The following is a 115,343-nucleotide window of genomic DNA, read 5'->3' as shown; positions in this document are numbered from 1 at the left end:
TCGGCCGATAACGACCATCATCAATTAATCCGGATGTATATTGGTTTGGAAGATCCACATTATTTGATGGCGGATATTAAACAGGCTTTAGAAAAGTAAATAGTCCCGGCTCCGCGCCGGGATTACTGTTTGGTTTTTGAAATCAATTTTAATTATTTTATAGGGATGCATGCTGAATACCTTTTGCATGCTGATGTTCAAAATACAGGCACTTGATCTGGTACTCCCGGTTAACACTGTCATAAGCCATCAGATCAGCATCGCCGTGAAAGTAATTGCGGATGCTATACCTGAAATCATTTTGGTCAGGGAAACTCTTGTACACATTTGCTACAGTTAAGTTTAAAACAGGCGTTGCTATAGCGGCACTGAAGAAATACTTTTCGTAGCGGGCATAGCCTTTTCCTTGCGGTATTATTTGTGCATGTGTATAAAGCGGAAAACCGGCTGTATCAAGTATCTCATATGCTTCATTTTGATAAAACCTGTAATTTTTACCTCCGTCGCGGTAGCCAAAAACATTGCCCTTTAACAGACTGATCTTTTTACTTCCGGCTTTAACGCTGATGTGCTTTCCTCCAAAAAAATCATTGATTTTTAGTTTTTCACCAGCTTCGGGCACATAGCTTAGCCTGCCGGCTTTGTAATCCTGTACAGTTAAATAAATACCTGCGTTTGCATTTGTGTTTTGTGCCACAAGTCGGTTCGCCTGTATACTTATCATCATTGTGATGATGATCATTTTAATTGAATTTTTCATTTTGTTTACTATTTAATCTTAAAATTAAGGGCATAAAAAAGCCGGGCGGCAAAACCCGGCCTCCAACCTTTACTAAACCTAGCCCTGCAATCCAAACGGGATAAGTTATCGCGGTTTTAAAGTACGTTTATGTTACACGCCTCTTTGCGCTTAAAAACGCACCAATAAGGCAGCTATAAATCTTGTTTCAGAATTCACCAAATCGGGGACAAAATTAGTACCGCCAAGTGGTGTAGTATTATAACCATCAGGAGATGTAACGCCACCATGACCGGCAAAGTAAGGAACATCGGCATGGCGGTGTACCACTTCCATCCTGAAAGTCAGGTAATCGTTAGGCATCAGATCCACGGTAGTTGAATAGTCATAAGCATGGAACTTATCGCCGGGATTAGCCGAGAACGGATGTGTACCAACTGCACCTGTGCCCACTGCCGGGATGGGGTTGGCATCGCCCGTTGGGTAAAGCACCAGGTAACGGCCGGGGTTGTTCATCACACCACCACCTACTGTCCAGCCTAAATGGCCGTTAGCCATTACCATACGGTGATAAAACATGGCGCTGGCAAAGTATTGGGCCGGCCCTTTAACAGGATCGGATTTGAAACCGTTAACGCCATCGCCTTTTTCATCGCCAAGGTCGCCTGTTATAGAGAAGGCCGCACTGTTTACGAAAGTGTTTTTATTTTTGTAATAACGTACCTCCACGCTGTTATCAGTATGGAAGCGCTTACGACCCGGTTTATCCTGGGTATCGGCACCATAATAGTTATTACTTAGCACCTGAAGCCATTCTTTAGGGCGCCAAAGAACCTGACCACCAATGCCTGGCCTACTATTAAACATACCGTATGATTGCCAGCCGTTAATTAGCCAAGGCTCAATTTTCAGTTTGTCCGATACAAAGATCTGCACACGCACACCGTTAAAAAACCATGGCGTATTATCACTGGTGAAGGATGGCTGGTAAGCCCAGTTTTCGGCATTATAGTACGAGAACAAACCTACGTACGACATGAACAAACCTGCATCAACGTTGATACCGTTCAACACATTAAAATGGTAACCGGCGTTGGCTTCGCTCAGGTAGCGGTAAGCTGTTGAAAGATCAAACTGTCCGCGGGTAACACTGAAGTCGTTACGGGGCACTACAGTTGATCGCGTACCAAATTGGGTAAGTACGCTGGCACGCACATTATCATAATGAAAATCGCCACCGAAAGCTACAGTCGAAATTTCAAACTCATGGTCGCGCGCCAGTGCAGTTGAACCAACCACGGTATGGTCTATAGGGTTATTGTTTGAAGCGGTATAATTAAAATCAAGCAGGAAACGACCGGTAAAATATTTAGTATCGAGCAGGGCTTTGTGACGGCGATCGTTGCCGTTAAGCCAGGTAAAATCGCCAAAGGCAAATGGTTCGGGTTTAGTTTTTACGGTGTCTTTAACTGTGGTGCTATCTGGTAATGATGCAGCGTTTGCCTGGGCATAGGCTAAAAGTAAAGTAAGGCCTAAAGCAATAAATAAGAGAAGTTTTTTCATTTTTTGTATGAGATTATTTGTTCGCGGCCGGAGCGGGTTGCAGTGTTTAGTTTTTATTGCTCCTGCCTGCGTTAATTATGGCACGCCTGCCAATTGCTATACCAAAGTGGCTGCAATATTTTTCGCCGATTTGATTATCAGCTCTTTATTAGTTTTTGTTTTATATTTTGGTTGGGGATAGTTGAATGTTCTGTTTCATTTTGAGAAGGCGGTTTTCTCATGGTGATTAGATAAGAGTTCGTAGTCTCTGAAGTGTAATATCAAACTAGTGGGTCCTGTCACCCTGAGCTTGTCGAAGGGTCGTGGGCAGAGGCCTGCCCGCTATGCTTCGATAAACTCAGCATGACATCCTCTCTTTGTTAATCAATTCATAATAATATGATACTCTTCAATTTTACGGTACAGGGTGGCTAAACCAATTCCAAGCACCCTTGCAGCTTCTGATTTATTGCCTTTCACATATTTCAGGACCCTGCGGATGTGGTGGCGTTCTACGCTATCCAAATCAAGTGCTACAAGGTCATAATAACCACCGTTATGAAATTCGTTGGGGAGTAGCTTAGGAGTGAGTATAGGTTCGTCCATCAGGATGATAACCCGCTCAATTACATTTTTAAGTTCGCGGATATTGCCGTTCCACTTATGCTGGTTGAGCAGTTTAAAAAAGTTCTCGTCCACATCAGGCTGCTTTTTCTTCACTTTGGCCGAATACAGTTTGATAAAGTGCCGTGCCAGCACCTCAATATCACCTATCCTATCCCGCAGGGGCGGCAGTACTATAGAAAAGCCGGAAAGGCGATAAAACAGATCGAGTCTGAAGTGCCCGTCTTCCGATTCCTTTTGCAAATCGCGATTGGTGGCTGCAATGAGGCGTACGTTCACTTTAATGGTTCGGGTTTCGCCTATTTTAATGAAAGTACCGTTTTCTAATACCCGCAACAGTTTGGCCTGTAGGTCATGGCTCATTTCGCCAAGTTCATCCAGGAAAATAGTACCACCATTGGCTTCTTCAAACAAGCCTTTCTTGTCTTTGAGCGCACCGGTAAATGCCCCGGCCTTGTAACCAAACAATTCACTTTCCAATAACTCTTTGCTAAAAGCACTGCAGTTAACGGCAACAAAAGGCTTGTCTTTACGCAGGCTTTCATAATGGATGGCTTCGGCAAATACTTCCTTGCCTGTGCCGGTTTCGCCTAAAAGCAAAACGGTGGCATCAGTGCAGGCTACTTTTTTTGCCAGTTCAACCGCCTCCAGTATCGCCGGCGATTGCCCTAACACTATAGGGAAACCATGTTGGGCTTCAACCTCATTTTGCAGCTCGTTAATGTGATATTGCAGGTTGGCTTTATCAAGCGCTTTACTTACCAGCGGAATGATCCTATCGTTATCATCGCCTTTGGTTATATAATCAAAGGCTCCGTTTTTAATAGCCAGCACCCCGTCGCTGATGGTACCAAAGGCCGTTAGGTTGATGATTTCGATGTAGGGCTTTATTTGTTTGATGCGCTGCACCAGTTCAACGCCATTGGCATCGGGCAGTTTCACATCGCTCAGCACCACCCTCACATCCTCGCGCTCAATGATCCGCAGACCAGCTTTGGCATTTGGTGCCTGAATTACGTGATAACCTTCCAGCACCAGGATCCGGGCCATCAGTTCGCTCAGCTTAACTTCGTCATCAATTATTAATATGCCTGATTTCATTTTTGTATTTGTTTGGATTATTGATGAGCATCAGCGGTAGTGTTTCCAGCAACCTCACATATAAGCTGATCCCCTTCTTGATCTCTTCGAGGTAAATAAATTCATCGGCCGAATGTGAGCGGGCCGAATCACCGGGACCAATCTTTACCGAAGGGATGGATAACCAGGCCTGATCAGATGTGGTAGGCGAGATATAAGTTTTGCAGCCAACAGCTATTCCCGTTTTAACTATAGGATGCTCAGGAGATACCGATGACGCGGCTAATGAACCGGCGCGTGGACTTACCTGGCAGGATACATTACGTTTGATGATATCAACAATTTCATGCTGTGAAAATGTATCGTCATGCCTGATATCAACAGTGAACTCGCAGCGGCCGGGCACAATGTTATGTTGCGAACCCGCCTTAATCGTGGTTACCGTCATTTTTACGGGTGCAATACCTTTTAATTGTTGCGGAAACTGGTAAAGGCTAAACCATTCCAGATCACGCAGGCATTTGTGAATGGCATTATCGCCCTCTTCGCGCGCGGCGTGACCGGGGCGGCCATTGCTTACGCAATCAATAACCAAATTGCCTTTTTCGGCAATGGCCATCTGCAATAAAGTAGGCTCACCAACTATAGCCAGCTCGCAATTGCCCAGCAGGGGCAGGATTGATTTAATGCCATTTTCGCCGGAGTTCTCCTCTTCAGCAGTAATGGCGAGGCATAAATTAAAACCCAGGCCCTGATAGCAATAAAAATGCAGGAAAGCAGCAATTAACGATACCACACAACCACCCGCATCATTACTCCCCAGGCCATAAAGTTTCCCTTCGCTTATTTCCGGACAAAACGGGTCTTTTGTGTAAGCTTCGTTTGGCACAACCGTATCCATATGAGAGTTAAGCAATATTGTCGCTTTAGTTTCATCGTAGTATTTATTAAAGCACCAGATATTGTTTCCCTGCCGTTTCACCTTTACCGAATACCCAAGCAAATGCTGTTGTATAGTATCGGCAACCGCACATTCATCGCCGCTGAACGACGATATTTTGATCATGTGCTGCAGCAGCACAACTGATTCGCTAAAAAAATGCGGGTTTAAAGGCATGGTATGCCCCACCAGGGAGGTGACGGGCTGCTCATTCAATGTTTTTATCATAACTGATTAGTTTAGTTGGGGGTCGAATAACATGGCCGTACACAGGCAATTGCAGCGATTTTTACTTTGCAGCACATCGTAGTTTACACAGCTTTTGCAGGCATCCCAAAAACGAGGTTCACCTGCTACTTCGGCATAGGTTACGGGCTCAAAGCCAAGACGGGTATTCATTTTCATGATGGCCAAACCAGATGTGATACTGAATATTTTGGCGGTTGGGTATTTACTGCGCGAAAGGTTAAAAATACGGTTCTTAATTTCGGAGGCTACACCCTGGTTACGGCGTTGCGGTGATACGATGAGCCCGCTGTTGGATACAAATTTCCCATCGTCCCAGGTTTCGATGTAGGAGAAACCTACCCATTCGCCATTTTCAGTTACGGCCATTATAGCTTTGCCAGTATCGATTTTTTCTATTACTGAGGCGGCCGATCTTTTGGAAATACCCGAGCCTCTTGCTATGGCCGAACTTTCCATTTCCCTGATAATTTCGTCGGCGAACACTACATCGGCCGGAATAGCCGGCCTTACAATAATTCGTTCATCTTCCATTTTATATGTTTATTTCAGCTATCAGCACGGATTTGTTGAATAACTGTACATATCCCAATGCTAAAAGAATGCCCGTTGTGGTACGCTTGTACCATTTATAGGTTTAGGCCATGTAAATGAAGATTTTAGTTTTTAGCGCAGGTCCGGAGCATAAAAAAAGCCTATCAAAATGAAAGGCTTCTATTTTCAAAACAAGATATTTTGATAATTATTCAACCGGCTGATGGTATTCAGGGCTGTTTTTGAAATGCTCAAGGCAGCCATCGGCATTTACAGCCAATCCGCTTATCTCAGTTTTAGGGGATGCTTTTTTCTTTTTAGGGCCGGTAATTGAAACAATAATAACTGCTATTAAAGCGGTAACTTTAAGTATAATATAAAATGCTGCCATGGCTTTTTAACTTAATCATAAAAACCGGCAATAAACTAAACCTATGCCAAAAGCTAATAAAGCCGTCAAAATACGCACACTGCACCAAAGCGGCCACAAGCAGCCATCGCCCTCCTATCATTTTGGGATATATAAATTATCAAAATGATAAAGTATTGAAAGCAGGCCGATGTTATTAAAGAGTTGTGTAAATTAAATGACTGATCGATCAAAAACTTTACAATCCTCACTCAAGAGCGCGCCCCGGGGCATGAGCGGTAGCAGGGGTGTGTTTCTGCTGTAGATTTATCAAAGCAGAAACACACCTCTCTCCCCTCTCAGGCGGGGAATCTCCCATTTCCTCACACTTTAATCCTTTAAGTTAACGGCCAGCGGGGGGGTTAACAGGGTTAACAGAAATCGTAAAAACCTAACACATATAATTGATAATCAATAAATTAAACAACAGGCAGGGTTACCTCCCACAGCAGTCTCCCGGCGAGAACGTTTACTTTAAGTTCGCCCCAATCAAAACCAACTTAAAATCAATAAGTTACTATAAAATATAGCAGCCCTACTCCCACTTTTTGATCCCCAGCTTTTGCATTTTTGAATGCAGGGTTGATGGCGGCAAACCTAATTTAGATGCGGCCCCGTCCTTGCCGCTTATTTTACCATTGCACCGTTTCAAAACCTCCAAAATATGGTCGCGGGCGTGTTCATCAATGGTTTTCAATCTGTCGGTTGCTATATCGGCAAAGGCAGGGCTTTCCTTTTTTCCCTGCAGCTTGGGCAGGTAAGCATCTTTTATTACCGGGCCATCCGTTAACAGGATACTGCGTTCAATAAAATGTTCCAGCTCGCGCACGTTGCCCGGCCAGTGGTATTCAAGCAGTTGGGCCATTACGTTTGCTGAGATCCCCGTTACCGCTTTACCGATCTTTTGCGCGTATCGTGCCAGGAAATGATTAGCCAATACCGGAATATCATCTTTACGTTCCCTTAAAGGTGGAATGATGATTGGGAACACAAACAGCCTGTAATATAAGTCGAGCCTGAAGCGGCCTTCTTCAACTTCTTTTTCAAGGTTGCGGTTAGTAGCCGCAACTATGCGTACGTTGATCTTCACCGGGCCCCTGCCGCCAATGCGTTCAATTTCCTGCTCCTGTAATACGCGTAACAGCTTCACCTGTAGCTCGGCCGGCATTTCGCCTATCTCATCCAGGAAAATAGTACCGCCATCGGCCAGTTCAAATTTGCCCGTACGTTTTTCCACAGCCCCGGTGAAAGCACCTTTTTCGTGCCCGAACAATTCGGACTCAATCAGGGTAGCCGGCATGGAGGCACAGTTTACCACTACCAAAGGCTTGTTTTTACGGGGCGACAGATAGTGGATACTCTTGGCTATCTGCTCCTTACCGGTACCGCTTTCGCCTAAAACCAATACCGATGTATCAAGCGGAGCCACTATACCAATGTGATCAAGTACGGTGAGCATCTGATGGCTTTTACCGATAATATCTTTAAAGCCTGCTGCTTTGTTTTTCTCACTCAATTGATTTTGGCCTGATTTATCAATTCTGGGTGGTGACGGCTCAGGCGCATCAAATGGGATGATCGCCTCCACCGTGGTCAGTAATAATCTGTGCAGCCGATCTAACAAGATCAAATGATCATTGGTATAACAATCGGTTTTGCGGCTGTAAAACGAAAAATGAATAACATCCCCACCAGACGAAAGCAAAGGCAATCCTAAAAACGATTGCATATTAAAAACCTGGGCTATAAGCTTTTTAACGGGAAACTGCGGCCAAATCTTAACAAAATTGCCGGCATTATAAAAATCAGCCTTGGTTATCCGCGGACTGTCATCCTGCATCCGGTTAAGCTGTTTTTTATTTGTTTTTGTGATGTTTACCAATTCATCCGGGCCTATTACCTGGTATTCATCAAATCCGGTACGCAAAAATGAAATGGCGTTGTCAGGAAAACCCGCACCATTTTTCATGGTAACAGTTAAATAATCAAACGGTACATGCGGCTGGATACTCATTGCTATTTTCAACAACTTTTGTTTCCAGTTTATCGGTTCGGCAACAATATTTTTAAATACTTGTTCCAGGGCCTGCTCCTGGCGCAATTTGGATTCAATACTGTTTTGATGGCGATAAAATGCCACGTCAAGGGTTATCAGTAGTTCTTTTTCGCGGAATGGCTTTACCAAAAAACCATAGGGTTGCGTAGCCTTTGCCCGTTCCAGGATACTTTCCTGAAAATTAGCCGACAGGTATACAAATGCTATATTTTTTGAAGTGAGCACTTTGGCAAGGTCAATACCATTCAGGCTGCCCTTTAAAAATATATCAAGCAATACCATTTCCGGTTTTTGCTCGCCAATGATCTCCAACGCTTCGGGTACAGAATCGGCAATGCCGCAAACTTTATAACCGGCACGGGTTAATATTAATTTCAGATCATACGCCACCAGCGACTCATCCTCAACTATTAATATCTTTTTGTTCATATTTTAATTAGCTGCAAAAGTTTTTCGTTCAATATTATTTAACATCTTCTCGGCCCTGAATTCCACGGTGATTATAGCGCCGCCGTAATTTTCTATTTTAAAATAACCACCCAGTTGTTTACTTAATGCTTTCATCATTTCCATCCCTAATGAGCTTGCTTTTTGGATGTCAAAATTAACAGGCAAGCCTATTCCATTATCGGCTATGGTGAGTATAATAGTCTCCTCGGCCAGTTGTAAGGCTACTTTAATTTCGCCCCGCTGCGCAGGAAAGGCATATTTTATGGCGTTTGTAATGGCCTCGTTTAGTATAAGCCCTACGGGTACGGCCTGGGCAACATCAAGCTTAACGGGCTTTATCATTTGCTCAAAACGAATTCCCCTATCGCCGGGATCATAACAATCGGCCAGATAATTGATCAGCTCATTAATATAAACCGACATATCGATATAAGCCACATCCGAATTACTGTACAGCTTTTGATGAATAAGCGCTATGGCCTGTACCCGGTTTTGACTTTCCCGGATTGCGGCAAGTGCCGCGTTGTTCTTCAAAAATGCCGATTGCGTATTAAGCAGGCTCATTACAATTTGCAGGTTGTTTTTTACCCGGTGATGCACTTCCTTTAACAGCCAGTCCTTTTCATCTAACAGACCATCCTTTTCGTTAAGCAGGATTTGTAACGATAGGTTCTGATTGTTAATTTCCGTTTGTTTTAACTGTAATTGCTGGTTGCTCCTTTGCTTGTGCCGGTAGCCATTAAATGCCAAACCTGCTATAATGATGAGCATGGCCACACCGCCAAAAGTAATGTTACGCTGCATGTTTACCTTTTGCAGTTCGGCTTTTTGATTCTTGCTCTGTTCCTGTAAAAACCTTATCGACTGCTTGTTTTCATTAGTCTTATATCTGATATCAAGCTCCTCTATCTGCTTATTTTTAATGGCATTAAACAACGAGTCATCAAGGCGTTTATGGATCTCGAAATGTTTTATAGCAGCTACATAGTTGCCGGATGCCGAATCAATCCGGAACTGCATGCCATGTATCTTGGTGAGTGTGATAGGCCTTATGGTATTTGATGGCAGCGATAAGATCTGTTTTGTATAAATGCCCGCCTTTTTATATTGTTGAATAAGCAGGTAAAAGCCGGCCATGGTTTCGTTGTAATGCACAAAATCTGTAACCATTTGCTCGTTGGTGGTATAAAAGTCTTTACTAAAGTTAGTAACCTTATAAACATCCATCATTTTCAGATAGTATCGCTCAGCTTCCGGGTAATCTTTCAGTGCAACGTAGATATTGCCAAATGCCTCATACATATCAACCTTTTGCGCCAGGATCTTTGGTGGTACATCTTTTACCGCCTGTTTCAAGTATGCCAGTGCTTCTTTAGGCCTTTTAGCTGTTATGAAATCATAAATAATGAGGCTCAGGTACCCATAAAAATCTTCGTATTGTTTTCTATGCTTTAGTATCTCTGCCGATTTAAGAATATAGATGAGGCTTTGGTCATATTTATTCAGATCGGCGTATACCAATGCAAGTTTGGCGTAATAAAAATCGGCCAAAGCCGTATCAGCCGTGGCGTTCATGCTTTTTATTACCTCATGGCGATATAAAAGCTCGTTATGCAGATCAACCTTTTGTTTGCTTATCTCGGCAAGGGAATGATAGGTATAATGAAGTTGTTTATAACCTATTGCTTTGTATTGGGCCAGCACCTGGCGCAGTTCGGTTTCGGCCAGATCAAGTTTCTTTTGGCTAAGATGGATGTCGGCTATGTTCTTGTTCATATCAGCCTCATCCAGTTTATGGCCCGTTTGCTGAAATAAGGCCCGGGCCTGCTCATAACTATTTATTTTATCAGGAATGGCAACTGTATTGTCTATAGATATATTATCGCCTAAGCGGGCCAGGGTTTTACCTTCCTGGTACTGATCACCTGTTTTATGGTAATAACCAACCACTTCCATAAAAACAGCTTTACCCTGCTTCAGGTTGTCCTGCTTTAGATACGCCGTCCCTTTAAGCATCATAGCTTCGTTAAGCCACTTTGCCGAATGGATGGCAACACTCATTTGTATGGCTTTATTGAAAGCGGTGATGCCGCTATCCAGCACCTCTTTGTGGTCGCCTTGCTTGTTGAGATAATAGCTGCCTAATTGTATTTGCAGCTTAATAGTATTGGTGTCGACTTTGTTTTTTTGGTTATCGAGGTTGAGTTTGATGGTAGCAATGTCCATCTTTTTTTGCCCGGAAACGCTTGGGGCAAAAATTAAAGCAATAAAACATGTCGCTATATATTTAAACATACACTTAGTATTTTATTGCCCCAGAGATAATTACCGACAAAACCATAACGAAATCATCTCCTGTGAAAGTCACGGAATAGTGATAGGCGATGATTTGCTAAATTTATTCAATTTTATGCAAACGGCATCAATAAGCAGAAAGCTAAATTTTCTTTATTGCTGAGATAATCAGGATCCGGACCGGCATAAAAATCCCGAAGCCTGCTCAACCAGCCAATGTACAGATCATGGATTCGATTGTACAGATTATAGATAGCAGAGAAATTTCGGATTTATATCCCGGAAGTTCCTACCAAACCCGGTTCTCTTTAGTATACTCTCTTTCAATACCTTCCAATATTAGTTCAGAGGTTATGCGGTTTTCCTTGCGGGCCAGCATTTGCAGGCAGGCAAATTGTACTACATTCAAGATCCCGGAACCACTGAGCTCATATTTACGCGAGATCTGCTCAAGGTTAATGTGCCCGTTGAGGTTGGCTTTAGGCGGAAATGATTTTTGCCAGATAGTATAGCGTTCATCGGCATTGGGCAGCGGGAAGTTTATAACCGACTGAAACCGGCGCATAAAGGCCTCATCAATGTTATTTTTAAAATTAGTTGCCAGTATTACCAGGCCATTATGCTGCTCCACACGCTGCAGCAGGTACGATGCTTCCTGGTTGGCATATTTATCGTGTGCATCTTTAACGTTAGTCCGTTTGCCAAAAAGCGCATCGGCTTCGTCAAAAAACAGGATCCAGTTTTTATTATCGGCCTTTTCAAATAGCTTGGAGAGATTCTTTTCTGTTTCGCCTATAAACTTGGATACGATCATTGACAGATCGATCCTGAAAACCGGCTTACCCGTGTACTTACCAAGCAGAGATGCGGTAAGTGTTTTTCCCGTTCCCGGCGGGCCGTGAAATAATGCCCGATAGCCTGGTTTCAGTTTCCGTTCCATGCCCCAGTCGGTCATTAATACCTGCTGGTAGTTCACCCAGTTTTCCAGCTCCGCAATTTGCCTGCGGGTGGTATCATTGAGTACAAGGTCATCCCAGTTATAGGTAGTTTCCAGGTATTGTGCCGGAAAGTTCATACTTAGTTTGGGAATAGATTCGGTGCCGCTGATCAAAAGTTCAACATATTCGGGCTGTAACAATAATCTGCCGGATAAAGCAGGCTCACCTTCGGGCACATCCTCCAGGTATAAAATGTGCTGCTTCGCCAAATTACTATGATGATGAAAAAGATCAGCTATCTCCAGCCGCTTTTCCAGGTCATCGCCTGCCAAAACAAAAACCGCTGTTTGACCGGTTGGCAAAAAGCTGCGTCCGTTACGGCTCCTAACTCCACCAATCTGCTGAAAATCACCCGATTCACGCATGTAAGGCTGAATAATTTCATCAAAAAACTCAACCTGTAAATGAGGTACCAGGGCCATCATTAGTATAATAACCTCATTGCTGTTCAAGCCATGATCATCAATTAATTTTTCGAGCACACTACCATTTCGCTCTAACTGGGGCAGCAGCGGAGGCAAATAAGTTGCGTCGTTACCAAATACAGTTTGCAACCTGGCTTCAACACAACCGGCTGTATACTGCATCAGCGCTTTTAATTGCTTAATATTAGTATCCATTTTATTTACGCGGACCGTTTTGCTGTACAACATGGGTTAACTCGTGCGCCAGCAGGTTCATACCTGCCGTGCTTTCGGGGTCAAACTTGGCTGCGTTAAAATAAATATCGTTACCATGCGTAAACGCCTGCGCTTTTGAAAGGTTGCAAAGCTCAACAGCCTGCTGCCCGGTGTGGATTTTCACCTGTTCAAAATTGGCGTTCATCTGATGCTCCAATTGCGTACGTACTTTGGCAGGTAAGGGACTGCCTCCACCTTTACTTTCGTTCAGCAACCTGTCGAACTTTGCTTCCGGGGGTTCGGGCCTGCCTTCGGTTTTTTCTACACCGCCGCCTTTTTCTTCCTTTTTTTGTGCAGCAGCCTTATCGTCTTTTTCTTCGCCTTTTTCTTTTTTCTGAGGCTTGCCTTCGTCCTTTTTATCTTCTTCGCCTTTTTTTTGCGGCTCCTTGTCTTTTTTGTCTTCTTCCTTCTTTTGCGGTTCTTTGTCCTTTTTCTCTTCCTCTTTTTTCTGAACCCCTTCTTTATCCTTTTTATCTTCTTCTTTCTTTTGGGGCTCTTTATCTTTTTTATCCTCCTCTTTCTTCTGAGTTGGTTTCTCTTCTTCTTTCTTTTCGTCTTTTTTCTGCGGCTTGCCTTCCTCCTTCTCGTCCTTTTGTTCTTTTTTCTGAGTCGATTTCGCATCCTTTTCCTCATCCGCCCCCTTTTTTTGAACGCTCATTTGCCCCATTCGCTGCGATGAATTAGCAGTTGCCTGCTGTGCCATAGTCACCTTATGTGCTACCGCATCGGCCTCCTGTTCAAGGGCACTGTCCTGGTTGCCGTCAATCTTCCTCGCCTGGAAAAAGGCATCACTATCCTGCTTGCTTTTTTCGCGGCTGCCATTAAAAAACGGTTTCTCGGCTTTATCCGCCTGTTTCTGACTAAGCGGCTGGCGTGTATTTTGGATGTATTTCATAGGAGGTTTAGTTTAAATTGTTTAACAGATCCAATTGCTTTTTGGCATGAGCGCCCCATTCGCCGGGTTCATGCAGCAGGTCTTCAAAAATCATCTTTGCCTTATCTCTCTGATTTAAATTAGCTAACGCTATGCCCAGGTATAGTTTTCCTTTTTTGTTTTCGGGATGTTGTTCAAGCAATAGTTCCAGGTGTGCAAACGCGGCGTCAAAACGGTTAAGCCCAAGGCAAAGCACTCCTGTATTTAGCCTTATCTCCTCGTTTTCAGGGTCATATTCCAGGATCCGCTCGTATTCTGCCGCCCCTTCATTTAACTGACCGCTTTGCAAATAAGCAACGGCCAGGTGGTTACGTACCGCAATATCGCCAGGAAACAGCATCAAATACCTGATCAGGTACCCTGTAGCCGACGCATAGTTTTTTATCATTAATTGGGACAGACCCGCAGTTTGCAATGCCCTGCTGTTTTGCGGGTTCTCTGATAAAACATAGTCGGCCATTTCAAAAGCTTCATCATACCTGCCGGTTGAAAGATAGACCTGCGCCAGTCCCATCAATAAATTTAAACTTGTGGGGTTAAGTTCCACCGCTTTAAGCCAGCATGTTTCAGCGCTTTCCATATCTGCCGATAACATATACAGTTTTGCCAAGCCTTCCCAGGCTTCAAACTGATCGGCCTTAAGCGTAATGGTTTGCCTGAAAGCGTTTAGAGCCTTATCATACTGACCCAGCAAAACTTCGGTATTAGCCAAATTAAGCCATGCCGAAGCATTTTGGCTGTCAATTTCTAAAGCACGTTCAAACAGCAGCTTCGCTTCGGCAAATTTATTTTGCTGGTAAAACAACATTCCCCGGTTATTGAGCAGGGTAACATTGGGCTCATTTAAATCGGCAGCTTTGGCATAATACGCCTCGGCAGCTTCAAAATTGCCGTTAAGCTGCTGTATAGCACCAAGGTTTATCAGTTCGGTTAGTTGGCTTCGGTTGCTCATAACATTTCTTCTTTTACTTTATCTGCTATACCACCTGCTATATCAGAAATGCTGATTTCAGGATAGGTAACTTTAATATCATCGGTTTTCACATCAAACGGTTCGCCATCCTTATAATGGATTGGCAGCGAAACTTTAACCTGCAGATCAGGGCCATAACTAAATGACGCCAGGTTTTTAGTCCACTCTTTTGAAATATCTGTAACCAAAAGATCAAGTTCGGCTTTAATGAATGCATTTACATCAAATGTAAACTTAGGGTGTACCTCTATCTCGCCTAAAGCGTTAAACTCAAACCCGGTTGTGGGCGACCAGGCCAGGTCGGCAGCCGCGCTCGCCTCACCCTCCAACCCTAATCCGCCAACTATTTGGATGCCGCCGGTAACGCTGGCAGGCCCGATACTCAGACCAATACCTAATGCGGCTTTTAATTTTAAACCGGCATGCGCCGGGATCACAAATTTTGCCCCGCCGCTAATGCGTGTATTTTCCGGGTGTGAGGGGTTAAATTCTATCTGTCCAAAAACGTCTTTGAGTTGGCCGGGGCCTACAGCTGCATCAAAATCAAGGCCGCCATCAATAGTGGCCACAATACCGATACTCTTAGGCCCAAGCGGGATGGCGAATATGGGAATCTGGATGGTTGGTACTTTGAACAGCTCTTTATTGATGCTCTTTTTAGGGAACACATCAACAGCCGAAGGAAGATCCAAACGGCCAACAACTTCAATTTCGCCGGCTGGGGTTACCCTCACACTTGCTGATGCCTGCAGCCAATCGGTAACTTTAAGCGTTAACTTACCCGATCCATAGGCGGTAAACTTATCTCCTGCCGGGCCCGATGGTGTACCATCAGCGGCAATAGCTCGATTGGTTGCGCCAACAGTGACTTCGCCTGATACCCGGTCAGCAACGTAAGATGCCTTGCCTTCAATGGTCAGCGCGCCATCGTCATAAGAGATTGACAGCTCGGTATTGATCTTCGGTATTTTAGGTATCGCCTTACCATTGGCTTTTACATGGTAAATTTCATCCGGCCCCCGGGTAACTTCAACATTCCCGCTGCCGCTTTGGATGCCCGGCATATTTTCGTCAAGAACGAAGCTGCCGCCGATAATCAATGTTTCGTTTCCATAAGTAACGTGGATCTCGGCGCTTTTTACGCCTTTGATATCAGGCTCGACTGTTCCGGAAGCATTAAATATGTTGTTGGCATAATTTATATTGATATGCGCCGATTTAAGACCTTTTATTTTACCGGCAGGAATGCCAATATCTCCCGAAGCGCTAAATTCTCCATTACGATAGGAGGCTTTTATTTGTGCCGGATTAAAGGTTTTTGAATCAAAATCAAAAGCCCCCTCAAGCGCAAACTCTCCCGACGTGTTGGCCATAGCGCCAACTTTACCTTTACCCAGTTTCTTTATTTCAAAATTAGCTTCTCCCTTTATGCCGATTCCTGAGGTAGCTGCGTATACTTCAAGCGAAGTATTGGTGATTTTAAAAGGCGGTGGTACCTTGATCTCTCCCGAATTAAATACCTTACTTATTTTGATACCATCTTCATTAAAAATAATGTCGATAGCGGAACCTCCGATAATCGGAACATCGGTATTGATCTTGCCGAATCCTATCAAACCAGACTCACCGATATCTAACTCCGTTATTGTTATGGGGCTTAATCCCTTTGCCTTTAGCCCTGCACTTAAAGCCTGTTTTACAGCTACACCACTTAACCTACCGCCGTATATACCGGGCACCGGTTCAATTGGTTGTGTTGTGGATATCCCCGCCACAAACGCGTTATCCATGAATACTTCAATAGTAGCAGATCCTTTTGAACCCGCACTGAGTATCGTGGTGTTGTCTTTATCTTCATAAGAAATCTTTCTTATTTTCAGATTAGCACCGTTTCGCTTTATATGCCCTACCTGAACATTAACATCTTTCTCGGTTGTTTTACCCGCTTCCGGGGCCCATTTAATATTTTGTGTTGCTCCATATCTTTCGCTCGTGATCAGGGAAAGATTAGTGCTATCTATAAGTTTTGCTCTCGCTTTATCTGTATCTGAGAGAAATACCAATTTTTTAAGATGGTCGCCAGCCTCAATTTCACTTAACTCCCAGGCCTCTTTACCGCCGCTAATAGGCAAGCTCCCGTCAAGCGTTCCGGCAGTAATGGTATATTTACTCATTACCTCGGCTGCACCCGGCTTGGTTTGTCCGTTGGGCATGGTGGTAATGGCATTCAATGCTGCTTCAACTTTTGAGGTGATCTCTGTATTGATATTTGAACCAGACGACCTGTTTGCTGCGGCCTCAAGCATCCAAAGATTGGAGATGCCATCTTTTCCACCTAATTGTAACTCAACTTTGTGATCAACATCATAGCCATTATTTATTTCATGACCTTTATCGTTCCAAAACGGGCGTGCAAAAGTAGTCTTGAGCTGGGTAATGGAGCCGGTAAAAAGGTGCTTCAGGTTAGTAAGTTTTTTTTCCGACTCAAGCGTCATGAAAAAATTGGAGGCGTTAGCCTCTTTGGGGATCTCGGCCGTTTTTTTATTATTGAAAACGGTATCAAAACCAGCTCCTTTGGTTGCAGCGTCGTTCCAATCGGCAAGGTGTTTGCCCGACCTCTCAGTTTTTTTGAAAGAATAATTAGTTGTTGAGCCAGGCATAAGGCCAAGTTTTAAGCCTGGTATGTTTATTTTAGGTATAAAAAGCGATTCCTTTGATGCTGTTGTATCAATCGGATTTTCGGCGGTAGCAACCTGACCTGCATTACCCGATACATCGCCCTTAGTTGGTTTACGTTGTATTTTCTTTTTTAATCCACTCCCCTGTTGTACCGTATGCGTCACCTCATGCGCTAACAAGTGCTGCCCCGATTTACTTTGCGGGTCATATTTACCCGCCCCGAAATAAATATCATTGCCGTGGGTAAACGCCTGCGCCTGTAAATCGTTACTTAATCCGGCGGCTTCACTGTTGTTATGGATGCGTACCCCACTCAAATCCCTGCCCATTGCTCCTTCCATTTCCTCGCGGGTATTGGCAGGCAATGGTTCGCCGCCGCCTTTGCTGCCTTCGATCTTTTGTTGCGTTTGTGGAGATACATCCGGAGCGGCCGACTGGCTGCTGCGTTTTAATGTATTCCCCTCGTTGGGATCGCCATCACTTTCAAAAATGGGGCGGCGCTGTAATTCTTTATCGGCTCCGTTCTGCTCTTTTTCCTGTTTATCTTCCTTCTTATCTTCTTTCTTTTGCACAGCGGGGGTAGCTGCATTAGCAGGACCCGTGGTAGTAGTAGAACCAGTTGCAGCGTTGGCTACGGTTTTAGGCTGATTAATATGCTGAACAACTTTATCAGCCACCTGGTCGGCCTGCCGTTCAAAATGATCGCCAGGTTCATTCACCGTCATTTTACGCTGAACCTTATTCCCTTCAAAAAAGGGCGCTTCCTGCGCCTGTTCAACATCATGAGCGGCAGAGAAAAAAGGATCTTTCCCTGCCCCCTGCTTGTTTGCGGGCTGGTTTTGTTTGGTGTTTGCAGGTGCTGCCTTTTGCGGTGTCTTCATTGCCATTCCACGTAAAAAGGTTCATTCATCCAGGGCAGTTTAACTACGCCAATGCCCCATGGCAGTGATGAAAGCAGGATATCCAGGTCCATCCGCTCTACAATAAGGCGGGCAGGCTGTTCTGCTTCAATTAGTTTCCCGTTGCGAATTAAGAATGCTTCGCGCAAGCCGCCGGGCGATGTATTTTTTAATGCTTTCCAGTATTTTATCACGGTTCGGAGCATATTGTCGCCTTCATCAAGCATACGCTGTGGTATTTCAACTTCACGTTCTAAGGGCTCGTCAAGTGGCCACCGGCATAAAAACTTTTCAAAATAAAGGTCATATTCAAAGGCATTCACATTACCGGTACCTAAATAGTGCAGCAGGTGAACGGCCAGTTGCCTTGCGGGCAGATCAACAAAATCGTTATCCTGCAGCAAACCAAAATCTTTAAAGAAATACTCCAAAAACGGGTGCAGGATCACCAAACCGGCCTGGGCTACATAAGTTCCGGCAATTTCTTCTTCTTTTTTCAAGCTTGTTTCCGGAGTGTTATCGGGTGTGATTATGGGCTTATTACTTTGCAGCAGCGATTTATTTTCTGTTGATTGGATAACTGTTTCGGCTATTTGAATGAGGCTCATCGCAGAAATTGAAACAGAAGCTTTTAACTCTCCGGTTATTAAAGCGGTTAGCTTTTTCAGGATTGCACTATCACCAGCAAATTCACTATGGCCTGTCCGCAGGCAAATCATCAGCAAGAGCTTTTCAATGATCTGCTGCCCGGAGTCGCTATTAAATTCCGCTGGTAAAACCTCTATAATGTTAGCGTGTATGTTTGTTGCTGATTCACCAGTTATCAAACGCCTGATTTCTTCAACAACAGCGTCGACCTTTTTTTGAAATCCATAAGTCTCGGCCTGAAGTAAAACCATTGCCAGCTTTTTAATAAAAGCCATACCAAACTGGCTGAATAACCTGGCTGCCGCAAGAGGTGAGCTCTTAAAAAGATTGATAAGTTTTGATTGATAAACGTTATCATTGATCAACTGCCCCGATAATTTATTTAACCAAACATCTTCCTGCTGTAGCCACTCTGTTGCAGCAACAGCATACCATGGAAGCTTGCCCGTGTTAAGGAAATAAACAAATACATTAAAAGCCTGCTGTTCATCGGTAAGTAGTGAATAATCAATGACATTATCCGGCTCATCTCCGTCGGGCAGCAAACCGGAGTTTAAAGCTGGCTCAAGCGCCTTCGATAACCTAAATTGCAGTTGCTCAAAAACATCTTCCATTTTACCCGAACCCAGATCAATATCAATCTTATCTATCAAAACATGACCAGGCAGATCCATATCATCCAGCAATTGCTCCAGTTTTTTGAGCAGCACCTGTTCAAAGTACCGCACGGCCTCGTCCTGCACCTTTTGGGCAGTGCTTCGGTGTGATACTTCAATATCAAGTATCAGCTTATGGATGATATGTGTGCTACCTGCCATAGCTCAACATTATTTAACAGTGCCCGGATCTGTAGTACCCGGATCTTTTTTGATAATCTTCGGAGCTATTTTTGGTGTCACAGGAGTTACAGCCGGATCTGCCGGCGGTGTAGCCGCCGGTGTTACAGTTGTACTCGTTTTAATCACAGATGGTTCTGCTTTTGGTGTTACAGTTGGTGTTGGCGTTACCGATGGTGTTACCGCAGGTGTATCCTTAACTGTAATCACCGGCGGTACAGTAGTACCCGTTGGCGGTGTAGTAATCACAGGCGGAACCTTAGTAACTACCGGTGTAGTGGTTTCCGGCGGCAAGTGGGTAAGTACCGGAGTGGTGGTTATAGGAGGCAAAGCAACAGGCGGCGTAGGCGTAAACACGGCACGACACTTCTCAAACTTACCATTCACTGCTGTAAGTGTAATAACTGTATTACGGCCACGCGGAAACTGGCGCATATCAAACACTTTTACTGTGTTTACCTCATTACTGGTAGTTCCATCGTCAAATGTCCATGTAAACTTAAAGCTGCCCGGATTAGGTGTTTTATTTGTTAAAGTAACAGTGGCAGCACCTTTTTCATTATCCATAGTTACCTTATAGTCAAACGAGGCCTGCGGATGCTCATGGATCATGAGCGTACAAGCAGGAACCGGCTTGCCGTTCACCATAAAGTCGTTGATGCTGACATCATAAGGACCTTTCGATGGATCAACAACCCACTGGCTCCCCAATAATTTAACTGCATCTCCCGCTATTTTTGAGGTGATAATCCCTGTTGCGGGTTGTACGGCAGTGAAGTTTATATTACCCTCATCCGAACAAACTTCGCTGGCAGCTAACTGCAGGTCTACAGGTTCCTCAGGAATCTCTACTGTAATAGTAACCTGCTCAGAATCGGTACAATCATGGTTATTGGCAGATAAGATGAAGGTTAGTTTACCATCAGGGAATTTGGCACGAAGATCAGCATATTGGAAGGTAATGTTATCATCCGGTGTGGTAAGGTTAGCATGTACCTGTCCGTCGGGCATAGTCCAGGTGTAAGCAAATGTATCGCCCGTTGCCTGATTGGTTGTAGCCGTTAGCTGAATAAATACGGCAAACTGGGTTGTATCACTTATGCTGGCTGCAGGTTTAACAGACGGATGTTTGAATACGGTAATGGTGCAATCGGTTGGCTGATCATTTACCGTAAATTTAATCTGCTGGCCAAATGTACCGTCTTTAACTTTAGTAGTATCAAAATAGGTTATTGCGTCTTTAGTTACAACTGTAGTTTCAAAACCAGCCGAGGCTTTGATAACCCCATCAGCCGGGCTAACTTTAAACTGCAGCAACCCTTCGTCAGAACATGCTACGGCTTTAGGTAAACTAAGCCCTACCTGTGGCTTAGGCATGATAAATGCTACCGGCGGACAATCAGAATAGCACATATACGGCAGGCAGAAATCGGCAAATACTATATCGGCAGGCACATCGGGGTTTGCAGCTACAGCTCTTGATTTTCCCAGTTCGAGCGCTAAGGCCTGAGTTTTCTTGATGATCTCGGCCTCATTTGTCGGGGTATACTTACGTTTCGACCGGCTTTCATAATATTTTACAGCATCGGCAATGTCATCATACTTGGTGTTTTTGGCAATATAAGCCATCGCGTCGCTATCACTTGCAAAACCTTTTACAAACTGCTGTTCGCTTTCAAGCGCCTTTAACCTGTCTTCGAGCGGAGATTTGCCTGAAGCGCTGGTTGGACTGGGTGCAGCTACCGCAGTAGCATAAACCATTACAAAAGTACCACCGGCCGGCACACCTGCCAGGTGTTCTAACCCGGTATGATTGGCGGCATAGGCCGAAAAGGTAAGCTGTTGCAGCAGCTTGGTTTTGCGGTCCTGTATTTCCTTTAATATTACGGCAAGCGCCTGGCCCGCACAGCAATTTTCAGATAAGCGCCATAATTGTAATTCATAGTCATCTTCGTACCCTTTGCGTACATAGTCGCTTTTAGCAAAAATCTGGCGGCTTTTTTGAGCAGCCAACTTTACTTCGTTGCAAAGTTCATCCAGGCGGGCTGTAAAATTATCAATGGTGTCTTCGTCAATATCAACCAGCCTGTCGGGCAGCCACTGGCTTATGTTACGGGTGCCGGCTATCATGCGCACAGGGATATCAACTGCAATGGCTTGCTCATATGAGCCTGTTGCCGAGGTATCCACAGTTTTGCCTGCGGCATCTGCATAGTCAGAAATACTGATGGCCCCGCCCTGCCTGCGGATCTGATCTACATAATAACCTATACTGCCTTGTGCTATATTGATATTATTGTCAACCGCGTCGATACCGCCATCCATCACATATCTATCGGTGCTTTTATTGATCGCAAATCCGCTGCTTATTTGTTCGCGGGCAGTTGCCTGCACCTCGCCGGTATCCGCTGTTTTGGCAGCAGCCATTCGCATTTTAGGTGTGGCTGCTTCTTCCTCATTGGCCAATTCCAGTTTCTGCTGGGCCGCCTGATACCGGATCTCATTCGCCACCGAATAACCTGTTTTGGTATTAAAGCTTGAAAAAAACTTGCTTACATCACCATAAAGGCAATTCTGCTCTGCCTGGAAAGCTTTTAATGTAGCCTCCAGATCATTAAACTGGCAGGCATAATCATCGATATCAATATCACTAAGGCTTACATCCCCCAAACGGATGGCAACCACATCAAATGGCAGGTTACTGTCTTGCCTGATCTTATCAACCGCCGCAATAGCCTCGGTATATTTCTTGCCGATATGCCCTTCAATCCTGAAAAAATTATTGGAGTCGATTGAATAGGCGAGCGGATTTACCACCATATCATTTGCGGGCGAATAAGCTCCGGCATTATAACCAAGGATCAATTTATCTGTGCCCTGCAGCCACCGGTTATAACTCCACTTTTGAGCCAGGTCGACCGGTTTGCCGTAATAAAAAGGGATAGCCCTTGCCTCTAAAGGTTTACTGTTATCTGTAGATGGTGTTATTTTCACCACCGGGCTCGGAGGCAGCGTAAACCCGCTGCTCATAACGTTCAGCCTGTCGAGCAGGTTAATGGCAATGTTCAGCTTATCTTTATTGGCGCTGATAGCCGGCGAGGCATAAAATTTATGGCGATATGGCGTTGGCTTGGCCGTAGGCGTAACATTTAAAGCACCCAGCATAATATGTTTGGGGAAAGCATAAATATTGGGGCAACACTGGTAAATGATATCCGAAAGTATAGCCCTCAATTCATTATACCCGGTTAACAGATCTTTGTAAAAATCATACAGATATTGCGCCTGCATTGGGGCTGTAGCTTTACTCAGCGTTGTATTGATATTGGCAACGATACTGGTAATAGGATAAACAGATTGCGGATCGAGCGCAAATTTGAATGTATTGTAGAGCGTTTGAACAGCACTTGATAAACCACCGGCGCCATCATTTGCAATTTTTGAAAAGGCAGCGGTAAGCGCTGATGATGAAGCGGTTGTTTGCGTGTTAAAAAACACGCGTTTTGCAGCTAATACAGGAGCATCAAAATAGGCATTATAAGCGTTGAAATACTTTTTGTAAATATCATCATAAATAACCTCCGAACCGGTTTGCTCAATTATCTGGTTCATATCAGCCTGGGCAATAAGCAACACTTTGGGTTTGGCTACCTGCTTACGACCCTGGTTATCACAATCAATAGCGGTACAGGCATCGGGATCCTTAGAGTAATATTCCAGGTAAAGCAGGCCGTACATTTCGGTAAGTTCCTTACCGGCCTTTGATTTAAAATTGGTGAGGGCAAAACTATCAACCGGGAAAGCGCCCTTATCATCGGGTGTTACCAGCTCCCATAAAGCCATTTGCGCGGCATCGGTGCCCATGGGATAAAACGGCGGATATTTAATCAGCGAATTATCATAGGCCCTGAAGTTTTTATAGGTTGTTTCGGGCATGTAAAGCAAATCGCCATCGGTAGTTACGCCGCAGCCCTTGCCTATGGTTATGCCGTTGGCATCGCCTTTGAAACTTAAGCCGCATACCAGGCCAACACCAATTAAACAGGTACGGGTAAGGCGCTGCTGATCTTCAAAAAACTCTACAATATCATTCAGCTGTTTGGCTGTCAGCACCTGGCTGTCAACAAAGGAGTTATACTCTAAAGTTATATCGGTGAGCTTTATGTTGGTTACTGGTGGCATGGCTTTTTCATTTAGGTTTTAACTGTTATTATTTGTGCCGCCTTGCAAGGTGCCAAGGCTGGTTTTGTTCAATATTATCGGGTTGGTTTCCTGGGTATCATCGTCGCAATCGCTTAGCTGGCCCTGCTGATAAACAGTGTATAGTTTTTCAAGTACATCAATAAATTTGCTGTTCAATACAGGGTCTATAGGCGTATCGGTACTTACCGCTATGTGTTTGGCAGCAAGCCAATCTTTATAAATCGCTTCAAAACCAACCATCTGATCATGCCCGATGAAACAGATGCGCGGCAATACATGGGCTGGTGTTTCGGTGCGGATGAGCCGCTCGGCATAGGTTCGGAAGGCTGTGTTACGCAACCTTACGCTGTACCCCGGCAGTATCACACAAACCCGGAACGAGTATGGATCAAGCGGCTCGCAGTACACACCGTTAGGATCAAGGCAAACCGGCATAAACTGGTGGTGGGTACTATCATCGCCGGTATAATCAAATGGCGGGCGCAGCAAGATGTTCTCAATCACGTACATGCCCTCCATCTTGAAATCGTTCTGCATAAATTTGATGATAAATGCTATCTCGGTTTCGATGGCGGCAGCGCTGAACTCCATATCATTATGGGTAAGCAAAGTACCCGCGGAGTTGGCTATGTTATATACATATTTACCCGCGGTAGCTCCAGGACTTAAGCGGTAATTTTCCCTGTCGCAGGCCAGTACGGATACCAGGCCCAGGTCTTCATAAGCATCAATCTCCTTCAGGAAGTTGGCATTACCCTTAAATTTCACCACGCCAAGCTGCGATATCGTCCAGTTGTAATGCAGGGCATCGGCCTTAAACAAAAGGTAATCCTCAACGCTTAGCTGCTGCATTTTATAGTTGGAGAAACCCAGGAGCATGGAGATCCGTTTTTCCATGCCCGATACGTTCACCAGTTGCTGATCCGGTGTTTTGACATTGTACAAATCCATCCCGCTGCCGCGGCAAATGCTCATCTGGTCATAGTCTTTCAAAAACTTAACCTTATGCCTGATGATGTTGCGCTGGTAATCTTCACCGTAAATGCGGTACATCAAAAAAACATATTCGTTAAACTGTTCGGCAAAACGGGCCAGCAAATGGTCGAGGAATTTATTTTTCCGTTCGGGATAGTTATCCTGCCCGGTTTCTTTAATTACATCATCAACCGTTTTCTCCCATTGGGCATAACCATCCAACAGCTTTTCCGCATCGCGGATGCCATTTACCGTATTGCTGAAATAGGTTTTGCGGATACTATCGTCGGCAGTAAGCAAAATCCTGGCATTTGAAAGCTGGGCGAAGTAATTGGCCAGCACCTGGTCATAAAACAGCAGGTAGCCTTTAAGCTGTAAGGCCAGCGAACGTTGCTCCGTTGTAGCAGTATCTGGCAGGCCCAGCGGCGAGATACCGTAATTTTCAGGAAACTGATTTTGCAGCGTTTCATAATGGCCTATATCCCTGTAATCGCCTTCAGGTATTGGCAGGTCGACTATCTTTTTAGCCTCTACATTGTCCTGCCAGTCTTTCCGAAGCTGGTTAAGATCGGCCTGGGCTTCGGACTGTTTCAGTTCGATAGGCACCACATCCTTATAAAATGTGAATGATGAATTGGTTTCGCACAAAACAGGCTTGTGGCCATCCTGTACACAAAGCAGCCATTCGTTTGATTTATAGATCTTATCGGCAACCTCGCTCTGCGGCGCGGTACAGCCGCAAAAACCAAAGGAAATTCTTTTCACCAATCGTACACCGTCAATTTCCATGATAATGCGGTACAGATCAGACAGGCGCACCTCTGTACGCAACTGCGAGGCCGCAAGTTCGGCCGGGATGATAAACCCTTGTTTAGCAAATTTAGCATCAATACCCTGCAGGTTTTCAAAATCAAGTACCGGGCCCTCAAAGATCTCGTCGGTCTGCATGCCTTTATCCAGCAATTCTTTAAGCAGGTAAAATTTAATATCGGGTGTAAGGTATTGCTCAATATTAAACATGATCTGCGCCCAGATCATTTCAGGATCGGCCTGGGGCTGCAATTCAATTTCCGCGCAGATAACTATCTCCTGGTTTTCAACCGCTTTTACCTGGCCAAGGTCTTCACACAACTCACGGAAGTAATGATATACCGATTTTATTTGTTTGATGATGTCATCCTGTTTCGCTTTGATCTTAGCCGCATCACCACCCAATTCAGGAAAATCCTCAAAATCAATCAGGATATCGTTGATACCTTTTAGATCGAATTTTACTTCTTTACCGGTTAGGGCATTTTCGCCGGGTTTGGCATAACGCAGCAACGGTTTACCATCAGGTTGTTTATAGTTGGCTATGATACTATGGGGCGATTTTTTGATCCAGGCATTCCGCACACCATCTATCCGCACAAATAATTGACGGTAGTCGTCGGGGGTAACCGGGTAAGTGGGCAATATTTTTATGGCAGATAAGAACTGCTCATGCATACTGGTGGTATTGTCATGATCAACCGCTAAAATATTTTCAACGGGCAGGGTAATGCGGTAGTTCAAATCAGTGAGTGCATAGCAAAGCATCTCCAGCGTGGTAATACCTGGGTCATGCACGTTATAATCCGACCAAATGGCACTGGCCAGGTCGCGGATATGCTGCATACCTTCGGTGCGCAAAGTATTATACTCGGGCCCAAGGCTGGTATCAATTTGTTTTGGTATGGTTAACTGATCAATCATGGGCATGTAGGTATGGTTTTGGTATCAATTAAATGTTGCTTTGCCGATACAAGGATTGCCTTTGAATTGCCTGCCTCCAAAACATCGGGGTTTGCGGGCCCCGATGCTGTGAAGTACATCTTAAAATCGGCTATATAATCAACATAGGGTAGTTCTTCAATAAAGCGGATCACCACACTTTTGTACAGGATGCCGCCAAAATCAATATCGGCATTACGGTTAAAAGCCCAGGGCGACAGATAGTTGATCACATCGGTGTTCAACTTAGCCGCGTATAGGTTTTCATCCAGTCCGAAGTAAAATTTCACCTTAAAATCAAGGATTACCTCCTCATAATCAGGATTAATAGCCAGCAGGTCAACATGCATAGAGTTTAATCCCGACAGGTATTTGGTGATCTCGCTCAGGGTATTTTTGCTCACGCGGGGCTTAAATGGATCAAAACTGATCTGGTTACGGATATCGGGAATAGCCACAACCCTTACACTGCCGGGGGCTACTTCTATATTGTCGTTGGTATGGTTAAGGCATTTAACCCTGAACACCTGCGGAAACTGCGCCATCACCAGGTGTTCATAATCCCAAATGGTGATAGCCCGGTGTTTATGCCTTAAGCGTTCGCTAACCCTCAGGCGGAAAGCACCATCATCTTCCGGCAGCAAACCGCCAAACGAAGCATATGGCTGAGTAACCGATTTGATTTGCGGCAGCCTGTCGAGCAGTTTGCTGATGGTACCTGCGGGCAACCCGGTTTCCAGGTGCGAAAGTTCATTATCATTATCGGCAAATTCGGCTTCGGCAGCCTGGATATGTACGTTGATGAATTTACAAACCGAATCTATCGTTACTGCAGTTGGCAGTTCAACCCCAAGCCAGGTGAGGCTTTGGTTTAGGAATGTATTGTTGGTTGTAGCGCCTTCTGGGATTAAAAATTTGATGATCCCCGAGCGCAAAAAATCATTGGTATCATCGCTGATGATATTGCTTTTATCCAAAGCAAGCCATTCATTGCCTGATAAATAATACCATTTAGGTTGAATAGTATCCGAGAACGAGGGAGCAAGCGCGTCTTCACTGCCCTCGGCTACCTGGAAAAGAATACTGGCTACAGACCCCGTTTCGATACCCGCAATGCCTATGTAAAAAGCTGCAAGATCAGGAGCTTGCGGTATAGCAGTAATATTCCCGTCGATAAGCCCGTGATATTGTTTTTTGAGGAAAGCATGCTGTTCGGCCTGGCCAAATGGCGTTTCGTGAAAAAATTGAACATTGTGGTTGACGTAATCAGTCAACAGATCGGCATTAATGTTACTGCCAGTAAGCTTATCAATATCATTTGAAGCAAAGGCCTTATAATCAATAGTGATCGACGCTATTTCGGGCGTATAGGGCACTGAGGGTATAATTGCGCCGCCGTCCTTTTTAATCATGGCGGCGGCAAATAGTTTAGGGTACTCACTATGCAAAAAGTCGCGGTCTAAATTGATACGGATATAGTTATCCTTAACCCCGGCCGAAAAATTTTCTGTTTGTGTTTGTACCTGTGTCCCGGTTTCCTGGAAGCCTATAAAACCCAGCGTAGGAAAAAAGAACTGCATGGGCTGTACATATTGCTGTACGAGTGCTTTTTCGGCCTGCGCCCCCCAACCGTAATTAAATGCGCCGGATACGTTAAAATAAAGATATTGGTTAACAAAACTTGGGGCCTGGTTTACCGGCTGGGGTACACCATCCGGTGTTAAGGTAAATGAATCATCCAGCACACTGATTGAACTTCCTCCATCGGGGAACCATTTTCCATCTTTAATGAACGATACCTTTGCCGTAAAGCTATCTTTATTAGCAATAACCCGCCCGCCATAATCAGTAGCGCCCGAAGAAGAAGTGATACCATAATCACCGGGTGCAAAAGTCGGCTTTACAAAATTTACCCGGTAAGCATTATAATAATCTTCCATCGGGCTGGGTACCCCTTTCCAGTTAATTTGAGGTTTGATCTCTGTCCACTGTTTTTGAAAGATTTCGGCATTACCAATGTAAAGGTTTGAATGTATTTTAGGTACAGCCCCAAAAGCAAGGAATGGTTTTGAGGGATCAACTTTGCCATTGTCATTTTCAACAGCCAGATTTTTCATGCCGGTTACAGCAACGTCAATCTGCACGCTATCAAGCCGGGCCTTACTTAAGGCCTGGTAAACAGGATAAGCGTTGTCCTGCACGGTCATCAGCAGGCGAATAACCGGAAAATCGGTTTTGTAATTCTCTTTATGAATAACCTGGTTATAGGGCACTACTGCCTTAGCTTTAGGTGGCACATTTACGGTGATCACCAATTTTTGCTGGTTAAGTGTAGCAGGCGCTGTTGAAGGAAAATCGGCCTGGAGCCAATCTTTTTCAGATGTTAAGAAAACTTTAAAAAGCTGTCCTATTAAGACAGGATCAAACCCCACAAGACCTGTGAAGTTCAGTGTTAAAGTTATAGTACGGTCACCCTCGCTCATGAGCAATACTTTTGATGCAAAAGCAAAGCCCATTGATGCCGTTGGCCAACTTTTACTGCCAAAAGGGTTCCACTTAGGTACATCATCTTTAAAAGGCGTACCCAAACCATCAGCCGAAAAAGTAACATCGGCATAGACTACCTTCTTATCCGCGGGCGATTGGTACCAGCTTTTCATAGCCGCTATAGTGGCGCTGTTTACAGCCAGCTCTGCGTTTGTTTTAAAAACAACCGGTTTGGGTTTGGGGCTTTTATCTTTACCGGCATCAAGTGGTGTACCTTCCGGCAACAGGAAACCGGTGAGGTTACGGGCCAGTTCAAATATAACGTGTACCTTGTCAGGTACTTCGGGGCGGTTACGCAGCTGCAACACCTGCTTAAAATAAAAATCAAGGTGCCGGCCGGTAAACTGGTTCAATGCATCTTCTGAGTGTTGCAGCAGCATAATAAAACACATGAACAGCGCCAGGTGTGGCTCTACATCGCTTTTAATGCTTGGGTCGGGAAAACCTAGGCCGGCATTCTGCATTTTAACCTCAACCTGCTTCAAAAAATCCTGCAGCGCTTTTTTATCCTGGATGAAAAACGGCTTCCAATCGCCCTGGGGGTAATTGCTGTCTTTCAAGGTATAATAGTTTATTTTATCGGCATAAGCAGCAGCGAACGTCAGCCAGTCTTCCATGCCCAATTCCTCAATTGGGGCGTAGGCTGGGTCAAGCGCTTTCAGGAAGCGCTGTGACTGGCTTGAGCCATCACGTTGAAGCGGATTTTTATCGTTACAGGCCATGGTTAGTTCTTATTGGTTGGTAGTTATGCTGGTAATGTCATTTTTATAATAAGGGAACACGTAGTTGTACCTTGAATTGGTGGTACGTACCGTGTAATTGAGCTTAATAAGCAAAATCCCTTCGTTATCCATACTGGTGTCAACCTCGGTGCTATTTAGCGTTATCCTGGGTTCAAAATACAGTATGGCGGTTTCAATCAAATCCTTGATATAGGTTTTGAGGGTAAGGTTCACAGCCTCAAAAACTATCTTTTGTAAATCGCACCCGAAAGTTGGCTGCATAATGCGCTCGCCCAGCCGGGTGCTGAACAGTATGCCCAAACTGCTTTCAATATCGGCCTCGTCGGTAAGCATTTCAACTTTACCGGCAGCCTTGTCAAAGCTTGGCGGGAAGCTCCATCCCCTGCCTATAAAAGGTATTTTTGGTTCCATTGATCAGCCTCCGATTATTACTGTTGGGCAGCCTAACACTATTGATCCGCCATGGGCTGTGCTATCGCCCATACGGGCGGCGGGTTTCCCTCCTATCAGCACCGTTGCCGAACCCATGATTATCGAGTCGGGCGGACCGGCGCAGGTACACATATCGCCCACGCATACCGCCGGCATACCACCAATGAACACCGTTGGTACCCCCGGTCCTATTACCGGGCCGCCTACGTGAGGCGAAGGCCCGTTGAACATAGGGCATACGTGCATATCGCCTATCCTTGCTGCTGCTGCCATTTTTTGTTATTAGTTTATTTGTACAATTGAGCCTTTCAGTGCCGCCGTACCGCTTGATTTTACTTCCACACTGGCCGATCCTTCGGCCGAAAGGGCGGTATTGGCTTTCAGGCCCAGGTTCATTCCTTCGGCGTTAAAATCCTGCTGGGCTTTAAGCACCAGTTTACCCTGGGTTTCGATGGTGATGCCATCGCTGTTCATTTTTATCGAGTTATTGTTCTCATCCTTTAACTCAATCGCCCCGGCATCCTCGTCCATGATGATCTTTTTCCCGGCCGGTGTTTCGATGGTTACTGATTTTTTATCGTCATCAAAAATTAGCTTCATTTTGCTGCGGGTTACAAAACCCTTTTGGTTGTTGGCGTCGGCCGCGGTTAAAGGGGCGGTTTTGTTGCTGCTGTTAAGCATACCCAGTACCACCGGTTTACGAGGATCGCTGTTTAAAAAACCAACAATTACCTCATCCCCAACTTCGGGCAAAAAGAAACTTCCGCGTTCCTTTCCGGCATCCAGAGTTGCTACACGCGCCCAAATCCCCTGATCATCAGCGCTGATCACCGGCATACGTATCAGTATGCGGCATTCACCATCAGGATCACTTTCCAATTGGGTTACAACGCCAATCTGCAAACCGGGCACTGCCTGGATCAAAGCCGAAGCGGGCTTTATACTGGTTTCAAACTTTTCGGTAAACCACTGCGGATCCAAACCAAACTGTACTTCCAGTTGCCAGTCACCGGCTGAGATATGATGCTGAATGTGGCTTACAAAGGTGTTGCCGTTAAACCTATCGCTCAGATTACTGAGTTTGATGATCATCCCCGGTTTCACTGTATGGATGCCTTTAAATTTCACCCTGCCCCTCACTTTTGAAAGCACCTGTTTTTGCTTGAGCGATGTTGCCCAGGCCTGCAATTCGGGCTGCGAAAGCTTACCGCCATGATTGAGGTGGTAGTTGCTTTCGTTAAACACCCCTGCCAGGTCATCGGCTGTCAGGTTGCCGTTCAGCTCGCCCGATGGCGGGTTGGCATCAACCTTTTCAATTTCCTGTGACGCCGGGTTCCAGGTGCGGCCTGTTATGGAGGGGAACTGGATCCTTGAATCAATCTCGGCATCCAACTCTAGCATGGTAGCGCCAAATGATAATTCCACAACCGCGGTGCCACTTATTTCCGGCTTTTTGATGGAGAGGGTATTATCATCGGTATAAACCAGCATCCCGTTCAGTTCGGCGCGCCCGGTTATAAAGTCCCAGTCGGTGGCTTCGTATTGCACCAGGTCGCTGGTGGTGATGTTCATATCGGCAACATCGGTACTTAAACCGCTGTAAGTGCCTGCTATAGTAGTTATTGCATCGCTGTCCTTCACGTTTTCGCCAAAGTACTTGCTGTGGCGGGCAAGGGTCATGGCAATGGCCTTATCGCGGCATTCAATAACCAGTTGCGAGCCGCTGTTACGCAGCTTGATACTGTGTTTAATAACCACACCTTTAAACAGTGTATAATTATCCGATTCGTAACCACACAAAATCTCGATGTTTTTACCCGGCACAAACAAGTCACCGTTGCTGGCATCAAACTTTTGGGCCGAGGTATCACCATCAATAATCACCAGTTTGGCGGCTGCAATCCGGTTTACGCCTTTATCAATCACCATAGCCTCCACCTGCATGGTGCGGGGTATCTCGGTGCCCTCAATTTTTACAATCGGGGTAACAACGGTACTTGGCCGGGTGGTTTCTATGGTGCGGCTATCTGCCATGATTTGTTATTGATTTAATGGTGGAAATTTGAGCTTTGTGCCTGTTTTAAGGTACCTGAAATCGTTAAGACTGTTTGCCCGGGCTACTTCTATGTAATACTTTGAATCGCCGTAGATCTGGTAGCAGAGCAGCGGCAATGTGTCCCCTTCGTTAATCACCCTCACTTTTGTTAAATCGGGCGACTGGGCATTTTCTTTAGCTACCCTCTTTTTATCCTCAACCGAACCAATGAACGAAGCTTTTACAATTGCCCTGAGCGGGCGGCCCTGGCTATCAAACAGTTTATAGCTGATATCCATTGTTTCCAGGGCACCGTCAAACTGAAGCGTTCCCCAATAGATACTTACAAACCTTGGCCGGTGCTTATCGCCCTGGTATTCGATGATGAGCTTTTGCAGGTTATCGATATCCTCGTCAACCCCTAACTCACCGGCGGTAGCACCATTGATTACCCCGGTACGATCAAACATCAGCTCGAAATCCATTTTCTGGGGCTCAATTTTGGAAAACTTGGGCAACTTGCCCGAGGTTCCCTGCGCCTGCTTATCAGAATACTTGATCTCGATCTTCTGGCTGTAGCTTTCGGGGTTAACCTGTACCGTCATAGAGCCTTCTTCATTTTTGCTCTTCGGATCGGACCAGGCCACGATCTTCATTTTGGTTACGTTATCGGCCATCAGCGTTCGTTTTTATTTTTCAAAATCTCCAGTATCTGCTCCACGCATTCGGCAATGATCTCATCTTTATCACCGCCACCGCCACTACCGCCACCGACACCCGAGGGCTTTGAATCCTGTTCGGCAGGGCTTTGATTTACGCTCACGCGGATGTTCAGTTCTCTGATCTCAATTGGCATAACATCAGGTTTGAAGGGTGTAATACTGGTATTGCAGCTCAAAGCTTTCAATTGCGATGCTGTTTTGCTCGGCATTCAAATCGCTCAGGCTCCATTTTTTTGGCCAGGCCTGCACTACATTCCAGGTTAAAAGCGGGTCATGTTCTTCATTAAGCAGGCTTACGGTCAGGTCTTTGGGTTCGATAATAAAATTATTGAACACGTTATTGCACCAGTCCATCAGCAGTTTTGATTCGGTAATGAGCCCTCGCTTCAGCACCAGTGCCGGAAACTTGGCCCTTACCGGCAGCGCGTGTTCAAAACGGTTTTCGCCGCCCTCCTTTTTGGATTCTGTTTCCATCTCCATGGAAAGGCCCGATACGTTCTGGAACCGGCTGTCGATTTCTTCATCGCCAATGCCTGTAAAAACCACCTTAAAGTGAAAACCTAAAGGCGGATAACCCGATTTAGCGTCGAAGGCCATGATTAGCCGTTTTTGATGGTTAAACCTTCGTGTGCAACCTCAAGCGTTTCAATTGCGGCCTCGTTGGCATCAGCCTTCAAATCGGCCGACTGGATCTTAACCGGGAATGCATTTTTTACCGACCAGGTAACTACCGGCTGATGCTCTTCGTTAAGCAGGTTAATAGTAAGGTCGCGCCGATCTATCTGGTTTAGTTTTACGGTGTTCATCCAATCATAAAACTCGTTATCATTAGCAAATGTGCCGCGTTTTAGGGTGATGTTACCGTATTTGCGCATGCCGGGCATTTTTACCTTATTGTATTCCTTGCTGCTGCCTTCGCGGTATTCAACCACTTCGGTTTCAATTTGTAAGCCAGTTACTTCGGTAAAACCGATGCGTGTGCCACCCCAGTCAACCTGGAAATGGAATTTGGGTAGAGGATAATTTGCCATTTTATTTGTTTTAAATGAAATTCATTGATTTATATAGAACCTATTAATTAGCTTCAAATCAAGTAATTAATAGCTTTATGCACTCCGCTTTAAGCTTTTATATAATTAACTCTCCTGCATTTTGTGTGAGAAGCGGAGGATGATGAACTCGGCAGGCCTTACTACAGCCATACCAATTTCAACTATCATACGGCCCTCCAAAATGTCGAGCGCGGTCATGGTTTCGTTAAGGCCAACGTGTACAAAAAATGCGTCTTCGGGTTTAGCGCCCTGTAAGGCCCCGGCACGCCATTGCAGCGTTAAAAAGTTCTGGATCATTACCCGCACCTTTGTCCAGGTGTTGGCATCATTGTTCTCGAATACAAAAGGATAAGTAGCCTTTTTAACCGATTCTTCAACCATGATAAAGAAACGCCTGACAGGGATATAGCGCCATTCATTATCATTACCTGCTAAGGTACGCGCGCCCCAAACCAAAGTGCCCCGGCCCGCAAAAGCCCTGATAGCATTGATTGATTTACCGGTGGCAGTAACATTCATATCGTCCTGGTCGCTGTTGTCAATTTTCACAGCGGGGCCAATCACATTGTTAAGGCTTACGTTGGCAGGTGCTTTCCAAACTCCCCGGGTACCGTCAACATTGGCATACACCCCTGCTATTGCCCCAGACGGCGGTATAGTGCTCATTTTAAGCGTTATTGCCGAGTTGGCGGCACTGAAAAATACATTACCCGAGAATAAAGCCTGTTCGGCAAGGTTTTCATAAAACAGGGCACCATTTATTAATGCGCCAAAACCAGTTAAAATGGTGGCAACGGTATCCTGCAGCGCCTGTACGATGGAAAGCGCACCGGCTGCATCCTTGGTAAAGTTGTCTGCATTGGCAGCTACAGCCGCATAGTTTGAGTTAGCTAACCAGGGTGTATTATCCAATACCGAATAAACAGGCGCTGGATTGCGGCCGGCGGTCGCATTAGCAGCAACCTTGGCATTTTTTTCGTAAGCAATGAGGCTGGTGACGGCAGCGGCAAGCTTTGCATCTTTACTCAATGCATCAATGTCTTTGCCATACAACGCACCAACAGCGGGTGCATCTTTAGCCTTTTTACCCGCGGTAACAATGGCGGCCAACAAATCGAGGTAACTGGTTAGCTGTACATCGGGAGTTATGTTTTTGGCAATATTATTTGCCAGTGCGGTTAACTTTGCTTTAACGGCATCAATGCCACCAACCCTCAACGCAGTTGCGTCAGCGGCGTTACTAAATACAGATCCGATTACTTTATCAGTGTCCTTGATAGCATTTTGCAGATTGGTTACCAGTGCCTTTTCATCAGTGCTTTTTGAAAAGCCATCATAATTGGTGATCTTGGCCGGTACCCCTGCATTGTTCCAAAATTCCATCTGCCTGAAATCAACATTGACATCATAAGTGGTTATAATCCAGGGATAATAAGCCGCGCCATAATTGAGATTGTTGATCCCTATCGAACTCCGGAAGTCATCAATAGGCTTATTGCTAACATCCTGGCGTTTATCGCCCTGCAGCACATCAAGTATCGAAAACCTATCCTGCATAGAAGCGCACAGGCCCAACGCTTTGGTTTGCAAACCGCTAAAAGCAACAAGGTCGGGGTTACCACCGCTTACCAGCTCAACCGCATCGGGAAACAAGATCAGTGTAGGCTCATCCTCGGCCGATAGGGTATCGATACCTCCCGATATAGGCGGCGCCGTTACTGCAGATGAGAAATCTCCCACCGAAACGATATAGCATGGCCCGCCGCCATTATCAAAATATTGCCTGAGTGATACATACAGATGAAACCGTTTATCGGGTGCTACGTTCAGGATCTGGTTTGTAGCCGGGTTAACAGTAACCTTAATGGTTGCCGGTACATAGCCGCCCCCAAATAAGCTTTCAAACTCCAGCAACGATTTTATACGGGTTGGTACATTTACCAGCGATTTGCCTTCAGGAGTTAATGCAAAAGCTGTAAAACCAATAAAGGCGGGTATAGCAGTTTCAACCTGGGCAACTGATGGCGGAAACAGTGCAATCTCCTGCACGTAAACTCCGGGTGTTTTATAAGCCATGACTAATTGATTTAAGATTGAACCATTTTATGACTGAAACGAAGAATGATAAACTCGGCCGGACGGACCACAGCCATGCCTACTTCAACAATGAGCCTGCCTTCCAGGATATCCAACGAGGTCATGGTTTCGCCAAGGCCAACGTGTACAAAGAAGGCATCCTCAGGCTTGGCGCCCTGTAAAGCACCTGCACGCCATTGCAGTATTAAAAAGTTGGCTATCATGCCGCGTACCTTTGCCCAGGTATTACCATCGTTAGGCTCAAATACAAAGGGTTGGGTTGAGTTTTTAACCGATTCTTCGACCATGTTAAAGAAACGCCTTACCGATATGTAACGCCATTCGTTGTCATTACCTGCCAGCGTACGTGCTCCCCAAACCAATACACCCTTGCCCGAAAATGCCCTGATAGCATTTACTGATTTACCGGTACTGGTAACATTCATATCTTCCTGATCGGCATCATCAATTTTTACCATTGGGGCTGCTACCATGTTAAGGCTCACATTTGCCGGCGCTTTCCAAACACCCCGCGTATTATCAACAGAAGCGTATACACCTGCTATTGCCGCTGCGGGAGGTAAAATAACCGAGAACAGGCTGGTTTGCTGTTTGATATAGTTATACAGGTCACTGTTTAAGTGATAGATAGAATTGGCTGTATTGGCATCGTCGCGCAGAACGGCAGTGGCCGGAAAATCAGTTGGTGTAACGCCTGTTCCGGAAACAATCAGCTGTTTGCTTTCATTGCTGAAATAGTTGATGCTGGTTTGCAGCCATGGATAATAGGCAGCACCATAACTAAGGTTATTAACCCCAATAGCTGTGCGGAAAGCAGTTGCGATATCACCAAACGCTTTCTTCCCTTTATCGGCTACTGCCACATAGGGGTCAATAAGTACTACCCTATCCTGCAGAAATGCAGCCTGGGCCAATGCCGCGGTAAATAAGCCATAATAATCTGCAGGTGCGGTAAGGGTTACCGCATCGGTAAACAGCAAGATTGTGGGCTCGTCTTCCTTTTGAACCGCGGCAAGCGCGTTTCCAAGCAAAGCTTTGTCAACATTAACAGCCGCACCAGTTTGGCCTGCCGAAACAATGTAACAAGGGCCACCGCCATTGGCAAAGTAAAGCTGCAGGCAATAGTACATCCTGAATTTCAGGGCTGCGTAAGGATCGTCAACCGCGGCATCAAATGAAAATACACCGGCCGCCTTTTTGATCTTGATACCGGTTGCTGTTCCGGTTGTGGTGAACAGGGTATTCTCGGCAAAACCAAAGATCTGCTCATACTCTTTAAGCGATTTGATCCTGACGGGGTTATACTGCAGCGATGCCCCGTTATAGCTAATATTTTGTGTATAGCCTATAAAGGCCGGGATAGCCGTTTCAACCTCGGCTACCGATGGAGGTAGGAGTGGAATTTCTTCCACGTAAACACCCGGAGTTTTGTATGTTGTTGCCATATTACTGTTTTTTACTTCCTAAAAAAATATATCTGAAAAAATCTGATTGGTTTCTGGTTTAATAAGGGATGCCGTTGCATTGGGCAGGTCGATAGTGGTTGGATGATTATTTTTATCCTTCACTTTCACAGCTATGAAACCCTGCCGGGTAAGGGGCAGCGCGTTATCAGTTACTGATGCCGCGCCAAAAGTTTTACCTATATAGCGCCAGTAGGTTGCCCGGTTTTTAAACCGTAAGCTAAACACCGGCGATTTAAGCGTGGTATCCGCCTGTAACAGGTTATAAGTTGCACCGCTTGTTTTAACACAGATATCAATAAAAGCCCAGGCCGATGAGTCCATGCTGTAATAAAACGGAAAGTCGTCAGTATAACCTGCGGTTGCCAGGTGGGCAGTATATAAACCTTCCGGTAAATTGCCCATATCAGCTTTGATGATGTTCAAAGGCCCGGTTTCCACACTGCCGGGCACGTTTACAACATTGCCAAAGCGATCTTTTATAGTGAGTACCGGGGTTTTATTAGCCACCGTAACCTGGTAAGTAAATATGCGTCCAAATTGGCGGATCAAATCATTATTACTTGCGTAGGCCAGCGGTTTTCCGCCTACCAGCGGATCAGCTACCCAGTTGCCCGCCGGGGTAGCGCCCGCTGCCGGATCAAGGTTATTCTTTTTCTGGGCGATAAATAATTTAGTTGGCGCAGCCTGGTTATCTACCAGCATATCGCCGGGGTAATAGTCGGTAGCAGCCTTGTACACATTCGGTGTCGCTGTTAAAAACGGCGCCACACGCGGCGAATACGAAGGATCGTTGGTAAAAAAGTATACCATACCATCCGGCGCCTTTAAAGGCAGTGAGCTATAGTTCGCAAAAAGCCCGTCGTTAATAGCCATACTAAAGCTAAATACGGTGTTATCCGGCGGTACTATCTGCGGCTGTTCCTTCGTGCCGTTTAAAGTATACGGAATGCCGGTAATAATGCCGGTTTCGGTTTGCTTATAAACCATGTGCAAGCCTGCAAACTTTGCCCTTGTAGCTTTAGTAGGCGTTACACTCATAAAGCTGCCGATATCGTAACGTTCCAGCATGGCCAGACGCGCGTCGGCACTCAGCGTGTCAAAGAGTGTGATACCGTCATCCAGGTGATAATGATGACGGATGTCAACCTCAAAAAGCGTTTCGTAGTTCAGGTCCAGTACCATCGGGTTATAATTTACAGGTTAATCGCCGGCACTAATCGTTAGCTCAGTTTATCGCTCAGTTCTATCTTTTTAATGATGCCACGTGTTTCGGTCACATTATCGCGCAGTATTTCAATCAGCCTGACGCGGTACAATACATATGGAAATTGTTTACCACCCAACGTGCTCCACAGGTAATTGGCCTGCTCAAATGTGGGCGAGTAGATATCAAGTATAAGGCGAAAATCGCCGAGGCCTACTTTCGTGGTCGGGCTGTTTTGTTTGGTAAAAGTGCTCTTCCCCTGAAAAAATTCGACGATATGAGACAGGAAGATCAGTGATTTTTCATAAGAAGAATGCAAACAAGCCGAAAACAAAACATACAGGTTAAGGTACATTGGCGCGTTGCGATAGTTAATATCATCGCCGTTGCGTACATAATTGGGTATGTTTTTCATGGTAAACTCTTCGGATATATTTACCAGCGTTACCAGGATATTTTCAAGTCCTTTGATCTCATCATCGCTCAGGTGGGCCACGTTTTTAAGCTGGGTGAAGCTTGAGCTGAGTCCGCTGTTCCCGTCGGTTGTTTTGAGATAGTTATTTAACTGCTCGGCTAAAAAACTTACGGTTTGGTAAATCATGATAATTAGATGTTTATAGGTGGTTGCAGTCCCGCTGCTGATGTTAATCCAAAGTTGGGCATCAGGCTTTAGTAACATGCAAGTGTATGCACGTTAATTACCACGTATTTATACGCAATTAAAACACGTATAAATACGTGGTAATGAATAGGTTAAAACAACACAAAACCTTTAATCTATAGTTAAAACGGGCTTTTTCTGTTTACGCATTTTTCCGCCAAACAGCCCTAAGTTTAAAAACAAGGAATTTTGGCGATGCGCGGATCTGCACATTTCCGGTATCCTGAACTTCAGATAATTCTCCGAAAGGCAAGTACTACTATCCTGAAGGATACCAGTATCCTTTAGGATAGTAGTATCTTTTTGATAGTTATTCAAGGTAATTTTGCTTCCAAAATAAAGAGCAATGAAAATATTACATCTCATCAGCAGCCCGAGGGGCGAAGCATCATTCAGCGTAAAATTAGGCAAGGCCATCGTAAGTGAATTACAATCGGCCCACCCGGATCATACTTTAATCACACATGATTTAACAGCTACCCCCTTCCCACACCTGGAAGAAGCACACATAACATCTTTTTTCACTCCTGAAGAAAAAAGGACACCCGAGCTTGTTGAAGCCGTTAAACATTCGGACGAGGCAGTTGCCGAACTAATGAATGCCGATACCATAGTTATTGATGCACCGATGTACAACTTCGGCATTCCATCAACCTTAAAAACATGGATAGATCATGTTGCACGTGCAGGCAAAACTTTCAAATACGATGGAAAAACACCTGAGGGATTAGTTAAAAATAAAAAAGTATACCTTGCCATTTCATCGGGCGGAGTATATTCTGAAGGATTCATGAAAGCTTATGATTTCACTGAGTCCTATTTAAGGGCAGTACTGGGCTTTATGGGGATGACGGATATTAAAGCATTTAGAGTTGAGGGCGTAAAGGTACCGGGCATGCAGGAAATTGCTTTAGATAAAGCGATACAGGCAATTGAGCTTTAATATTAAAACATCCGGAGGAAGTAGTTGCTTTCTTCGGGTGTTCTTGTTTTAAATTTTAATAACAAAGCTATCCGTTAAAACAGCTGTATTTTCGTCCTCATCGGCTAAAGTGTAATATTCACCGGTTAAGGTGAGCCCATTGTTAATCTTTTCAACAGCGATCTTTAAAAAACCATGACGGGTATCGCAACTGTATTCAAGGCTAACCCCATCAAACCTGGAATCTTCGGCAGTAAAACCCGTATTGTCGGTCAAAGCAATTGGATGCAATTCATCAAAGCCTCCGGTGCCGGCAACAATAAAAGGCATCATGGTTAAGTCATTATATTCCTTACTGAAACGCTGATAATTGTGTACGTGCCCGCTAAAAACTATATCAGGCCTGATGCCGGTTTCTTCAAAAACACCTTCTAAAAAATCAATCATCGGCAAACTGGCTCCATGATTAATATCTGCCGAATAAGGGGCATGGTGCATACAAAGGATAATTGCCTTATCTGGCCGCTGCATATCGGCAGATCGCAGTTCCTCCATAAACCATTCACGCTGCTCGCGGGTAACAACGCCATACTTAGGTACATTGGTATGTAAACCGATGATGGTTGCCAGCGGGGTGTCCATTGTCCAGTAAATATTGGGCTGCGGCATGCTTTTGCGGTCTATCCTTCGGCTCAGCATTACCGGGCGCGAAACAGTATCACAAAACACAGTTGTAAAAGCATCAAGGCTTTGATACGGCATTGCAGCAGCAGGATTTACATCACTATCATGGTTACCGGCTATCGCGAATATCGGCCCCGGATAAAGGCTATAGGGTTCAAAAAACTGCTCATAATAGTTTTGAGCCTCTCCGTAGTTGTAAACAACATCACCTAAATGGTACAAAAACTTTGGTTTACCGGCGCCGGAAAGCACTTTATACTGTGCGGCCATTAAAGCTGCTATGCGCCTTTGCGAACCCGGATTACGGATGCTGCCGGTATCCCCTACCATATGAAAAACCATTTTGTCATCAGCAATGCCGTGCACTACATCATGTATGGATAGATGATAGGGATAATTGCCGGAGGGCTCGGGCAGGGGCTGAAATTTATAGCTGTCATCCGGCTGATCTTTTTTGATGACCGGGCCTGTGTGTTTTAACGAGGAAATTAAAGCCATCTGCTCCATGATGTCAACAAAATTACGCAACCTAATATTAAGGCAGGGTTAAATTGGGGTTTAGGGTTTAACAGGGCCAGCCTGAAATCACGGGTTCAAAATTCTATCAGGCCAATGGTAATTGAAGTGCTTACCTTTGCGGCATGAAAAACTACAAAATAATCTTATCTGCAACCCTGCTTACTTTATCGGCATGTACTGTTAATCATGTTAAAAACACATCTGCCGGTTCTGATTCTGCTAAAAATCAAAGTTCTGCCCCTGCTATAAGCGCCAGCCTGTTTGCCAAAATGCAAATAAAGCCCACAATTAAAATTGGAGACGCCGTTGAGCTAAAATTCACCGTTTACAACGATGCCGACACAGCCCGTCAATTCTGCAAATGGCATACCCCGTTTGAGCCGCTTATGAGCAAATATCTTGATGTTAAAGATGCAAGCGGTCAGGAAATGCTGTACAAAGGAGCTATGGCCAAAAGAATTATGCCTCCGCCGCCCAGCAGCTATATGAAAGTTAATCCAAAGGATAGCTTAACGGCTACTATTGACCTGCTAAAGGCTTATGATATCAGTAAACCATCAAAATATACTGTTATTTACGTAGGGCAAAATATGAGCGGGCTTACCGTGAAAGACAGTGTAGCGTTTGTTTATGAAGGGAAGTAAAAAAGGAAAGATTTAATATTTGGTGCTTATTTATGCTCATCGATGGTGAGCTTTTAAAAGCCGCTCTTGAGAGGGGCGCGGGTAAATGAGCGGTAGCAGGGGTGTATTTCTGCGGTAGACTTATCAAAGCAGAAACACACCCCTCCGCCCCTCTCAAGAGGGGAATCACACAATCCCACCTCTTTTATATGTTCTTCAAGAGGCTACCTCCTTCATTTTCTTCAACGCGGTTTTGGCCACCGTTAAAGCATCCTGTGCATAATAACTTTTATTAAAAACCTCAAACGAGATCACCAGCGGCCGTTCGGGGTTTTTAACTATTTGCAGGATCTCTTTAAGCGGGGCGATACCATCTCCGCAATAGATCCTGTCGGGTTCGGAGATCAGCTCAGGACTGATACCTGCCGGATAGTCATTTACATGAAAAATATCCAGTGCGTGATGACCAACATAATTTAGGCTCTCTACTGCTGATTGCCCCTTAAAAATATGGAACACATCGAGTAAAATGCGGGCATTCGCGTTACCACACTGTGTAGCTACATAAAGTACCTGGCTTATATGTTTCAGATTTTGCGATCCGCCCCACATTTCCAGTTGGGGTAAAACGCCTGTTTGCTCGCCCATTTTCAGGATGGCGAGGTATCGTTCAGTAACCACATCCAGATCAAGCACCGGGCCTTTGGTCACGCCCGCCGGAGGGGCTGCAATGCGATGACAGCCTATCTGTGCCAGCATGTCCATTTCCCGTTGAAGCTGCTCCAGCGCTTTTTTACGGGTAGGTTCATCATTGGCCAGCCATGGGGCAAAACCTATGGCATCTTCAATTTTCAGACCTAAGCCCGCGATGATCTTTTTGGCTTCGGTTAATGACCCGCCGCTTTGCAGATAAGTTTGCAGGGTATCTATCCAGATCTCTACTGAGGTAAAACCGGCTTTGGCAGCTACTTCAAGCTCTTTAACAAAACCAAGATTATGCCCGCGGATGGTGCTCATATTTAATGAGTAAACAAAGCCATTGCCTGTTTTTGGAGCTATGGGCGCTGCTACCGCTGCGGTTTCGCTCAATACGGCAGCCCCCGCCGTTAAACCTATCGCTTTTAACACTTGCCTACGGTTTAAATTACTCATATACTAATCCTTTAAACCTTTCAGATAGGCAATGGTAACAGGCAATTGCTGGCTGTACGACGGACTTTCATCCTCAATAAAGTAGTGTTTAATACCCGCCTTTTTTGCAGCTTTCAGCACTCCGGGGATATCAATTTGCCCGGTACCTAAGGCAACATCATTTTTGGTATCGGTACCGCCGGTAAGGTCGTTAGCTACGCCTTTGCGGATATCTTTCAGGTGCATCAGTTTCATCCTCGAAGGATACTTATTGATCAATGCAGCCGGATCCTGCCCGCCATGGAACGACCACAGGATATCTATCTCGAACGAGACATATTTCGGATCGGTATTTTGGGCGATATAATCAAACAGTGTACCATCGTTATAAGTTCCAAACTCGTAACCGTGATTATGGTAACAGAAGCTTAAACCCGCTTCACTCAATATCTTACCCACCCGATTAAAATCGGCAGCGGCTTTCTTGGCATCATCCAAAGTAAACTCTTTACCATGCGGGATCCAGGCAACCATCACATATTTGGCGCCCAGTATTTTAGCCAGCTTGATCACGCTACCCGGATCATTAACAATTGCGTCATACCCCGCCCCGGTTGATGGGATGCTGATACCGCGGTCATCGCACATTTTCCTGAACTCTTCGGGTGGCATCCCTTTCGGCCCTTCACCTTCAATTTCAGTGATGCCCAATGATTTTATAGTATCCAGCACGGCAGCTGCAGCTTTTGGCATACTACTGCGAAATGTGTAAGCCTGCACCCCTATCGGGCCGGTAAATAATGGTTTGCTTTGTGCTGAAGCTTTGTTTTGTCCCAAAGCCATGACGGCTACGAGGGCTATAAAAATGGTTGATTTTTTCATGGTTAAAATTGGTTAACGATTAATAATTGCAGAATCCAGACTCACGAAGTTTTTAAAACTTCGTAAGTCTTTAGCTGCTTTGTCATTTCACTTTCAGAGGTTGCATATTTTTGCGCTTCGAAATCGTTACTCAACAAACTGAATATCCTTCAAATTTAAAATACCGTCACTCGGCTTAGAATGTTTTATGGCGAAGAAATATACATCATGCTTTCCTCTTACAGGTTTACTCAACACACCGGTTACTTCACCGGTTTTATCCCAGGAACCGGTGGTTGAATAAGCCACCGAACTGATCACCGGCCCGGCCTGCGAATCGAGCCTGACCTCTATCTCCCCGTCGTAATCTTTCGAGGTGTATTTATAAGTAAACTTGCTGATGTTGGTCAGGTCAATATTCCTGAACAGTACATATGATTTATGGCTCCCTGCCGACAGGTCATCTTTAAATCTATTAAAGCCTTTCAACTCATCGGCATAAACAGCCTTCTCTGCAGCATTCCGCAACACCACCATATCCGTAGCTTTCAGCGGACCAACAACTTTACCGCCCTTATCGGTATAAGATGCCAGCAGTGTGTATTCTCCGCGCGGTTCGGCATCATTAAATTTCAGATTGAGTGTTCCGGTTAAGGGCAAAGGCAATACCGGGCTCTTTTTATCCGTAAGCGAAAAAATGTATTTCACTATTTCCCGCGTATCGGCATTTGATAGTTGCGGATGCGCACTCATTACATGCTCGGTACCCCAGCTACCCGCGCCGCCCGCAATTATCTTTTTAGAGAGCTGATCAATAGCTCCCTTTTGTGTTTTGTACCGTTTTGCAATAGCTAAAAAGCTTGGCCCAACGGCTGTTTTACTAATAGTATGGCACGATTTGCAATCACTATTAGCCATCAGCCCCTTACCCGGATAGCTTACCTCGGTAGTTGACAAAGCCGTTAAGTTTTGTGTGGTGCTATTGGCCGAGGGCTGCGGGTTATAGATATAAAATAATTTTACCCTTTTTGGATCTATTTTACCGTCCTCCTTATCACTAACCACTACATGGTAGCGGAAAGGCTTGCCTTTCCAGATGAATGATTTATTATCAGCACTGGCTATGGTAACTTCGGGTTTGGTATTGCCAACTCTTACAATTACCGTATCCCTACCAGTTAAGCCCCCCTTATCCGTTACTTTTAAAATGGTTTTATAAACGCCCGGTTTAGTAAAAGTATAACTTGCCGATGGTGTAGCGGCACCGACAGTTTTGCCGTCAAAAAGCCACTGGTAAGTGATCCTATCATCGTCATCTAAATCTTTACTGTTCTGGCTGCTAAAGCTTACCTTAAGCGGGGCCTGGCCGGCTATTTCCTTTTTAGCAGGAAACTCTTTTAACTCCGCGGTTAAAAACCTGGTTTTGGCGAATTTATTAAATGCCGCTGTATCCGAAATACTGGCTTTGGCAATCGGCGCACGGTTGCCGGTATTGTACTCAATCTTAACCAACCGGGCATCTTCATTTTGAGCACCGTAAACCGAGCCATACTCCAGCATATACAAGGCACCATCCGGGCCAAACTCCATATCAATCGGTCGGCGAAAATCGCCGTTTGCAGGCATAAAAGCTTCATTGCGTAAATAGTTTTCATTTTCATCAAAACGAAGATTGATCACCCAGTTACGCATCCAATCTGCTACAAACAAACTACCGTCATAATATTCAGGGAACTTGTTTGGATTTTTAACGCTTTTATCAAACTCGTAAAAATCGCCTCCGATAGCGCAACGACCACCCATCCCCAGTTCAGGAAATTCATCCGAAGCTGCATAAGGATACCAGATCATGGCAGGCATAGCCGGTGGCAACACATTTAAACCGGTATTATTGGGAGAATTATTCACCGGCGCTTTAGGATCAAAATTTGGTCCGGGTTTAGCGTTTACAAAATCCCAATGCGAGTAAGCAAAGTTGTTACCCACAAAATATGGCCAGCCAAAGTTTCCTGCTTTGCGCGCCTGATTAAACTCATCATACCCGCGCGGCCCCCGCGGTGAATCTTTACCTGCATCAGGCCCGATCTCGCCCCAGTATAAAACCGATGTTTTAGGATTTACCGCAATCCGGTATGGATTACGGCAGCCCATAACATAAATTTCGGGCTTGGTTTTAGCCGTACCTTTCGGGAAAAGATTTCCTTCGGGGATGGTGTACGTGCCGTCAGCCTCGGGGTGGATCCGCAGGATCTTGCCTTTAAAATCATTAGTATTGCCGGCGCTCCGCTGCGCGTCAAGACTGTAATGCTCTGTTCCGGGGCGCTCATCCAGCGGTGCATAACCATCAGAAGGAAAAGGGCTTGAGCTATCACCTGTTGACAAGTACAGGTTTTTATCCTTATCCCAGGCCAGTGAGCCACCGTGGTGAGCACCGCTCACCTTTTGTACAGGCACTTTAAGCAGTACTTTTTCCGATTTAAGGTCGAGTACATCCGCCGGACTTAACTTGAAGCGTGAAAGCTGGAAATTAAGCGGTTCAATGGTTTGTCCGGCGGGCATGTAGTAAATGTAAACAAACTGGTTCCTGTCAAAATCAGGGTCGAGCGTGAGGCCGATAACACCCGTACCACCTTCATAGGTGATCGGGAATTTATGGATTAATTTAAACTTATTGGTTTTGGTATTATAAACCGAAAAATTGCCCAATAACTGGGTAAAAAACACACGGCCATCCTTTGCCGCCGCCAGTTCCATAGGCGAGGCAATGTTACTCACCAGCACAGTTTTGATAAAACGACTTTGATCGGGCGCTACTTTAGAATATGATTTACTGTAGTCTAACGGTTTGCCGTTACCCATGGCATATTTGATACCACCGAGCAATTGCCCCAAAAACAGGGGATCACTGTAGCTTTCGTCGGTATGGCCGCAGCCTGTATAAAATGCCCGGCCGCCGTCAAATTCATGATACCAGGTTATGGGATGATTGGCGCCGTTGGTACCCCCATCGTAAGTATTTTCATCGAGGCTTGCCAGCACATGGATACCGCTGTAAATAGATTTGTAATTGTACCATTCGTCGGTACGCTCCCACCTTGCGGGCAGGTTGGCAGTGGCCGGCTGGCTTTTATCCGTTACATCTATTGTTGCCTTGCGAATGTTGGAATTATTGGGATGGCTTGAAAAATAAGCCCCAACCAGTTTGCCGTACCACGGCCAGTCGTACTCGGTATCAGCCGCAGAGTGTACCCCCATAAAACCACCGCCTGCCTGGATATAACGTTCAAAAGCTGCCTGCTCAACCGCATTAAGCACATTGCCGGTGGTACAGTTAAATACTACCGCCTGGTATTTCTTAAGATTGTCATCATTAAAATTAGCAGAATTGGTGGTGGTATCCACATCAAAGCCATTCTCGTTACCTAATTTTTGAATGGCCGCTATCCCAAACGGGATGCATGAGTGGTGCCAGCCTAAAGTTTTTGAAAACACCAGCACACGCGGTTTATCAGATGGTTTTTTAAAGGAATACAGCAGGAAAGTTAATCCTGTCAAAAAAACGAAGGTGAGTTTTGTTTTTAATGACATGTTTGAGGTTATTATTGGTTTACATTTAATGAACAGCCATAAAAACAGCATTATCCATCACCTTGCTAAAATGATTTATAAACGAGGCAAAAAAATATGAAATGCAGTATCGCTAAAAAGGGCTGTTCAACAATTGGCTACACAATATTACTATTTAAAAAACTCACTGTGTATTCATTACACTTTTATTTTGGGCAGGAATGGGTTTGTAATTGAATTGTTACTACTATCAATACCAGATGAGATCCGCCGGGTGCGGAGGCGCATAGTTGAGTCTCCACCGGCTCCGTTCTGAAGATAAGGTAAGGGATATTTTTAGGGAAATAAATTACCTTACAGCGAAAGCTCACTTCGCGGCAGGCAGTAACCAGGTACTAAGACAAAATCTGGTTCCGGTACTGGCGCGGACTCACCTTTTTAATCACTTTAAAAAAGCGGTTAAAGTTTGATACATTATTAAAACCGCACTCATAGGCTATATCTGTAATACTGTTATCTTTATTACTTAGCAGTTTGCAGGCATAGCCAATTCTTGTTTCATTTACAAACTGGGTAAACGACTTTTGGGTACGCGCCTTAAAAAACCGACAGAAGGCAAATGTGTTCATGTTAGCCACATCGGCAATAGTATTTAGTGAGATATCCTCCCTGAAATTGTCAAAAATATACTTAAACACCTGGTCCATACGCTTACTGTCATGATACTGATAGTAATTGATATAGTTGATACTGGCCAACAGGTTATGCTCCGGGTCTGCACTCATGATATTAAGGATCTCGAGCAGGGTGATGATCCTTTGCAACCCTTCCTGCTGTACTATCTGGTACATCAGTTTTATTACCATATCACGGCTTTTACCCTTTAGCTCCATCCCTCTTTGCGCCTTACTTAAAAACGACTCCACTTTGCGTATGTTACCAAATGCCGAAAGATTCATGAGCAATTTTGACGGATTGAAGTGAATAGATAATGAATGCGCATAATGTTCAGGGTCATCCTCGTTGGGTTGTTCCTGGGTATTATGCCAAACATGCGGAATATTTGAACCAAGAAAAATAAGCTCCCCGCTTTCAAAATAATCAACCAGATCGCCGATGATGCGCTTGCCCGAGCCTTTTACAATGTGTACCAACTGGCATTCTTCATGAAAATGGAACTCACTTGAAAAAAAAGGAAGCTTTACTTCCCTGGCAACAAATAGGTCTTCTGACTGTACCCCGTCAGACAATACGGCTAAAATTGGTTTCATTTTAACAAAACATGAAGAGAAAAGCTAAATATAAGCAAAAATACTATCGAAAGTTGCCAATTAAAGTGAAAGTAAAAAATCAAACCGCGCTAATTTTACAGCATCATACCTTATCCGGAAAGGTATAATAAACCGATTTATAAACACAAGGAACAAGATTTCATTACGGCTTTTCGGCATAGAACGGCCTGAAACTATTTGTAAAATATATTTACCTACATGTACATCAATAAAATTGAAGTTACCGACAAGCGTTTTAATTTAGGCAATGGCGCCGGCTCTGATGCAGTAAACGATTCAACCCAGTATGCTTATGCCGTTTGTGAGCTGCATACTGCCAGCGGTGTAACAGGCGTTGGCCTGGCCTTTACCCTGGGAGCTGGTAACGACCTGGTATGCAAAGCCATACAATATCTTTCCGGAACACTTAAAGGACGTGAGATTGAAGAACTTATGGCCGATTTCGGATCGGTTTACCGTTCGATACTGGATTCGCCTACCTACCGTTGGCTGGGTCCGCACAAAGGTGTTATGCAATTAGCCCTTGCAGCTATAGTGAATGCATGCTTCGATCTTTGGGCCAAGAGTCGCCAGGTACCGCTCTGGAAACTTTTGCTTGATCTGAGCCCGAAAGAACTGGTAGCCACGCTCGACCTGAACTACCTGGAAGATGTATTGACCGTTGATGAAGCTGAAAGCATTTTAAAGGGCAATTTTACAGGCCGCACATTACGCAATGGCGTTTTGCAAACAGGTTATAAGGCTTACGATACATCAGTGGGCTGGTTTAATTATTCTGACGAGAAGATCAAAGAGAATGTAGCCCGCGCCATTGACCGGGGATTTACCGCCATGAAGTTAAAAGTTGGCTCAGATGATCCGCAACGCGATATCCGCAGGGCAAAACTGGTACGTACCCAGGCAGGCGACAAAACAACCATTATGCTTGATGCTAACCAGAAATGGAACCTGCCGCAGGCCATCTCCATATGTAAAGAATTAAGTTCGATCAATCCTTACTGGATAGAGGAGCCCACCCACCCTGATGATGTTTTGGCACATCAAACACTGGCTAAAGAAATCGCACCGCTTAAAATTGCTGCGGGCGAGCATATCCCTAATAAAATCATATTTAAAAACTTTTTGCAGGCCGGCGCCATGGATTTTTGCCAGGTTGATTGCGTGCGGGTTGGCGGTGTATCCGAATTTTTGACGATAAGCCTGCTGGCAAAAAAATTCAATATTCCTGTGGTACCGCACGTGGGCGATATGGGGCAGATCCATCAGCATTTGGTATTGTTTAACCATGTGGCTATTGGACACGAAAACTTATTTTTGGAACATATACCGCATTTGGCCAAATACTTTAAAAATCCGGCCAATATTAGCGGGGGCTATTACGCCGTACCTGCCGAAGCAGGCAACAGCAGCGACCTTGTAACCAGCTAAAAACCAAAAATGAACCAATTATTAAACAAAGTAATATTTATTACCGGAGGCGCATCGGGCATTGGCCTGGCCTGCGCCGAAGCTTATATCCGTGAGGGAGCAACCGTTTTTATAATGGATGTAAATGAGCGCGCCCTGTATAAAACCCTCGACCGTTTTGGAGGTAATCATGAAGGTATTCCTGGCGATGTATCAAAGGCTGCCGACGTAAAAGCAGCTTTCGATGCAATAAAGAACCACTATGGCAGGCTTGATGCTATCCATAACAACGCAGCTATAGCCCATCCCTCAAAACCTGTTGACGAAACCGAAGAGGGTGAGTGGGATGCACTGATGAACATTAATTTGAAGAGCCTGCTCTGGACAACCAAATATGGTATCGACTTACTTAAAGCATCAAAAGGCTGCATTTTAAACACCAGCAGTATGGCCGGAGATATTGGTCAAAGCCTCCATGCTGCTTATACAGCAACCAAAGGCGGCATCAATGCCCTTACCAAATCAATGGCGCTTGATTATGCACAATATGGCATCAGGGTAAATGCTGTTTCGCCTGCCGGCGTATGGACACCATTGCTTAAACAATGGGCAGCCGAACAGCCAGATCCCGGATCGATAGAAAAATACCTGAATGACATTCATGCATTAGGTTACTGCCCAGAGGGCGATGTAGTGGCCGATGCAGCGGTTTTCCTGCTTTCGGACGCGGCACGGTTTGTAACCGGCTGCATTATGCCTGTGAGCGGCGGCGCCGAACTTGGATACAGACGATAAAACAAGATATGAACCATGAACAAAACCAACAGTAACGCATCAAAATACCTGGCTCCGCTGCTGATAGTAATGAGCCTGATGTTTTTCTGGAATTTGAGCCGCAATATTAATGATGTACTCATCCCCCATCTGAAACGGGCATGCCAGCTAACTGATCTGCAATCGTCGCTGATCCAGTCGGCATTTTTTGGCGCTTATTTTTTGATGGCCTTACCTGCGGGGCGCTTCATTGAAAAAAAAGGTTACAGGGCAGGAATGCTTACCGGGCTTATATTAGCTGCTATTGGCGCCGCCATATTTTATCCGGCAGCAACCACCAGATATTACCCTGTGTTCCTGCTGGCATTGTTTACCATGGCATCAGGCTTTGCCATACTTGAGGTTACGGCTACTCCCTATATTTCAAAACTTGGTGATCCCGACCAGGCCTCAAGTAGGTTAAGCCTGGCGGCTGCGGTTGGTTCAATGGGCGCTACCATAGGGCCCTTCATCGGCTCTAAATTTTTATTGCATGAAAAGGATATCCCGGCAAGTCTCATCCAGTCATTTACTTCTGAGCAACTTAAGTCGTTTTTAAACAGCGAGGCGCACCTTGTGATTCCTCCTTACCTAACACTCGCGGGGTTGTTTGTGGCCTTATGTTTAGTACTGTACTTTTTAAAGTTGCCGGTAATTCATGAAGGCAACAGCAGGCAAAAACTCTCCGGAGTATTTAAATTCAGGCATACCATACTGGGCGTATTAGCAGTTTTTGCCTATTTGGGTGCGGAAGTTGGCGTGGTGAGTTTTATCATTCGCTACACAAAGTCATTGAATATTGCTGGTATTACCGAGCAAAAAGCAGCCTTGTTTATCACACTTTACATGGCACTGGTTTTAGCCGGGCGCTTGCTGGGGGCGTTTTTACTTAAGCAGGTTAAACCCAATAAAGTGCTTACCCTATGCAGCATAGGTGCTTTTACGCTGATATTGGTATCCGTACTTACGGATGGTTATGTATCCATAATCTCGCTGTCAATAGTAGGACTGTTTACCTCCGTGATGTATCCTATCATATTTACGCTCAGCATCAAAAATATAGGCGATTATACAAAGGTTGCTTCGTCATTACTTATTATGGGAGTGGTAGGCGGTGCTATTATCCCGCCAATAATGGGCTTGATATCAGACCATTCAGGCATCAGGATGGCATTCATTGCGCCGCTGGTGTGCTATGTATACGTATTATATTACGGACTGAAGGGTTATGTTGTAAAAAACAAGCTTTATTCCGACGAGCCGGAAGAACCTCTGTTGACAGTAATTGGACATTAACTTTACCAAACTTACGAAGTAAAACTTCGTAAGTTTCTGAACCTTCACCCTCGCTGATGCTGCCATGAACCATCATCAATAACCATGAACTAAAAGTAACCAATGCCATATTGCGCAACTTTTTGCATTTCAATATTATTTTGTTGTGAGAACTACACTTAATACAACTAAATTGTTTCAGCAAGTCGCTTTTTGCCCGAAATCAAAAAATCGATGTCAAAATAGTATCGAAACAAATCAATTTTAGTGCAATTTATTGTTAATACCCTCCATATTTTTACCCTGATTATAAACGCCAGCTACTAAAAGTTTACAAAACATTTTTTAATCAGAAACCACAATCCAAAAAAAGGACGAAGTTTTTGAAGTGGAATTTTTATATCCAAAATTGAATGATTAAAACTTTACTAATTACGCTATTATTTGGGTTCACAGCCGGTATTGCCTCAGCACAAAACCATGAAAATGCCAGTGCGGGCAATGCCCCAGCCGTATATACCATTCAAAATACAGCTAATGATAGCTGGAAAGGATTTGAACGTGTTAATATTACCATAGGCCCTCACAAAGCTTATTATGTAAACCCTAAAAAGGCGCTCGAAGGTAATCCATGGGTTTGGCGGGCTTCATTTCCTGATTGGCATACCGATATTGATAGTATTCTGCTAACCAAAGGTTTTCATGTAGCTTTCGTGAATGTTGATGATCAATATGGCAGCCCTTATGCTTTGCAGGTTTGGGATGCTTTTTATCAGTATTTAACAACTAAACAAGCTTTCGCTGCCAAAGTTGCCCTTGAAGGCGTTAGTCGTGGCGGTTTATATGTATATGGCTGGGCCAAACGCAATCCTGATAAAATTAGTTGCATTTATAATGAAGCCCCTGTTTGCAATATTGAAAGCTGGCCGGGAGGTAAACTAAGTGCTCCGGGCGATGCCGCTCTGTGGAAACAGCTGCAACAGGTGTATCACTTTACCGAACAACAAGCGCTTGATTACAAAGACAATCCTATTGATAACCTTGACGGGCTCGCTGCTTTTAAGGTACCGGTTATGCATATCATAGGTATCAATGATAAACTGGTACCCAATGCCGAAAACACCAATATCCTTGCTCAACGTTATACCGCATTAGGCGGGCCGATGATGATATACCCGGTAACCGCCGGACCACAGGAGTTGAACGGGCACCACTTCCCTATCGAAAATCCCGGGCACTGGGCTGATATGATCATAAGCTACTGCTATCCTGTAAAAAAAGTGCTGCCATATACCGATTACTTTATAACCCGTAACGGCTTGGCCAACAGTCTTAGTGTATTCAGTGCGGGCAAGAAAGCTACAGTAGCTTTTTTAGGCGGATCAATTACCTATAACCCCGGTTGGCGCGAAAAGATAAGCCGCTACCTTACCGAGCGTTTTCCTGCAACCAGCTTTCATTTTATACAGGCTGGCATCCCCTCGTTAGGTAGTGTGCCGCATGCTTTCCGATTGCAGCGGGATGTGCTTGATTCGGGCAAAGTTGATTTGATGTTTGTTGAGGCTGCGGTAAATGACAATGTGAACGGGCTGGACAGCCTTACCGAAGTGCGGGCGCTGGAAGGAATTGTAAGGCATGCAAAAAAAGCCAATCCTTCGATAGATATCGTCATGATGTCATTCGTCGATCCGGATAAGATCAGGGATTACAACAACGGCAAAACCCCGCTGCAAATCAAAAATCATGAATTAATTGCAGGACATTACGGCTTGCCGTCCATTAACCTGGCCAAAGAAGTTACTGATAAACTTAATAACCATGAATTTTCATGGCTATATGATTTTAAAGACCTCCACCCGGCTATTTACGGGCAGGAGCTTTACTTCGCCACCATAAAAAGCCTGCTTAATTCATGTTTTGACAAACAGCAGATTGCTGCTATTAAAGCCAATCCATTACCCAAACCGCTTAACGCGCTTAACCTCAACAATGGCCGCTATTACAGCATTCAAAACGCAAAAAATTTGAACGGATGGGCCATTAATCCCGATTGGGCACCCAACAATAACCTGAGCACCCGCCCTGGCTTTGTACATAAACCGATGCTTATTGCTACAAAACCGGGCTCATCATTAACATTTCCATTTACCGGCACCGCTATAGGCATGGCTATTGTATCCGGACCGGATGCCGGCATTATCAGCTACAGCATTGACGGAAGCACTGAGAAAATGATGGACCTGTACACGGAGTTCAGCTCATGGATTTATCTGCCCTGGTATGTAACCTTTAGTACCGACCTCAAAAAAGGCCAGCACACGCTCAGCCTGAAAATTGAAACCGATAACAACAAAAACAGCAGGGGGAACACGTGCCAGGTACTCTATTTTTTAATCAATTGATTTTTTTAAAAAACAGCAATACGCTGTAAACGCAGCTCAAAACTTTTAATTGTCAACTTAACATATCTAAAAAATGATCAAACCTTTTACTAATGGAAAAACCTTTTACCATCTGCGCATTTAAATGGCACTTAAAACAAATAAACCCATCAACCAAATCTCAAAAATAAAGAACCATTATCAAACCACTTTTATGAAAGAATTTTACCAACGGATTAAAACCTGGCGGGCGCTTAGACAGTCTCATAAGTCTGCACCGGGTTTTTATTGCTTTGTATTATTATTGCTGAGCTTTATTTGCTCAGCGCAATTTACACACGCGCAAAGTAAAGTAACCATTACCGGCCTCGTGACCGACACACTGGGCGGTAAAATTGCAGGCGCCAACATTGTGGCTATCAACCGCAAAAACCTGGGCACTACTACCGACATTAACGGCAAGTTTGTGATAGATGCCGAGCCCGGTACTATCCTTAAAGTATCGTACGTAACTTTTATTGATCAAACCTTCACCGTTTCAGCCGGTAAGCTGGTAGTAAATATTGTGCTTAAAGAGTCCAAACGCGGCCTCGAAGAAGTTGTGGTATTGGCCTACGGCAAAAAAGAACGAAAAGAAGCCGTAGTAGGTTCGGTAACAACCGTTAAACCGGCCGATCTGAAAATACCTGCCAGTAACTTAACCAATGCACTTGCCGGACAGGTTGCAGGGATCATCGCCTTTCAGCCAAGCGGCCAGCCAGGGCAGGATAATTCCAGTTTCTTTATCCGCGGTGTAACCACTTTTGGTTACAAAAAAGATCCGCTTATTTTGATAGATAACGTTGAACTTTCCACAACCGACCTTGCCCGCCTGCAGGTTGATGATATCGCCAGCTTTTCGATATTGAAAGATGCAAGTGCTACTGCACTTTATGGTGCCCGCGGTGCAAACGGTGTAATTTTGGTAAGCACCAAAGAAGGTAAGGTTGGTAAGGCCAAGATCAACGCACGTGTGGAAAATTCCATATCACAATCGGCCAAAACACTGCAGCTTGCCGACCCAATCACCTACATGAAGTTGTTTAACGAAGCCACCATCACCCGCGATCCGTTAAGCCCGCTCCCCTTCTCTCAAAATAAAATATTAAATACAGAAGCCACCATACGAGGCGACGCAGGCAGCAACAAGTATGTTTATCCCGCTGTCGATTGGCTGGATATGCTTTTCAAAAAACGCACAGCTACCCAGCGTGCCGATATGAGCGTAAGCGGCGGCGGCGATGTGGCCCGTTACTATGTATCAGGCTCATATAATGTTGACCATGGTATTTTGAGGCAGGATATTGCCAACAATAACAACAACAACGTAAAGTTTGAAAACTACCAGCTGCGCTCAAACGTTAATATCAACTTAAGTAAAAGCACCGAGCTTATTGTAAGGCTTGCCGGTTCATTCAATGAGTATAATGGCCCTCTTACTGCCGATGCTTCATTCTCGACCGACCTTTATAACGTTGCCGTACACACCAGCCCGGTATTGTTCCCGGCATATTTCCCTGCCGATTCGGCCAACCGCAATGTTAAGCACATACTGTTTGGTAACGCAGCACCTGCCAACGCAGGCTCAGCATCAAACGCCATTGCATACAACAACCCATATGCTGCATTGCTACGTGGCCATAAAAATTATTCAGAATCAAGGTTATCTGCCCAGTTGGAGTTAAATCAGAAACTGAATTTCATAACCGACGGGCTTAACTTTCATGGCTTATTTCATACCAACAGGTATTCATACTTTCAGTCGCAAATGGGGTATTCGCCATTTTACTATAATGTGAATACTTATGATAAAGCTACTAACCAGTACACCTTAACGTGGCTTAACCCACAGCCAACCGGCAATAACGTAGCCACCGAATACTTGAATTATGAGCGTGACCCAAAGACCGATAACCTGAATACCTATATCTATTTCCAGGGTGTTTTGGATTATAATCATGCCTTTGGCAGTCATAACCTGAGTGCATCATTGATTGGTACACGTCAGCAAACGGTTTATTCGGCAGCGAAAGATCCTGTACTTGACAGGCCAACACTGCAATACTCACTCCCGTACCGTAACCTCACCCTTGCAGGCCGCGCTACTTATTCATTTAAAAGCCGCTATTTCCTGGAATTTAACTTTGGTTATAACGGTACCGAGCGTTTTTCGGCCACCCACAGGTTTGGTTTTTTCCCTACTATTGGCGGTTCATGGATCGTATCTGACGAAAAATTCTGGGGATCGGGACTTTATGATGTTATTTCCCGCTTGAAGGTAAGGGCCAGCTACGGCTTGGTAGGTAATGATGCCATTGGCTCACAACGTTTCTTCTTCCTGTCGGATGTTGACCTTAATGGTGGCAATCCTGCATCGTTCGGTACTTACAATGGGTACTCACGCAACGGTGTATACATCAGGAATTACGAAAATCCTAACGTAACCTGGGAAACCTCGCGCCAGCTAAACCTTGGCCTGGAGTTCACCATGTTTAAAAACATCAATGTAGTAGCCGAAGTTTATAAATATCACCGTTATAATATTCTTCAAACACGTAGTTCGCTCCCTACTACATTGGGACTTGAAGCACTTAACCAATATGGAACCCCTAATGTTACTGCCAACATTGGCACGGCAGATACTAAAGGTATCGACTTGCAAATGGATTATAAGGCGGCTATTAATAAAGATGTTTGGCTGCAGGGCCGCGGCAACTTTACCCTGGCAAGCAGCAAATATGGTAACTATGAAGAGCCTCAGTATAAAGAAACTTACCGTTACCATAAAGGCCAGGAAATAAACAGGCAATACGGCTACATTGCCGAACGCTTATTCGTAGACGATAACGAAGCCAGGAACTCTCCTTCACAGATTTTTTCGCTCAACGGTGTCTCTCCGGCCGGCGGTGATATCAAATACCGTGACTTAAACGGGGATGGCAAAATTGACGATAAAGACCAAGCCTTTATCGGCTATCCAACAGTGCCCGAAATTGTATATGGCTACGGTTTATCAGCCGGGATCAAAAACTTTGATATCTCCTGCTTTTTCCAGGGCCAGGCTCGTGTGTCGTTCTTTATCGATCCAAGCCGCACCAGTCCGTTCATTCAAAGCCCCGATCCGTACATATATGGCAATACACAGCTGATAAAAGCCTTTGCTGACAGTCACTGGAGCGAGGAAAACCAGGATTTATATGCAACCTATCCAAGGTTAGGTGTAACCGGAAACCAGATCGAAAACAACCGCCAAAACAGTACCTGGTGGATGCGTGATGGTAGTTTCCTGAGACTTAAATCGGTAGAGATAGGTTATTCGTTGCCGCCATCAATTTTAAAGCGCCTAAACGTAACCAAATGCCGCATTTACTTTAACGGCTTAAACCTGTATACCTGGAGCGCCTTTAAACTTTGGGACCCTGAGCTTGGTGGTAATGGTTTTGCCTACCCAATACAAAAGGTGTTCAACTTAGGCATAAACGTTAGCCTATAATTTTTTACAGATCAATACTTAGTATTATGAAACAATATTATAAACTTTTATTACTGGTAGGGCTCCTGGTTTCGGGCGCATCATGTAAAAAATATCTTGATGTAACACCAGATAATACCGGTACCCTCGAGTACGCGTTCAGGAACCGTAACGAGGCCGAAAATTACCTTTTTACCTGCTATGCTACTTTACAGCAATTTTATGATCCTACATCAAACATAGGTTTCACCACATCATCGGAAATCATTTATCCCAACAACCTCACCAATCACCCGCTTAATGAAAATGGCTTTAGCCTTATCCGCGGCACGCAAAACAGCGCAAGCCCCGGTGTAAACTGGTGGGATGGCGAAAATGGCGGGCAGGCATTGTTCCGTTCTATCCGCAGGTGTAACATCATGCTTGAAAACATTGACAAACCTGTTGACCTTTCACCAGCTGAAAAAGCAAGGTGGATAGCCGAGGTAAAGTTCCTTAAAGCATATTACCATTATTACCTGTGCCGCTTGTATGGGCCGGTACCACTGGTAAAAACCAATATCGATATTACGGCCAGCACCGAAGAGGTAAGGGTAAAACGCTCACCGGTTGATTCGGTATTTAATTATTGTGTCCAGTTGCTGGACGAAGCCATTCCTGATCTGCCACCGGTTATCACCAACCAGGCAAAAGAACTTGGCCGCATTACCCAATTAACCGCCTTATCAATTAAAGCCGAAATGTTGGCAACACAGGCCAGCCCGTTATTTAACGGCAACCCTGATTACGCCAGCATGAAAAATAAGGATGGACAGGCACTGTTTTCCAGCACCGTCGATCCGCAGAAATGGAAGCGTGCCGCTGACGCCTGTAAAGCGGCCATTGATGCCTGCGAAGCTAATGGCCTTAAATTATACACATTTGTATCGCCTCCAACGGTAGGTTCCCTGTCAGATCAGTTGCGTAACGAGCTAACCATCCAAAACGCCGTTACCGAAAAATGGGATGTAAACCCCGAACTGATCTGGGCATTAAATCCAACATTTCCCTGTCAGGGATATGCAACACCAAGGTTAACGCCAAAATCAGCTGTTAACATTTTCTCGAACCCCTCAACATTTGCCGTTCCGATTTCAACACAGGAGCTTTTTTACACAGCTAACGGTGTACCCTTAACCGAGGATAAAAATTATGATTATACCAACCGTTTTGCACTGAAAACAGCAGGCGACGCCGATAAATACTACATAGCTCAGGGTTATACAACCATTAATGAGCACTATGGCCGCGAAAGCCGCTTTTATGCCAATATCGCTTTTGATGGCAGTATCTGGTATGGCAACGGCATTTACAACCAGGACCAGGCCTACCATGTTGAAGCGCGCGGTTCAGGTTCATTAGCAGGTCCAAAAGATTTGAACACGCTAAACATCACCGGCTATTGGCCTAAAAAGCTGGCTAATTACCTTTCAGTTTATGATGATGGTTTTCAGCCAATTGAATTTCACCTGCCGCTGATGAGACTTGCCGGTTTATATCTTTTATATGCCGAGACCCTGAATGAGGTAAACGGCCCCACAAGTGATGTATATAACTACATTGACAAAGTAAGGGCAAGAGCAGGTTTAAAAGGTGTGTTGGAATCATGGTCAACCTATTCAAAAACTCCGGGCAAGCCAACAACTAAAGAAGGTTTGCGTGATATCATACACCGTGAACGTCGTATTGAACTATGTTTTGAGGCGCAAAGCGGGTGGGACCTTCGCCGCTGGAAAGAAATCCAAAATGTATTGAGCGTACCACTGCAGGGTTGGAATATCTATGAGTCTGAAGCTGGTAACTACTACAGGCCGCACACCGTGTTAACACCGGTTTTCGGGCTAAAAAACTATTTCTGGCCAATAAAGGACAATGACCTGATCGTTAACAACAACCTGGTACAAACCACCTACTGGTAGGCGTCCCCTCCATTTAAAAATGAATTAATTCAACATAAATAAGAATTATGAAACGCATTAAAAATTATACGATAACAACACTGGTGCTTGCAGCAGCGTTGTTTATGGCGTGCTTAAATTCATGCAAAAAGAACGACGGTTACGTTAAGGAGGTTTCGACCGATATGACCAAGCCTGCGGTGGTTACCAACGTAAAAGTTAAAAACTTTAACGGAGGTGCTTATATCACCTATGATCTGCCAAACTCAGATAACCTGCTATATGTGCAGGCTGAGTACCGCATTAACGATAAAACTACACGCCAAACCAAATCGAGCTATTATTCGGATACGGTTACAGTTGACGGTTTTGCCAAAAGCCAGGAGTACGAGGTAACACTTTACTCGGTAAGCAGGGCTAACGTAAAATCGGATCCGCTGGTGGTTAAAGTACACCCCGATACCCCTTTTTATAAGCTGATAAAACCTACACTAACTATCACGTCTGATTTTGGCGGCGTAAACATCAAGGCGATGAACCCTAATCAAAAAGATATAGGGGTTATTTTATTGGCCTTTGATAAATCAACACAAGCATTGGAGGTTGTAGATCAGCATTATACCAAGGTTGATACCATTAATTACTCTATAAGAGGCTATCCGGCGGTATCACAAAAATTTGGTGTATACGTAACTGATAAATTTGGCAATATATCTGATACTACCATTGTAAACATCACCCCGATATTTGAAACGATACTTGATAAGAGCAAGTTTTCGGTATACAAAACCCCTACTGATAGCCCTACAGCTTATGGTTGGGAAGTGCCTTACCTATGGGATAACAAAGCCGACGGCTACTCAAACGGTTGGCACACTGCTCCGGGAGCGCCCGCTCCAATACAGGTTACCTTTAGCCTGGGTGTATCGGCACAATTAAGCCGCTTTGTATTATGGGAAAGGCCAAATCAGTATGCCTACGCGCATGGTAACCCTAAAGATTTCAGCATTTGGGGATCAAACGTTAATGCACCGCAGGATATAAGGCTCCCTGATTATGCTCCTGTAGGAACTGTAGTTGGCGACTGGGTTAATATCGGTAACTACCATTATCCAAACCCGCCATCGGGCCTTACACCTGGCTTCACCAATGCTGCCGATGCTGACTTTGTCGCGGCCGGGGTTAACTTTAATATCCCTCCGGGTTCAACACCTATTAAGTACTTCCGCTTCATGGTGCATGACACATGGTCAAACGGCGACTTTGCCCACATGATGGAACTTTCAATTTATGGTAACCCACAATAGGCATTAACTCATTTAGATTAAACGAACATGAAAAATATTGTCAGAATAGCTGCTTTCTGTTTGCTTGGATACCTGTTGTATGGTTGCAGCAAGCAAGACACACAGTTTGAATCATACTTAAACGGTCATGAAGTTAAGTATCCGGGCACAGTAACCAATGCCCACTCCCGTCCCGGAAATTTACGTGCCGCCCTTACCTGGAACCCAAGCTCCGATCCCAGCATAACCCGTTACGTGATATACTGGAACAATAAGGCCGATTCAATCATTTACAATTCCACCAACCACAATACGTCGGATAGTTTAACGGTTGTTATACCAAACCTGAACGAATACATTTATTCGTTCACTGTTTTCTCGTACGATGCCAAAGGCAACCGCTCTATTCCGCTTGATATCAACAATGTAAGAGTTTATGGGCCTATTTATCAATCGGGCTTAGCAAACAGGGGGTATAATGTTACCAATCCATATGGAATCAGTGCCGATGGAAAGCTTACCCTTAATTTCCTAAAAGTTGATACCAGTACCCATAATGTGTTCACAAACATAAAATACACCAATAAAGCCGGTAAAGAAAGTTTTGGAAAACTTAGCGCCGATAGCATGTCGGTTACACTCGCAGACTATAAGGCAGATACCAGGATCCAGTTCTTATCAGCCTTTAAACCAACGGTAAATGCGCTGGATACTTTTTATGTGGCTAACTATGAGGATTTCCCAACCATTAATTCTGTCGCTGTTTGCGATAAAAAACTGTTCAAAAAAGTTTATTTAGCCAATGACGCTAAGCCTTACGAGGGAGATACAGACATTGACAGGCTTTGGGACGGCAGTACAGGACCGCAGGGCTTCCCTAACATTTTCCATAGCGATGGCAATGGCCCGTTACCGGTAGTGATCACCTTTGATATGGGAGCTGTTTACAAAGGCCTTGTAGCCATTGAGGAAACAGGCCGAAACTGTTGTCACAACCCCGATGATTTTGAAGTATGGGGCATTGCGGATATTACCAACGCTGCTACTACCCTGAAAGCTAATGATGCCGGCTGGACTGCCGAATCTATTTCCAAAGGCTGGAAACTGCTTAAAGAGATTAAAAGGACCGACGACGGCAGCGCGCCATTAAAGGTAAACTTCGATCCTAATCCTCCGGCGGTACGTTACATCCGCATCAGGATCAAACACAACTCAAACAACGAGGGTAACTACACCAATATGAGCGAGCTTACCTTCTGGAATAACGCACTACTATAATAACACCCCAATGACCGGGCTGACTTGCGGCCTGGTCATATTTTAAAAAGCATAAAGACGAAGACCTCTATAATGTTCACACCAAAAATTCAGCAATGAAAAAACCGGCAATTATTCTCCTGTACCTGTTTTCTATAATCAAACTCAGCTTTGCCCAGCAGGCTGTTACTGTGAAAACACCCAAAGCGGTTTTGGATGATTTTATGACCAAACGCTTCGGCATGTTTGTACACTTCGGCCCGGTAACTTTACGCGGTACCGAAATTGGCTGGAGCCGCAACAAAGAAGTAGCGCAAGATGACTATGATAACCTGTACAAGGAGTTTAACCCGGTTTTATTTAATGCCGATGCCATAGTAAAAGCCGCCAAAGATGCAGGCATGAAATACCTGGTGATTACGGCAAAACACCATGATGGCTTTGCTTTATGGCCATCCGCTTTTACTGACTATAACATCAGCAAAACACCATATAAACGCGATATGGTTGCCGAACTGGCTACGGCCTGCAAAAAACAGGGTATCCTGTTTTGCATCTATCATACCGTGCTCGACTGGCACGACCCTAACTACCCTATCCATAACCCTTACGATTCGACAAAGAATGTTAGGGGTGATATGGCGGCCTTTAAAACGCAAATGAAGAATGAGCTAAAAGAGCTCATCACCAAATATCATCCCCACCTGCTTTGGTTTGATGGCTACTGGGAAAAACCATGGACCAATGCCGACGGGCAGGAGATCTATTCGTACATTAAAAGTATTGATCCAAAGGTGATCGTAAACAACCGCTTAGGCAAAGAAAGCGAAAAGCTGAACGCCCAATCGGTAGGTGATTACCTTACGCCCGAACAGCGCATCGGTCAGCTGAATATGAACGAACCATGGGAAAGCTGCATCACCATCTGCCAGCAATGGGCATGGAAACCTAATGATAAAATGAAAACCGCGCAGGAGTGTATCCAAACACTGGTAAAAACAGCCGCCGGTAATGGCAACCTACTATTAAATGTTGGACCTATGCCTGATGGCCGCATTGAAGTGAGGCAAGTTGAAACATTACGGCAAATGGGTGCCTGGCTAAAAAAGTATGGTGAAAGTATTTATGGCACCAAAGGCGGCCCGATTGCCCCTAATGATAACTATGCTGTTACACGCAAGGGAAACAAGATCTATTTGCACGTATTTCAGAAAAAAGGTGATAAAATTGTGCTGCCTAACATGCCGGGCACTAACATAACCAATGCTTATGTGTTGGGAGGAGCCAAAGTAAATTATAAACCGGATGCCACAGGCTATATCATTGATTTGCCGCAAACCTTACCTGATGCCAACAGTAATGTGATAGTATTGGAACTGAATAAAAACGCCGAAGAGATCCCCGTAATTACCACAGGTAAATAAAATAAAAAAAACAGAAAACCTAATTAACATAAACATGCTAAAAAGAACGCCCCTGCTAATAACTGTAATGATAACAGGTATTACAACGTTTACTCACGCACAAACAAAACAATTAAAACTTTGGTACAAACAACCTGCCCAGCGATGGGAAGAAACCGTTGCACTTGGTAACGGCCGCCTGGGGATGATGCCCGATGGCGGTGTTACTGCCGAAAAAGTAGTATTGAATGATATCACCATGTGGTCGGGCTCATCGCAGGATGCCAACAATTACGAAGCCTATAAAAAACTGCCCGAAATAAGAAGCCTGCTTGCCGCCGGTAAAAATGTGGAAGCGCAAGCCATTATCGATAAATCATTTGTATGCACGGGAAAAGGATCAGGCGGGGTACCTTTCGGTTGCTTCCAGATGCTTGGCGACTTGAACCTGAACTACCAATACAAGGGCATTGACGGCAAAAACATAAAATACGAAAACTATGAACGTGAGCTTTCATTAAACAACGCGCTGGCCAAAACCACTTACCAGGTAAATGGCGTTACTTACAAACGTGAATATTTTACCAGTTTTGGTAATGATGTAGATGTGATTAAACTAAGCGCCGATAAACCGGGAATGCTTAACCTGAGCATCAATATCAGTCGACCGGAGCGCGGGGTTACTTCAGTAGAAGGTAATGAGCTTGATCTTACCGGCCAGTTGGATAATGGTACCGACGGCAAAGGCGTAGCTTACAAAGCAAGGGTAAAGGCGCAACTAACCGGCGGTTCATTAAGCAGCACCCCTACTTCGCTGGTTATTAAAGACGCAACCGAGGTGATCATTTATATATCGGCGGGTACAGATTTTAAGAATCCGCAATATCTCAGCAAAATGGACGGCGCACTGAAGGCCGCTATGAAAAAGCCTTATGCCTTGGAAAAAGAGCAGCATATCGCCAACTTTCAGAAACTCTTTAACCGCGTAAAAGTTGATCTTGGTGCTTCAGAAGCAGATAAACTAACTACCGATCAAAGGCTTATCGCTTTCCATACCAATCCCGATGCAGATAAAGGCCTCCCTGTTTTATTTTACCAATTTGGCCGCTACCTGAGCATTTGCAGCACGCGTGTAGGCCTGTTGCCACCCAACCTGCAAGGTTTATGGGCTAACGAAGTGCACACCCCGTGGAACGGCGATTATCACCTGGATATTAATATTGAGATGAACCAGTGGCCGGTTGAAGTTTCCAACCTGTCAGAACTGAACCTGCCCCTTGCCGATCTGGTTAAAGGCATGGTGCCCCATGGCGAAAAAACAGCCAAAGCTTATTACAATGCCGATGGTTGGGTAGCCCATGTAATCACTAACCCCTGGGGCTTTACCGAGCCTGGTGAAAGCGCATCATGGGGAATTTGTAAAGTTGGTTCGGGCTGGCTTTGCGATAACCTGTGGCAGCACTATGATTTTACAGGCGATAAAAACTACCTGAAACAAATTTACCCGATACTGAAAGGCGCTGCGCAATTTTACAACAGTATGCTGATCAGCGATGCCAAAACAGGTTGGCTGGTTACCTCGCCTTCATCATCGCCCGAAAACAGTTTTTACCTGCCCGATGGTACACACGCCAGTATCTGCGTAGGTCCAACTATTGATAACCAGATCATCCGCCAGTTATTCAACAATGTGATAACTGCAAGCAAGATGTTAGGTACGGATGCTGCATTCAGCAAAACACTGGCTGCTAAAGTGAAAAAGCTCCCGCCGCCGGGTGTTATATCTAAGGATGGGCGCATCCAGGAATGGCTGGAGGATTATAAAGAAACCGAACCGCAGCATCGCCACGTATCACACCTGTATGGTTTATTTCCGGCATCTCAGATTACACCAGAAGCTACACCCGCACTTGCCGAAGCCGCTAAAAAAACTTTAGAGGTACGTGGCGACGACGGCCCAAGCTGGTCTATCGCCTACAAAATATTGTGGTGGGCACGTTTGCATGACGGAAACCGCACTTACAAACTGTTTAAGGAACTGATGAAGCCAACCATCAAAACCGATATTAACTACGGTGCAGGCGGCGGCGTATATCCTAATTTGCTATCAGCCGGTCCGCCGTTCCAGATCGACGGTAACTTTGGCGCGACAGCAGGTATTGCTGAAATGCTGATCCAGAGCCATGCCGGGTTTATTGATTTTATTCCTTCTATCCCTGATGCATGGAAAGCACAGGGCGAGGTTAAAGGCCTTAAGGCCCGCGGTAATTTCACAGTTGATATGAAATGGAAAGACGGTAAAGTAACCTCTTATAAAGTAACCTCACCTACTCCGCGTACGGTTAAAATAAAAGTTAACGGACAGATCAAAAGTATAATGGCCGTTAAAGCTTAATAATGGCTTATAAACAAATAAGGCATCCTTTTCAGGGTGTCTTATCTATACAAGTTGTTCTTTATTAAGCCGTATTGTAAAGAATGCTATTTGACTTAATTACAATAATTGCATACCATAAATAAAATGTAATTTACACATTTAATAACCTAAAATTCATGCAAAAATTCCTTACACATTTTATAATTGCTGTGCAATTGTCCGGCTTGCTTTGCGTTTGGCAGCCGGCAATTGTTTCGGCATCAACCCGAATCATTACTATCCAGCCAACCCCGAAAGGGAATATATCGTTTTCATACGGTACCTCTGGCACTATTAATTATGATCAAAAAACCGGCACTTTTTCTGTTATCGAAAATGGAAAAACTGTACTTGGTAATTGCTATAGCAAAGCCGGCATCAACGGAAAACTTATTACTTCAACAGCGTACAAAAACGTTGCTTATACTAAAGCCTTAATAACCGATGGTTTTGGCAAAGGCGTAAAACATACTTTCACCCTAAGCGGCAATAATTTGCCAAACATGATGCAGGTGTTTTATACTTATCCATCGCACAAAGGCTATTTTTTTGTCGAACTTTATGTTGAGGGCAAAAACCTGAAAACAAATTACATGGAGCCGATAGCCGGTAATATGGCAGCAATACCCGGCGATACCCGTTCGGTATTTGTGCCTTTTGATAACGATACCTTTATTAGCTACGATTCAAAAGCGTTTAAAGCCCCGCTTACCAATACCAGTGCTGAGATAGGTACTGTTTTCGATAACAGTAGCCGCAAAGGCCTGGTGTTTGGATCTGTAGAACACGAAACCTGGAAAACCGGTGTGCGTACCATCGCCAAAAAAGATAGTGCCAACACCTTTGAAATATGGGGAGGCTACACCGAAGAAGCTGTAAACCGCGATAAAATTGCCCATGGTTATATCAGCGGTAATACCGTTAAATCGCCTAAAGTATTTGTGGGCTGGTTTGCCGACTGGCGCAATGGTATGGAAGAGTTTGGTAAAGCCAACCGTATTGCCGAACCACCTTACATTTTTAACTGGACAAAACCTACTCCTGTTGGTTGGAACAGCTGGGGCGTTATGCAGGAAAAACTCAATTACGATAAAGCTATCAAAGTAGCCAACTTTTTTGCCGATAGCATCCCTGCATTCCGTAACGGCAATACCGCGTTTATTGATCTCGATTCGTTTTGGGATAATATGATCAGCGGTGGCTGGGAAGGTGATTTTGGCAAACTGAAATCATTTGCCGATTACTGTAAATCAAAAGGCCTTCAACCCGGCGTGTACTGGGCCCCATTTACCGACTGGGGTTGGAAAGGCGGCCCCAGCCGCAAAGTTTTAGGAAGTAACTACACCTATGGTGAAACATGGACAAAAGTTGGCGATAGCTATCACGACATAGACGGTGCCCGCGCAACAGACCCAACCCATCCGGGTACCCTGCAACATATTGACTATGTAATTGGTAAATTAAAAGCCTGTGGTTTTAAAATGATCAAGATCGACTTTCTGGGTCATGCGGCGGCCGAATCAAGCCATTTTTATGACCCTAAAATCACCACCGGCATGCAGGCGTATAAAAGGGGGATGGAACACCTGATTGATCAGTTGGGTGATCAGATGCTGGTTTACGCTGCCATTTCTCCCAGCCTGGCAACCGGGCGTTACGCACACATGAGGCGCATTGCATGCGATGCTTTTAAAACTGTAAAAGATACCCGCTATACCCTCAACAGCGTAAACTATGGTTGGTGGCAAACTTACCTATATAACTATATTGATGCCGACCATGTTGTACTTTCAACCGAAAGTGAAGGTGCTAACCGCGCCAGGATGCTCTCGGCCATTGTTACCGGCACGTTCATAACCGGTGATGATTTTTCGACACATGGGCAATGGAGTGACAGAGCAAAGGCCATGTATCAAAATCCTGAGATCTTGAAAATTGTGCAAAATGGAAAAGCTTTCAGACCAGTTGAGGGGAATACAGAAACCGGAACAACAGAACAATTTGCACTTAAAATTGGCAACAGCTTTTACCTGGCACTGTTTAATTATGGTAATGAGGATAAAACTTATGCCGTTGATGCTAAACGGATAGGATTTGAAGCTGGCAAAGGAAAGATTACCAAATCCTTGTTACAAGGCTATAACCTGAACAACACGGGCATCGTTGTAATAAAAGCAGGCGATGCTGCGCTTTTCAAATTTGAAGGGGCTAAATAAAAACCATGCAAAGGCGCCGGCAACAGATTCCCCTTAAATCACCGGACGCCTTTTGAGGGGATGAAACCCTGTATCGTTTTTAACTGTTTAACTTAACCGATTTTGCCCGTTTGCAAGCAAGCGGGCATTTTGATTTTTTTGCGTTTACACAGCATTTGTTTTTGTGTTTAACGCCCGCAACGTTAGTCTTTTCTATCTGGAGCGAAGTAAAAAACAATCCGCCGGTAACGGCCAGTATGGTAAAAAATTTCATAGCAGTAGGTTTTAACATAAAAGACGATCTTTTTTTGCGAATGTTACAGCAAGGAAGGCAAATGTTGATTTTCGCATATTTTTTTAACAGGACCATCATTCAATGTCATTTTTATGTTCTCCTCATCCTCCTACCCTCAAAAACAAAAAGTCAGTGACCTCGCGTTACTGACTTTTTCATTAACTATTAACTGACCAAATATCCTTAACAAAAAACTATCTGGTACTGCAAACATAGTGTGTTAAATACGTGCTACATGTGTGAAAAGCACCATCTTAACACAAAAAGAAAACTCTTATCATGCTGATTGTCTGTATTTTAATGGCGTTATCTTATAATGCGTGCGGAATAATCTGATGAACGAACTTGGGCATTCAAAACCTACCATACCAACTACCTCATTTACAGGATAACGAGTATCTTTCAGCAGCATTAGTGAGCGTTTTAAACGCAGCTGGATCAAAAACTGGTGCGGTGTTAAACCAAAAGCCTGCTTAAAAGTGCGCAGCAAATGGTTAACCGAAAGGCAGGCATGTTCGGCAAGATCTTCAAGGCTAATGTTTTGGTTATAATTACTGTACAAGTACTCTTTAGCCAGGTTAAGACGCCGCAGGATCTCAACCCTGGTTCCCTGGTTTAAAAAGTCGAGCTTTTCGGCTTTTTTGCAGATCTCATCATTATAAATATGAAAATAATTAATGAGCGTATGGTGCAGGTATTCGTTGATCAGCATTTCATCCTGCATTCCATTATCCAGGTGTTGTTTCAGGTGACATACATTGTACTTGATATCGCCGGCAAACGGATATATGGTTTCATTAAACTCCGGCTGTAATTTACCGTTACCGTAGCCTTTACTTAACAAAGTGTCATTGTCAAAGGTCCAGCAATCTTTAAAATCCTGCAAAAACTGCTGATCAAAATTGATGGCAAATGATTGTACCTGCTGGCCAAGATCGGTATCGGTTGAATATTGTGTACCCCTGTTCAGGATCAGGAACGAATCGGGATATATGGACAAATGTCTGCGGCCAATATCATAACGTTCATTACCGTTTAATACAAAGCGAAGGCTTAAATCTGAAGTATACTGCGGCCCCTGCCTTTGGCCGCCGGTGCGACTTACAATCTTGTTGTTGTTGCGTAATACTTTTGAATAGTCCATTGTGATATGATTTTATTGTTCGTTATAATTTCTTTCTTCCAGTAACATGAATTTGTTGCCCGCCGGATCCAAAAATTCGGCTGCCAGTCCGGCTGGTAAATATGCAGGCGACTTGCAAAAAAATACGCCGGCCGTACGGAGCACATGATAATCGTTCAAACAGTCGGCAGTGTTAATGATAATATTACTCTTATCACTGTTGCCGTCATTATTAGTTACAAGCAGCGCCACATTTAATTTATCCGACTGGATCACCGTGCTTTCCTTACCCTCGTAAAATGTCATTGTGCCTGTTACTTTGAAGCCTAATTTTTGAGTATAAAAATCAATTTGACCCTCAAAGTCAGCTGTATACACAGGTATATATTTCAATTTCATTTTACAGTAGCTATTAACAGAAACCAGATTGTAATGATGGAAACCAACCTGTTGGCCAGGGGCAGCAAACAGGATAATTTTTGAAGCGGGTTTACAGTAGCCGGTCAGTTAAAACTACTTAACATATCAAAGGTACTTTACCTGCAGGGGGATAGTATCCCCCTATTTGGGGGATTTGTGAATTAGTAGGGTTTGGATTTTCAAAGCGATCCGTGAGGACAGGTATCGCGGGAATGATTATTTCGGAGTTGTTGGTGTTCAGAAGATTCTTTTATTTCCTCCCTTGGGAGGGGTGCGGCGCGGTTGTGTTTTGGCAGGGAGGGGTTTATCCGCCATTTCAGAGGAATAGGCAAGGCGATGAAACCCCTCCCTACACCCTCCCAGGGAGGGGTGCGGCGCGGTTGTGTTTTGGCAGGGAGGGGTTTATCCGCCATTTCAGAGGAATAGGCAAGGCGATGAAACCCCTCCCTACACCCTCTCAGGGAGGGAATCGCACTATCCTGCGCTCCGCCAATGTTGATATTGTCACCAACATTTTCCGTCAACCTGATTAATGTGGAAAGTTGCAACTACAACACGAATACCTCTAAGCCTATATCAGCTTATTCTGCCTTGCCAGTTTAATGGCATCGGCACGTGAGTTTACATCAAGTTTCAGATAGATATTTTTGATATGGCTACGAACAGTTTCAAGATCGATGAACAATTCATTGGCAATCTGACCACGGCTTTTGCCTTCGCCTATCAACTCCAGGATCTGGGTTTCTCGCTTAGATAAGGGCGATTCCTGATTTTTTTGAAATGAGCGGATTACCAGGCGTGCAATATTAATACTCATAGGGCCGCCGCCTTCACGTACTTCTTTTATCGATTCGATGATCTTGGTTGACGGGGTGTTTTTTGTAAGATAGCCCGATGCCCCGTTGGCCAGCGCGTTAAAAATCTGTTTTTCAGATTCGTAAACAGTTAGAATTAAGATATAGCAGTTGGGTAAAAGCTTTTTTAATTTGGGTATAGCGTCAATGCCGTTAACTCCGGGCAGCTCTATATCCAGCAGGATTACATCGGGTTTATCCGCAGCTATTTTTTTAGCAGCCTCGTCATATGAACAATAGGTACTGATCACATCATAGCCCTCGGTAGCACCAATTAAAAAGGCATAGCCATCGCGCAGGGTTTCATCATCCTCAATAATACTTACCTTAATGTTACGGGCCATGCTTAATTGCTTAACTGATTTTTACTAAACTTTAATGTTACTGATGTGCCTTTGTCTGCTTCCGAATTAATGAGCAGTGATGCGTTGATCCGTTTTGCGCGGGCATTAATGTTATTGATCCCCCGGCCGCGATGAGCTGCGCTGCTATCAAACCCTTTACCATCATCGGTAACCCGGAGTGCTATCGCGCTTTTATCGCTCTGATCAAGCTCAAAAACTACCTGTCCGGCATCGGCATGTTTAAGGATGTTATTTAATAGCTCCTTAAATATCATGGTGATGTTACGGCTGTATTCCATAGGCAGTTTTACCAGCTGAATATCTTCATCAACGGCAGCAAACTCAAAATCAACCGGTACATCATGAAAAACCTCTATCCCTATTTCGCGGATATGGTTCAGGGTTTCATACAGATTATCGCTTTTAGGATCAAGTGCCCACAGGATATCCTTTGTACCGTTGTATAGTGATGCCGCGTTTTGCTTGATCTGATCTACGATTCCGCGCTGATCCGCCTGCTCTTTATCTATTTTGGCATTTAGTATTTCTGATAAGACGGTGATCCGGGTTAATTTGTTACCCAGATCGTCATGAAAATCTTCGGCTGTTTGCTGGCGGATCTTTAACTTCTCTTCCCGCTTCATGGCTTCAATTGCCTTTTGACGTTTTATTTTACGCTGATGCACTAAATTTTGCACTCCGAAACCAAGAAACACCAACAGTAAAATGGCCAGCAACCTGAAGGTAAATGTTTGATAAAACGGAGGAATAATTACAAAACTGAAACTTGCCATTTTGCGTGATACCTGCCCGTCGGGGCTTATGGCTTTTACCTTGAAAGTATATGTACCAGGCGGCAGCGAAGGATAATTGACCACATTATTGCGCATGGGCGAACTAAAAGCACTATCCAGCCCAACCAGCTTATACTGGTAAGATACCGCGTCAGGATTTTTGAGGTAAACACCAAGAAAAGATATCGACAAATGATTTTGATTATGTTTAAGCTCGGCCCAGTCATTAAGGTCGATAGAAGAGCGTTTTTCGCCATCCTCCTTCATCAACTGTACCGATTTGATGAACACATGCGGCGGCGGCGAGGGAACCATTTTTGTCATGGTATTATACACCATAACAGCCTTGGTGGTACTGATCCAAATCTCGTGTCCGCGGTGCATAATGGCATTCTGGTTGGCCTCCACCACCGGTTCCTTTGAGCCTATGTTATCAATTACCCAAAAAGTTTTCTTTGCAGGGTCGTATTGCATCCGGTTAATTCCCCTGCCGGTACCCATCCAAAGGCGGCCACGTTCATCAGCAGCAAGGCTGTAAATACTATTGGCTTTGAGCCCGTCATCAACATTATAAATATTTACCGCTCCGGTTGTCATATCCCAGGTGTATAAACCGCTATCATCTGTACCAACCAGCAGCAGGTCGCGATATCGGATCATGCTGTAAACCGCAGTAGCCGGAAATGATTTAAGTTTAAACCCCGGAACTATTTTTTTATTTACGGCCAGCATAACACCGTTTTGGGTGCCTATCAAAAGAGAATCGCGCCCCAGGCTAAGCATTGCGGACGAATAAGGGGGAATACCTTCCAATTGTTTCAGCTCGCCGTTTTGGTAATAGAAACAGCCCATTGACGTGCCCAGCCATATAGTACCACTGTCATCGGCAGTAATAAAATTACAAGCAAAAGATGAACTGTTTTTTACCTGTCTGAAACCCTTTTTATCATACTGCCATAAACCAGTTTGCCCGGTACCAATCCAAACAGTGCCGTTTTTATCGGTATATAAACTTTGCACCCCCTTTAAATATGGCGAACCGGTTGGTACGGGCACTTCGCTGGTCCTTTTTCCATCATATCGCAAAATGCCACCACCATCAATCCCCATTAAAACATTTTTGTTCCAGTCTTCAGTTACCGACATTACGATTTTTGATTCTGGAATACCTTGTGTGCGGTCAAAAACGGTATATCTGTCGCCTTCGCAGCGGTAAAGGCCATTGCCAAGGCTACCCAGCCACAGGTTTTTATCTGCATCAAAATAAATATCAGGGACAGAGTTATCGGTAAGTCCGTTTGATGAGTTATAGTGGATCACACCATCGCTCATAATACAATATGCTCCATTATCGGTACCCAGCCAAATATTAGCATCAGCGTCCTGTTCAATGCACAATAATTGACCTTTTATTTTTCCCGTAATATTTTTTATATCCAGTGGTTTAGCCATACCATTCCTGGCACATAACAAACCCGAGCGGGTTAGAAGATAAGTTTTGCTTTTATCAAAACGGTCGAAAAAAATCCTTTTGATAATTTGCTCACTATATTGGGAATCAATATCAATTACATGTTCCCATTTTTGTCCTTTAAGGCGATAAATACCTTTTTTGTAAACAGACACATATAACAAACCTGCACTATTAACAGCCAAACTGGTGATAAAAATATCAGGATCATCATTAATAGGGACATGCTGCATCTTATCATTTTTTACCCTGAACAGCATCCCGGCAGCTGTAACCCAGATAGTTCCCTCTCCATCCTGGGTTATGTTGCCTACAAAAGAGCGTTTAACCGGTATATCCGGTTTATACTTCACAATCCGGCCATTATAGAGCCTTGCAAGCCCATTCATGGTACCAAACCAGGTACAGCCCCCTTTATCCGAAAAAATGGTTGCAACATAGTTATCAGGTAAACCTGTTAAGCGGGTATAAGCCGTAAAATCCTTTCCATCAAAACGGCAGGCCCCGCCAAAGGTACCTATCCAAAGGCGATGATCGGTATCCATGGAAAGCTTGTTTATTTGCGACTGGATGAGCCCATCCTCAATATCATAGTGCGCAAAAATGTATTTCTGTGCATGGACCTGGCTTGTAAACAACAGCATACCTGCAAGGAAACACAAAATCAGAAAAACGGGGAAACGCGATAGCTTATTCAATTAAAAACGTAAATTAAATTACCTGTATGGGGGTACAATTAAAAAGTTAAATTAAAGCTAATTAAAATAAAAAAAATCACCCCAATAGGGTGATTAATTATTATCAGTTACGGGAGTAAATTTTAATTTTTGGCTACAACAGAATTGCCATTGTTTAAAGGCGTTTTTATGTCCTCAAACATTTTGCAAACCTGTGTAATTTTCCAGTCGTGCCGGTCATTTTTCTCGATGATGAGGTAATCATGCTGCGTGCAGTTTTCGTAGTTAAAATCAACCCGTGCAATTACCATGGCATCGCTTTTGGCAAGCACTTCGTAATTCGACTGGCAATTTTGCTGGGTCCCGGCATCCTTTTTCATCATGCTTACCAGGTCGTCTTTTTCCTGTACAAGTACCTTTTCACCACGGGGTAACTTTAATACGGAATTATCACTCATTATTGATTTTAATTTTTTAAAGTTGGAGGTCATGTGGCTGTCAATGAAGTCGCGGATCACGCTGGCGTATCCTGTTTCGGCGGCCGGACGGCCATACATGGTGCTGGCAGATAATAACCCTACTATGCATGCCAATAAAAATTTATTTTTCATTTGTGATATTTTTTTGATCAAATGTGGGCAGGCTTTGATCAAAAAAATATGCCTATCACACCAAGCAACCCGGCCATACAGCAGGCTGGTGCCTTTCGCCTATAAAGGTCATTTTTTGCACTTTTTGAGCAGATCTGCAATTAATCTGAAAATCTGTTCAGATAATTCTTTAATTATCAATAAACCATAGCAGAACCTGTCCTGCATATTTAAATCTGTACGAAAATATTTTTATTTTTGAGAGCATCTTTCACCGATTAAAACCACGCCATAACTTGGAACCGACTGAAAACTTTTTCCGAAGCATTATTGAGGCCTCGCCTTTTCCGGTGTATATGTGTATGGGGCCGGATAAGCTCATTGCCATAGCCAATGATGCTACCTTGAAAGCATGGGGAAAAGACAAATCGATAATTGGGAAACCATTTGACGAGGCGCTGCCCGACCTTCAGGGCCAACCGTTCAGCAGCCTCATAAGCGAAGTATACCGTACCGGCGAAACTTATCACGGCAACAATGCACCTGCCGAATTTATAATTAACGGCAAACGGCAAATTAATTATTACAAGTTTACTTACCAGGCTGTACGTAACTCGCGCGGTAAAATAGTTGGCGTTATTTGTTTCTCGACCGACGTTACCGAAATTGAGCATGCCCGACAGGCGATGGAAGAGAGCAGGCATACTTTGTATAACATGGTGAGGCAAGCCCCCGTGGGCATTTGCATTATAAACAGCGATAACCTGGTAATTGAAGTAGTGAATGACTCGTATCTTGAGCTGGTAGGCCGTAAACGTGCAGAAATGGAAAACCGGGGCGTTTGGGAAGCCATCCCTGAAACGGCCGAATTGTATGCCCCCGTAATGGATAATGTTATTGAAACAGGGCAACCGATTACCGCCAAGGAGCATAAACTGCTGCTTGTACGCAATGGCGTACCCGAAATGGTATTTATTGATTTTGTTTATGAACCTGTTAAAGGGTTTGATGGCGAGATAAGCGCTATTATGGTAATTGCCATTGATGTAACTGAAAAAGTTTTTGCACGCCGCAAAATTGAGGAAGCCGAAGAAAGGGCCAGGCTGGCCGTTGAAGCTGCTGAAATCGGCACCTTTGATCTTGACCTCGTTACCGACGAGATACTTACATCTGAAAGGTTTAACATTATTTTTGGAGTTGGGCGTGATGCCCCCCGCGATTTATTTTTGAAAGCACTGCATCCCGATGACCTTGAACTACGCAATAATGCTCATAAAACCGCGCTTACTACCGGAAAACTTTTTTATGAAGCGAGGATCATCTGGCCAAACGGCTCTATACGCTGGATCAGGACGCAGGGTAAGGTTTATTATGGCTCAATAAACAAACCGTTGCGTATACTGGGCACCTTGCTTGATATTACCGAGTTTAAACATTTGCAGCAGCAAAAAGACGATTTTATCAGCGTCGCCAGCCATGAGCTAAAAACGCCAATGACATCGATCAAAGCATCGATGCAATTGCTGGACAGGTTGATCAAGGTTGATCCCTCATCTGATAAGATCCCCCAGTTTATTAGCCGCGGCAATAGCAGCCTGAATAAAATGCAGCAACTGGTTGATAGCTTGCTTAATGTTTCAAAAATTACTGCGGGGCAGCTTGCACTTCATAAAACACGTTTTTTGGCAGCCCAAATGATCAATGAATGCTGCGACCACGTGAGGCTTGCAGGTACACATGAACTTGAGCTTACAGGCGACACCGATCTGGAGCTATACGCCGACAGGCAACGGATAGACCAGGTTGTTGTTAATTTTGTAAACAATGCGGTTAAATATGCACCCGACAGCAACCGGATTGTCATCAATATCAGTAAACAGGACAACATGGCCAAAATATCGGTACAGGATTTTGGCCGGGGGATCCCACCGGAGAATATCCCGCATTTATTTGAACGCTACTACCGGGTTGATACCTCGGGTATTCAATACTCAGGGCTTGGACTTGGCTTGTATATCAGCGCGGAAATCATTGAGCTTCACGGCGGCGAAATGGGGGTTGAAAGCGAAGTAGATAAAGGCAGTACCTTTTGGTTTACGATACCGTTAAATTGAAATTTAAATCCCGATTGAAAATAGTAAAACCCATAATCATCGTTTTATTGTTTTGCCTGCTCACTGTTTTTACACAAATTGGTGGGTTGGTTTATCTCATTTCAATTAGCCTGCACATACTAATCAACAAAACAGTAAATAATAAATATTACCGCCAAATTACCAAGGCTGTAGTTTTTATGGTGTTATATTGCCTTACCACTTTTTTAATTGTACCTCCGCTTGCCAGGCTTTCGGGCAGGGTGCCGCTCCCCTTCTCCCAAATCAATCATATAAAGCCGCTAAACCGGCTAACCTGCCTGTTCAACCGTAATTATGTTCGCCCGCAACTTAAGCAGGCTGCATTTGCCGTAGCCGCCGAAATGAACGATAAGTATCCGGGAAGTACCCTGAATTATCTTGACGCGAGTTTTCCGTTCATTAATGGGTTTCCGCTTATGCCCCACCTGAGTCATAACGATGGTAAAAAACTCGATCTCGCATTTTTTTATATTGATAACAAAACAGGCTTAGAAACCGATAAAGCCCCTTCGCCAATCGGATACGGAATTAGTGAAGAGCCGCGCGCCGGGGAAATCAACACAACACAGGCTTGCCTGATAAAGGGTTATTGGCAGTACAGCTTTTTGACTAAAATGGTTCCCCAGAGCAATAAAGTTAATTTTACTTTTGACAGTTTACGAACAAAGGCACTTGTAACCCTCTTTGCATCGAAAAATGTCATCAAAAAAATATTTATCGAACCTCATTTAAAAAATCGTCTGGGCATCGAAACACCAAAGCTACGATTTCACGGATGCCGTGCAGTAAGGCATGACGACCATATTCATGTACAACTATAGATTTAAAGCATTTATTAATTTTCAACATACGGATTATAACAGATCTCCCAGCAATTCCCTTCAGGGTCGGCAATAAAACCGGCATAACCGCCCCAGAAAGTTTCAGCCGGATGCTTCAGGATTTGTACTTCTGCCAACCTCAATTGGGCTATTTTGGTATCAACATCAGCTTTTGAAGCCAGATTTATAGTAAGATAAAAACGATTGCTTCCGGCATTATTGCTTATATTTGTGTACTTTGAAAAAAGCAGCTCACTGCACAGGATAAGCACCAAATTATCAAGCTTTAACATTATTACCTTTTCGTTTTCGGCAAGCATCTGCCATCCGAATTTCCCGGTATAAAATGCCTTGACCTCGTCAAGATCTTTAACTGCAAGAGTAATGGCGGTTAGATGGGCCTGCATTGTATATTTTTTTATTAGATCCTATCCAATCATGAAATCAGGGTTCCTGGCTGATTTTATTTCACACTCAAATTTAATCGCCAGTTAATACAGCCGGAGTAAATTGAGCTAACCAAATATATAAACATGCAGATCAATTATTTCATAGTAGCCATTGTGACAACCCTGTTAATAGCATTAATGATATGGATAGTTAAAACTAACCGTGAAGACGAAAAAGACTTTGAAAGGCAGATCATTGACCGGGAACTTAAACCAAGGGAACACCCCAAACCTCAAAAAGCCCATAAAGCCATGTGATCGGGTAAAACCCGCTATCAACTCGCGTAGTTTCACGTATCATTTTGTACGATCCTTTTTTTTAAATTTAACAACCCAACCTAATATCTATCTCATGGCAGCAGATAAAACTTCAGATCAGCAAGTATTTTATGTAGGACTTTGTATGGCCGGCGCCGTATCTGCCGGAGCCTATACAGCAGGCGTTATTGATTACCTGCTTCAGGCATTAGCAGAATGGGAAAAGCATCGCAATGAACCCGGTGTCCCATCGCACAGGGTGCAGATCCCGGTAATGGGCGGCGCGTCGGCAGGCGGTATGACCAGTATCATGGCCGCATCCTCCCTTAACAACCCGATAACCCATATCGACAAGCCATCAGGAGATCTTTTAACCGAACATCCCGAAAACAAGCTCTACCACTCCTGGGTTGACCTTGTGCAGGCTGATATGTTCACAAAAATGCTGGATACCAGCGACATCAAAAGCTCGGGTGTAATATCGGCACTTAATTCTGATTTTATTAATGATGTTGCCAAACGCGTAGTTGCTGCCGATCCAAAACAATGGCAGCCGCTGCCCGCTTATATTAAACCCGGTTTAAAGATCTTTACCACGCTTACAAACCTGCAGGGCTACGCCTACAATGTTCCGTTTAATTCGTCATCGCCGAAGCGTACCAAATATAACATGCGCATCCATAATGATTACGCATGCTTTGAACTTACAGAAAACGCCATTGCCGGGCATAATAACGGCTGGATGCCGCTTGACCTGAAAAATAATATTAATACGGATATAGCCGCCGACGCTGCAATGGCCACCGGCGCCTTTCCGGTTGGATTGCAATCAAGGATAGTTAAACGCGATGCCCAATATGTTAACAATAACCCATGGTTAAGCAATTACCTGGTTAATACCCCTATTGATGCCGGTGCATACCAAACTCTCAACGTTGATGGCGGCATGATCAATAACGAACCTTTTGATAAAGTCAGAAGTGTTTTGGACGATCTTACCGGTCAGCCCGATGTGGACTACAACAACTTTAACAAGTTTGTTTCAACTGTGCTGATGATTGAACCTTTCCCTACCCAGGCGCCCACGCCAATTTCACAGTCAAGGTCTATATCAAACGTAGTAGGTTTAACGTTGTCATCTATGCTATCGCAAATGCGCTCAAAGGCTGTTAATATTAAAGACGCTATGGACGAGGATTGCGCAGGTCAGTACCTGATCACGCCATCGCGCCGCGTAGATACGCCCGATGGCAAATCGACAGACCTAACCGGCGAGCAAGCCATAGCCTGCGGTGCGCTGAGCGGATTTAGCGGTTTTTTAAATAAAGAATTCAGGGTGCATGATTTCTTTTTAGGCCGGCACAATTGTAAGATCTTTTTGCGCGATTACTTTACCATACCAGCCAAAGCACTTACCACCAACCCTATTTTTAAAGATGGCTATGCTAATGCCGACAAAGCCAAATTTAAATCAACCCAAAGTGATAGTTACCAGATCATCCCTGTATTTGAAGAAGATATCAAATTCCCGGATATTAAATTTAGTTCGGGCAACAACTGGCCCACTATTAAAGAACAGGATATAGACCGTTTTAGTGATGGATTAAAAAATCGGGCTCAAACCATTATGCTCAATGTAGCAGATCTAGGGTGGCTTACCAAAAGCCTGTTGTGGATAGGCGCTAAGGTGATCCTCAATAAAATGGTAACCAATAAAATTATGGTGGTGATAAAAGGCGAACTAAAAACCTGGAAGCTACTGCCGTAAGCAGCACATGAAATTAAACTTACTAAAATCCAGACTTACGAAGTTTAAAAAACTTCGTAAGTCTTCAATAGCTTTCTCATTTGAGCTTTAAATAGCTTTAAATACAACTATCCCGTTATGCCCGCCAAAGCCAAAAGTATTGCTCATGGCTACTTTCACTTTATGGTCGATGGCATCTTTCAATACAAACTTCAAATTATCCGGAATAGCGGGGTCTAAAGTTGTGGTATTGATTGTTGGCGGGATTATTTGATTTTCAATTGATTTTATAGCAGCTATGGCTTCAATAGCACCGGCGGCACCAAGCAGGTGACCAGTCATTGATTTGGTTGAACCGATGATGGTGTTTGTTTCTTTACCTTTTGTAACAGCAAGCAAAGCGTTAATTTCAGATAAGTCGCCAACCGGCGTTGATGTGGCGTGCATATTCAGGTAATCTACATCCTCAATGCTTAAACCCGATTCGGTCAATGCCTGCTGCATGGCACGGGCAGCACCTAATCCTTCCGGATGAGTGGCTGTCATGTGGTATGCATCAGCAGTCATAGATGCCCCGGTCACCTCTGCGTAAATATGTGCGCCGCGGGCAACTGCATGATCATAGTCTTCAAGTACCAAGGCACCGGCGCCTTCACCCATAACAAAACCATCACGATCAATATCAAATGGCCGTGAAGCATGCTGCGGATCGTTATTGCGGCCCGACATCGCTTTCATTGAGCTGAAACCTCCAATGGAAGCAGGCGTAATAGGCGCTTCTGAACCGCCAGTAACAATAATTTTAGCCTTACCTAAACGGATGTAGTTAAAGGCATCCATAATAGCGGTATTGGACGTAGCACAGGCCGAAACCGTGGTATAATTGATCCCCATAAAACCGTTACGGATAGAGATCATGCCCGAAGCCATGTTTGAAATAAACTTCGGCACAAAGAAAGGGCTAAACCTTGGCTGTCCGTTACCTTTGGCGTATTCAGTTACCTGCTCCTCAAAAGTTTCCATACCGCCTTGTCCGCTGCCCCAGATAATACCAACATCAAAGGGATCCATTTTGCTCAGATCAAAACCCGAATCTTTGATAGCTTCATCGGCTGCAACAAGCGCGTACTGGGTAAAGGTATCGGTACGTTTTAATTCGGCCTTATCAAGGTGATCTTTGATATTGAAATCTTTCAGTTCGCAGGCAAATTGCGTACGGAATAATGATGCATCAAAACGGGTGATGGTTGCAGCACCGCTTTTACCGGCAATTAAGTTTTGCCAATAAGTTTCTACATTATTTCCAAGCGGTGTTAAAGCGCCCAGACCTGTTATAACTACTCTGTTTAACATGATGGTTTTATTAAAATCGGCGCAAAGATATAAATATATACCACTTGGTATTTTGCTCAACATTTAAATAGTGTAATTTTACATATCTTCGATGCATAAACATCTGAAATGCGTTTTTTATTAAAACTCAAATCATGGCAATTATTCGCTCTCATTGTAATACCGGCTTTCGTCCCTAATAGCTACACAGTACTCATGTATTTGAGCTTATTAATAGGCCTTAGCTGGATTTATGCTATAGGCGTTACTATGCATTCTTTAATTCCAGTAATAAAACCTGATATAAAATATTTTCGGTTCTCTTTACTGCTGATCATAATTGCATTAATAATCTCCAGGATTGCGCAAGTTGGCGGAGATAATTTAGCAATATGGTTTTCTGCAACAGGAGGAATTATTTATGTTATAGGTTTCATATGTGCCTGTGGTTTTGCAGGCAAAATGCTTGAATCAGTAATTGAAGGAGAAATAGTTGGCAATAGCGATGCCCTTAAAGCAATAATTTGTCTTATTTTTTTTCCTATCGGTCTATGGCATATACAACCTGCCGTTCAACGGGTATTAGCTAAATATGACAAGCAAATTGTTTAATCACTTCCCAAAAATCTTATTTAATTCCGAGTAAGGAACAGCATCATTTACAAAACCATAACTTCCCTGTGAAAGTTCAACAGCGGCCCGCTGAAAAGCGCCCAAAGCAGCCCTTGCCAATGCCGAACCAAGACTTACCCTTTTTACACCCAGGTCGGCAAGTTCATTGAAGCTAATATCAAAACCTGCTGCGCCAAGTACAATATTCACGGGCTTAGGCGCAACGGCCTTTACTACTTCGCTTATTTGTTCCCTCGTTTTGAGGCCCGGCGCAAAAAGCACATCGGCACCTACATCGGCATAAGCAACAAGGCGTTTTATGGTGTCCTGCAGGTCTATTTTCCCGTGGATCATATTTTCGGCCCTGGCGGTCAATGTAAAATGAAAATGAAGGCTTCGCGCAGCTTCAACAGCAGCCTTTACCCGTGCAACCGAAAGGTCGAAATTGTAAATGGGATCTTTATCATTTCCCGTAGCATCCTCTATCGAACCGCCAACCAGTCCCACTCCCGCTGCGGCTAAGATAGTTTCGGCACAAATCTCCGGCGTATCGCCAAAACCATTCTCCAAATCGGCAGCTACCGGTAAATGGGTTGCACTGATGATAGCCCTTGCATTATCAAGCGTTTCATCGCGACTGATCAGAGCATGCCCATCCGGCCGGCCCAGTGCATAAGCCAACCCGGCACTGGTAGTAGTAAACGCTTCAAAGCCTAAACCGGTTAAAATTTTAGCCGAACCAGCATCCCAGGGGTTGGGGATAATGAATAAACCATCACGCTTATGCAGTGCTTTAAAAACTTCGGCTTTTTGATATTGGGAATTGTTTATTGCTGATGACATTTGAAGGCAGATTAATGTTTATCGAAATTAAGCAAAAGTTAGCCTGCAGTCACGAGTATTAAGTCAGAAATTTGCTTTTTGACTTAATACTTACGACTTCTAACTTCCGGCTTAATATCCCTATTATTGCAACAGCAATAGTTATGAAACAAAAAGTAGATATTGAAAACTGGATCAGGAAAGAGCATTACAACTTTTTTAAACAGTTTGAGGAACCCTATTACGGCGTAAACGTAAACGTTGATGTAACGGCGGCCTATAAGTTTGTGAAGGATAACGGGATCTCATTTTTCCTTTATACCATGTACCAGTCTTTAGCGGCATCGCAAATTATTGAGCCTTTCAAATATCGTATGGAGGGCGACGAGATTTTTATTTATGACCGGATTGATGCCAGCTCAACCGTTCCGCGGGCTAATGGCACATTTGGCTTTGGTGAATGGCCTTTTCATCCCTTGTTCGAAGATTTTGCCCGCGATGCAAATAAAGAAATTGAACGCGTGCAAAGTAACAACCTGCTTGAACGCAAAGCTTTAAACAATGTGATCCGTTTTTCTTCGCTACCCTGGATCAATTTTACCTCACTGTCGCATGCGCGCATGTTTTCATTTATGGACAGCTGCCCCAAGGTTTCGTTTGGTAAAATGACCGAACATCATGGTAAGCGCACCATGCCGGTATCCATCCATGTAAATCACGCGTTGATTGATGGCATACACGTGGGCCAGTATATAGATTGTTACCAGGAGCTGCTGAACAAAGGATTTTAGGCTGCCGTAAAACGCGCAGAAGTTGCGTACCTCAGGCACGCTAAAACCCTTTAATAATTATTCTACAACCCTTTAGCACCTCTGGTGCTATCTTTCCGTCTATTGATCTACAAGATAAAAAGTTTAACTTTTTTTAAACACATTCTCCTTAACCATAAACAATGGCAGCGAGCCATGATCAAGCACGCGTGAATGAAAATCCCTGATGTTAAATTGGGCACCCTGCTTTTGCTGCAATTCCTCTTTCCAGTGCAGTATTTGTAATGCGCCATACTTGTAGGTAACTACCTGTGCCGGCCAGCGGCGCATGCGGGCAATTTCGCGCATGGCAATATCATCCTGCCCCCGGATATTCTTTCTCCAAAATGCCAGTGCATGTTCATCTGTCCAGCCGTAATAATTAAGCGCTACATCCAAAGGCACACGTACCGCCCGTACAATGTCCCACTCCCATTTGCCCAGCTCATCATAAGGCGTTTGGTATACGCCAAGTTGTGTGCCTAACTCTTCGGTATATGCTGCCCAACCCTCAGCAAAGCCCATATAATAAAAAAGCTGCTGCACGGCTGATGTTTTGGTTTGCGCCTCCGTACTCGCCTCGTAATGGTGACCGGGAACTCCCTCATGCATAAAAAGCCAGTCGACCTGCCGTTTATTGTATGGCTTATCAAAAAGATTATAGTAAAACGCATTACTATCGTAATAGCCGGGCGTTTGTGCCAGCTGCCTGCTTTCGCCTTTTACAATTTTTAGCGGGGCTATGTTGGTATTGCTAAACAGTTTGGACATGTTGGCATAAATGACCGCTTTGGTATTTTCGAAGGCTTGCTGTACTGCCTTCGGGTCACTGATAAAAAAGGAAGGATCATTGATGTGTTTATAAAAATCGTCCTGGCTTAACCCGGTTTGCAGGCGGATAGCTTCAATATGCTTTTGAACGCGGGCCACTTCGGTAAGGCCAAACTGGTAGATCTCATCAGGAGTGGCGCTGGCACTGGTCCAGCGTTTAAGCAGGTAGGCATACCAGGCTTTGCCGTTGGGGATAGTGATAATGCCGCCTGTGGGGATTACAGCAGGTTTATTCTTTAACCAATCCTGCTCAAGTTTAATCCGCTCTAAATTAAGGGCGGCTTCATAGCTGATCAGCTGATAATCTACTTTTTCCGGTTCGTTGAGCTGATCTGCTTTGAAGGCTGATAAATCAGTCTTAACTTTTTCAAAAAAAGCTAACTGTTTTTGCACATCAGCAGCGGTGCCAATATGCTCTAAGCCACTTACGTAGCTTAACTCCAATTGTGGTAAATGCAATTTGGTGTAGCCGGCTACAAAATCATTGCAAAAAGCATCAAACGTTTGCTGACCAAAAGCAAAAGAAGAAGTTAAAATAAAAAACAAAAAAACAAGAGGTCGCCTCATAACAACGGAGTGGTTAACAAACCTAAATATTTGCTTTGATTAATTTATGCAAAAACAAATCTCCTGTTAACCATTATCAGCAATCCAAAAGCATTTTTGCTTATGTTGACTGGATGTAGCTGTGCAATTGCTCGATAGTTTCCCTTTGTGAATGGATAGTTTCGTACACCACATCACTCATTGAAATAATACCGCATAACTGATCGGCCACATCAAACACCGGTAAATACCTGATATTATTTTCGCTCATGATCAGCATGCATTCGTCAACTGATGATTCGGGGGTGATCTTCGGGAAATTGGTACTTATGATCTCGCCGGCGGTGGTTTCGTCGGAGTGTTTACCCATTAAAATGATTTTACGGGAGTAATCTCTCTCTGTCATCAGGCCCATATACCTGCCATTTTCGGTTACCACTACCGAGCCGATGTTTTTTTCGGCCATCAGTTTCAACACGTTAAACACGGTGGTATCGGCAGGTACTGCAGTAACGTTGTTCCCCTTACGGGCCAGGATATGCTTTACACTTTTCATAAATACTCAGGTTAATTTGGTAAATTCAAGATACGAATAAGTAACAGAAAAACAATGGATTGTGGAAAACAAAATCTATTCAGGCTAAAAAAACCGTTCGGCTATGCAGTTAAACCAATCCTTATATTGTAACTAAACGGGTGTCCCAATTTTTTGATTCCCGAAAAAAAAATTAAAAAACGCCGGCTGTCTTTTTTGCAGAAAAATAAATGTTCCATTTTTTGAGTCTGAAACGCAGGACAGTATAAAAATGAAACAAATTGATAATCAATCAATTAGCCCATTCAGTAAAACACATTCAACTAACTGATAGTCAGTAAATAAAACTAATAAGAATAAAACAATACGTATTTTACAGAAGATTTGACGCCATGTTTATTCAACCTGTTTTTTTGTTTTTATCGTAATTTTTTGAATAAGTTACCCCAATAATAAAAGGCGCTGACAAAATAGCTTCACCAACAATCTCAATTTATTTTATTAAAAAAGCCCCCCGATAATTAAACCGAAGGGCTACCAACCTATATAAAAACAAACCTATTGTTTTCTCTTTCCCCAAATGGCAGTGCCATGGTTATCTAACCCGGTAAATATCAGGGTTGATGTTATTTTATTTTCCCAGTCGCGCTCACGTTCAACTTTTAGTTTGTAAGTATCGCCGTTGCTGTATTTAAGCTCAAGCCATGGAGCGGTAAATGTCCATTTATCAGCAGCGTTACCATCAATAGTACCGGCAGCATCCAGTTTAAAGGTTGTTGAAACCTGGAAATCCGGATTGGTTTGCTCGGTACCATAACCCGGTACAACATGATAATTCAGCGTAATTTTTTCATAGGTCCCTGCCACATCGGTTGCAGCTATAGTTGTTTGAGCAACATTGGCATATCGCTCAGGCGATACTATTGGCCAGCCGTCGGTTGTCCATGATATTTTACGAACGTGCAGGTCCATAAAGTAGGAGTTAATACCCGGCCTGCCCTGGTGCGCCATGTAATATTGCCCGCTACCGTTGTCAAACACTGCACAATGCCCTGTGCCCTGCCAGCCGCTTTGGTTGCTGAACTGGTATGGCGCAAGGATCATGGGGCCATGATCTTCATTGGTATTGATGTCATGCCCGTTATAATCATAAAACGGACCGGTCGGGCTATCGCCCCTCCCTACCCTAACATTATACTTGGTTTGCAGCCAGTCATAACTGATAAACAGGAAATACTTTTTCAGATCGGGGTTGTAGATCACTTCCGCGCCTTCAATGTTACCATTGTATTTGCCGCCGGTAAAACCGCGGTTAGCTATGCGCTTGCCCTTATCGCCCGAACTGGCCGCCAGGCCGGTTGAAGGATCAAGTTTAAGGATATAGATCCCATCCCAGGCCGAGCCGTAGTACATGTATTGCTCGCCGGTGGTTGTAGTTATTACGGTTGGGTCGATAGCGTTGGTTTGGATGCTGGCATCATTGGCTGATGTTACAACGAGGCCTTTCTCCGTCCAGGGGCCGTCAGGCGATGAAGCCGTCGCCATACCGATAACACTCAGGCGTGGTACAGACGATGAAAGCGAATAATACAATCTGTACTCCGAACCCACCTTCATTACGTAAGGTGCCCATAAGGCGTTGTAAGGCGTACCGCCTTTACCCGTAATATAGGCAGATCCCTGCGCCGGCAATGACGAAAATACCCAACCCACATACTCCCACTGCACCAAATCCTTCGACCTGCGGATTTGCAAGCCCGGTCTTACATCAGTACCAAAAGCCACATCGGTACTATAGCAATAATAATAATCACCAAACTTTTTAATGGATGGGTCATGCACGTTATACACTGTCCACTTAGGATAATAGGTAAATGCCGCAATATCCGCATAAGTATCACTGATACTGTTGATATCAAACGCCGTTGTTACCGGTGGAGTTGTGGTAGTATCCGTTTTAGTTGGCGCAGGTGTTTCCTTTTTTGAGCAGGAAAACAGCACTGTTGTCAATGCGGTTATTAAATATAGATTTTTCGCTGTATTCATCGTCTTAGTCATCTCTTTCACTTAATTTTTTATTCCCTCCCGCGGGAGGGGTGTGGTGGACTGTGAAGTGGCAGGGAGGGGTTTATACAAGCAGTATATTTGCCATGATTCATAAACCCCTTCCTCCTGCTTCCCCAGGGAAGGAATCACACCTACCCCCGCCCTTTTTTTCTAATACCCCGTATTTTGTACCAAACCAACATTGGTTTGCACTTCGCTCAGCGGTATCGGCAAATACTCTTTACCTGCGGTATAGGTATTAAATTCCGGGTCGCGGGACTTTAGCCAGGCCAGTTTAGCTGCATCCTGTAACCAGCCCCAGCGACGGATATCATCAAAACGGTGACCCTCCAACGAAAATTCAAGGAAACGTTCGTGACCTATCTGATCGCGCATCTCAGCCTGGCTCATGCCCGGTTTTACCGTAGCTAAGTTTGGCAAACCAACACGGCTGCGTACCTTCTGGATATATTGATAAGCATCGTTTGTTTGGCCCAATTCGTTCAAACATTCAGCGTACATCAGCAGTACATCAGCATAACGCATCAACCTTTCGTTGATACCCGATCTCCAGTCATACTCGTCGGCCTGTCCGCTGTCGCCGTTTTCATATTTATGGCAAAACAGGGCGTTTAATGAGGAGCTGCCGGCGTAGCGGGCGGCAAAATCCTGGTTATATAATTTTTCGCCGGGTTTGTTGTAATACATAGTTACATCCAAACGTGGGTCGACACCGCCACTGGTTGTTTTTTCCTGCAGATATTCATTGTATAATGCAGGCGTTGGCTGCACATCTGTAAAACCAAAACTCGCTGCGCCAAAGGTGATGGCACGGGCAGATGTACGGCCCCATCCTGATGACGGATCGCCTCCCCAGCCCAGATCAGTACCTCCGGCATCCCTTGAAAACTGAACCTCAAAAATCGATTCGGAGTTGTTTTCATTATTGGCAAAAAAGTTATCGTAGTAATTAGGCACAAGGCTATAAGTACCCATGTCAATAACTGATTTGAACTCGGCAGCCGCCTCGGCATATTTCTTTGTAAACAGGTAGGTTTTCCCCAGAAACGCTGCTGCCGCTCCCCTGGTAGCGCGACCTATCTGTCCATCGGGCGATAAGCCGCTGTAAGTTGTTGGCAGCATGCCTTCGGCAGCTTTAAAATCGCTGATCACCTGCGCCCAAACTACATCCTGAGGTTGTTGTTTTTGGAAATAATCGGCACTTGAGCCGGCGGGAACCAACGGCATAGGTACGTTTTTATAAAAATCGGCCAGGTGGAAATAATACAGGCCACGCAGAAAATAGGCCTGACCCAATACACGTTTCTTCAGTTCGGCATCCATATTAATGGCGGGCACATACTTCAGTACTTCGTTTGCACGTAAAATACCCTGGTAATAGGCCGTCCATGAAAACAGCACACCGGCACCGGTGCTTTGCATGTTGAATTTGCCCATGTTATAGATCTGGTCCCAGGGACTGTAGCTTGTAGCATCATCGCCCCTTGTGTTTTCCACTATCGGCGAAAAACGCATGTATGAACCATCAATAATTAAACTGCCGTATACCGCGTTAATTCCCTTTACGGCATCACTGGCATTTTGCCAAAACGTTTGGGTGGTTTGCGCGTTAGGGTTCACTGTGGTTAAATCGCCTTTTTTACACCCCATAGTAAATACGGCTATCAACAATATTGTAAATACCGCCTTTGTATATATCGTTTTCATTATAAATAATGTTAAATCGTAAATCAGTTTTTATAATCCTAATTGTAAGCCTACCAGTAAAGTGCGCGGGTTAGGGAACGAACCATAATCAAAACCGCGGTTTATGGTACCATCGTTAATAAAATCAGGGTCGAAGCCCTTGTATTTGGTGATGGTGTACAGATTTTGTCCAGACAGGTAAACCCGCAAGCTCCTGATCACATGTGTACGGTTCAGCAAACTTGTTGGGAGCGTATAACCCAATTGCGCGGTTTGCAGGCGGGCATACGAGCCGCTCTGAATAAACCTGTCCGAATTGCGGTTATTGGCGTTAGGATCACCTATGATAGGGCGGGGTACGTTAGTGTTGGTATTAGTTGGTGTCCAGTAATTTAATTCATCAGTGCTCGCGTTGGTATATTGGCCTGTCATTAAAGACTGGTACACCCCATTGGCTATTTTACTGCCATAGTTACCTTGTATAAATACTGATGCATCAAAGCTTTTATAATTAGCGCTGAAGTTAAAGCCATAGTAAAGTTTTGGTATAGCGGAGCCTAAGTAAACACGGTCGTTATCATTGATGATGCCGTTATGATCAGTATCAACAAATTTAATATCGCCAGGGGCTGCACCTGTTTGAGTAGCATGAGCCGCTATATCTGCTGCATCTTTGAAAATGCCTTCGGTTTTAAATGCATATAGCTCGCCTACCTCACCGCCAACAGCTGTTTTACTGTATGCACCGTAAATTGGGTTACCGCCATTGCCTAAGGATAATACTTTATTTTTAACCGTTGAAGCGTTTGCGCTGATGGTATAATTGAACGGACCGTTGTCCCTGCTGCGATAAGTCACCGTAAACTCAATACCTTTATTGGTAAAAGAAGCAGCATTAACCAGTGGGGTGTTAATGGCACCTACCGAAACCGGGATTGGCACAGGTAAAAGAATGCCTATAATTTTGTTAACATAATACTCCGACGAAAAGCTTAACCGATCCTGAAACAGGCTCAAATCCAAACCAACATTGGTGGTGCGTTTTTGCTCCCATTTGTTAGTTTGGTCAAATACCTGCGTTTGGGTTGCGCCAGGCGCCAATGTATTACCAAATACATAACTGGCATTGGCATTTACAACGGCCTGGTACGGGTAAAATGCAAGCGCGTTTACGTTACCCAATGTACCGTATCCCGCTTTTAATTTTAATTGGGTAATAGCTTCGGGCAGGTGCAGGAATTTTTCTTTATTGATATTCCAGCCAACAGATACACCGGCAAAATTACCAAAGCGGTTATACTCCGGCAACTGCGATGTACCATCACGCCTGTAATTGGCGGTTAGCAGGTAACGGTCATCATAGTTGTAGTTTACGCGGCCAAATATTGGCGAATAAAATTTGCGCTCGTTGCTGTTGCCAAATACTGTTTTATCGGTAGTATTGCTCACATTATCAAATGCAAAGAGGTATGGCTGCGGCAAATTATAGGCTATACCGGTAAGGTTATCATTTTTATCTTTTTGATAAGCCGTACCTGCCAGTAACTCGACATTATGCTTTTTGATATTGAATTTGTAGCTCAGCGTATTTTCAACAAGTGCGGTATAGTAATTACCGCGGGCATCGCTGTAGTAAGCCGTTGTATTGGGATAAAACCAGCCCAGGTCATAAATAGGATCGAAATAAGTGTTCTTGAAATCGTTACGGTCATAGCTTGCGTTAAGACGATATTTCAGGTTTTTGATAAACTCAATTTCCATCCATGCCGAAGCCAGCATACGATTGCGTTGCCCCGTGCTGTTTAACAAATTATTTACACCAATAATATTCAAAGAGATAGCCCTTTGGGTGTTTTGATCAACACCACCATAACCGCCAACACGGTTAGGATCGTAAATAGGCATAGTGGGGATAGCTGTAACCAGGTCAACTATTTGGTTGCCTGTACCATGAAGGTGAGGATATGCGAGGTTATTGTAGTCGCCCTCGGTATAAGCAAACTTACTGCCGAAAGATACAATGCCCTTTTTACCCTGAATATTACCACTCAGGTTATAGCGCGTATATGAAGGGCCGGACACCGTTGTGCCGGTTTGGTTAAAATAATCGAAAGCAACGTTATAGCTCATGTTTTCGTTACCGCCAGATAAGCCAAGGTCATGGCTTTGGGTATAGCCGGTTCTGAAGCCCGATTTTTGCCAGTCGGTATTTACGTTGCTGATAAATTTGCTTGATGACGGATCATTGCCCGGAGCCAGCGATAAACCTGCATTAGTTTCGGCAGCGTTGGCAATTTTCTGATAGCCTACCCTATCGGTAACCGACAGCGTTTTAGGATTTTTCTGGAAGCCTGCATAACCATTGTAGTTGATCTTCATGGCGCCGTTGCGGCCTTTTTTTGTAGTGATGATAACCACACCATTGGCACCACGGAAACCATAAATGGCACCTGCCGATGCATCTTTAATTACCTGCATGCTTTCGATATCAGTTGTAGGGAAATCGAAAGGTTCCATAGTTGGTACACCATCAATGATATATAGCGGATTGTTGTTGATCAGCGAGCTCACACCACGAATGCGGATAGAAACGCCTTCGCCCGGTACACCCGAACCATTTACCTGTACGCCGGCAACCTGCCCCTGTAACGCTCTCGCAACATCGGGTGTTACACGTTTATTGGCGTCCTTTACGTTTACCACAGCAACCGAACCTGTAAGATTTTCCTTTTTCTGTGTGCCGTATCCAACCACAATTACCTCGTTTAAAGAATTGGATGCTGCTTTCAACTGTATATTGATGAGCGAATTGCCACTTATTGTCACCTCTTGTGAAGTGTAGCCAACAAATGAAAACACAAGCACCACACCTTCCGTGTTAACATCGGGTATTTTTATATTATAACGGCCCTGCACGTCGGTTTGTGCACTTACGTTCGTCCCTTTTACTTTTACAGTAACGCCAGGCAAAGGCAGGCCTTCATCATCGGTTACCTTACCGCTCACAGTGCCCGGGGCCATTGCCTTTCCCTTTTCGGTAAGGATAACCAGGTTATTATCACCCAGTGTATAACTCAGGTTGGTATTGCTAAGTACAATTTTCATCACCTCTTCAAGCGATGCATCTTTTGTATTTAAACTGGCGGGCATATCGTTTTTCAACAACATATCGTCGTTATACAAAAAGCGATAGTCAGACTTCTTTTCGATCTCCTTAAGTGCCTTCTTCAGCGACACATTCTGGAAATTTACGTTGATCTTGGTCTGACCATATCCCTTTGAAAACGCCTGCAATGAGGAGACGAGCACCAGGATACAGATAAATTTAAACATAAGAAGTACTTTCAAAAATTGGTTCAGCCGCAATGGGTTAATGCGGTGTGCATTTTTTTTCATAATTTAGCATTAAGGTTATTTTAACTATTTGGTTTATAGAAGGACTGGTAGTTAACTTTGTACCACATTATAATGGGGGGATGCGGGAACATCTTCCCATTTTTTATGGTTTAAGATTTGATACTTATTTACGCATAGGCTCTTTCATAAAGGTTTATTAATTAATAAATTACAATTTGGTTAGTGTCAATTTTATAACGAAACGCCGCCGTTTTCTGCAGGCTCAATAAAGCCTTATTAATCGATTCTTTTTCAAACTTACCGGTAAAGCGCAGCTTTTTTATATCCTCATTTTCAAAAACGATGTTCACATTATATCTGCGCTCCATTTTTTGGGCGATATTTTCAAAGTCTTCAGCGTCAAAGGCCAGTTTATTTTCAAGCCATAAGGCTTCTGATGGCAAAGTGTCCTTTTTGGCTTGGTGGATACGGCTCAGTGCTATAAGCGGAGTTTCTTCAGCTATCTTATACGCTGGGGTATTACTTTTAAGTTGCAGTTCCTGGTTGTTGATTACCGTAATTTTTTCTGACGGGTTAAGGATGATCTTTTTTTCGGGATTTTTTAAAACGGTAAGTTCAATTTTACCGCGAATGAGTGCGGCTTCGGATGTTTTATCATTATTATATGAACGCACATTGAATTTAGTACCTAACACCCTAATGCTGATGGTTGTGGTAGTAACTACAAAAGGGTGCTGCGGATCTTTAACTACATCAAAAAAAGCCTCACCCGCCAGGGATACTTTTCTTTCCTCGGTACCAAAATCATTATTATAGGTAAGCTTGCTGCCCATATTGAGCCAAACGCGGCTACCATCGGGCAATTGAATTTTACTGATCCCGTTTTTAGGGGCAGTTATTTCATTGGACTTTCCCGGCACGATGGTTTCTTTACGGGTAAACCAAAAAACGCCCAACATTAAACAGGCGGCAGCTAATAACGATCCCAGTTTAATGATCCTGGCTCTTTTCCTTTTGGTTTGGATAGCGATGACTTGAGCAGCTTCTTCAGCTTCCTTTTCTGCAACAACATCAAGTTCAGCTTCAAAAGCTTGCCATTTGCTCAGCAGTTGTTCATCCTCAGTAGTTTGCTGATCATTTTTCCAGATTTCCTCCAGCTCATCCATCGGGTACGTAATGATATCCCCCTGTTGCTGTAACAGTTGCTCAAGTTCAAGTAACTCTTCGGGCGAAGCTTCACCATTTAACTTTTTACCAATAAGTATCCAGATGTTATTAATCATTATTTACGGCTCTATATATAAAGACTGTAAATAATCGGGATACCCCAGTGGAGAATTAAATATTTTTTGAAATTTTTTCTGGGCTAACTGTAGCGGGCAATTTTTGGGCATCCTTTAGCCCCAGCACAAGCGTTTTCAGGGCGTTGCCCATGTGGTATTCAACAGTTTTACTGGAGATATCGAGTAAATCGGCTACTTCACGATATTTCAGGCCGTCTTCCTTTATCAACTTAAAAACAAGGCGGCATTGATCGGATAGTTTGCTCAATGTAGTATTGATCAGTTTGGTAAGGTCCTCGCAAACCAGTTTGTCCTCCCCTGTTGCGCTTGAATCGGCAACATCTGCATGCACATCATCAATATTCACACTTTTAAGCTGATTTTTGGCAAGACAGGTAAGCGATTTGTTTTTAACCGATGTGTAGCAGTAATAAGTAAAGTTATTGATTTCAGGCAGTGAGGCGCGGCGTGTCCACAGATTCATAAAAACGTCGTTGGTGATCTCTTCAGCCAGTTCATCCTGTTTAACCAGCGATTTTGCGAGGCTAAACAATTTACCATAGTAAAATAAGTACAGCCTTTTAAAGGAAGCCCTGCTGCTGTTTAAAGCAATGTCATTAAGCAAGTACCTAATCTCGGTGTCCAGCATCTCCTTATCGGTTGTAATTACTTATATCAAAACCCGGTACGGGTTAAGTATGGTTTAAATTAATATAATTGGCTTCATTAAAGCGAGGTTATCACGCTAATGAAAATCTAAGGTATAATATTTATTTTAATTGTTCAAAAAACAATTAAAATATTTTTAGTAAAAAATCAAATACCCAAAAAACACCCTCCTAAATTATTCTACAAAAGATAACTAACGGAAGCATCTGTTAAGAATTCAACTTTAAAATTAGTTAATCTTCTCGCTCTTTCAAGGCATATTAACCTATAAATAAAGTGTCATTTAAACAATAATTAATATAAAGCCGGAATAGATTTTGCAAAAACTTACAACAAAAAAGCCCCGGCTTTCGGCGGGGCCTGCGTTTTTTAGCTATAAGTCTTTAGTCAGGCTTTTCTTTTCTGTACTTTTAACTGAAGACTTAAGGCTCAGAACTTGACACTAATACGCCAATATATTATTGATCAACTTCAACTCCTCATCGCTAAATGAAATATTGGCTAAACAACCGATAGAATCAGTTACCTGTTCGGGCTTGCTTGCACCAATCAATACCGAGGTAATGCGTTTATCTTTCAAAATCCATGATAATGCCATTTGCGCCAGGTTTTGACCACGCTGCAATGCAATTTCATTCAGCTTTGCTGCTTTGGCTATATTTTGTTCGGTTATAGCATCTTCATCAATAGCACCATTACCACGATGAGCTGCAGCCCGCGAGCCTTCGGGGATACCTTTCAGGTATTTATTGGTTAATAAACCCTGGGCCAGTGGCGAAAATGGAATACAGCCAACACCTTTATCTTCCAGCACATCAAGCAAACCACCTTCAACCCACCTGTCGAACATGGAATATTTAGGCTGATGGATGAGGCAAGGTGTACCAAGTTCTTTCAACACCGCGATGGCTTTTTCTGTTTCAGAAGCGCTATAGCTTGAGATCCCAACATATAAAGCTTTGCCCTGGCGTACTATCAGATCCAACGCGCCCATAGTTTCTTCGATGGGAGTTTCAGGGTCAGGACGGTGATGATAGAAAATATCTACATAATCAAGCCCCATACGTTTAAGGCTTTGATCTAAACTGGCTACCAAATATTTTTTTGAGCCCCAGTCGCCATACGGGCCTTCCCACATACCCCATCCGGCTTTGCTTGAAATGATAAGCTCGTCGCGGTAGTTTTTAAAATCATCTTTAAAAATACGGCCAAAACTTTCCTCGGCCGAGCCCGGCGGCGGGCCGTAGTTGTTGGCCAGGTCAAAATGGGTGATGCCTTTATCAAAGGCTAAACGTAAAATGTTACGGGCATTTTCCAGGCTATCGATACCGCCGAAGTTATGCCACAAGCCAAGCGATACCGCCGGCAGCTTTAAACCGCTGTTACCACAACGGCGATATTCCATGCTTTGGTAACGGTTTACATCAGGTAGATAAGTCATATCTTAAATAATTAGTAAAGTCCAAAGTTGGCTTATCTGCCACAAAAAATCCATTGAACTGGGACAAGAAATAAAAATATTTACAGGCGCATATTTGTGGGTATCCCCCGCTCCGCGCTTATATTTGAGCCATGTTTCAAAACATCAATGATTACGCGGCACGGTCAGTTAGTTTAACTGCAGAGGAAACAGCCCTTTTTAATGAGATATTGGAATATCGGAAGATCCCTAAAAAAACCCGCCTACTTACTGCCGGCGACATCTGTGATTTTGAAGCCTACATAAACAAAGGCTGCATCCGCGAATACATCATTGACGAGAACGGCGCAGAAGTGACCCTGCAATTTGCCGTTGAAGACTGGTGGGTAAGCGACCTGGCCAGTTTCCAGGATCAAAGCCCCTGTACTATGTACATTGAAACCCTGGAAGATTGTGAGCTGCTCATCCTCACCCGCGACTCAAAAGAACGCCTGCTTACCGAGGTGCCTAAACTGGAGCGCATGTTCAGGCTCATGCTGCAAAGGCACCTTACCGTGGTTCAAAAGCGATTGTTTAAAACCATCTCCACTACCGCTATGGAAAAATACCTGGAGTTTATTAATCGCTACCCTGGCATTCCGCAAAGGGTGCCACAACATTATATAGCCTCGTATTTGGGGATCTCGCCCGAGTTTTTGAGCAAACTGAGGGCGAGGAGTTTGAAAAAATAGATTATATAAACTTCCTGTAATTGCGTTTCCAATATTGCTCAATAAATCCCCATTTATAGTTCTTATATTTTCCAATTTCGCTGATCGGGTATTTTTTGATTAGTTGCTCTTTTGCTCCCCGCACTTTGGTAATAAACACTCCAATTTCTTTATCACCACAATCCAACCCTGATATATTGCCTATTTTGATAATTTTATTATTTATAATCTTAAATAGATCGCTATCCCAGTTTGAATCAGCACATCCGCTCCGGTGATAGGAATAATACAGGTTGGTATTCTTCAACCTTTCTGGTACGGGATAATCGGGAAAGTCTTTAATTAAAACAAACTTCTTCTTCAGTTTATCATAAAGTAGAAGATCGCAACGCCCTGCCACATTTGACATGTGTTCAATAAACAAGTCTTTATAACCGTCTCCATTAAAATCAACAAACTTAAATGAAGAAAAACCTTCCTCATAACAATCGCCCGAATTCAAATGCAGCATCGTTTTCCCATTGGGTTTTAGTATTGATATCGATCGGTCACTACTTTTATAATTAGCCTTATAAAGTACATCGTCAACCCGCGCCGTTACAGTTTGATAAGTATCCTCCTGGGCAAATAAACAATTGGTTCCAATAAGTAAAACAAGTACAATAAGAAAGGCTTTCATTCAAATGTATTATATGCATCTAATTTAAAAGAAAAGGGTAAATCACTATGAACGATCTACCCTTTTTCCAAATTACTAAAATATAAACTGCTATTTTAATCCCTATGAATATGCAAGCCGTTAAACTGCCGTTTGCCATTTTCATAACTGGTATTGCCTTGGGCAAAGCGCGGATATTTTGCACTGTATTTCTTAAATACGCTCTCAGGTTGCTTCACTCCGTTAACGATTAGTTCTTCGCCGTTAAATGAAAGCTCATGCAAAGCTTCCTCATTGGGAATAATATGATCAGCTACCAAATCACCTGTCATCTGTTTTAGCAGTCGTTGATCTTCGGCGGCGCGTTCCTGGTCTTTTTTGGCCTGAATCTGATCTAAGTGCGCCTGTTCCTGGTCGTGTTTAGCTTGTACCTGATCTCGGCTGGCCTGTTCCTGATCACGTTTGGCTTGCTCCTGATCGCGGGAAGCCTGCTCCTGGTCGCGTTTAGCCTGTACCTGATCCTTAGATGCCTGCTCCTGGTCGCGTTTGGCTTGTTGCTGGTCGCGCGCGGCATCTTCCTGTTCAACTTTTGCTTGTCGCTGATCTCGCTCTGCCTGTTCCTGATCGCGTTTAGCCTGCTGCTGATCACGACCGGCTTGCTCCTGATCCCGTTTAGCTTGTGCCTGATCTTTTTTTGCCTGGATCCTGTCTTTCCTGATCTGCTCGCGGATAGCTGCTATAACCGTACTATATTCGTTCCATTGGGTTGATGGAATGATTTCCCCGTCAACGGCCAAAGCTATCAGCTTGTTATTGGCTAATTCCATTTGGTAGGTTTTACCCTTCCAGTTAGTTTGGATGCGTTCGCGCCCCTTGCCATCAAAAGTATCGTAATTGTTATAGGCGTTGAAGGCCGTTTTTTTTCCCGGCTTCTGTGCATTTGCTGCAGTTGTTAATGCCGTTGCCGCAATCAACAACAGCGCGCTTCTTAAATAATTGGTTTTCATTTTTCTGTCGATTTAAAAGTTTAAAATTTGGGCAATAAATTTTCCTTCCGCCCAGGGGCAGGTTAAAAATTGATTGTTAACATGACTAATTACTGCATAGGCCGGCCGATAAAACGGGGTGCACTCCTGCTTTACGAACCAAATAAGAAATGTACCTGCTTAATTCTGAACGCTTACTTTGCTTTTTATAGGTTCTGTTTTGGGTTTACTTACCTGTGCCTGGTCACGGCGCGCCTGCTCCTGATCGCGCTTAGCTTGTACCTGGTCCCTTTCGGCCTGTTCCTGGTCAAGTTTAGCCTGCGCCTGATCCCGCATGGCTTGTTCCTGATCACGTTTGGCCTGCTCCTGGTCACGACGAGCCTGGTCCTGGTCTACTTTGGCATGTTCCTGATCCCGGCGGGCCTGTTCCTGCCCGCGGTTATATTCGGTTTTATCGGCCGAAACTTGCTGGCTTTCTTTTTCGGCCTGTTGTTTTGCGAGCTTCGCATCAGCTTCAAGCTGCTCCTGCGGAGAACGCGGCTCAGTATTAGCTATAATCACATTTTCATTTGCAGCAACAGGCTTCTGAGCTACTGCAATGTTTCTGTGCTTTGGGTGTTTTGGTTTATCGACAGATTTAACGGGTGCAACCGGCTGTATACCTGCAGATGGTGTGATATGCCGTTCCTGTTTATACACATAAGCTTTATCATTACCGGGATTATTAACTTCCCGGATCTGCGCGATAGTGGCCGTAGCTATTATTGCCGAAAGGATAACAACACCGCTTATCAAAAATACTTTATCACCCTGGCTTACCGTTTTGTTTTTATTACCAAGGATACGGCTTACCCTTTGCAACAACTGGTTCTTTTTACCAGGAAATGCAACCGCATAATTTGCACCGTAAAGCGAATGTTCTTTAAAGCTGATCAATGCCTGTATAAAATCGCGTTTGTTTTTTGTTTGGGCGAGGGCGATATCATCACAGCAGTTTTCCCGCTCATCCCTAAGCAGGGACGAGATCCACAATAAGCCGGGATTAAAGAAGAATACGGTTTCGGCAACGGTTTGTAAAAAGTTAACGATATAATCATGCCTGCGGATGTGGGCCAGTTCGTGCAGCAGTACAGCTTCCACCTGTTCGGGCGGCAGCCCTGCCAATAAACCCGCCGGGATCAGGATTACCGGTTTCAGGTGCCCGATAACCATGGGTATTTTCACATAACCCGATTCAAGCAGCCGAACAGCCCGTTTCAATTGCAGTTTTTCGCAAAGCAGCTCAACCCTGTTTTTCCAATATTCAACAGGTTCGGATACCTGCCTGTGTTTGGCATTATGGATAAACATGAGCCCGCGCATCATCCGTACCGACCGAAACAGGAAAAACACAAACCACAGCAGCACAACCATTGGCGCGTTGGCTGTAAAATAACCGATACAGGTACTGGCAAAAACCCGGATCCCATCAGCATTAAGGCTCAATAAAGCTGATGCCCTGCCGCCCATCGCATCACCAAACTGTACCATATTTTGCTGCGGCTGCTTGTTCCATTCCCAAACAAAAGTGAACAGGCAGGCCCCAACAAATAATAAAAACTGTACAAGTACCAGGTTGTACCTTACTGCCGCGCTTGTTTTTTTTGTAAGCAGCATCACCACAGCGCTCATAACCGCCAGCAACATCCCCTGCCATAGCGAATGGATCAGCATCCAGCTAAAAGCCTGTATCAGGCTGTGGGAAATGGTGTTGGTGTTAAGGAGCAGGTACATATCTGTAAAGTTTAATTATTGATCGTCCATTTTTTTGAGCAGTTCTTTTATTTTTCTGAGTTCTTCGGCCGATGTTTTGTCGTTGCCCAGCAGGGCTACCATCAAATCGCTCGGCGAACCATTATACATCGAATCAACAAAGCGCCCAAGCATGTTCCCTTTCACCTTGTCTTCTTCAACTGCGGCGCTGTAAATGTGCTTCATATTGGTTTCGTCACGTTCAAGCATCCCCTTCTCTTTCATTACCTGCATCAGCTTAAGGGTACTGGTGTAAATTACCGCTTCCTTTTGTTCATTAAGCTTATCATGCACAAACCTCACCGTCGACGGGCCATGCTGCCACAACACCCGCAAAACGTCCATTTCTGTTTTGGTTGGCGTTAAATCAGCAGTAATATCCTTTTTAAACAAACTCATAAACCAAAGGTACGTACCAAAAACGTACGTTGCAATAGCTAAGTTATTTTTTATTAAAAAAAAACTCTAAAACAAAACAACCACCCTAATACTAAGGTGGTTGTACATTATAAATATAAGATCAGTCGTTTAAAAACTCTTGGCGAAAGTTAATCCAACCCTTCCGTCCTGGTAAGTTGGCAACAATAAGGAGTTGTTGTTTTTTCCTTTCTCATTCCCCCCACGGAATATGCCATTACGGATAAGCGGGTACAGGTAATAAGCCGCTTTTGTTGATAAGATCCCAAAACCTGCTCCTGCTATGATGTCGCTAAACCAATGCTTGTTGTTATATACACGCAAAATAGCTGTAGTGGTAGCAAAGCCATAACCAACGCCGCCGTATATGGGCGAGCGGTCGCCGTACTCCTGCGCCATAAACTCGGCAGAAACAAAGGCGTTACCGGTATGGCCTGAAGGGAACGAAAACTTATCAGAGCCATCGGGCCGCTCACGGTGGGTAACACGTTTTAAGCCAAAAGTGGTACCGGCAAATATGGCTTCGGAAAGCACGAGCAGCATAGTACGGTCGATAAATGTATTTTTACCATGAACACCAGCCAGGTTAAGCGCATAAACAGACACGATAGGCGCGTATTGCATGTAGTTATCAACCTTGGTATGGAAGCCGGGATGATCCTTGTTCATATCATTCCGTACGCGATAATCAATATTACGTATAAATCCTACTTTAAACGATAGCAGGCCATAAGTGATAAAAGCCGCCGGTGGTATGTATGACGGAAACTTACTTTGAAGGTGTTTAACCGTATCGGGCAATGTCAGGATATTCCTTGCAGAGTCTTTCTGCAAGGAATCCTTCTTTACGGCAACTTTTTGTAATGTATCCTTAACCTGGGCATAAACAGGCAGCGAAGATGATGCTGCCAATAGCATCGAAATAAAATAAAACCTAAACTTTTGCAAAGAATCCCCCTTATTAAGCGCTGGTAAGCACAATTATACAATTTAATTCTGTAGAATTTCTGAAGCGCGTAAACAATAAATTAACACGCTGTTAACGTAAATAATATTCAATATGTTGTATGTGATTTAAAATTGATTGAAAGGCCAGCCCCTTATTTTAATTGTTCTTTTTACAATAAATAAAATTACCTATGTTTGATCTGTACTCCTTATAAATCACCAAACTACCTGAATGAAGACCATCAAACTTATCTCCTTCCTTTTATTATTTATCAGCGGCCGTATTTTTGCCCAGAACCAGGCCAATATCGCCATCAGCCTAAATGATAAAATTGGCGATATGTACCCCTTTTGGGCATGGTTTGGTCACGACGAGCCTAACTATACCTACATGAAGGATGGCCGTAAACTATTGTCGGAGTTGGCCGCTTTGAGCCCGGTACCGGTACGCATGCGTGTGCACAACCTGCTTACCACCGGCGATGGTACAGCCGCGTTAAAGTGGGGATCAACCAATGCCTATACTGAGGATGCCAGCGGCAAACCTATTTATAACTGGCACCTGGTTGACAGCATATTTGACACTTACGTTAAACTGGGTATGAAACCTTATGCCCAGATAGGTTTTATGCCCGAGGCCTTGTCAACCCACCCCAAACCTTATCGCCATTACTGGAAACCCGGCGATAACTATGATGATGTTTATACCGGCTGGGCTTATCCTCCCAAAGATTACAATAAATGGGAAGAGCTTATTTATCAATGGGTAAAGCATTGTGTACAGCGCTACGGCCAGGCCGAGGTTGAAAGCTGGTACTGGGAAGTGTGGAACGAACCAAACATAGGCTACTGGAAAGGTACTATGAAAGAGTTCTTTAAACTATACGATTATGCTGCCCATGGTGTAAAACGCGCCCTGCCTACCGCGCACGTGGGCGGACCGGAAGTTGCAGGCGGCTCGAGCCCTGGCGGAATGAAATTCCTGAACGCATTTATTAAACATTGTATTGCTGATACCAATTACGCAACAGGCAAAATAGGTTCACCTATTGATGTGATCTCTTTCCATGCTAAAGGGCAGCCAACGCTGATCAATGGGCGGGTGCGCATGAACATGGCCCCGCAGATCCGCGATATCAGAGAAGGCTTTAAAATTGTAGCATCATATCCCGAAACTAAAAACACCCCGATAGTAATAGGCGAATCGGATCCGGAAGGTTGCGCGGCCTGCGGTATGGCTACCAATCCGTCAAATGCCTATCGTAACGGCACCATGTATTCGAGCTATACGGCGGCTTCTATTGCCCGCGAGTATCAACTGGCCGACTCATTAGGTGTAAACTTCATGGGCTCCGTATCATGGTCGTTCGAGTTTGAAAACCAGCCCTGGTTTTATGGGTTCCGCGATTTGGCTACAAACGGAGTTGATAAGCCGGTACTTAACATTTTCCGGATGCTGGGCATGATGAAAGGCAAACGCCTGAAAGTAACCGGCGACCAGATGTATTCGCTTAAAACCGTGGCCGATTCAAGCATCAGGGGAAATAATACAGATATCGGTGCTTTGGCAGCCGCAGATAAAAAAGAAATGACCGTATTGCTGTGGAACTATCATGATGATGACCTGCACGATGCAGGGAAAACCGTAAAGATCAGGATAGAAAACCTACCTCCCACCTTTGTAAAACTAACTCAATACCGCATTGATGAAGAGCATAGCAATGCCTACGAAGTGTGGAAAAAGATGGGTTCACCGCAAAAACCTACAGCTGCGCAAATTAAGGAACTTGAAAAAGCAGGGCAATTACAACAGTTTGGCAAACAGGTTACGCTGCAGGCTAAATCAGGGCTGGCAGGTGCCACTGTATTGTTACCAAGGCAAGGGGTGGCTCTTTTAAAGTTTAGCTGGTAAGCAAACAGCATCTATCAAACTATAAAATTGTTCCAGCCTGCCTAACCGTAATACTTTTGATAAAGTATCGAGCGTATAGGTGGGTGGGTTATCGGTAAAATCGCCAATCCTTTACTTTTTTATAATAAGGTCTTCCCTGGCCGCCCACATACCAATATCCTGTTTAGTGAGCGCGGCGGCCATCAGATCGGGAAATTTATCGGGTGTGCAGGCAAAAATGGGCACCCCCATATCGGCCAGGAACTGTGCATTGCCATGATCATACGATGGAGAGCCGTCATCGCTTAAAGCAAGCAATACTACCAATTGCACACCTGCCGCAACCAGTTCTACCGCACGACGGCGCATTTCGGCAACGTTACCTCCTTCGTAAAGATCGGTAATGAGCACCAACACGGTATCCGTGGGCCGGGGAGCTATCTGCTGGCAATATGTTAAAGCTGCATTGATATCCGTGCCACCACCTAATTGCACGCTGAATAATAACTCAACCGGGTCGGTTAACTCTTCGGTTAAATCGGCTACAGCCGTATCAAAAACCACCATTTTAGTTTTTATGGCTGGGATAGAAGCCATAACGCTTCCAAAAATCCCCGAATAAACCACTGATGATCCCATCGATCCGCTTTGGTCAAGACAGAGGATCACATCCTTTAATGATGAGCGCTTACGACCGTAACCAATCCTTGTTTCGGGAATAATGGTTTGATATTCGGGTTGATAATGCTTAAGGTTTTTAAGAATAGTTGCCCCCCAGTTTATTTCATTATGCCGCGGCCTTGTATTGCGGGTACTACGATTTAAACTACCGGTTATGGCCTGGCGCGTGGGCTCGGCTAACTTTTTTACCAGTTGGTCAACAACTTTACGTACTACCTGCCTGGCGGTATCTTTTGTTTTATCGGGAATAACGCGGCTCAATGTCATCAAAGTTGCTACCAGGTGAACATCTGGCTCTACATTTTCCAACATCTCCTTTTCAAACAGCATTTGGGTCAGGTTCAGGCGCTTTAATGCATCCTGCTGCATTACCTGTACTACGCTTGATGGGAAGAAGGTACGGATATCCCCCAGCCAACGGCTTACATTCGGTGATGATACACCGAGGCCTCCGGTTCTGTCGCTGTCATATAAAGCTTCAAGTGTGCGGTCAACTTTAAGGTCGGCATCATCGAGGCTAAATCCGGTGCCTTCATTTTGATTACCGCCCAGTATTAACCGCCATTTGCGCAGGTGCTCCGGTTCAATTTCCATTTGTGTCGTTAATATTTATGGTTAAACCCAATAATTGCATAATAACCGGCAAACCTTGCTTAGCTCTTTCGACATCAAAATTAGCGCTGATGTTTGTATGCTGATGCCCCGTCCCACCGCCGGATCTGGCCTTTTCGCCAAGCTTTCTCCTTTCAGGATTGGTAAAATTGGCAAAGGTGCGGCGCAGTAAAGGCAGCACTTGCATAAAAACCTCACCGGCAAGACTGGCTACCCAATTGTCGATCACTTGCCAAAGGTCCTGATCAAGCAACAATAAAGTACCGCTGCCTTTCAAAAAGCCTTCGAGCCAGGCTGCGGCGATGACCGGGGCCGTGGCCGATGACATAGCAAAACTGAAATACTGCATCAGTTGGTCGCCCTCCAATTTACGGGCGTCATGCAGCAAACGGGTACTATATCCTCCTATAACCGCCGAGGTGTTTTTATTAGCTGCTATAGTCAACAGCGTTTGCTGCCACATGTTAATTATGCCCGTATCCTGCAATAGGTTAATGCCATCGTTCAGTTTAAAAAACAGTTCCAGCAGCTTTTGAGAGGCATCTTCATCAATAGCGATACAGGCATTGGGCAAACTGATACAAACGCGGGTAATAATGCTATTGATAATGCTGATCACCAATTCGGCATCTGTTTTGCGTACATTGCCATATCTTGCCACGGTTATCAGGCCGGGCACTACTTCCATCAGTTCGATAACGTCGGCAGAGGCCGCAGCCAGATTATTAAGCTGACTGATCAACGCTTCAATGGCTCCCGGCAATTCTGCCGGAATCGTTTTTTCAAGCAGATCGCCTATAACTTTCAGTTCCTTTGCTTCTTTTGCCTGGTTGAGGACGCTATTCGCGGCCGCTTCAGCTACAGTATTGCCCAAATTGCCGCGTTCAATAATCTCCACCGAATAGCCGGGGTCCCATTGCAGGCGCCATTGCTCTTTAAAAGTACCCTTACCGCTGGTGTATTGCTGCCTGCCCCAATTAATGCCCAGTAATTGCAGGCGGTGCAGGAGGATACTCCGCTCCAGGTCGGTATCTTTCCTCAGGTCGAGTGTATAATCTTTGTAATCGGCTGTTGCGGGCAGCCTTAATTTCTTTTGTTGTTTTTCGATATCGAGTTGCAACGGCGGTTTGGGAATCTCAACCGGCACCTCGCCTATCTGGTGGCCAACTATTAATTCGTCATGTACCAGTTTTAGCAAAATGCTCTCGCCGTTACAAAGTACGCTCAGCGTGGCCTCATTCAGTTCCTCTAACCCTACTTTGGGCAAACCCCGCAGTGAAGCGAGTGCACCGGCCAACCTTACCGCTTCAATAATATGGGCAACGGAGGTATCCATCTGCTGCTTACGGAAAAGTTGTGCCACCTTGGCCATCCACAGGGTACCATCATCAAGCGGATGGTTCCAGATATGGTTGTACCACCCCGGCGAATTGATACCGGCACCGTAACCGCTACGGAAGCTTAAACGGTTAAAAGTCCATGGAATCCAGGTGCACTCTGTTTTTACTTTTGGAAGCCCCTTCAGTATTTCGTTATCATCTTTTTGCGATGATTTTCCCTGTAAAGCTGGTGCGTGCCATGCTCCACAAATTACGGCTATGGTATGAAACATCTCCTTTTCGGCCTGGCGGATAGTGCGACGCATGTATGCTTCGCGCATCTGTTCAAGCTTTTTGTCCTTTTTGGGAAAACTCTCGCGGAGTGCCTGCATAGCTTCAGATACCGCATCAAAAACCTCATCGTTATTATCGCGGTACTCAAACGTATGCTCCCACCATTTTTCATCGTCGGCAAAGCCGGCAGCATCTGCCAGGTAACTTATCGGACTTTTATAGAGTTGCTCAAGGCTTTGTGCTTCGCTATTGATGTGAACTGTATCCGGCTCTTGTTGTTGTTCAACAACCTTTTGCTCCTTTTCAACAAACATCTGGTTACCGGCAGGGAGATCCATAAAACGCACATGGATATTTTGCCTGCGGGCATAAAGAATTGCCTGCCATTCGGGCGAGAAATCGGCAAAGGGATAAAACACCGAGCGTTGGGGGTCATCCGGCTGATAGCAAAGCAGCGCTACAGGTGGTTTCAAACCTTCGTTGCTTACCCATTGCAGCATGGCATCAGCTTCCGGCGGCCCCTCAACCAAAACAATATCGGGCCTAACCGTTTCCAGAAAAGCTTTCACATTACGCGCCGAACCCGGCCCGTGGTGCCTTATGCCTAAAATATGTACTGCCATTGGCTTAAGGTTTTTTGATTACAGATCGCGGCAGGCACGGTAAATGTCGGCCCAATCGGTACGTGGTTTTACTACAGTTTCCAGGTATTCCTGCCAAACCAGTTTATCCTGCACCGGGTCTTTAATTACCGAACCGATGATGCCCGCGGCAAGATCAGCCGCTTTCAATTGTCCATCGCCAAAATAGGCAGCCATTGATAAACCGCTGTTCACAACGGAGATAGCTTCGGCAGTACTTAAGGTACCTGACGGCACTTTGATCTTGGTTTTGCCATCAAGCGTAACGCCTGCACGAAGTTCACGGAAGATGGTCACTATCCGGCGGATCTCCTGCAATGCCGGCGGTTCGGCCGGCAGTTCCATTACTTTTTCAAAGCTTTCAACCCGGCGGCGTACGATGTCTATCTCCTCTTCCACCGAATCAGGCAAGGGAAGGATAACGGTATTGAAACGGCGCTTTAACGCGCTTGATAATTCATTTACACCTTTATCACGATTATTGGCTGTGGCTATGATATTAAAACCTTTAACGGCCTGCACTTCGATATTAAGCTCAGGTACGGGCAGTGTTTTTTCAGAAAGAATGGTGATCAGTGTATCCTGCACGTCGGCGCCAATACGGGTTAGCTCTTCTAAACGAACTATTTTACCATCTTTCATCCCGCGCATTACAGGCGTTTCTACCAGCGCATCCGGCGATGGGCCTTGTGCTATCAGGCGGGCATAGTTCCAGCCGTAGCGAATGGCCTCTTCACTTATACCGGCTGTTCCCTGGATAATCATGGTTGAATCGCCGCTTACAGCCGCTGCCAAATGTTCACTCACCCAGCTTTTTGCTGTACCGGGCAAACCGTATAATAACAGGGCACGATCTGTTGTGAGCGTAGCTACCGCTATTTCCATTAAGCGGCGGTTGCCAATATATTTTGGCGACACCTCAAAGCCATTCTTCAGCTTTCCGCCAACCAGGTAGGTTACTACCGATTGAGGAGAAAGTATCCAGTTGGCCGGACGCTTATCACCGTCCTGCTTTTTCAATTCTTCCAGTTCGTGTGCAAATAATTGTTCTGCATGCTGACGTAATATCTGTGACATGTTAAAGTTTTTTAGCGTTAAAGGCTTTAAGCGTTTGCTGTTTTAAGTTGAGTAAATTAATTAAGTGATTGCGGGTTTTGTCCCAGGTTGGCTGGAGGTTAACCTGCTGTGATGTTATGTTTTCGACATGTTTCAAAGCCTCGACAGGGATCAGGCTGATATACCGGGTAAAAAAACCACGATTATATTCGTAAGGCCAGTTAGCCATTTTTAGCAAGGCCGAAACCGCAAACTCGGTGCCCCATTCATCACTAATGCGGATGGCCTGAGCAATTGTATTTTGCGGATCATTGCCCAAGGCTTTCAGCAGGTATTTTTCCTGTTCTCTGCCGCTTAGCATTTCAACAAAATCCGGGTAGAACATACTTTGCCCGAGAAAAAACGGCACCCAATTCTTTTGCCCAAACTTTGCCACCGCATTGGCCAAAGCCGGTACCATAGCAGGTGCATATTTTTCAAAATATTCAACTATCTGAATGGGCGTTGCTTCAAACTGATCTTCCCAAAACGCCGGCGGCACGCTGCTGATGAGCTGATAAATAACATAGTTTTCGTCAGTTACCGTACTTTTAGGCCCCGATAATTTTTCGATGCCCGATTTGTAGATGCTTTCGTCAACTACGGCGGGAAGTTTTATTTGGATGGAAATTTTAGTAGTTAAACCTAATAAGGCCTTTTCTTTTTTTAGCGATACAGATTCACGTAGCAACTGCTGATACTGTTTAACAACCGACGAACCAGAAATACTTTTGAGCAGGGCCAAAGCTTCATCTTTAACCTTTTGCCCTTTTTCGTTGAGCAAGCCCTCCAACCATGGCAGGTCATTAGCATTACTATTCACTTTCATGGCTTTAAGCAATTCCAATTTACCGGCTGCATTCTCCTGCTCCCACGTTTGCTGCAGCCATTCTAAAGCTTTGGCGGGCTCATTCAGTCTTAAGCTTTTCAATATTTCTGAACGCTGGGCCGACGTACCCATTTGCCATAGTTCCTCATCGGCTATAGTAGTAAACCAGTTCCACGCAGGGTTCATTTTACTAAGCCAAACTCCCCTGTTACCGCTGCATTCAATAACAGCTTTGCGCAATACCATCTCCTTTTGTGCTTTTTCAAATACGACCGGCAACACATCAGGCATTAGTAATTGCCCTGATTTACAACATTGCATTAGCCACAATTGTAGTAATTGATCGTTCTCCTCGCCCAATATGGCGTTCAAAATCCCGGCAGCTTCGGGTGAACAGTACGGTTTTGTTTCTGCAAGCGCTTTATTAGCCGGCAGATCATTTTTTTGAAATGGTATAAAACCCGATTGCCTGTAATTGTAGATCACAGCAGCTTTTTGCAGGTAGCGTTCTTCTTTATCTAAGCCTGCTGAGGCCTCTATCGCATTAGCGATCAGGGCTACTTCTTCCGGCAAATCAGCAATAGCAGGTGTAGGTTTATCAGTACCCAGCATTGCGGTGTTTATGATACTTTCCCAGGCCTTCATCAGATACTTTTGTAATTATTTTGATGCCAAACGCCAATCGGGCGATATTTATTTTCTCTACCGATGACGGCCATATTTACCGGGTCGCCTCCGCTTATGGCAATCAGTTGCCAGATGTTGGTATAACTTGCTGATATTTTGCAGAGGCAGCCTTCGCTATCCTGTAGCCACCATTGCTTTTGGTAGAAAACCGGTGTTAGCGACGCTATAACAAGGGGCATTTCACTGCGAAATGGCAAACGGCTGTTTAGTATAGTTTCGTAACCGGCAACTTGCTGCCAGCCTGTAAATGTTTTTATATTAACGTTATCGATTTGCCTTATGATATTATAATCCTTAACGATAGCACGATACGGCAGGGCCGACGGGAAATACACCAGGGTAGCATCCAGGTACATCCCCGGCGAAAAGTTAAGCGGCGGGAATTGCCCTTTAACCGTAAATTGCAGCACCAGCGCATAACTGTTGGTTTTTAAACCGTAAAGCCAGTTTTGCTCAATGGTCAGTTGCTGCTCATCGCGGCTTTCCTTTCCAATAACAAGCCAGGTATCACTTACACCTGTTTGCGCCCGCAGCTCTTCCTGGTTGGTGGTGAAACCTATGACAGTGCGTAAATCCTGCTGCAAATCCGGGTCAATATTTTGAATGTTATTGTACCCCTCTGCAATTAAATATAATTGGAGTAATTTATCTATAAAGCCACTTTGCCAGCCGTCGTTCCAAAAGTTGGTAGCGCCAAGGTTCCTCACCATACCAGCCAATCCCGATGCCTGGGCATCAACCATACGGCGGGCCATATTATCCCAGTAAGCCGGCGTTTTTTCGGGGATGGTTAAAATTCCGCCGCGTACAATATCCTTGATCCAAACCATTAGCTCGGCTATCCCTGCGCTTACTTTTTGTTCACGTGCCTGTACACGTTTAGCCTGAGCGTTTTCATCTACAGATTTTTCGGCCGCCTTTTCAACTTTTTTTTCTTCTTTTTCGGCTCGTTTGTTTATCCAGTCGCTTACCCAGGCAGGCATTGTTGATTTGGCAAATAAGCCTGGTTCCCTCTCACATAAAAGCATTAAGCCTAAGCCATGCTTACATGGAAATTTACGACTGGGGCATGAACATTTAAAGGCGATAGCGCCAAGATCAACCTGAGTTTGGTAAGGTTTGCTGCCGCTGCCCTGGCATTCGCCCCAAAGGGCTTCTTCACTAATACCTTTGCTTACCCATTTGGCCGGGTTAGCCAAATCACGACCTGCTATTTTTGAAGCTTCATCAGGTGCGAGAGCGTATATCTGATCTTCTGTTAGCTGCAAAACTTGTGATATTTAGTAAAAAAAACGGGTTAGGTTTCTCGTTCCTAAAATCAGGATAAAATAATTAGCTGTCAACCCGAAAATAAACAAAAACCCTCCTCCGGTAATAACCGAAAGAGGGTCAGCCAACCTAACGTGCCCGGGTGAGTCGGGGCCTGTTAGTTAATAGTTACATTAAGTGCGAAATTATAAAGCAAATCCGTAAGCTAAGCGCAGGCCAACCATACCAAAATGATCCTGGTTAGCGCCCGAAAAGTTTTCATAGCGTACACTTACATCCCAGGTTTTATTGGCCCAGCCTATACCAGGCGAAAGATCAAGCCTGTGCGGGCCCCAGCCTTCTTCCAGTTTTTCGTAAGCGATACCAGCTTCGCCGGCAACATATACACTTGGTACAAAAAACTCTTTGAAACCGAATTTAATAGGGATTTCGCCATAGCTCGGATAGCGTTTACCCGTAGCAGGATTTTCTTTCTGAAAAAAATGATACCCGCCCATAGTATAAGTAAGCGCAAAACTATTGCTTATACCATATTGCAAACGGGCTGTACCACCTAAGGTAAAAGTAGTGCCAATTTTTGCTACACCTGTAGGTAAGCCGGTTTCAATTCCTAAACCTAAACGGAACGCATTTGCAGGAGTAGTTTGCGCTTTTACCGTATTTGAAAAAAACAGTGCTCCTGTCACAAGGGCCGCTGCTGTTAACTTTGATAGTAATTTCATGTAGTAATATGTTTGTGTACATAATGATTACTACCATTTTAGCAAAGGCGTTGCCTCAGGTTGCAGATTTTTTTATAACGGTAAGATATCTCCCTGCAAAATACTACTCTTTTATATAATGCACCCCGAGAACACCATCGGCAAAAGTGGTGCTTTTTGCCAGTTTGAGCTTTATCTCGGTATTAGGAAACAGCGGAATACCGGCACCAAGCACTATCGGGTTTACAAACAGCCAAAATTCATCAATCAATCCTTCCTGCATCAAATAACGGGCAAGGCCGGGGCTGCCAAACATGATGATCTCGCCGCCCTCCTGTTTTTTGAGGTCTGAAATCCGCGCCTTTACATCATCACTGATAAATTTAATCTTATCGGTATTTTTCCGGGCAGCAGTTTCAGACACTACATACTTAAGTGTATTATTATACCATGTAGCGTGTTCAATAGTATGCTTTGAGGGGTTTGGCCCATTGGCTGCTGTTGGCCAGTAGGCATCCATCATTTCAAAGGTTTTACGGCCATATAGGGCGGTGTCAGCTACCTGTGTGCGGGCGTTGGCATACTCAAACATCTCGCTGCTCACTTTGATCCAGTCCATAGCGCCATCAGTGCGCGCAACCATACCATCAAGTGAAATGTGCATAAACAATACTAAGTTTCTCATAATATCAGTGGTTATATTTTATATATCAAAATTAAACCGGTACTTCACCGTATGCAGGGGGCTAAAGCGACTTTTAAAGGGTGTAAATATGACTATAGTAAAAAGGCCATGCTCCCGCACGGCCTTTGTTATCAATTATAAATTACTTTACAACGTAGCCATATCAATTACAAACCGGTAACGCACATCGCCTTTTTCCATACGGTCATAAGCGGTGTGAATATCCTTGATATCAATCATTTCAATATCCGAAACAATGTTATTTTCGGCACAGAAATCAAGCATCTCCTGGGTTTCTTTAATACCGCCAATTCCTGAACCGGCTAAGCTTTTACGGCCGCCCAATAAGCTGAAAGCAGCAATCTGAGCTGGTTTAGGCGGTACGCCTACACAGATATGAACGCCATCGGTACGTAATAACGACAGGTACATGTTAAAGTCATGCTCGGCCGATACGGTATCCAAAATAAAATCGAAGGAGTTTTTAGCTGCTTCAACCTGTTTTGGATCGGTAGTTACCACAAAATGGTGAGCGCCTAATTTTTTAGCGTCTTCTTCTTTCTTAGGCGATGTACTTAATACGGTAACATCGGCACCAAAGGCAACACCAAATTTAACAGCCATGTGGCCTAAGCCGCCTAAGCCAAGCACGGCAAGCTTATGGCCTTTGCCAACTTTCCAGTGCCTTAGCGGCGAGTAGGTTGTAATGCCGGCGCATAACAACGGGGCAACGGCGGCCAGATCAACGCCTTCCTTAAGGTGCAGCACAAAATCCTCATTAACAACAATGGTGTTTGAGTAACCACCATAAGTAGGTGTTTTATGATCCTGTTCAAGGCCATTATAAGTTTGGGAGTTGCCATTGAGGCAATATTGCTCAAGGTCGCGTTTACAGTTTTCGCATGTACGACATGAGTCAACCAAACAGCCGGTAGCGGCAAGGTCGCCAACTTTAAAACCTTTTACATGCTCGCCAACTTTAACTACGCGGCCAACAATTTCATGTCCGGGCACCATAGGAAAAATGCCGGGGAACCAGTCGTTTTTGATCTGGTGCAAATCGGAGTGGCAAACGCCACAGTACAAAATATCAAACTGCACGTCATGAGCACCCACTTCGCGCCTCTCAAAAGTCCAGGGGGCAAGCGGTGTGTTTTCATCTTGCGCGGCATACGCTTTAGTTTCAATCATAGTAGTAAACGTTAAGTAGTGTGAATGATGATTTATTGAGTCTGGAAAGGATCTCCATAACAAATGTACAATGATAATTTTATAAATATCGGCCAAGTATGGGTTGAAATAAAAAAGTGACACATGAGGGGATAAATATTAACCACAGATAAAAGCAATCATTTAATTTAGCATACAGATTAACACCGCATGAAAATAGCCATTGCTACTCCGCCTTTTCCGAAATCAATTAATGACGGTCTGCAACAAGCCGAAAAGCTGATTAAAGATGCAGCGTCACAACAGGCAGAGGTTATCTGTTTCCCTGAATCATATATACCTGGATATCCGGGTATGATAGCCGATCCGGAGCCAACATCGCCGGAGATACTGCAATCGGCGCTGGATGAAGTATGCAAGATTGCCGCCGAAAATAATATAGCGGTAATTATGCCTATGGATTGGTACAGCGAAGACGGGCTTTTAAACATTGCACATGTGATATCCCAAACCGGCAAGGTACTTGGATATCAAACTAAAAACCAATTAGACCCATCGGAAGACGCCATTTGGGTGCCGGGCACACAACGAAATATTTTCGAGGTAAATGGCTTAAAATTTGGCGTTACCATTTGCCACGAAGGGTTCCGTTATCCCGAATCGGTAAGATGGGCGGCGCGTAATGGCGCGCACATCGTTTTCCACCCGCATTTTTCGGGCAGTAATACCGAAGGCGTGCTGCTTACCGAGTGGGGTAGCATGACCAACCCTTATTACGAAAAGGCGATGATGATGCGGGCGCTGGAAAACACCATCTATTTTGCCAGTTCCAATTATGGTTCGCTTTACCCCGAATCGGCAAGCTCAGTTATAGCACCGGATGGCACCTGTTTAGTTTACCAGGCTTACGGCACAACTGGCGTAATTATAGCTGATATCGATTTAGAAAAAGCTACTGGCTACCTGGCTAAAAGATTTAAACCACAGTTGTACGATTATTAAAGGCGCCGATATTTTAACCATTATTTGAATTTTGTAAATAATGGATTGATTTATTAAAACGACTCCCCTCCCATCTGTT

The 115,343-nt window shown here is 44.4% G+C and carries 85 protein-coding genes (1 of these 85 only partly in view); 23 read left to right on the top strand and 62 right to left on the bottom strand.

All coding sequences use genetic code 11. The features are described from left to right. Positions 1-99: the 3' portion of a trans-sulfuration enzyme family protein gene (locus tag IEX80_RS13635; RefSeq protein WP_176623608.1), read on the top strand. Its footprint begins 1,059 nt before the window's first position; 99 of the gene's 1,158 nt are visible here — the last part of the coding sequence; its start codon lies beyond the left edge, outside the window; its stop codon occupies positions 97-99. Positions 100-157: 58 nt separating this feature from the next. Here IEX80_RS13635 and IEX80_RS13630 read toward each other — a convergent pair whose 3' ends face one another. From IEX80_RS13630 to IEX80_RS13500, 27 genes are all read right to left on the bottom strand, one after another. Then, positions 158-760, bottom strand: a complete 603-nt coding sequence (locus tag IEX80_RS13630; RefSeq protein WP_176623606.1) for a hypothetical protein — start codon at positions 758-760, stop codon at positions 158-160. A gap of 150 nt (positions 761-910) precedes the next feature. Next, positions 911-2,302 (bottom strand): outer membrane beta-barrel protein, encoded by a 1,392-nt coding sequence (locus IEX80_RS13625; RefSeq protein WP_188833201.1) that lies wholly within the window; start codon positions 2,300-2,302, stop codon positions 911-913. Positions 2,303-2,665: 363 nt separating this feature from the next. Beyond that, positions 2,666-4,006 carry a sigma-54-dependent transcriptional regulator gene (locus IEX80_RS13620; RefSeq protein WP_090524220.1) on the bottom strand — a complete coding sequence of 447 codons (1,341 nt, stop codon included), beginning with the start codon at positions 4,004-4,006 and terminating at the stop codon, positions 2,666-2,668. Further along, a complete protein-coding gene (locus tag IEX80_RS13615; RefSeq protein WP_308421692.1) occupies positions 3,981-5,153 on the bottom strand; it encodes a M20/M25/M40 family metallo-hydrolase in 1,173 nt (390 codons plus the stop codon). The genes IEX80_RS13620 and IEX80_RS13615 overlap by 26 nt, the downstream gene beginning before the upstream one ends. A 6-nt stretch (positions 5,154-5,159) precedes the next feature. Next, positions 5,160-5,705, bottom strand: a complete 546-nt coding sequence (locus IEX80_RS13610) for a GNAT family N-acetyltransferase (protein WP_090524217.1) — start codon at positions 5,703-5,705, stop codon at positions 5,160-5,162. A 208-nt stretch (positions 5,706-5,913) separates the two neighbouring features. Beyond that, positions 5,914-6,096: a hypothetical protein gene (locus IEX80_RS13605; protein ID WP_090524214.1), complete on the bottom strand. Its 183-nt coding sequence runs from the start codon at positions 6,094-6,096 to the stop codon at positions 5,914-5,916. 553 nt (positions 6,097-6,649) lie between these two features. Then, positions 6,650-8,599, bottom strand: coding sequence for a sigma 54-interacting transcriptional regulator (locus tag IEX80_RS13600; RefSeq protein WP_188833200.1), 1,950 nt, complete (start codon positions 8,597-8,599; stop codon positions 6,650-6,652). A 3-nt stretch (positions 8,600-8,602) separates the two neighbouring features. Continuing rightward, positions 8,603-10,915, bottom strand: a complete 2,313-nt coding sequence (locus IEX80_RS13595) for a tetratricopeptide repeat-containing sensor histidine kinase (protein WP_188833199.1) — start codon at positions 10,913-10,915, stop codon at positions 8,603-8,605. Between the two features lie 289 nt (positions 10,916-11,204). Continuing rightward, the gene (locus tag IEX80_RS13590; RefSeq protein WP_188833198.1) at positions 11,205-12,533 is read right to left on the bottom strand and encodes an ATP-binding protein; all 1,329 of its coding nucleotides are present in this window, start codon (positions 12,531-12,533) and stop codon (positions 11,205-11,207) included. A gap of 1 nt (position 12,534) precedes the next feature. Continuing rightward, the gene (locus tag IEX80_RS13585; protein ID WP_188833197.1) at positions 12,535-13,488 is read right to left on the bottom strand and encodes an eCIS core domain-containing protein; all 954 of its coding nucleotides are present in this window, start codon (positions 13,486-13,488) and stop codon (positions 12,535-12,537) included. A gap of 7 nt (positions 13,489-13,495) precedes the next feature. After that, entirely contained in the window at positions 13,496-14,479 is a 984-nt protein-coding gene (locus tag IEX80_RS13580; RefSeq protein WP_188833196.1) for a tetratricopeptide repeat protein, read from the bottom strand. Beyond that, positions 14,476-18,060: an eCIS core domain-containing protein gene (locus tag IEX80_RS13575; RefSeq protein WP_188833195.1), complete on the bottom strand. Its 3,585-nt coding sequence runs from the start codon at positions 18,058-18,060 to the stop codon at positions 14,476-14,478. Before IEX80_RS13575 ends, IEX80_RS13580 begins: the two co-directional genes overlap by 4 nt. Continuing rightward, entirely contained in the window at positions 18,057-19,544 is a 1,488-nt protein-coding gene (locus tag IEX80_RS13570) for a contractile injection system tape measure protein (protein WP_188833194.1), read from the bottom strand. Before IEX80_RS13570 ends, IEX80_RS13575 begins: the two co-directional genes overlap by 4 nt. Before the next feature lie 9 nt (positions 19,545-19,553). Next, a complete protein-coding gene (locus IEX80_RS13565) occupies positions 19,554-23,744 on the bottom strand; it encodes a hypothetical protein (protein WP_188833193.1) in 4,191 nt (1,396 codons plus the stop codon). Positions 23,745-23,762: 18 nt separating this feature from the next. Next, on the bottom strand, positions 23,763-26,480 hold the full coding sequence (locus IEX80_RS13560) for a baseplate wedge protein (RefSeq protein ID WP_229701625.1): 2,718 nt from the start codon (positions 26,478-26,480) through the stop codon (positions 23,763-23,765). Next, the gene (locus tag IEX80_RS13555) at positions 26,471-29,761 is read right to left on the bottom strand and encodes a baseplate J/gp47 family protein (protein ID WP_188833191.1); all 3,291 of its coding nucleotides are present in this window, start codon (positions 29,759-29,761) and stop codon (positions 26,471-26,473) included. Before IEX80_RS13555 ends, IEX80_RS13560 begins: the two co-directional genes overlap by 10 nt. 9 nt (positions 29,762-29,770) lie before the next feature. Further along, a complete protein-coding gene (locus IEX80_RS13550) occupies positions 29,771-30,193 on the bottom strand; it encodes a GPW/gp25 family protein (RefSeq protein ID WP_090524180.1) in 423 nt (140 codons plus the stop codon). Between the two features lie 3 nt (positions 30,194-30,196). Beyond that, positions 30,197-30,487, bottom strand: a complete 291-nt coding sequence (locus IEX80_RS13545) for a PAAR domain-containing protein (protein ID WP_188833190.1) — start codon at positions 30,485-30,487, stop codon at positions 30,197-30,199. A gap of 9 nt (positions 30,488-30,496) precedes the next feature. Next, the gene (vgrG, locus tag IEX80_RS13540; RefSeq protein WP_188833189.1) at positions 30,497-32,248 is read right to left on the bottom strand and encodes a type VI secretion system tip protein VgrG; all 1,752 of its coding nucleotides are present in this window, start codon (positions 32,246-32,248) and stop codon (positions 30,497-30,499) included. Between the two features lie 6 nt (positions 32,249-32,254). Further along, the gene (locus IEX80_RS13535) at positions 32,255-32,926 is read right to left on the bottom strand and encodes a CIS tube protein (RefSeq protein WP_090524172.1); all 672 of its coding nucleotides are present in this window, start codon (positions 32,924-32,926) and stop codon (positions 32,255-32,257) included. Beyond that, on the bottom strand, positions 32,926-33,105 hold the full coding sequence (locus tag IEX80_RS13530) for a DUF5908 family protein (RefSeq protein WP_188833188.1): 180 nt from the start codon (positions 33,103-33,105) through the stop codon (positions 32,926-32,928). Before IEX80_RS13530 ends, IEX80_RS13535 begins: the two co-directional genes overlap by 1 nt. A gap of 4 nt (positions 33,106-33,109) precedes the next feature. Continuing rightward, entirely contained in the window at positions 33,110-33,568 is a 459-nt protein-coding gene (locus IEX80_RS13525; RefSeq protein ID WP_091171169.1) for a phage tail protein, read from the bottom strand. 2 nt (positions 33,569-33,570) lie between these two features. Beyond that, the gene (locus IEX80_RS13520; protein WP_090524162.1) at positions 33,571-34,002 is read right to left on the bottom strand and encodes a phage tail protein; all 432 of its coding nucleotides are present in this window, start codon (positions 34,000-34,002) and stop codon (positions 33,571-33,573) included. Between the two features lie 105 nt (positions 34,003-34,107). Continuing rightward, positions 34,108-36,099 (bottom strand): phage tail sheath C-terminal domain-containing protein, encoded by a 1,992-nt coding sequence (locus tag IEX80_RS13515; RefSeq protein ID WP_188833187.1) that lies wholly within the window; start codon positions 36,097-36,099, stop codon positions 34,108-34,110. 11 nt (positions 36,100-36,110) lie between these two features. After that, positions 36,111-37,565, bottom strand: coding sequence for a phage tail sheath family protein (locus tag IEX80_RS13510; RefSeq protein ID WP_112652163.1), 1,455 nt, complete (start codon positions 37,563-37,565; stop codon positions 36,111-36,113). 18 nt (positions 37,566-37,583) lie between these two features. Further along, positions 37,584-38,768: a hypothetical protein gene (locus tag IEX80_RS13505; protein WP_188833186.1), complete on the bottom strand. Its 1,185-nt coding sequence runs from the start codon at positions 38,766-38,768 to the stop codon at positions 37,584-37,586. A 38-nt stretch (positions 38,769-38,806) separates the two neighbouring features. After that, on the bottom strand, positions 38,807-39,391 hold the full coding sequence (locus IEX80_RS13500; RefSeq protein ID WP_090524152.1) for a Pvc16 family protein: 585 nt from the start codon (positions 39,389-39,391) through the stop codon (positions 38,807-38,809). Between the two features lie 406 nt (positions 39,392-39,797). Between IEX80_RS13500 and IEX80_RS13495 the strand changes: the two genes are divergently transcribed. Continuing rightward, positions 39,798-40,394, top strand: a complete 597-nt coding sequence (locus IEX80_RS13495) for an FMN-dependent NADH-azoreductase (protein ID WP_188833185.1) — start codon at positions 39,798-39,800, stop codon at positions 40,392-40,394. Positions 40,395-40,442: 48 nt separating this feature from the next. Here IEX80_RS13495 and IEX80_RS13490 read toward each other — a convergent pair whose 3' ends face one another. After that, complete coding sequence (locus IEX80_RS13490; protein ID WP_229701624.1) at positions 40,443-41,564, bottom strand: metallophosphoesterase family protein; 1,122 nt, start codon at positions 41,562-41,564, stop codon at positions 40,443-40,445. A 134-nt stretch (positions 41,565-41,698) separates the two neighbouring features. Between IEX80_RS13490 and IEX80_RS13485 the strand changes: the two genes are divergently transcribed. Further along, positions 41,699-42,220 carry a protease gene (locus IEX80_RS13485; protein ID WP_188833184.1) on the top strand — a complete coding sequence of 174 codons (522 nt, stop codon included), beginning with the start codon at positions 41,699-41,701 and terminating at the stop codon, positions 42,218-42,220. A gap of 195 nt (positions 42,221-42,415) precedes the next feature. Here IEX80_RS13485 and IEX80_RS13480 read toward each other — a convergent pair whose 3' ends face one another. The 4 genes from IEX80_RS13480 to IEX80_RS13465 form a co-directional block, all read right to left on the bottom strand. Beyond that, the gene (locus IEX80_RS13480) at positions 42,416-43,351 is read right to left on the bottom strand and encodes a sugar phosphate isomerase/epimerase family protein (RefSeq protein ID WP_188833183.1); all 936 of its coding nucleotides are present in this window, start codon (positions 43,349-43,351) and stop codon (positions 42,416-42,418) included. Positions 43,352-43,354: 3 nt separating this feature from the next. Continuing rightward, positions 43,355-44,212 carry a sugar phosphate isomerase/epimerase family protein gene (locus IEX80_RS13475; RefSeq protein WP_188833182.1) on the bottom strand — a complete coding sequence of 286 codons (858 nt, stop codon included), beginning with the start codon at positions 44,210-44,212 and terminating at the stop codon, positions 43,355-43,357. A 126-nt stretch (positions 44,213-44,338) separates the two neighbouring features. Beyond that, entirely contained in the window at positions 44,339-47,779 is a 3,441-nt protein-coding gene (locus tag IEX80_RS13470) for a ThuA domain-containing protein (protein ID WP_229701623.1), read from the bottom strand. A 374-nt stretch (positions 47,780-48,153) separates the two neighbouring features. Then, on the bottom strand, positions 48,154-49,029 hold the full coding sequence (locus tag IEX80_RS13465) for an AraC family transcriptional regulator (protein WP_090524138.1): 876 nt from the start codon (positions 49,027-49,029) through the stop codon (positions 48,154-48,156). A gap of 219 nt (positions 49,030-49,248) precedes the next feature. Between IEX80_RS13465 and IEX80_RS13460 the strand changes: the two genes are divergently transcribed. From IEX80_RS13460 to IEX80_RS13410, 11 genes are all read left to right on the top strand, one after another. Beyond that, positions 49,249-50,478, top strand: a complete 1,230-nt coding sequence (locus IEX80_RS13460; RefSeq protein ID WP_188833180.1) for an enolase C-terminal domain-like protein — start codon at positions 49,249-49,251, stop codon at positions 50,476-50,478. 9 nt (positions 50,479-50,487) lie between these two features. Next, the gene (locus IEX80_RS13455; RefSeq protein ID WP_188833179.1) at positions 50,488-51,252 is read left to right on the top strand and encodes an SDR family NAD(P)-dependent oxidoreductase; all 765 of its coding nucleotides are present in this window, start codon (positions 50,488-50,490) and stop codon (positions 51,250-51,252) included. A gap of 15 nt (positions 51,253-51,267) precedes the next feature. Further along, complete coding sequence (gene fucP, locus IEX80_RS13450) at positions 51,268-52,566, top strand: L-fucose:H+ symporter permease (RefSeq protein WP_188833178.1); 1,299 nt, start codon at positions 51,268-51,270, stop codon at positions 52,564-52,566. Positions 52,567-52,958: 392 nt separating this feature from the next. Beyond that, entirely contained in the window at positions 52,959-54,947 is a 1,989-nt protein-coding gene (locus IEX80_RS13445; protein ID WP_188833177.1) for an SGNH/GDSL hydrolase family protein, read from the top strand. A gap of 193 nt (positions 54,948-55,140) precedes the next feature. Continuing rightward, complete coding sequence (locus IEX80_RS13440) at positions 55,141-58,458, top strand: SusC/RagA family TonB-linked outer membrane protein (RefSeq protein ID WP_188833176.1); 3,318 nt, start codon at positions 55,141-55,143, stop codon at positions 58,456-58,458. A 26-nt stretch (positions 58,459-58,484) separates the two neighbouring features. After that, positions 58,485-60,395 (top strand): RagB/SusD family nutrient uptake outer membrane protein, encoded by a 1,911-nt coding sequence (locus tag IEX80_RS13435; RefSeq protein WP_188833175.1) that lies wholly within the window; start codon positions 58,485-58,487, stop codon positions 60,393-60,395. 47 nt (positions 60,396-60,442) lie between these two features. After that, entirely contained in the window at positions 60,443-61,681 is a 1,239-nt protein-coding gene (locus tag IEX80_RS13430; protein ID WP_188833174.1) for a DUF5000 domain-containing lipoprotein, read from the top strand. A gap of 27 nt (positions 61,682-61,708) precedes the next feature. Next, positions 61,709-62,938: a DUF4998 domain-containing protein gene (locus tag IEX80_RS13425; protein ID WP_188833173.1), complete on the top strand. Its 1,230-nt coding sequence runs from the start codon at positions 61,709-61,711 to the stop codon at positions 62,936-62,938. Between the two features lie 95 nt (positions 62,939-63,033). Beyond that, positions 63,034-64,341: an alpha-L-fucosidase gene (locus tag IEX80_RS13420; RefSeq protein ID WP_188833172.1), complete on the top strand. Its 1,308-nt coding sequence runs from the start codon at positions 63,034-63,036 to the stop codon at positions 64,339-64,341. Between the two features lie 34 nt (positions 64,342-64,375). Further along, on the top strand, positions 64,376-66,715 hold the full coding sequence (locus IEX80_RS13415) for a glycoside hydrolase family 95 protein (protein WP_188833171.1): 2,340 nt from the start codon (positions 64,376-64,378) through the stop codon (positions 66,713-66,715). Between the two features lie 158 nt (positions 66,716-66,873). Further along, entirely contained in the window at positions 66,874-68,952 is a 2,079-nt protein-coding gene (locus IEX80_RS13410) for an alpha-amylase family protein (RefSeq protein WP_188833170.1), read from the top strand. A 79-nt stretch (positions 68,953-69,031) separates the two neighbouring features. Here IEX80_RS13410 and IEX80_RS13405 read toward each other — a convergent pair whose 3' ends face one another. From IEX80_RS13405 to IEX80_RS13380, 6 genes are all read right to left on the bottom strand, one after another. Then, positions 69,032-69,205, bottom strand: coding sequence for a hypothetical protein (locus tag IEX80_RS13405; RefSeq protein WP_188833169.1), 174 nt, complete (start codon positions 69,203-69,205; stop codon positions 69,032-69,034). A 298-nt stretch (positions 69,206-69,503) separates the two neighbouring features. After that, entirely contained in the window at positions 69,504-70,370 is an 867-nt protein-coding gene (locus IEX80_RS13400) for a helix-turn-helix transcriptional regulator (RefSeq protein WP_188833168.1), read from the bottom strand. A gap of 12 nt (positions 70,371-70,382) precedes the next feature. Beyond that, positions 70,383-70,748, bottom strand: a complete 366-nt coding sequence (locus IEX80_RS13395; RefSeq protein WP_090524110.1) for a VOC family protein — start codon at positions 70,746-70,748, stop codon at positions 70,383-70,385. A 592-nt stretch (positions 70,749-71,340) separates the two neighbouring features. Continuing rightward, positions 71,341-71,967 (bottom strand): response regulator transcription factor, encoded by a 627-nt coding sequence (locus IEX80_RS13390; RefSeq protein WP_090524105.1) that lies wholly within the window; start codon positions 71,965-71,967, stop codon positions 71,341-71,343. 2 nt (positions 71,968-71,969) lie between these two features. After that, positions 71,970-74,876 (bottom strand): ligand-binding sensor domain-containing protein, encoded by a 2,907-nt coding sequence (locus IEX80_RS13385; RefSeq protein ID WP_090524102.1) that lies wholly within the window; start codon positions 74,874-74,876, stop codon positions 71,970-71,972. A gap of 176 nt (positions 74,877-75,052) precedes the next feature. Beyond that, positions 75,053-75,520, bottom strand: a complete 468-nt coding sequence (locus IEX80_RS13380; RefSeq protein ID WP_139159908.1) for a nuclear transport factor 2 family protein — start codon at positions 75,518-75,520, stop codon at positions 75,053-75,055. 275 nt (positions 75,521-75,795) lie between these two features. Between IEX80_RS13380 and IEX80_RS13375 the strand changes: the two genes are divergently transcribed. Both IEX80_RS13375 and IEX80_RS13370 read left to right on the top strand, forming a co-directional pair. Then, positions 75,796-77,613 (top strand): PAS domain-containing sensor histidine kinase, encoded by a 1,818-nt coding sequence (locus IEX80_RS13375; RefSeq protein WP_090524095.1) that lies wholly within the window; start codon positions 75,796-75,798, stop codon positions 77,611-77,613. Positions 77,614-77,627: 14 nt separating this feature from the next. Then, the gene (locus tag IEX80_RS13370) at positions 77,628-78,455 is read left to right on the top strand and encodes a hypothetical protein (protein ID WP_188833167.1); all 828 of its coding nucleotides are present in this window, start codon (positions 77,628-77,630) and stop codon (positions 78,453-78,455) included. 14 nt (positions 78,456-78,469) lie between these two features. Here the strand turns inward: IEX80_RS13370 and IEX80_RS13365 are convergent, their stop codons facing one another. Continuing rightward, entirely contained in the window at positions 78,470-78,862 is a 393-nt protein-coding gene (locus tag IEX80_RS13365; RefSeq protein WP_188833166.1) for a VOC family protein, read from the bottom strand. 126 nt (positions 78,863-78,988) lie between these two features. Here IEX80_RS13365 and IEX80_RS13360 point away from each other — a divergent pair, with 126 nt between their 5' ends. Continuing rightward, positions 78,989-79,162, top strand: coding sequence for a hypothetical protein (locus IEX80_RS13360; RefSeq protein WP_175489889.1), 174 nt, complete (start codon positions 78,989-78,991; stop codon positions 79,160-79,162). A gap of 94 nt (positions 79,163-79,256) precedes the next feature. After that, positions 79,257-80,930: a patatin-like phospholipase family protein gene (locus IEX80_RS13355; protein WP_188833165.1), complete on the top strand. Its 1,674-nt coding sequence runs from the start codon at positions 79,257-79,259 to the stop codon at positions 80,928-80,930. An 87-nt stretch (positions 80,931-81,017) separates the two neighbouring features. Here the strand turns inward: IEX80_RS13355 and fabF are convergent, their stop codons facing one another. Continuing rightward, positions 81,018-82,262 carry a beta-ketoacyl-ACP synthase II gene (fabF, locus tag IEX80_RS13350; RefSeq protein WP_090526151.1) on the bottom strand — a complete coding sequence of 415 codons (1,245 nt, stop codon included), beginning with the start codon at positions 82,260-82,262 and terminating at the stop codon, positions 81,018-81,020. A 108-nt stretch (positions 82,263-82,370) separates the two neighbouring features. Here fabF and IEX80_RS13345 point away from each other — a divergent pair, with 108 nt between their 5' ends. Beyond that, positions 82,371-82,853: a hypothetical protein gene (locus IEX80_RS13345; RefSeq protein WP_090524087.1), complete on the top strand. Its 483-nt coding sequence runs from the start codon at positions 82,371-82,373 to the stop codon at positions 82,851-82,853. Here IEX80_RS13345 and IEX80_RS13340 read toward each other — a convergent pair whose 3' ends face one another. Next, positions 82,854-83,696 (bottom strand): isocitrate lyase/PEP mutase family protein, encoded by an 843-nt coding sequence (locus IEX80_RS13340; protein WP_090524085.1) that lies wholly within the window; start codon positions 83,694-83,696, stop codon positions 82,854-82,856. It lies immediately after the preceding gene. Between the two features lie 143 nt (positions 83,697-83,839). On the opposite strand from IEX80_RS13340, the gene IEX80_RS13335 reads away from it, so the two are divergent. After that, on the top strand, positions 83,840-84,466 hold the full coding sequence (locus IEX80_RS13335) for a CatA-like O-acetyltransferase (RefSeq protein WP_090524083.1): 627 nt from the start codon (positions 83,840-83,842) through the stop codon (positions 84,464-84,466). 123 nt (positions 84,467-84,589) lie between these two features. Here the strand turns inward: IEX80_RS13335 and IEX80_RS13330 are convergent, their stop codons facing one another. From IEX80_RS13330 to mgrA, 8 genes are all read right to left on the bottom strand, one after another. Further along, on the bottom strand, positions 84,590-85,882 hold the full coding sequence (locus IEX80_RS13330) for a DUF885 domain-containing protein (protein ID WP_188833164.1): 1,293 nt from the start codon (positions 85,880-85,882) through the stop codon (positions 84,590-84,592). A 100-nt stretch (positions 85,883-85,982) separates the two neighbouring features. Continuing rightward, a complete protein-coding gene (locus tag IEX80_RS13325) occupies positions 85,983-86,417 on the bottom strand; it encodes a CBS domain-containing protein (RefSeq protein WP_188833163.1) in 435 nt (144 codons plus the stop codon). A gap of 537 nt (positions 86,418-86,954) precedes the next feature. Next, on the bottom strand, positions 86,955-88,442 hold the full coding sequence (locus IEX80_RS13320; protein ID WP_229701622.1) for an arabinan endo-1,5-alpha-L-arabinosidase: 1,488 nt from the start codon (positions 88,440-88,442) through the stop codon (positions 86,955-86,957). Positions 88,443-88,613: 171 nt separating this feature from the next. Next, entirely contained in the window at positions 88,614-90,170 is a 1,557-nt protein-coding gene (locus IEX80_RS13315) for a RagB/SusD family nutrient uptake outer membrane protein (protein WP_188833161.1), read from the bottom strand. Positions 90,171-90,200: 30 nt separating this feature from the next. Further along, positions 90,201-93,545, bottom strand: a complete 3,345-nt coding sequence (locus IEX80_RS13310) for a TonB-dependent receptor (RefSeq protein WP_188833160.1) — start codon at positions 93,543-93,545, stop codon at positions 90,201-90,203. Between the two features lie 161 nt (positions 93,546-93,706). Further along, positions 93,707-94,789, bottom strand: coding sequence for a FecR family protein (locus tag IEX80_RS13305; RefSeq protein ID WP_188833159.1), 1,083 nt, complete (start codon positions 94,787-94,789; stop codon positions 93,707-93,709). Between the two features lie 55 nt (positions 94,790-94,844). After that, positions 94,845-95,438 (bottom strand): RNA polymerase sigma-70 factor, encoded by a 594-nt coding sequence (locus IEX80_RS13300; RefSeq protein WP_188833158.1) that lies wholly within the window; start codon positions 95,436-95,438, stop codon positions 94,845-94,847. Between the two features lie 462 nt (positions 95,439-95,900). Further along, positions 95,901-96,899: an L-glyceraldehyde 3-phosphate reductase gene (gene mgrA, locus IEX80_RS13295; RefSeq protein ID WP_176623503.1), complete on the bottom strand. Its 999-nt coding sequence runs from the start codon at positions 96,897-96,899 to the stop codon at positions 95,901-95,903. 131 nt (positions 96,900-97,030) lie between these two features. Here mgrA and IEX80_RS13290 point away from each other — a divergent pair, with 131 nt between their 5' ends. Then, positions 97,031-97,609 (top strand): Crp/Fnr family transcriptional regulator, encoded by a 579-nt coding sequence (locus IEX80_RS13290; protein ID WP_176623501.1) that lies wholly within the window; start codon positions 97,031-97,033, stop codon positions 97,607-97,609. Between the two features lies 1 nt (position 97,610). Here the strand turns inward: IEX80_RS13290 and IEX80_RS13285 are convergent, their stop codons facing one another. The 5 genes from IEX80_RS13285 to IEX80_RS13265 all read right to left on the bottom strand — a co-directional run bounded on the left by IEX80_RS13285 (position 97,611) and on the right by IEX80_RS13265 (position 102,358). Further along, the gene (locus IEX80_RS13285; protein ID WP_188833157.1) at positions 97,611-98,267 is read right to left on the bottom strand and encodes an XAC2610-related protein; all 657 of its coding nucleotides are present in this window, start codon (positions 98,265-98,267) and stop codon (positions 97,611-97,613) included. A gap of 95 nt (positions 98,268-98,362) precedes the next feature. Beyond that, positions 98,363-99,253 (bottom strand): hypothetical protein, encoded by an 891-nt coding sequence (locus IEX80_RS13280; protein WP_176623497.1) that lies wholly within the window; start codon positions 99,251-99,253, stop codon positions 98,363-98,365. Positions 99,254-99,412: 159 nt separating this feature from the next. After that, positions 99,413-101,005: a M56 family metallopeptidase gene (locus IEX80_RS13275; RefSeq protein ID WP_188833156.1), complete on the bottom strand. Its 1,593-nt coding sequence runs from the start codon at positions 101,003-101,005 to the stop codon at positions 99,413-99,415. Between the two features lie 15 nt (positions 101,006-101,020). Then, a complete protein-coding gene (locus tag IEX80_RS13270; protein WP_090524054.1) occupies positions 101,021-101,422 on the bottom strand; it encodes a BlaI/MecI/CopY family transcriptional regulator in 402 nt (133 codons plus the stop codon). Positions 101,423-101,551: 129 nt separating this feature from the next. Further along, a complete protein-coding gene (locus IEX80_RS13265) occupies positions 101,552-102,358 on the bottom strand; it encodes a phosphatase PAP2 family protein (RefSeq protein WP_090524051.1) in 807 nt (268 codons plus the stop codon). A 262-nt stretch (positions 102,359-102,620) separates the two neighbouring features. Between IEX80_RS13265 and IEX80_RS13260 the strand changes: the two genes are divergently transcribed. After that, positions 102,621-104,300 carry a GH39 family glycosyl hydrolase gene (locus IEX80_RS13260; RefSeq protein ID WP_188833155.1) on the top strand — a complete coding sequence of 560 codons (1,680 nt, stop codon included), beginning with the start codon at positions 102,621-102,623 and terminating at the stop codon, positions 104,298-104,300. Positions 104,301-104,411: 111 nt separating this feature from the next. Here IEX80_RS13260 and IEX80_RS13255 read toward each other — a convergent pair whose 3' ends face one another. From IEX80_RS13255 to IEX80_RS13220, 8 genes are all read right to left on the bottom strand, one after another. Then, positions 104,412-105,554, bottom strand: a complete 1,143-nt coding sequence (locus IEX80_RS13255; RefSeq protein ID WP_229701621.1) for a VWA domain-containing protein — start codon at positions 105,552-105,554, stop codon at positions 104,412-104,414. Next, complete coding sequence (locus IEX80_RS13250; protein ID WP_188833154.1) at positions 105,544-107,808, bottom strand: DUF5682 family protein; 2,265 nt, start codon at positions 107,806-107,808, stop codon at positions 105,544-105,546. The genes IEX80_RS13255 and IEX80_RS13250 overlap by 11 nt, the downstream gene beginning before the upstream one ends. Before the next feature lie 18 nt (positions 107,809-107,826). Further along, complete coding sequence (locus tag IEX80_RS13245; RefSeq protein WP_176623485.1) at positions 107,827-108,903, bottom strand: ATP-binding protein; 1,077 nt, start codon at positions 108,901-108,903, stop codon at positions 107,827-107,829. A 1-nt stretch (position 108,904) separates the two neighbouring features. Beyond that, the gene (locus tag IEX80_RS13240) at positions 108,905-110,395 is read right to left on the bottom strand and encodes a DUF5691 domain-containing protein (RefSeq protein ID WP_176623483.1); all 1,491 of its coding nucleotides are present in this window, start codon (positions 110,393-110,395) and stop codon (positions 108,905-108,907) included. Further along, entirely contained in the window at positions 110,395-111,705 is a 1,311-nt protein-coding gene (locus IEX80_RS13235; protein ID WP_188833153.1) for an SWIM zinc finger family protein, read from the bottom strand. Before IEX80_RS13235 ends, IEX80_RS13240 begins: the two co-directional genes overlap by 1 nt. Before the next feature lie 186 nt (positions 111,706-111,891). After that, positions 111,892-112,428 carry a hypothetical protein gene (locus IEX80_RS13230; RefSeq protein WP_176623479.1) on the bottom strand — a complete coding sequence of 179 codons (537 nt, stop codon included), beginning with the start codon at positions 112,426-112,428 and terminating at the stop codon, positions 111,892-111,894. 103 nt (positions 112,429-112,531) lie between these two features. After that, a complete protein-coding gene (locus tag IEX80_RS13225; protein ID WP_176623477.1) occupies positions 112,532-113,092 on the bottom strand; it encodes a dihydrofolate reductase family protein in 561 nt (186 codons plus the stop codon). A gap of 147 nt (positions 113,093-113,239) precedes the next feature. Then, the gene (locus tag IEX80_RS13220; RefSeq protein WP_090524030.1) at positions 113,240-114,283 is read right to left on the bottom strand and encodes an NAD(P)-dependent alcohol dehydrogenase; all 1,044 of its coding nucleotides are present in this window, start codon (positions 114,281-114,283) and stop codon (positions 113,240-113,242) included. 189 nt (positions 114,284-114,472) lie between these two features. On the opposite strand from IEX80_RS13220, the gene IEX80_RS13215 reads away from it, so the two are divergent. Continuing rightward, positions 114,473-115,264 (top strand): carbon-nitrogen hydrolase family protein, encoded by a 792-nt coding sequence (locus IEX80_RS13215; RefSeq protein ID WP_176623475.1) that lies wholly within the window; start codon positions 114,473-114,475, stop codon positions 115,262-115,264. Positions 115,265-115,343: the final 79 nt, after the last annotated feature.

Origin of the sequence: Mucilaginibacter rubeus (assembly GCF_014643835.1) — a bacterium.
Taxonomy (GTDB): Bacteria; Bacteroidota; Bacteroidia; order Sphingobacteriales; family Sphingobacteriaceae; genus Mucilaginibacter; species Mucilaginibacter rubeus.
The sequence above is the reverse complement of the archived record's forward strand: the minus strand, read 5'-3'. Positions and strand labels throughout refer to the sequence as shown.

What these genes read in the sequence shown, in the direction of transcription:
- IEX80_RS13630 (WP_176623606.1), bottom strand. Translation starts at nt 760, where the DNA reads ATGAAAAATTCAATTAAAATGATCATCATCACAATGATGATAAGTATA.
- IEX80_RS13625 (WP_188833201.1), bottom strand. Translation starts at nt 2,302, where the DNA reads ATGAAAAAACTTCTCTTATTTATTGCTTTAGGCCTTACTTTACTTTTA.
- IEX80_RS13620 (WP_090524220.1), bottom strand. Translation starts at nt 4,006, where the DNA reads ATGAAATCAGGCATATTAATAATTGATGACGAAGTTAAGCTGAGCGAA.
- IEX80_RS13615 (WP_308421692.1), bottom strand. Translation starts at nt 5,153, where the DNA reads ATGATAAAAACATTGAATGAGCAGCCCGTCACCTCCCTGGTGGGGCAT.
- IEX80_RS13610 (WP_090524217.1), bottom strand. Translation starts at nt 5,705, where the DNA reads ATGGAAGATGAACGAATTATTGTAAGGCCGGCTATTCCGGCCGATGTA.
- IEX80_RS13605 (WP_090524214.1), bottom strand. Translation starts at nt 6,096, where the DNA reads ATGGCAGCATTTTATATTATACTTAAAGTTACCGCTTTAATAGCAGTT.
- IEX80_RS13600 (WP_188833200.1), bottom strand. Translation starts at nt 8,599, where the DNA reads ATGAACAAAAAGATATTAATAGTTGAGGATGAGTCGCTGGTGGCGTAT.
- IEX80_RS13595 (WP_188833199.1), bottom strand. Translation starts at nt 10,915, where the DNA reads ATGTTTAAATATATAGCGACATGTTTTATTGCTTTAATTTTTGCCCCA.
- IEX80_RS13590 (WP_188833198.1), bottom strand. Translation starts at nt 12,533, where the DNA reads ATGGATACTAATATTAAGCAATTAAAAGCGCTGATGCAGTATACAGCC.
- IEX80_RS13585 (WP_188833197.1), bottom strand. Translation starts at nt 13,488, where the DNA reads ATGAAATACATCCAAAATACACGCCAGCCGCTTAGTCAGAAACAGGCG.
- IEX80_RS13580 (WP_188833196.1), bottom strand. Translation starts at nt 14,479, where the DNA reads ATGAGCAACCGAAGCCAACTAACCGAACTGATAAACCTTGGTGCTATA.
- IEX80_RS13575 (WP_188833195.1), bottom strand. Translation starts at nt 18,060, where the DNA reads ATGAAGACACCGCAAAAGGCAGCACCTGCAAACACCAAACAAAACCAG.
- IEX80_RS13570 (WP_188833194.1), bottom strand. Translation starts at nt 19,544, where the DNA reads ATGGCAGGTAGCACACATATCATCCATAAGCTGATACTTGATATTGAA.
- IEX80_RS13565 (WP_188833193.1), bottom strand. Translation starts at nt 23,744, where the DNA reads ATGCCACCAGTAACCAACATAAAGCTCACCGATATAACTTTAGAGTAT.
- IEX80_RS13560 (WP_229701625.1), bottom strand. Translation starts at nt 26,480, where the DNA reads ATGCCCATGATTGATCAGTTAACCATACCAAAACAAATTGATACCAGC.
- IEX80_RS13555 (WP_188833191.1), bottom strand. Translation starts at nt 29,761, where the DNA reads ATGGCCTGTAACGATAAAAATCCGCTTCAACGTGATGGCTCAAGCCAG.
- IEX80_RS13550 (WP_090524180.1), bottom strand. Translation starts at nt 30,193, where the DNA reads ATGGAACCAAAAATACCTTTTATAGGCAGGGGATGGAGCTTCCCGCCA.
- IEX80_RS13545 (WP_188833190.1), bottom strand. Translation starts at nt 30,487, where the DNA reads ATGGCAGCAGCAGCAAGGATAGGCGATATGCACGTATGCCCTATGTTC.
- vgrG (WP_188833189.1), bottom strand. Translation starts at nt 32,248, where the DNA reads ATGGCAGATAGCCGCACCATAGAAACCACCCGGCCAAGTACCGTTGTT.
- IEX80_RS13535 (WP_090524172.1), bottom strand. Translation starts at nt 32,926, where the DNA reads ATGGCCGATAACGTAACCAAAATGAAGATCGTGGCCTGGTCCGATCCG.
- IEX80_RS13530 (WP_188833188.1), bottom strand. Translation starts at nt 33,105, where the DNA reads ATGCCAATTGAGATCAGAGAACTGAACATCCGCGTGAGCGTAAATCAA.
- IEX80_RS13525 (WP_091171169.1), bottom strand. Translation starts at nt 33,568, where the DNA reads ATGGCCTTCGACGCTAAATCGGGTTATCCGCCTTTAGGTTTTCACTTT.
- IEX80_RS13520 (WP_090524162.1), bottom strand. Translation starts at nt 34,002, where the DNA reads ATGGCAAATTATCCTCTACCCAAATTCCATTTCCAGGTTGACTGGGGT.
- IEX80_RS13515 (WP_188833187.1), bottom strand. Translation starts at nt 36,099, where the DNA reads ATGGCTTATAAAACACCCGGAGTTTACGTGCAGGAGATTGCACTGTTT.
- IEX80_RS13510 (WP_112652163.1), bottom strand. Translation starts at nt 37,565, where the DNA reads ATGGCAACAACATACAAAACTCCGGGTGTTTACGTGGAAGAAATTCCA.
- IEX80_RS13505 (WP_188833186.1), bottom strand. Translation starts at nt 38,768, where the DNA reads ATGGTACTGGACCTGAACTACGAAACGCTTTTTGAGGTTGACATCCGT.
- IEX80_RS13500 (WP_090524152.1), bottom strand. Translation starts at nt 39,391, where the DNA reads ATGATTTACCAAACCGTAAGTTTTTTAGCCGAGCAGTTAAATAACTAT.
- IEX80_RS13495 (WP_188833185.1), top strand. Translation starts at nt 39,798, where the DNA reads ATGAAAATATTACATCTCATCAGCAGCCCGAGGGGCGAAGCATCATTC.
- IEX80_RS13490 (WP_229701624.1), bottom strand. Translation starts at nt 41,564, where the DNA reads ATGGAGCAGATGGCTTTAATTTCCTCGTTAAAACACACAGGCCCGGTC.
- IEX80_RS13485 (WP_188833184.1), top strand. Translation starts at nt 41,699, where the DNA reads ATGAAAAACTACAAAATAATCTTATCTGCAACCCTGCTTACTTTATCG.
- IEX80_RS13480 (WP_188833183.1), bottom strand. Translation starts at nt 43,351, where the DNA reads ATGAGTAATTTAAACCGTAGGCAAGTGTTAAAAGCGATAGGTTTAACG.
- IEX80_RS13475 (WP_188833182.1), bottom strand. Translation starts at nt 44,212, where the DNA reads ATGAAAAAATCAACCATTTTTATAGCCCTCGTAGCCGTCATGGCTTTG.
- IEX80_RS13470 (WP_229701623.1), bottom strand. Translation starts at nt 47,779, where the DNA reads ATGTCATTAAAAACAAAACTCACCTTCGTTTTTTTGACAGGATTAACT.
- IEX80_RS13465 (WP_090524138.1), bottom strand. Translation starts at nt 49,029, where the DNA reads ATGAAACCAATTTTAGCCGTATTGTCTGACGGGGTACAGTCAGAAGAC.
- IEX80_RS13460 (WP_188833180.1), top strand. Translation starts at nt 49,249, where the DNA reads ATGTACATCAATAAAATTGAAGTTACCGACAAGCGTTTTAATTTAGGC.
- IEX80_RS13455 (WP_188833179.1), top strand. Translation starts at nt 50,488, where the DNA reads ATGAACCAATTATTAAACAAAGTAATATTTATTACCGGAGGCGCATCG.
- fucP (WP_188833178.1), top strand. Translation starts at nt 51,268, where the DNA reads ATGAACAAAACCAACAGTAACGCATCAAAATACCTGGCTCCGCTGCTG.
- IEX80_RS13445 (WP_188833177.1), top strand. Translation starts at nt 52,959, where the DNA reads ATGATTAAAACTTTACTAATTACGCTATTATTTGGGTTCACAGCCGGT.
- IEX80_RS13440 (WP_188833176.1), top strand. Translation starts at nt 55,141, where the DNA reads ATGAAAGAATTTTACCAACGGATTAAAACCTGGCGGGCGCTTAGACAG.
- IEX80_RS13435 (WP_188833175.1), top strand. Translation starts at nt 58,485, where the DNA reads ATGAAACAATATTATAAACTTTTATTACTGGTAGGGCTCCTGGTTTCG.
- IEX80_RS13430 (WP_188833174.1), top strand. Translation starts at nt 60,443, where the DNA reads ATGAAACGCATTAAAAATTATACGATAACAACACTGGTGCTTGCAGCA.
- IEX80_RS13425 (WP_188833173.1), top strand. Translation starts at nt 61,709, where the DNA reads ATGAAAAATATTGTCAGAATAGCTGCTTTCTGTTTGCTTGGATACCTG.
- IEX80_RS13420 (WP_188833172.1), top strand. Translation starts at nt 63,034, where the DNA reads ATGAAAAAACCGGCAATTATTCTCCTGTACCTGTTTTCTATAATCAAA.
- IEX80_RS13415 (WP_188833171.1), top strand. Translation starts at nt 64,376, where the DNA reads ATGCTAAAAAGAACGCCCCTGCTAATAACTGTAATGATAACAGGTATT.
- IEX80_RS13410 (WP_188833170.1), top strand. Translation starts at nt 66,874, where the DNA reads ATGCAAAAATTCCTTACACATTTTATAATTGCTGTGCAATTGTCCGGC.
- IEX80_RS13405 (WP_188833169.1), bottom strand. Translation starts at nt 69,205, where the DNA reads ATGAAATTTTTTACCATACTGGCCGTTACCGGCGGATTGTTTTTTACT.
- IEX80_RS13400 (WP_188833168.1), bottom strand. Translation starts at nt 70,370, where the DNA reads ATGGACTATTCAAAAGTATTACGCAACAACAACAAGATTGTAAGTCGC.
- IEX80_RS13395 (WP_090524110.1), bottom strand. Translation starts at nt 70,748, where the DNA reads ATGAAATTGAAATATATACCTGTGTATACAGCTGACTTTGAGGGTCAA.
- IEX80_RS13390 (WP_090524105.1), bottom strand. Translation starts at nt 71,967, where the DNA reads ATGGCCCGTAACATTAAGGTAAGTATTATTGAGGATGATGAAACCCTG.
- IEX80_RS13385 (WP_090524102.1), bottom strand. Translation starts at nt 74,876, where the DNA reads ATGCTGTTGTTTACAAGCCAGGTCCATGCACAGAAATACATTTTTGCG.
- IEX80_RS13380 (WP_139159908.1), bottom strand. Translation starts at nt 75,520, where the DNA reads ATGAAAAATAAATTTTTATTGGCATGCATAGTAGGGTTATTATCTGCC.
- IEX80_RS13365 (WP_188833166.1), bottom strand. Translation starts at nt 78,862, where the DNA reads ATGCAGGCCCATCTAACCGCCATTACTCTTGCAGTTAAAGATCTTGAC.
- IEX80_RS13360 (WP_175489889.1), top strand. Translation starts at nt 78,989, where the DNA reads ATGCAGATCAATTATTTCATAGTAGCCATTGTGACAACCCTGTTAATA.
- IEX80_RS13355 (WP_188833165.1), top strand. Translation starts at nt 79,257, where the DNA reads ATGGCAGCAGATAAAACTTCAGATCAGCAAGTATTTTATGTAGGACTT.
- fabF (WP_090526151.1), bottom strand. Translation starts at nt 82,262, where the DNA reads ATGTTAAACAGAGTAGTTATAACAGGTCTGGGCGCTTTAACACCGCTT.
- IEX80_RS13345 (WP_090524087.1), top strand. Translation starts at nt 82,371, where the DNA reads ATGCGTTTTTTATTAAAACTCAAATCATGGCAATTATTCGCTCTCATT.
- IEX80_RS13340 (WP_090524085.1), bottom strand. Translation starts at nt 83,696, where the DNA reads ATGTCATCAGCAATAAACAATTCCCAATATCAAAAAGCCGAAGTTTTT.
- IEX80_RS13335 (WP_090524083.1), top strand. Translation starts at nt 83,840, where the DNA reads ATGAAACAAAAAGTAGATATTGAAAACTGGATCAGGAAAGAGCATTAC.
- IEX80_RS13330 (WP_188833164.1), bottom strand. Translation starts at nt 85,882, where the DNA reads ATGAGGCGACCTCTTGTTTTTTTGTTTTTTATTTTAACTTCTTCTTTT.
- IEX80_RS13325 (WP_188833163.1), bottom strand. Translation starts at nt 86,417, where the DNA reads ATGAAAAGTGTAAAGCATATCCTGGCCCGTAAGGGGAACAACGTTACT.
- IEX80_RS13320 (WP_229701622.1), bottom strand. Translation starts at nt 88,442, where the DNA reads ATGAATACAGCGAAAAATCTATATTTAATAACCGCATTGACAACAGTG.
- IEX80_RS13315 (WP_188833161.1), bottom strand. Translation starts at nt 90,170, where the DNA reads ATGAAAACGATATATACAAAGGCGGTATTTACAATATTGTTGATAGCC.
- IEX80_RS13310 (WP_188833160.1), bottom strand. Translation starts at nt 93,545, where the DNA reads ATGAAAAAAAATGCACACCGCATTAACCCATTGCGGCTGAACCAATTT.
- IEX80_RS13305 (WP_188833159.1), bottom strand. Translation starts at nt 94,789, where the DNA reads ATGATTAATAACATCTGGATACTTATTGGTAAAAAGTTAAATGGTGAA.
- IEX80_RS13300 (WP_188833158.1), bottom strand. Translation starts at nt 95,438, where the DNA reads ATGCTGGACACCGAGATTAGGTACTTGCTTAATGACATTGCTTTAAAC.
- mgrA (WP_176623503.1), bottom strand. Translation starts at nt 96,899, where the DNA reads ATGACTTATCTACCTGATGTAAACCGTTACCAAAGCATGGAATATCGC.
- IEX80_RS13290 (WP_176623501.1), top strand. Translation starts at nt 97,031, where the DNA reads ATGTTTCAAAACATCAATGATTACGCGGCACGGTCAGTTAGTTTAACT.
- IEX80_RS13285 (WP_188833157.1), bottom strand. Translation starts at nt 98,267, where the DNA reads ATGAAAGCCTTTCTTATTGTACTTGTTTTACTTATTGGAACCAATTGT.
- IEX80_RS13280 (WP_176623497.1), bottom strand. Translation starts at nt 99,253, where the DNA reads ATGAAAACCAATTATTTAAGAAGCGCGCTGTTGTTGATTGCGGCAACG.
- IEX80_RS13275 (WP_188833156.1), bottom strand. Translation starts at nt 101,005, where the DNA reads ATGTACCTGCTCCTTAACACCAACACCATTTCCCACAGCCTGATACAG.
- IEX80_RS13270 (WP_090524054.1), bottom strand. Translation starts at nt 101,422, where the DNA reads ATGAGTTTGTTTAAAAAGGATATTACTGCTGATTTAACGCCAACCAAA.
- IEX80_RS13265 (WP_090524051.1), bottom strand. Translation starts at nt 102,358, where the DNA reads ATGCTATTGGCAGCATCATCTTCGCTGCCTGTTTATGCCCAGGTTAAG.
- IEX80_RS13260 (WP_188833155.1), top strand. Translation starts at nt 102,621, where the DNA reads ATGAAGACCATCAAACTTATCTCCTTCCTTTTATTATTTATCAGCGGC.
- IEX80_RS13255 (WP_229701621.1), bottom strand. Translation starts at nt 105,554, where the DNA reads ATGGAAATTGAACCGGAGCACCTGCGCAAATGGCGGTTAATACTGGGC.
- IEX80_RS13250 (WP_188833154.1), bottom strand. Translation starts at nt 107,808, where the DNA reads ATGGCAGTACATATTTTAGGCATAAGGCACCACGGGCCGGGTTCGGCG.
- IEX80_RS13245 (WP_176623485.1), bottom strand. Translation starts at nt 108,903, where the DNA reads ATGTCACAGATATTACGTCAGCATGCAGAACAATTATTTGCACACGAA.
- IEX80_RS13240 (WP_176623483.1), bottom strand. Translation starts at nt 110,395, where the DNA reads ATGAAGGCCTGGGAAAGTATCATAAACACCGCAATGCTGGGTACTGAT.
- IEX80_RS13230 (WP_176623479.1), bottom strand. Translation starts at nt 112,428, where the DNA reads ATGAAATTACTATCAAAGTTAACAGCAGCGGCCCTTGTGACAGGAGCA.
- IEX80_RS13225 (WP_176623477.1), bottom strand. Translation starts at nt 113,092, where the DNA reads ATGAGAAACTTAGTATTGTTTATGCACATTTCACTTGATGGTATGGTT.
- IEX80_RS13220 (WP_090524030.1), bottom strand. Translation starts at nt 114,283, where the DNA reads ATGATTGAAACTAAAGCGTATGCCGCGCAAGATGAAAACACACCGCTT.
- IEX80_RS13215 (WP_176623475.1), top strand. Translation starts at nt 114,473, where the DNA reads ATGAAAATAGCCATTGCTACTCCGCCTTTTCCGAAATCAATTAATGAC.